103 protein-coding genes (2 of these 103 cut by a window edge) are annotated in these 114229 nt (G+C 63.1%); 70 read left to right on the forward strand and 33 right to left on the reverse strand.

What is annotated here, in order from left to right; translation table 11 throughout:
• The 7 genes from pyk to E4633_RS12825 all read left to right on the forward strand — a co-directional run.
• A protein-coding gene (pyk, locus tag E4633_RS12795; protein ID WP_135870658.1) for a pyruvate kinase crosses the window boundary here: on the forward strand, positions 1-257 show its end. 1177 nt of this gene lie to the left of the window's left edge; only the last 257 of its 1434 coding nucleotides appear in the window; its start codon lies beyond the left edge, outside the window; it ends in the stop codon at positions 255-257.
• 242 nt (positions 258-499) lie between these two features.
• Positions 500-1489, forward strand: coding sequence for a UDP-glucose 4-epimerase GalE (gene galE, locus E4633_RS12800; protein ID WP_246038102.1), 990 nt, complete (start codon positions 500-502; stop codon positions 1487-1489).
• A gap of 26 nt (positions 1490-1515) precedes the next feature.
• On the forward strand, positions 1516-2394 hold the full coding sequence (locus E4633_RS12805) for a YicC/YloC family endoribonuclease (protein WP_135870659.1): 879 nt from the start codon (positions 1516-1518) through the stop codon (positions 2392-2394).
• A gap of 73 nt (positions 2395-2467) precedes the next feature.
• Entirely contained in the window at positions 2468-3076 is a 609-nt protein-coding gene (gene gmk / locus E4633_RS12810; RefSeq protein ID WP_135870660.1) for a guanylate kinase, read from the forward strand.
• A gap of 33 nt (positions 3077-3109) precedes the next feature.
• The gene (gene rpoZ, locus E4633_RS12815; protein ID WP_085813544.1) at positions 3110-3316 is read left to right on the forward strand and encodes a DNA-directed RNA polymerase subunit omega; all 207 of its coding nucleotides are present in this window, start codon (positions 3110-3112) and stop codon (positions 3314-3316) included.
• A 120-nt stretch (positions 3317-3436) separates the two neighbouring features.
• The gene (locus E4633_RS12820) at positions 3437-5587 is read left to right on the forward strand and encodes a RelA/SpoT family protein (RefSeq protein ID WP_135870661.1); all 2151 of its coding nucleotides are present in this window, start codon (positions 3437-3439) and stop codon (positions 5585-5587) included.
• 29 nt (positions 5588-5616) lie between these two features.
• Complete coding sequence (locus E4633_RS12825) at positions 5617-5997, forward strand: RidA family protein (protein ID WP_135870662.1); 381 nt, start codon at positions 5617-5619, stop codon at positions 5995-5997.
• 71 nt (positions 5998-6068) lie between these two features.
• On the opposite strand, the gene rpmB is transcribed toward E4633_RS12825, so the two are convergent.
• Positions 6069-6260: a 50S ribosomal protein L28 gene (gene rpmB, locus E4633_RS12830; protein ID WP_012531640.1), complete on the reverse strand. Its 192-nt coding sequence runs from the start codon at positions 6258-6260 to the stop codon at positions 6069-6071.
• Positions 6261-6364: 104 nt separating this feature from the next.
• On the opposite strand from rpmB, the gene E4633_RS12835 reads away from it, so the two are divergent.
• Entirely contained in the window at positions 6365-6961 is a 597-nt protein-coding gene (locus tag E4633_RS12835) for a YdcF family protein (RefSeq protein ID WP_135870663.1), read from the forward strand.
• 150 nt (positions 6962-7111) lie between these two features.
• Here the strand turns inward: E4633_RS12835 and metG are convergent, their stop codons facing one another.
• The 4 genes from metG to tmk form a co-directional block, all read right to left on the reverse strand.
• A complete protein-coding gene (gene metG / locus E4633_RS12840) occupies positions 7112-8641 on the reverse strand; it encodes a methionine--tRNA ligase (RefSeq protein WP_135870664.1) in 1530 nt (509 codons plus the stop codon).
• Positions 8638-9576, reverse strand: a complete 939-nt coding sequence (locus tag E4633_RS12845) for a PSP1 domain-containing protein (RefSeq protein ID WP_135870665.1) — start codon at positions 9574-9576, stop codon at positions 8638-8640. Before E4633_RS12845 ends, metG begins: the two co-directional genes overlap by 4 nt.
• 75 nt (positions 9577-9651) lie before the next feature.
• Positions 9652-10614: a DNA polymerase III subunit delta' gene (gene holB / locus E4633_RS12850; RefSeq protein WP_135870666.1), complete on the reverse strand. Its 963-nt coding sequence runs from the start codon at positions 10612-10614 to the stop codon at positions 9652-9654.
• A gap of 3 nt (positions 10615-10617) precedes the next feature.
• On the reverse strand, positions 10618-11280 hold the full coding sequence (tmk, locus tag E4633_RS12855) for a dTMP kinase (protein WP_135870667.1): 663 nt from the start codon (positions 11278-11280) through the stop codon (positions 10618-10620).
• Positions 11281-11526: 246 nt separating this feature from the next.
• Here tmk and rnc point away from each other — a divergent pair, with 246 nt between their 5' ends.
• From rnc to E4633_RS12885, 6 genes are all read left to right on the forward strand, one after another.
• On the forward strand, positions 11527-12225 hold the full coding sequence (gene rnc / locus E4633_RS12860) for a ribonuclease III (RefSeq protein ID WP_135870668.1): 699 nt from the start codon (positions 11527-11529) through the stop codon (positions 12223-12225).
• Positions 12222-13274 carry an elongator complex protein 3 gene (locus E4633_RS12865; protein WP_135870669.1) on the forward strand — a complete coding sequence of 351 codons (1053 nt, stop codon included), beginning with the start codon at positions 12222-12224 and terminating at the stop codon, positions 13272-13274. Before rnc ends, E4633_RS12865 begins: the two co-directional genes overlap by 4 nt.
• Before the next feature lie 137 nt (positions 13275-13411).
• Entirely contained in the window at positions 13412-14308 is an 897-nt protein-coding gene (era, locus tag E4633_RS12870) for a GTPase Era (RefSeq protein WP_135870670.1), read from the forward strand.
• A 267-nt stretch (positions 14309-14575) separates the two neighbouring features.
• The gene (locus tag E4633_RS12875) at positions 14576-16099 is read left to right on the forward strand and encodes a cytochrome c3 family protein (RefSeq protein ID WP_135870671.1); all 1524 of its coding nucleotides are present in this window, start codon (positions 14576-14578) and stop codon (positions 16097-16099) included.
• A gap of 180 nt (positions 16100-16279) precedes the next feature.
• Positions 16280-16957, forward strand: a complete 678-nt coding sequence (locus E4633_RS12880; protein ID WP_135870672.1) for a PTS sugar transporter subunit IIA — start codon at positions 16280-16282, stop codon at positions 16955-16957.
• Between the two features lie 2 nt (positions 16958-16959).
• Positions 16960-18954 (forward strand): proton-conducting transporter transmembrane domain-containing protein, encoded by a 1995-nt coding sequence (locus E4633_RS12885; RefSeq protein WP_135870673.1) that lies wholly within the window; start codon positions 16960-16962, stop codon positions 18952-18954.
• Positions 18955-19108: 154 nt separating this feature from the next.
• Here the strand turns inward: E4633_RS12885 and nrfD are convergent, their stop codons facing one another.
• Genes nrfD through E4633_RS12900 form a run of 3 tightly spaced genes read right to left on the reverse strand, consistent with a single transcriptional unit; the run spans position 19109 to position 21611 of the window.
• Positions 19109-20353 carry an NrfD/PsrC family molybdoenzyme membrane anchor subunit gene (gene nrfD, locus E4633_RS12890; protein ID WP_135870674.1) on the reverse strand — a complete coding sequence of 415 codons (1245 nt, stop codon included), beginning with the start codon at positions 20351-20353 and terminating at the stop codon, positions 19109-19111.
• A gap of 2 nt (positions 20354-20355) precedes the next feature.
• Entirely contained in the window at positions 20356-21138 is a 783-nt protein-coding gene (locus E4633_RS12895) for a 4Fe-4S dicluster domain-containing protein (RefSeq protein WP_135870675.1), read from the reverse strand.
• Positions 21135-21611 (reverse strand): multiheme c-type cytochrome, encoded by a 477-nt coding sequence (locus tag E4633_RS12900; protein ID WP_135870676.1) that lies wholly within the window; start codon positions 21609-21611, stop codon positions 21135-21137. The genes E4633_RS12895 and E4633_RS12900 overlap by 4 nt, the downstream gene beginning before the upstream one ends.
• A gap of 657 nt (positions 21612-22268) precedes the next feature.
• Between E4633_RS12900 and E4633_RS12905 the strand changes: the two genes are divergently transcribed.
• The 11 genes from E4633_RS12905 (at position 22269) to E4633_RS12950 (ending at position 36376) form a co-directional block, all read left to right on the forward strand.
• A complete protein-coding gene (locus E4633_RS12905) occupies positions 22269-24245 on the forward strand; it encodes a proton-conducting transporter transmembrane domain-containing protein (RefSeq protein WP_246038104.1) in 1977 nt (658 codons plus the stop codon).
• 34 nt (positions 24246-24279) lie between these two features.
• On the forward strand, positions 24280-25188 hold the full coding sequence (locus E4633_RS12910) for a respiratory chain complex I subunit 1 family protein (RefSeq protein ID WP_135870677.1): 909 nt from the start codon (positions 24280-24282) through the stop codon (positions 25186-25188).
• 4 nt (positions 25189-25192) lie between these two features.
• Entirely contained in the window at positions 25193-25834 is a 642-nt protein-coding gene (locus E4633_RS12915; RefSeq protein ID WP_135870678.1) for a hydrogenase, read from the forward strand.
• Between the two features lie 4 nt (positions 25835-25838).
• A complete protein-coding gene (locus E4633_RS12920; protein WP_135870679.1) occupies positions 25839-27272 on the forward strand; it encodes a proton-conducting transporter transmembrane domain-containing protein in 1434 nt (477 codons plus the stop codon).
• A complete protein-coding gene (locus E4633_RS12925) occupies positions 27269-28780 on the forward strand; it encodes a hydrogenase large subunit (protein ID WP_135870680.1) in 1512 nt (503 codons plus the stop codon). The genes E4633_RS12920 and E4633_RS12925 overlap by 4 nt, the downstream gene beginning before the upstream one ends.
• A gap of 21 nt (positions 28781-28801) precedes the next feature.
• A complete protein-coding gene (locus E4633_RS12930; protein WP_135870681.1) occupies positions 28802-29560 on the forward strand; it encodes an NADH-quinone oxidoreductase subunit B family protein in 759 nt (252 codons plus the stop codon).
• Between the two features lie 122 nt (positions 29561-29682).
• Positions 29683-32181, forward strand: coding sequence for a response regulator (locus E4633_RS12935; protein WP_135870682.1), 2499 nt, complete (start codon positions 29683-29685; stop codon positions 32179-32181).
• A gap of 68 nt (positions 32182-32249) precedes the next feature.
• Entirely contained in the window at positions 32250-33014 is a 765-nt protein-coding gene (locus E4633_RS12940) for a hypothetical protein (RefSeq protein WP_246038106.1), read from the forward strand.
• Between the two features lie 123 nt (positions 33015-33137).
• A complete protein-coding gene (locus E4633_RS12945; protein ID WP_135870683.1) occupies positions 33138-33338 on the forward strand; it encodes a cold-shock protein in 201 nt (66 codons plus the stop codon).
• A gap of 182 nt (positions 33339-33520) precedes the next feature.
• Positions 33521-33649 carry a hypothetical protein gene (locus tag E4633_RS20890; protein WP_281276775.1) on the forward strand — a complete coding sequence of 43 codons (129 nt, stop codon included), beginning with the start codon at positions 33521-33523 and terminating at the stop codon, positions 33647-33649.
• Positions 33650-33886: 237 nt separating this feature from the next.
• Entirely contained in the window at positions 33887-36376 is a 2490-nt protein-coding gene (locus E4633_RS12950) for an ATP-binding protein (RefSeq protein WP_135870684.1), read from the forward strand.
• Here the strand turns inward: E4633_RS12950 and murB are convergent.
• The 3 genes from murB to E4633_RS12965 all read right to left on the reverse strand — a co-directional run bounded on the left by murB (position 36366) and on the right by E4633_RS12965 (position 40702).
• Complete coding sequence (murB, locus tag E4633_RS12955; RefSeq protein WP_135870685.1) at positions 36366-37331, reverse strand: UDP-N-acetylmuramate dehydrogenase; 966 nt, start codon at positions 37329-37331, stop codon at positions 36366-36368. The genes E4633_RS12950 and murB overlap by 11 nt on opposite strands.
• Before the next feature lie 54 nt (positions 37332-37385).
• Positions 37386-38984: a methyl-accepting chemotaxis protein gene (locus E4633_RS12960; RefSeq protein ID WP_198419437.1), complete on the reverse strand. Its 1599-nt coding sequence runs from the start codon at positions 38982-38984 to the stop codon at positions 37386-37388.
• Positions 38985-39460: 476 nt separating this feature from the next.
• The gene (locus E4633_RS12965; RefSeq protein WP_198419438.1) at positions 39461-40702 is read right to left on the reverse strand and encodes an exo-beta-N-acetylmuramidase NamZ family protein; all 1242 of its coding nucleotides are present in this window, start codon (positions 40700-40702) and stop codon (positions 39461-39463) included.
• 323 nt (positions 40703-41025) lie between these two features.
• On the opposite strand from E4633_RS12965, the gene E4633_RS12970 reads away from it, so the two are divergent.
• From E4633_RS12970 to E4633_RS12980, 3 genes are read left to right on the forward strand one after another with little or no spacing between them, the layout of a single operon-like run.
• A complete protein-coding gene (locus E4633_RS12970) occupies positions 41026-41826 on the forward strand; it encodes a c(7)-type cytochrome triheme domain-containing protein (protein WP_135870687.1) in 801 nt (266 codons plus the stop codon).
• A 3-nt stretch (positions 41827-41829) separates the two neighbouring features.
• Positions 41830-42126 carry a hypothetical protein gene (locus E4633_RS12975; RefSeq protein ID WP_135870688.1) on the forward strand — a complete coding sequence of 99 codons (297 nt, stop codon included), beginning with the start codon at positions 41830-41832 and terminating at the stop codon, positions 42124-42126.
• A gap of 46 nt (positions 42127-42172) precedes the next feature.
• Entirely contained in the window at positions 42173-42976 is an 804-nt protein-coding gene (locus E4633_RS12980; RefSeq protein WP_407925457.1) for a c(7)-type cytochrome triheme domain-containing protein, read from the forward strand.
• Here the strand turns inward: E4633_RS12980 and E4633_RS12985 are convergent.
• Both E4633_RS12985 and E4633_RS12990 read right to left on the reverse strand, forming a co-directional pair.
• Positions 42970-44187, reverse strand: a complete 1218-nt coding sequence (locus tag E4633_RS12985) for a M20 family metallopeptidase (protein WP_135870690.1) — start codon at positions 44185-44187, stop codon at positions 42970-42972. The genes E4633_RS12980 and E4633_RS12985 overlap by 7 nt on opposite strands.
• Entirely contained in the window at positions 44184-44696 is a 513-nt protein-coding gene (locus E4633_RS12990; protein ID WP_135870691.1) for a GNAT family N-acetyltransferase, read from the reverse strand. The genes E4633_RS12985 and E4633_RS12990 overlap by 4 nt, the downstream gene beginning before the upstream one ends.
• A gap of 414 nt (positions 44697-45110) precedes the next feature.
• Between E4633_RS12990 and E4633_RS12995 the strand changes: the two genes are divergently transcribed.
• Together E4633_RS12995 and E4633_RS13000 are read left to right on the forward strand one after the other, a co-directional pair.
• Positions 45111-46877: an autotransporter assembly complex protein TamA gene (locus tag E4633_RS12995; RefSeq protein WP_246038109.1), complete on the forward strand. Its 1767-nt coding sequence runs from the start codon at positions 45111-45113 to the stop codon at positions 46875-46877.
• A complete protein-coding gene (locus tag E4633_RS13000) occupies positions 46874-51319 on the forward strand; it encodes a translocation/assembly module TamB domain-containing protein (protein ID WP_135870693.1) in 4446 nt (1481 codons plus the stop codon). The genes E4633_RS12995 and E4633_RS13000 overlap by 4 nt, the downstream gene beginning before the upstream one ends.
• Positions 51320-51728: 409 nt before the next feature.
• Here the strand turns inward: E4633_RS13000 and E4633_RS13005 are convergent, their stop codons facing one another.
• Positions 51729-52160, reverse strand: coding sequence for a hypothetical protein (locus E4633_RS13005; RefSeq protein ID WP_135870694.1), 432 nt, complete (start codon positions 52158-52160; stop codon positions 51729-51731).
• Positions 52161-52295: 135 nt separating this feature from the next.
• Complete coding sequence (locus E4633_RS13010; protein ID WP_135870695.1) at positions 52296-52784, reverse strand: DUF6714 family protein; 489 nt, start codon at positions 52782-52784, stop codon at positions 52296-52298.
• Between the two features lie 1120 nt (positions 52785-53904).
• On the opposite strand from E4633_RS13010, the gene E4633_RS13015 reads away from it, so the two are divergent.
• A complete protein-coding gene (locus E4633_RS13015) occupies positions 53905-56193 on the forward strand; it encodes a hypothetical protein (RefSeq protein WP_135870696.1) in 2289 nt (762 codons plus the stop codon).
• A gap of 69 nt (positions 56194-56262) precedes the next feature.
• Here the strand turns inward: E4633_RS13015 and E4633_RS13020 are convergent, their stop codons facing one another.
• From E4633_RS13020 to E4633_RS13055, 8 genes are all read right to left on the reverse strand, one after another.
• A complete protein-coding gene (locus tag E4633_RS13020; protein WP_135870697.1) occupies positions 56263-57504 on the reverse strand; it encodes an MFS transporter in 1242 nt (413 codons plus the stop codon).
• A gap of 139 nt (positions 57505-57643) precedes the next feature.
• Positions 57644-58126 carry a nucleoside 2-deoxyribosyltransferase gene (locus E4633_RS13025; protein WP_135870698.1) on the reverse strand — a complete coding sequence of 161 codons (483 nt, stop codon included), beginning with the start codon at positions 58124-58126 and terminating at the stop codon, positions 57644-57646.
• A 238-nt stretch (positions 58127-58364) separates the two neighbouring features.
• The gene (locus E4633_RS13030) at positions 58365-58763 is read right to left on the reverse strand and encodes a hypothetical protein (RefSeq protein ID WP_135870699.1); all 399 of its coding nucleotides are present in this window, start codon (positions 58761-58763) and stop codon (positions 58365-58367) included.
• Between the two features lie 122 nt (positions 58764-58885).
• Positions 58886-59548 carry a carboxypeptidase-like regulatory domain-containing protein gene (locus E4633_RS13035; RefSeq protein WP_135870701.1) on the reverse strand — a complete coding sequence of 221 codons (663 nt, stop codon included), beginning with the start codon at positions 59546-59548 and terminating at the stop codon, positions 58886-58888.
• 20 nt (positions 59549-59568) lie between these two features.
• Entirely contained in the window at positions 59569-59898 is a 330-nt protein-coding gene (locus E4633_RS13040) for a hypothetical protein (RefSeq protein WP_135870703.1), read from the reverse strand.
• The gene (locus E4633_RS13045; protein ID WP_135870705.1) at positions 59895-61064 is read right to left on the reverse strand and encodes a DUF819 family protein; all 1170 of its coding nucleotides are present in this window, start codon (positions 61062-61064) and stop codon (positions 59895-59897) included. The genes E4633_RS13040 and E4633_RS13045 overlap by 4 nt, the downstream gene beginning before the upstream one ends.
• Positions 61061-62170, reverse strand: coding sequence for a dipeptide epimerase (locus E4633_RS13050; protein ID WP_135871594.1), 1110 nt, complete (start codon positions 62168-62170; stop codon positions 61061-61063). Before E4633_RS13050 ends, E4633_RS13045 begins: the two co-directional genes overlap by 4 nt.
• A 41-nt stretch (positions 62171-62211) precedes the next feature.
• Positions 62212-62622 (reverse strand): YbjN domain-containing protein, encoded by a 411-nt coding sequence (locus tag E4633_RS13055; RefSeq protein WP_162604642.1) that lies wholly within the window; start codon positions 62620-62622, stop codon positions 62212-62214.
• Positions 62623-62858: 236 nt separating this feature from the next.
• Here E4633_RS13055 and E4633_RS13060 point away from each other — a divergent pair, with 236 nt between their 5' ends.
• The 3 genes from E4633_RS13060 (at position 62859) to E4633_RS13070 (ending at position 65943) form a co-directional block, all read left to right on the forward strand.
• Entirely contained in the window at positions 62859-63323 is a 465-nt protein-coding gene (locus tag E4633_RS13060; protein ID WP_135870709.1) for a DoxX family protein, read from the forward strand.
• 55 nt (positions 63324-63378) lie between these two features.
• Entirely contained in the window at positions 63379-64074 is a 696-nt protein-coding gene (locus E4633_RS13065) for a MarC family protein (protein WP_246038111.1), read from the forward strand.
• 192 nt (positions 64075-64266) lie between these two features.
• Positions 64267-65943, forward strand: coding sequence for a sigma 54-interacting transcriptional regulator (locus E4633_RS13070; RefSeq protein ID WP_135870713.1), 1677 nt, complete (start codon positions 64267-64269; stop codon positions 65941-65943).
• Positions 65944-65951: 8 nt separating this feature from the next.
• Here E4633_RS13070 and E4633_RS13075 read toward each other — a convergent pair whose 3' ends face one another.
• Genes E4633_RS13075 through E4633_RS13085 form a run of 3 tightly spaced genes read right to left on the reverse strand, consistent with a single transcriptional unit; the run spans position 65952 to position 70753 of the window.
• Positions 65952-68219: a hybrid sensor histidine kinase/response regulator gene (locus E4633_RS13075; RefSeq protein WP_135870715.1), complete on the reverse strand. Its 2268-nt coding sequence runs from the start codon at positions 68217-68219 to the stop codon at positions 65952-65954.
• A complete protein-coding gene (locus E4633_RS13080; protein ID WP_135870717.1) occupies positions 68216-68659 on the reverse strand; it encodes a response regulator in 444 nt (147 codons plus the stop codon). The genes E4633_RS13075 and E4633_RS13080 overlap by 4 nt, the downstream gene beginning before the upstream one ends.
• Before the next feature lie 12 nt (positions 68660-68671).
• A complete protein-coding gene (locus tag E4633_RS13085; RefSeq protein WP_135870719.1) occupies positions 68672-70753 on the reverse strand; it encodes a sensor histidine kinase in 2082 nt (693 codons plus the stop codon).
• Positions 70754-71187: 434 nt separating this feature from the next.
• Between E4633_RS13085 and E4633_RS13090 the strand changes: the two genes are divergently transcribed.
• Complete coding sequence (locus tag E4633_RS13090; protein ID WP_135870721.1) at positions 71188-72105, forward strand: PLP-dependent cysteine synthase family protein; 918 nt, start codon at positions 71188-71190, stop codon at positions 72103-72105.
• Between the two features lie 91 nt (positions 72106-72196).
• Here E4633_RS13090 and E4633_RS13095 read toward each other — a convergent pair whose 3' ends face one another.
• Positions 72197-72757, reverse strand: a complete 561-nt coding sequence (locus E4633_RS13095) for a hypothetical protein (protein WP_198419439.1) — start codon at positions 72755-72757, stop codon at positions 72197-72199.
• 327 nt (positions 72758-73084) lie between these two features.
• On the opposite strand from E4633_RS13095, the gene E4633_RS13100 reads away from it, so the two are divergent.
• The 8 genes from E4633_RS13100 (at position 73085) to E4633_RS13135 (ending at position 80328) form a co-directional block, all read left to right on the forward strand.
• The gene (locus E4633_RS13100) at positions 73085-73954 is read left to right on the forward strand and encodes a L,D-transpeptidase (protein WP_135870723.1); all 870 of its coding nucleotides are present in this window, start codon (positions 73085-73087) and stop codon (positions 73952-73954) included.
• A gap of 233 nt (positions 73955-74187) precedes the next feature.
• A complete protein-coding gene (locus E4633_RS13105) occupies positions 74188-74472 on the forward strand; it encodes a DUF3553 domain-containing protein (RefSeq protein ID WP_135870725.1) in 285 nt (94 codons plus the stop codon).
• A 100-nt stretch (positions 74473-74572) separates the two neighbouring features.
• A complete protein-coding gene (locus tag E4633_RS13110; protein ID WP_135870727.1) occupies positions 74573-74797 on the forward strand; it encodes a hypothetical protein in 225 nt (74 codons plus the stop codon).
• 162 nt (positions 74798-74959) lie between these two features.
• Positions 74960-75847 carry a Rossmann-like and DUF2520 domain-containing protein gene (locus tag E4633_RS13115; RefSeq protein WP_135870729.1) on the forward strand — a complete coding sequence of 296 codons (888 nt, stop codon included), beginning with the start codon at positions 74960-74962 and terminating at the stop codon, positions 75845-75847.
• A complete protein-coding gene (locus E4633_RS13120) occupies positions 75840-76925 on the forward strand; it encodes a PAS domain-containing sensor histidine kinase (protein WP_135870731.1) in 1086 nt (361 codons plus the stop codon). Before E4633_RS13115 ends, E4633_RS13120 begins: the two co-directional genes overlap by 8 nt.
• A gap of 3 nt (positions 76926-76928) precedes the next feature.
• Positions 76929-77579, forward strand: a complete 651-nt coding sequence (locus E4633_RS13125; protein WP_135870733.1) for a response regulator — start codon at positions 76929-76931, stop codon at positions 77577-77579.
• A 148-nt stretch (positions 77580-77727) separates the two neighbouring features.
• Positions 77728-78366, forward strand: coding sequence for a response regulator (locus tag E4633_RS13130; RefSeq protein WP_135870735.1), 639 nt, complete (start codon positions 77728-77730; stop codon positions 78364-78366).
• Positions 78367-78606: 240 nt separating this feature from the next.
• Positions 78607-80328, forward strand: coding sequence for a methyl-accepting chemotaxis protein (locus tag E4633_RS13135; protein WP_135870737.1), 1722 nt, complete (start codon positions 78607-78609; stop codon positions 80326-80328).
• Between the two features lie 360 nt (positions 80329-80688).
• Here the strand turns inward: E4633_RS13135 and E4633_RS13140 are convergent, their stop codons facing one another.
• The gene (locus E4633_RS13140) at positions 80689-81183 is read right to left on the reverse strand and encodes a chemotaxis protein CheW (protein WP_129126834.1); all 495 of its coding nucleotides are present in this window, start codon (positions 81181-81183) and stop codon (positions 80689-80691) included.
• A gap of 336 nt (positions 81184-81519) precedes the next feature.
• Here E4633_RS13140 and E4633_RS13145 point away from each other — a divergent pair, with 336 nt between their 5' ends.
• The 6 genes from E4633_RS13145 to E4633_RS13170 all read left to right on the forward strand — a co-directional run bounded on the left by E4633_RS13145 (position 81520) and on the right by E4633_RS13170 (position 88233).
• Entirely contained in the window at positions 81520-81984 is a 465-nt protein-coding gene (locus E4633_RS13145) for a pyridoxamine 5'-phosphate oxidase family protein (RefSeq protein WP_135870739.1), read from the forward strand.
• Between the two features lie 17 nt (positions 81985-82001).
• A complete protein-coding gene (gene buk / locus E4633_RS13150) occupies positions 82002-83087 on the forward strand; it encodes a butyrate kinase (protein ID WP_135870741.1) in 1086 nt (361 codons plus the stop codon).
• A complete protein-coding gene (locus tag E4633_RS13155) occupies positions 83071-84555 on the forward strand; it encodes a phosphate acyltransferase (RefSeq protein ID WP_135870743.1) in 1485 nt (494 codons plus the stop codon). Before buk ends, E4633_RS13155 begins: the two co-directional genes overlap by 17 nt.
• Before the next feature lie 89 nt (positions 84556-84644).
• Positions 84645-85406 carry a glycerophosphodiester phosphodiesterase gene (locus E4633_RS13160; protein WP_135870745.1) on the forward strand — a complete coding sequence of 254 codons (762 nt, stop codon included), beginning with the start codon at positions 84645-84647 and terminating at the stop codon, positions 85404-85406.
• Complete coding sequence (locus E4633_RS13165) at positions 85403-87604, forward strand: alpha/beta fold hydrolase (RefSeq protein WP_135870747.1); 2202 nt, start codon at positions 85403-85405, stop codon at positions 87602-87604. The genes E4633_RS13160 and E4633_RS13165 overlap by 4 nt, the downstream gene beginning before the upstream one ends.
• A gap of 14 nt (positions 87605-87618) precedes the next feature.
• Positions 87619-88233 (forward strand): HAD family hydrolase, encoded by a 615-nt coding sequence (locus E4633_RS13170; protein ID WP_135870749.1) that lies wholly within the window; start codon positions 87619-87621, stop codon positions 88231-88233.
• On the opposite strand, the gene E4633_RS13175 is transcribed toward E4633_RS13170, so the two are convergent.
• Complete coding sequence (locus E4633_RS13175; protein WP_135870751.1) at positions 88230-88667, reverse strand: GSU0071 family protein; 438 nt, start codon at positions 88665-88667, stop codon at positions 88230-88232. The genes E4633_RS13170 and E4633_RS13175 overlap by 4 nt on opposite strands.
• 279 nt (positions 88668-88946) lie before the next feature.
• Here E4633_RS13175 and rsgA point away from each other — a divergent pair, with 279 nt between their 5' ends.
• Both rsgA and E4633_RS13185 read left to right on the forward strand, forming a co-directional pair.
• Positions 88947-89882, forward strand: coding sequence for a ribosome small subunit-dependent GTPase A (rsgA, locus tag E4633_RS13180; RefSeq protein WP_135870753.1), 936 nt, complete (start codon positions 88947-88949; stop codon positions 89880-89882).
• Positions 89883-89886: 4 nt separating this feature from the next.
• Positions 89887-90609, forward strand: coding sequence for a spermidine synthase (locus E4633_RS13185; protein WP_135870755.1), 723 nt, complete (start codon positions 89887-89889; stop codon positions 90607-90609).
• A gap of 28 nt (positions 90610-90637) precedes the next feature.
• On the opposite strand, the gene E4633_RS13190 is transcribed toward E4633_RS13185, so the two are convergent.
• Positions 90638-90919: a hypothetical protein gene (locus tag E4633_RS13190; protein WP_135870757.1), complete on the reverse strand. Its 282-nt coding sequence runs from the start codon at positions 90917-90919 to the stop codon at positions 90638-90640.
• Between the two features lie 216 nt (positions 90920-91135).
• On the opposite strand from E4633_RS13190, the gene E4633_RS13195 reads away from it, so the two are divergent.
• From E4633_RS13195 to hypE, 15 genes are all read left to right on the forward strand, one after another.
• On the forward strand, positions 91136-92965 hold the full coding sequence (locus E4633_RS13195) for an MEDS domain-containing protein (protein WP_135870759.1): 1830 nt from the start codon (positions 91136-91138) through the stop codon (positions 92963-92965).
• Positions 92966-92987: 22 nt separating this feature from the next.
• A complete protein-coding gene (locus E4633_RS13200) occupies positions 92988-94361 on the forward strand; it encodes a sigma-54-dependent transcriptional regulator (RefSeq protein ID WP_135870761.1) in 1374 nt (457 codons plus the stop codon).
• 358 nt (positions 94362-94719) lie between these two features.
• Positions 94720-95640, forward strand: coding sequence for a sensor histidine kinase (locus E4633_RS13205; RefSeq protein WP_135870763.1), 921 nt, complete (start codon positions 94720-94722; stop codon positions 95638-95640).
• Positions 95641-95706: 66 nt separating this feature from the next.
• The gene (gene hypA / locus E4633_RS13210; protein WP_135870765.1) at positions 95707-96039 is read left to right on the forward strand and encodes a hydrogenase maturation nickel metallochaperone HypA; all 333 of its coding nucleotides are present in this window, start codon (positions 95707-95709) and stop codon (positions 96037-96039) included.
• A 215-nt stretch (positions 96040-96254) separates the two neighbouring features.
• Complete coding sequence (locus tag E4633_RS13215; RefSeq protein ID WP_135870766.1) at positions 96255-97361, forward strand: hydrogenase small subunit; 1107 nt, start codon at positions 96255-96257, stop codon at positions 97359-97361.
• On the forward strand, positions 97345-98271 hold the full coding sequence (gene hybA, locus E4633_RS13220; protein ID WP_135870768.1) for a hydrogenase 2 operon protein HybA: 927 nt from the start codon (positions 97345-97347) through the stop codon (positions 98269-98271). The genes E4633_RS13215 and hybA overlap by 17 nt, the downstream gene beginning before the upstream one ends.
• Complete coding sequence (hybB, locus tag E4633_RS13225) at positions 98271-99605, forward strand: Ni/Fe-hydrogenase cytochrome b subunit (RefSeq protein ID WP_135870770.1); 1335 nt, start codon at positions 98271-98273, stop codon at positions 99603-99605. The genes hybA and hybB overlap by 1 nt, the downstream gene beginning before the upstream one ends.
• 41 nt (positions 99606-99646) lie before the next feature.
• Positions 99647-101326, forward strand: a complete 1680-nt coding sequence (locus E4633_RS13230; RefSeq protein WP_135870772.1) for a nickel-dependent hydrogenase large subunit — start codon at positions 99647-99649, stop codon at positions 101324-101326.
• A gap of 271 nt (positions 101327-101597) precedes the next feature.
• A complete protein-coding gene (locus E4633_RS13235) occupies positions 101598-102083 on the forward strand; it encodes a HyaD/HybD family hydrogenase maturation endopeptidase (protein ID WP_135870774.1) in 486 nt (161 codons plus the stop codon).
• 37 nt (positions 102084-102120) lie between these two features.
• Positions 102121-102294, forward strand: a complete 174-nt coding sequence (locus tag E4633_RS13240; protein WP_135870776.1) for a twin-arginine translocase TatA/TatE family subunit — start codon at positions 102121-102123, stop codon at positions 102292-102294.
• Positions 102295-102312: 18 nt separating this feature from the next.
• Positions 102313-103158 (forward strand): hydrogenase nickel incorporation protein HypB, encoded by an 846-nt coding sequence (gene hypB, locus E4633_RS13245; protein WP_135870778.1) that lies wholly within the window; start codon positions 102313-102315, stop codon positions 103156-103158.
• A 20-nt stretch (positions 103159-103178) separates the two neighbouring features.
• Positions 103179-105449, forward strand: a complete 2271-nt coding sequence (gene hypF / locus E4633_RS13250) for a carbamoyltransferase HypF (RefSeq protein WP_135870780.1) — start codon at positions 103179-103181, stop codon at positions 105447-105449.
• 91 nt (positions 105450-105540) lie between these two features.
• On the forward strand, positions 105541-105771 hold the full coding sequence (locus E4633_RS13255) for a HypC/HybG/HupF family hydrogenase formation chaperone (RefSeq protein ID WP_135870782.1): 231 nt from the start codon (positions 105541-105543) through the stop codon (positions 105769-105771).
• Positions 105768-106859: a hydrogenase formation protein HypD gene (gene hypD / locus E4633_RS13260; RefSeq protein ID WP_135870784.1), complete on the forward strand. Its 1092-nt coding sequence runs from the start codon at positions 105768-105770 to the stop codon at positions 106857-106859. The genes E4633_RS13255 and hypD overlap by 4 nt, the downstream gene beginning before the upstream one ends.
• Before the next feature lie 68 nt (positions 106860-106927).
• A complete protein-coding gene (gene hypE, locus E4633_RS13265; RefSeq protein ID WP_135870786.1) occupies positions 106928-107938 on the forward strand; it encodes a hydrogenase expression/formation protein HypE in 1011 nt (336 codons plus the stop codon).
• A gap of 54 nt (positions 107939-107992) precedes the next feature.
• Here the strand turns inward: hypE and E4633_RS13270 are convergent, their stop codons facing one another.
• Positions 107993-108265, reverse strand: coding sequence for a PilZ domain-containing protein (locus E4633_RS13270; protein ID WP_135870788.1), 273 nt, complete (start codon positions 108263-108265; stop codon positions 107993-107995).
• Between the two features lie 204 nt (positions 108266-108469).
• Between E4633_RS13270 and E4633_RS13275 the strand changes: the two genes are divergently transcribed.
• Positions 108470-109771 carry an aminotransferase class III-fold pyridoxal phosphate-dependent enzyme gene (locus E4633_RS13275; RefSeq protein WP_135870790.1) on the forward strand — a complete coding sequence of 434 codons (1302 nt, stop codon included), beginning with the start codon at positions 108470-108472 and terminating at the stop codon, positions 109769-109771.
• A 47-nt stretch (positions 109772-109818) separates the two neighbouring features.
• On the opposite strand, the gene E4633_RS13280 is transcribed toward E4633_RS13275, so the two are convergent.
• Both E4633_RS13280 and E4633_RS13285 read right to left on the reverse strand, forming a co-directional pair.
• Positions 109819-110664 carry a response regulator gene (locus E4633_RS13280; RefSeq protein WP_135870792.1) on the reverse strand — a complete coding sequence of 282 codons (846 nt, stop codon included), beginning with the start codon at positions 110662-110664 and terminating at the stop codon, positions 109819-109821.
• Between the two features lie 136 nt (positions 110665-110800).
• Positions 110801-112021, reverse strand: a complete 1221-nt coding sequence (locus E4633_RS13285) for an ammonium transporter (RefSeq protein WP_135870794.1) — start codon at positions 112019-112021, stop codon at positions 110801-110803.
• Between the two features lie 238 nt (positions 112022-112259).
• On the opposite strand from E4633_RS13285, the gene E4633_RS13290 reads away from it, so the two are divergent.
• The 3 genes in view from E4633_RS13290 to E4633_RS13300 are tightly spaced (at most 22 nt apart) and all read left to right on the forward strand, a layout consistent with a single transcriptional unit that may run on beyond the window.
• Positions 112260-113417, forward strand: coding sequence for an acetoin utilization protein AcuC (locus E4633_RS13290; RefSeq protein WP_135870796.1), 1158 nt, complete (start codon positions 112260-112262; stop codon positions 113415-113417).
• Positions 113395-114201 carry a hypothetical protein gene (locus E4633_RS13295; RefSeq protein WP_135870799.1) on the forward strand — a complete coding sequence of 269 codons (807 nt, stop codon included), beginning with the start codon at positions 113395-113397 and terminating at the stop codon, positions 114199-114201. Before E4633_RS13290 ends, E4633_RS13295 begins: the two co-directional genes overlap by 23 nt.
• A gap of 22 nt (positions 114202-114223) precedes the next feature.
• A protein-coding gene (locus tag E4633_RS13300; protein WP_135870800.1) for a hypothetical protein crosses the window boundary here: on the forward strand, positions 114224-114229 show its 5' portion. The gene runs 939 nt beyond the window's last position; only the first 6 of its 945 coding nucleotides appear in the window; its start codon is at positions 114224-114226; its stop codon lies beyond the right edge, outside the window.

Below are 114229 nucleotides of genomic sequence, written 5' to 3' on the forward strand. Positions count from 1 at the left end.
GTCCCGCCCAGCCCATCATCGCGGTGACCCCGTCCCAGGAGGTGCGCCGCCGTCTCGCCCTGTACGCCGGGGTGCACGCCCTGAGGGTCGACATCGAGGGGGACACGGAATCGCAGATCCTCTCGGTGGAGGCCGCGGTACTCGATACCGGCTGGCTCAAAAAAGGGGAACTCGTGGTCATAACCATGGGGAGTCCGCTCTCAAGCCCGGGCACCACCAATCTGATGAAGGTGCACCGCCTGCACGAGCCCGGGTAGGTTCCGGGCGATGATGGGTGAAGGGAAGTCACCCCGGCGACGTGCCGGCAAAGGCCCCTGCTTTACTTGATTTAACCTTGCACTGGTGAGGGGTCGGTGTTATAAATATTCGCGATTGCTCGCATGAGCATCTGCGTTGCGCCTGTGATGGCCGGCTTTATGTCTCGCCGTCGCGGCGTATCGAGGGTTTAGTCCAAATGGCTAGACCCTCTTTCATTATCTTTGTCATGGAGGTTTGCTCTGTGAGTGTCATTCTCGTTACCGGCGGAGCCGGTTACATAGGAAGCCACGTCGTGCGTCAGCTCTTCGAGGCCGGTCACGAGGTGGTGGTCTATGACAACCTCTCCACCGGTTCGGCGGACGCCCTGATCCACGGGGAGCGCCTGATCGTCGGTGACCTGGCCGACCAGGCGAAGATCCGCGAGGCGATCAGGGAGACCGGCTGCAAGTCGGTGCTGCACTTCGCCGCCGCCATCATCGCCCCCGAGTCGGTGCACCTGCCGCTCAAGTACTATTCAAACAACACGCGCAACACCCTGAACCTGTTGCAGGCCTGCGTCGAGCAGGGGGTGGAGCGTTTCATCTTCTCCAGTACCGCCGCGGTCTACGGCATGCCCGAGGGAGGGAGCGCCTCGGAGACGAGTGCCACCGCCCCGATCAACCCCTACGGCACCTCCAAGCTCATGAGCGAATGGATGCTGCGCGATGCGGCCTTCGCGCACGGCTTCTCGTACGTGGCGCTCCGGTACTTCAACGTCGCCGGGGCCGATCCGAAGGCGCGCATGGGGCAGCGCACCCCGGAGGCGACCCACCTCATCAAGGTGGCCTGCCAGGCGGGGCTTGGCGCGCGCGACGGCGTCTCCATCTTCGGCACCGACTACGCGACCCCCGACGGCACCGGCATCCGCGACTACATCCACATCGAGGATCTCGCCTCGGCGCACCTGGCCGCCCTCTCGTACCTCGAGAAGGGGGGGAGCTCGGACGTGATCAACGTGGGATACGGCGCGGGAAGCAGCGTGCGCGAGGTGATCAGGGTGGTCAAGGAGGTAAGCGGCGTCAACTTCAAGGTCGACGAGGCGCCGCGCCGCCCGGGCGACCCGGACAGCCTGGTCGCCGTGGCGGACAAGATCCGCAGCGTGCTCGGATGGACCCCCAAGTACGACGACCTGCACACCATCGTGGCGGACGCCTGGCGCTGGGAAAAGAAACTGTTCGAGTCCCGCCGATAAGACGGGGCGCGATAAAGGGAGATGGCATGATAAAGAGCATGACCGGATACGGCAAGGGGGAGGCGGTCCACGAGGCGGGGCGCTTCATCGTGGAGGTGCGCTGCGTGAACCACCGCTACGGCGAGGTGACCGTGAAGCTTCCCCGGGCGCTGATGCAGTTCGAAAACGAGATCAAGAAGCGGGTGGGCGAGAGGCTCGTGCGCGGCAAGATCGACGTCTTCATCCAGGTAGAGAACGCCGTGGCCCTTGGGGTTCCCACCCCGAACCTGCCGCTTGCGCGTGGGTACCTGAAGGCGTACCAGACCATCGGCGAGGCACTGGGCCTTTCCGGGCAGGTTGACCTCTCTCTCATCGCGGCCCAGCGCGACGTGGTCACCGTCGCCGCCGAGGCCGAGGCGACCCTCGAGGAGATCCCGCAGGAGCTGTTAGCCGCGGTGGACGACGCGCTGCGCCGGGTGGACGAGATGCGCCTTTTCGAGGGGGAGTCGCTTTTCGGCGACTTCAAGAAGCGCCGCGAGACCCTGGACCGGCTGATCGGGCAGGTGGGGGAGCGTGCCCCGCTCGTGGTATCGGAGTACGCTCAGCGCCTGAAGGAGAGGATCGCGCAGCTTTTGGGCGAGGGGAGCCTCCCCGAGGAGCGCATCGCGCAGGAGGTTGCCGTCATGGCCGACAAGTGCGACGTCACCGAGGAGCTCGTGCGCCTTGGCAGCCACATGCGCCAGTTCGACGAGACCCTCGCGCAGAGCGAGCCGGTGGGTAGAAAGCTCGACTTCCTGCTCCAGGAGATCAACCGCGAGGTGAACACGATCGGCTCGAAGGCGAACGACGCCCAGATGGCCGCGTGCGTGGTGGAGTTGAAGGCGGAGCTCGAGAAGATCCGTGAACAGGTGCAAAACATAGAGTAAGGCAGACTTTACAGGTGCGTGGGTCCGCCGTCACGGTGTGTAGCGGAATCCGACATTGAGAACGGGTGAAACGATGAAACGTGAAGGCGTGCTGTACGTGATTTCGGCTCCTTCGGGGGCGGGTAAGACCTCGCTCTGCAAGGAAATAATTGACATATTCCCCAACTTGCGGCATTCTGTCAGCTACACGACGCGCCCTCCCCGAAACGGCGAGGTGCACGGGCGTGATTATTTTTTTGTGGGCAAGGAAGAGTTCGACCGGATGGTGCAGGAGGGGGAGTTTGCCGAGTGGGCCGAGGTCCACGGCAATTTCTACGGCACGTCGCTCGCCACCCTCAAGGAATCCCGCTCCGAGGGGATCGACCTGATCCTCGACATCGACTGCCAGGGTGCGCGGCAGCTCAAGGGGCGTTTCGAAAGCGGGGTCTACATCTTCATACTCCCGCCCAGCATCGAGGAGCTCAGGCGCCGCCTGGACAATCGCTCCTCCGACTCTCCGGAAGTCATCGAGCGCCGTATAAACAACGCCGCTGGTGAGATCAAGGAAGCGCGCTGGTACGACTACATCATCGTCAACGACAAGTTCACCGAGGCCCTGGAACAGCTTAAAAGCGTGCTGGTAGCCGAACAGTGCCGCACCACCCGTCTTCTGCAGGGACTTTCCAGGCTCTTCTCGATCTAGAAGCTACGTAAAATCACAAAGGGGATTTCATTTATGGCAAGGGTTACCGTAGAAGATTGCCTTGAGAAGGTGGACAACCGCTTCCTCCTGGTCATGCTCGCCTCCAAGAGAGTGAAGCAGCTTTTCAAAGGCGCGAAGCCGCTCATCGACAACAGGGGCGCCAACAAGAACGTGGTCGTCTCCCTGAGGGAAATCGCCGCCGGCAAGATCGGCTGTGAGATCGGCAAGAAGGGTCGTTAGTAGATCGGAGGGGGAGTCGCGCGAAGCGGTCCCCCTTTTTTGAACCTGCAGGGGCTATCGGCTCACGGGGAATGTGGCCCCGGGCTGTTAGCCCCTTCTTTTTCAGTTAAAACGGACGCGATGATACGACTGAACGACATACTCGATAAGGTTTCCGCCTACAACCCGGGTGCGAACCTGGACCTTTTGCGCAAGGCCTATGTCTTCTGCGCCAAGGTGCACCAGGGGCAGACGCGCCTCTCCGGTGAGCCGTACCTGATCCACCCGATGGAGGTGGCGGGGATCCTGGCCGACCTGAGGCTCGACCTTGCCGCCGTGGTGACCGGCCTTCTGCACGATACCGTCGAGGACACCCTGACCACCCACGAGGAGCTGGAATCGCTCTTCGGCGAGGAGGTGGCACGGCTCGTCGACGGGGTGACGAAGATCGGCAAGATCCACTTCAAGACCAAGGAAGAGAGCCAGGCGGAGAACTTCCGCAAGATGCTCCTTGCCATGGCCAACGACATCCGGGTCATCCTGGTGAAGCTCGCCGACCGCCTGCACAACATGCGCACCCTGCAGTACCAGCCCGAACCGAAGCAGCGCACCATCGCGCGGGAGACGCTGGACATCTACGCCCCGATCGCGAACCGGCTCGGCATCTCCTGGGTGAAGGGGGAACTCGAGGATCTCTCGTTCCGATACCTGGAGCCGCAGCTTTACTACGATCTCGCCTCCAAGGTCGCCAAGAAGAAGCAGGAGCGCGAGTCCTACGTCTCCACGGTGAAGGAGATCATCAAGAAGCAGCTCGAGGAGCACGGCATCAAGGGGGACGTCTCCGGGCGCTCCAAGCACCTCTACTCCATCTACCGCAAGATGCAGAGCAGGAACGTCGACATCGACGAGATCTACGACCTGATCGCGATCCGCGTCTCGGTGGACGACATCCGCGAGTGCTACGAGGTGCTCGGCATCATCCATTCCACCTGGAAACCGATCCCCGGCCGCTTCAAGGACTACATCGCGATGCCCAAGGGGAACATGTACCAGTCGCTGCACACGACGGTGATCGGCCCCTACGGCGAGCGGATGGAGGTGCAGATCCGCACCGCCGACATGCACCGGGTCGCCGAGAGCGGCATCGCGGCGCACTGGAAGTACAAGGAAGGGAAGGGGTACGACGAGAAGGAGGTCCGTCACTTCACCTGGATCCGGCAGCTACTTGAGTGGCAGCAGGAACTCGCCGATTCCAAGGAGTTCATGGACACGGTGAAGGTCGAGCTCTTCCCGGAGGACGTCTTCATCTTCACGCCCAAGGGTGACGTGAAAGGGTTCCCGAAGGGGTCGACGCCGATCGACTTCGCATACTCGGTGCACACCGACGTGGGGCATCGCTGCGTCGGCGCCAAGGTGAACGGCAAGCTCGTGCCGCTAAAGTACGAACTGAAGACCGGCGACATCGTCGAGGTGATCACCTCCCCGCACCACACCCCGAGCAAGGACTGGCTGAAGATCGTCAAGAGCTCGAGGGCGCGCAACAAGATCCGGGCGTGGGTGAAGACCGAGGAGCGCTTAAGGAGCATCACGCTCGGGCGCGAGATCTGTGAGAAGGACTTCCGCCGCTACTCCCTGAACCTCGGCAAGCTGCAAAAAAACGGCGAGTTGAAGAAGGTCGCACAGGAGTTCGGCTTCCAGACCGAGGACGACCTGATGGCCTCGGTCGGCTACGGCAAGCTCTCCGCGAACCAGCTGCTCGGCAAACTCCTCCCCGCCGACAAGATCGAGGCGGCCAAGGAGCAGAAGGAAACCCGCATCGGCAAGGTGATCGGTGCCTTGAAGGGGAAATCCTCCTCCGCCATCCAGATCAACGGCGTCGAGGACGTCCTGGTGCGTTTCGGCAAGTGCTGCAACCCGCTTCCCGGCGACGAGATAACCGGCTTCATCACCCGCGGGCGCGGCGTAACCGTGCACACCGCGGACTGCCCCTTCGCCATGGCCCTCGAGCCCGAGCGGCGCATCGAGGTCGCGTGGAACAAGGGCAAGAAGAGCGCGCTGCCGGTGAAGATCCGCGTTGTGTGCAACGACGAGAAGGGGATCCTCGCCAACATCGCGACCGCAATCACCAACTGCGAGGCGAACATCTCGAGCGCCTCGATCCAGAGCACCCTCGACAAGCGCGGGGAAAACCTCTTCGAGGTCGACGTGACCGACCTCGATCACCTGAAAAAGGTGTTCGCCGCCATCATGAAGGTGAAAGGGGTCATCAAGGTGGAGCGGCTTAAGAGTTAGCAGTAAAAGAAACGGTGAAGGAGGAAGGCATGAAGGAAATTATCAGCACGGAAAATGCGCCCAAGGCGATCGGGCCTTACTCCCAGGGTGTGAAGGCGGGGGGCTTTCTCTTTCTCTCCGGCGCGATCGCGCTCGACCCGGCGACCGGCGAGGTCGTGCAGGGTGGCATCGTGGCCGAGACTGAGCAGGTGATGAAGAACATCGGGGCGCTTTTGTCGGCCGCTGGGCTCGGTTTTCAGGACGTCGTGAAGACCACCATCTACCTGGCCAGCATGGCGGATTTCGCCACGGTGAACGGCATCTACGGCGGCTATTTCCAGGAAGCAGCGCCGGCCCGCAGCACCGTGGAGGTGAAGGGGCTGCCGCGTGGCGTCCTGGTGGAGATCGAAGTCACCGCGCTTTGCCGCTAACGGGATGCGGACAAAAATAAAGCCGCTGGCGCATGATGCGCCGCGGCTTTAGGGACTGTGCGGAAGATCTTCTAGAGAGCCTTGGTGACGTGACCGGAGCGGATGCAGCGGGTGCAGACCTTGATGCTCCTGACGGTACCGTTTTTCACGGCCTTGATCTTCTGCAGGTTCGGGCGCCAAATTTTGCTGGTCTTGTTGTTGGCGTGGCTAACGTTGTTCCCGAAGCTAGGGCCTTTACCGCAAATCTCGCATATTCTGGACATTCTTTGTACCCTCCGGTGATTACTGAAGTCGTAACTATTAACAGAATCGCGCCGCCGATGCAAGCAAAAAGTTGGCGGCTTGTCGTTTTTTCGGGTGCTAAATCATGGCTTTATTGAAGGGGATAGTCTCCCTCATAGTGTTGATACTGATCGTTTTGAGTGTGTTGTTCGTGGACTTCGTGTACAAGACCTTCTCCCTTGCGCCGCGTGATGTGAAGGCGGACGCCATCGTGGTCCTGACCGGCGGGCGCGGCCGCGTCGAGGAAGGGGTGCGGCTGTACCGGGCGGGGCAGGGGAAGAAACTCTTTCTGATCGGCGTCGACCCGTCGGTCAAGAAGCGGGAGCTGTACAAGGGGGAAGGGGCCGGGAACGTCTACCTGGAGCAGTCCTCACGCAACACCCTAGAGAACGCCATCTACGCGCGCGACCTCATCATGAAGTACGAGGTGAAGTCGATAAAGCTGATCACCTCGCGCTACCACATGAAGCGCTCCACGATCCTTTTTCGGAACGCGCTTCCAAAGGACGTCGCGATCTACCCGCACCCGGTTGATTCGAGCAACCTAAAGGAAGAGTGGTGGAGCCACTCCGGGAGTTTCAAGCTCCTTTTCTCCGAGTTCTACAAGTACTGCATCCTCCGTTTCTTCTTCATGTTCGCTCCCGGCGAGCTGCGACCCAGTCAATTGAAAATCTACAATTGACGATTGACGGTTGTAAGCCGTAAGGCAGTGAGTGGGACGGCAGAAGAGAAGGCGACAATGAAAAAGGCGCTTCACGCGAAATGTGTGAAGCGCCTTTTTCTTTCTGTTTTGAGTTGTCAATTGTCAACTGCCCATTGTCAACTGTCTCTCCTACTCCGCCTTTTCCTCGATCCTCGGGAAGAGTGCCTCTGCTTTGGCGATGGCGGTGCCGGGTTTCAGCCCGCCCCAGGCAAGCCCCTCGGCTGTCGCCTCGTCCGAGCCGACGAGGCAGGAAAGCCCCTTCTGCGCCGTCTTCGGCATGAACGCGGAGAGAAGCGTGTACACGATCCTCTGGCTCTCGAGCATGTAGTACATGACCGTGGAGAGACGCTCGCGCTTTTCCGGGTCCTTTGCTAGGGTCCACGGGGCGGTCTCGTCGATGTACTTGTTGCCGGCGGAGATCACTTCCCAGATCGCCTGCAGCGCGCGGCTGAAGGCGAGCTCGTCGATGAAGCCGTCCACCTGCCCGATCATCGCCACGGTCTTCTCGCGGTACGCCTTGTCCAGCTCGCTCTCCTCGCCCGGGGTCTGCAAAACGCCGCCGAAATACTTGCCGAGCATCGCGGTGGAGCGGTTCAAGAGGTTCCCGAGGTCGTTGGCGAGGTCGGAGTTGATGCGGTGGATGAGCGCCTGGTGCGAGAAGTCGCCGTCGAGACCGAAGGGAACCTCGCGCAGCAGGAAGTAGCGCACCGCGTCCACGCCGTACTTGTCGATCAGCATGTTCGGCTCGACCACGTTCTGCAGGCTCTTGCTCATCTTCTGCCCCTCGACGGTCCACCAGCCGTGGGCGAAGACCTTACTCGGGATCGGGAGGCCGGCGGCCATCAGGAAGGTGGGCCAGTAGACGGTGTGGAACCTCAGGATGTCCTTGCCGATCAGGTGCACGTCGCAGGGCCAGTACTTCTCGAAGTCGCCCCCTTCCTCGGGGTAGCCGAGTGCGGTGATGTAGTTCGTGAGCGCGTCGAACCAGACGTAGACCACGTGCTTGTCGTTGCCCGGGACCGGGATGCCCCACTGGAAGGTGGTGCGGGAGACCGAGAGGTCGCGAAGCCCCTCCTTCACGAAGGAGATGATCTCGTTTCTGCGGCTCTTGGGCTGGATGAAATCCGGGTTCGCCTCGATGTGGGCGAGCAGCTGGTCCTGGTACTTGCTCATCCTAAAGAAGTAGGACTCCTCCTTCAGCTTTTCGGTGGGACGGTTGCAGTCCGGGCACTTGTAGTCGATGAGTTGGGTCTCGGTCCAGAAGGTCTCGCACGGGGTGCAGTACCAGTCCTCGTACTCGCCGAGGTAGATGTCGCCTTTCTCCATGACCCGCTCGAAGAGGACGGACACCCCTTTCTTGTGGCGCTCCTGCGTCGTGCGGATGAAGTCGGTGTTGGAGATCTCCAGCTTCTCCCACAGCGACTGGAAGCGCTTCATGACGCGGTCGGCGAGCTCGAGCGGAGTCTCGCCCGCGGCGTTGGCGGCCTTCTCGACCTTCTGGCCGTGCTCGTCGGTGCCGGTCAGAAAGAAGACGTCAAACCCCTTGAGCCGCTTGTAGCGAGCCAGCACGTCCGCGGCCAAGGTGGTGTAAGCGTGCCCTATATGCGGGACGTCATTTACGTAGTAGATGGGGGTGGTGACGTAAAAAGCCGGTTTCATTGTGGTTTCTCCTTTTTTCTTTCCTTGACGTCGACGGGCCGATTGCGGCGCTGCTTGCCGGGCCCCTGGGCCTTGCCCTTGTCGCCCCCCTGCTGCTCACCTTTTTGCTGCGGTGGTTTCTTCACGCGGTCGCTCACGTTCTCCGGCGCGATCTCCTCCCCCTTTAGGATGACCAGCGAGTCGTCCGTGGTCTTAAGCGTTACCGTCTGGTCCAGTACGTTGACCTTCACCACCTCGCCGTCGACGCAGCCGCACTGCACGCGCTTGCCGCACTTCGGGAGTCCCTTTCTCAGGTTGCAGTAGGTCTCGAACTCGTAGGAGAGGCAGCACAAGAGCCTGCCGCACTGCCCTGAGATCTTGCTCGGGTTGAGGGCCAGGTTCTGCTCTTTTGCCATCTTCACCGATACCGGCTCGAACTCCCTGAGGTACGAGGAGCAGCAGAGCTCGCGGCCGCAGATGCCGATGCCGCCGACCATCTTCGATTCGTCCCTGACGCCGATCTGGCGCATCTCGATTCTCGTGTGGAAGGCGTGGGCCAGGTCCTTCACCAGTTCGCGGAAGTCGACGCGGCCGTCGGCGGTGAAGTAGAAGATCGCCTTGGAGCCGTCGAAGAGGTACTCGACCCGGACGAGCTTCATGTCCATGCCACGTTCCTTGATGCGGGAGAGGCAGAACTTGTGCGCCTCCTTCTCCTTCGCCGTGTTGGCGGCGAGGGTCGCGAGGTCGGCGAGGTCGGCCAGGCGCTGTAACGGCTTGATCCCCTCCGGGACGAGCGAGTCCTCCACGTCGATGGGGCCGGCGACGACCTGGCCTATGCTTTTACCACGTTCGGTCTCCACGATGACGCGGTCACCCGGCTTGACGGTGGTCTTGCCGGCGCTGAAGTCGTAGAGCTTTCCAGCGGTGGTGAATTGAATCCTTACGATCTGTGCCAAAAATGCCTCCAAAGAGAAAACAGGTCTGATCAACCTGTGGTTTGTGTCGGTGCTGCAGGGAAGCGCGAGGCGGCTTTACCGCTCCGCCAGGCGCATGAAGAAGACCTCGAGGGCGAGCCTCGCGTTCACGTTGCGAACGAGCATCCGGCGCGTGGCGACCAGCTGCTCGATCAGGTCGATGATGCGCTGCTGCGGGCTGCGCTCCGCCTCACGGGCCACCAGGTGCGCGAGGTCCGAATTGGCAAGCGCCTCCGGGGTGGAGCGGTAGATGAGCACGTCACGCAGAAAAGAGAGGAGCAGCTCGAGAAAACCCGGGAGCCCCTCCTTGTCGGCGGCGAACTCCTCCGCCGCGGCAAAAAGCGCGTTCACGTCTTTCAAGTTCAGCGCAAGCACCCGCTCCAGGAAGTTCACCCGTCCCTCGAGCACGCCGTCGGTAGCGACTTCCACAGCACGCTTCAGGCTGCCGCCGGAAAGTGAGGCGGCGACGCGGGCGGCTTCGGCCGGGAACTGCTCGCGCAAAAGCCGCGCCTCGACCATTTCGGCCGGCAACGGCTGGAAGTCGAGCGTCTGGCAGCGGGAGAGTATCGTCTGCAGGACCGCGGAGCGCTCGGCGGTGATGAGGATCATCAGCGCGTTGCCCGGCGGCTCCTCCAGGGTCTTCAAAAGGGCGTTCCCCGAAGAGAGGTTCAGCTTCTCGGCCCCGTCGATGATGCACGCCTTCTTGGGCGCTTCGAAGGGGCGGTAGGCGAGTTCCTTTTGCAGCTCGCGGATCTGGTCGATCTTTATGAAGGCGCCGTCCGGCTCCAGGATATGGAGGTCAGGGTGCTGGCCGTTCGCGATCTTCCTGCAGGAGGGGCAGACGCCGCAGGCGTCCTCCTTGCCGCAGAAGACGGCCTGCACCATGGCAAGGGCCGTCCTTTTCTTGCCGCATCCCTCGATGCCGGAGAAGAGGTAGGCGTGCGCCACCCGATCCAGTGCGATGGAGCGTTTCAGCACCGAGATGGCCCGGTCCTGCCCTATGATCTCGGAAAAGGGCATCGGCTACGCCCCGAGCGCCGCTTGGGTTGCCGCGGGAAGGCGCTTGGCCAGCGCGGCCAGCATCCGTTTCTCGGTGGCGGCCACGTCGCCGGAGCCGTCCACGATCACGAAACGCTCGGGCTGCGCGGCGGCCAAGGCGAGGTACCCCGCGCGCACCCGCTCGTGGAAACGCACCGATTCCAGCTCGAAGCGCTCCTCGCGCGCACCGGTGGTGGCCTCGATGCGGGAGAGCGCGCGGGCAAGCCCGATCTCCACCGGGCAGTCGATGAGCACGGTGAGCGCCGGCTGCACGCCGGCCGTCGCGAGACCGTTCAACTGCCCGATCACGGTGAGGTCGAGCTCACGCCCATGCCCCTGGTAGGCGAGCGTCGCGTCGGTGAAACGGTCGCAAAGGACCGTCTCGCCGCGCTTAAGCGCCGGGGCGATCACCTCTTGAACGTGCTGCGCACGCGCCGCCGCGTAAAGAAGGAGTTCGGCAAGCGGGGTGATGGCGCTGTTCTTGGCATCGAGCAGGATGGCGCGCATCTGGTCCGCGATCGGACAGCCGCCCGGTTCGCGCGTCGCGACCACCTTCTCTCCCGCAGCCTGGAGACGCTCCTTCAGGAGCCTCAGTTGGGTCGTTTTACCGCACCCTTCAACGCCTTCAAATGTAATGAAAAAGCCCATGTCACCGGTCTCATGATCTCTTATAAAATCACTGAATTATATGGGAGGGGTGATCATTATGCAAGATTTAAATGCCCTTCCCGAGCCGCTTTGCGCCGCTTCCTGCCGCCTCTGGCGCGGACTTGGTGTGACCGTTGCCGGCGCCGGTCCAGCACCCCGCCTGAGTCACGCGCATAGAACCTTATTGCCATGCCGAAGACCTTTGACTATAGTTGCCTCAAATTAAGGAGAAACGTGGGCTTTATCATGAGCGAGATACGGGAAGACAAGATGCAAAGAGTAGAAGAGCGGCTGAACTACCGGTTCGCCACGCGCGAACTTCTGGAAGAGGCGCTCACCCACCGCACCTACGTGAACGAGGCTGGCGGCAAGGACAACCAGCGCCTGGAGTTTTTCGGCGACGCCGTGCTTGATTTTCTCCTCTCGGACCTGCTGCTTGCGCGTTTCCCGCAAAGCAGGGAAGGGGAACTCACCAAGATGCGCGCGGCGCTCGTGGACGAGGTGAGCCTCGCCCGCATCGCCGGGAGCCTTGAGCTCGGCGCGTCGCTGCGCCTTGGCAAAGGGGAGGAGAAGGGGGGCGGGCGTGAGAAGCGTTCGCTTTTGGCCGACGCCTTCGAGGCCCTTCTCGCCGCGGTCTATCTCGACGGCGGCATCGACGCGGTGCGCGCCGTCGTGCACGGGCTCTTCGAGCCGCTTCTCTCCTGTCCCGAGATCCTGAGCGGACGGGACGCCAAGACCGAACTGCAGGAGCGCGCCCGGCTTCTTCGCGGCGAACTGCCGCGTTACCAGCTGAAACAGGCGAGCGGCCCGGACCACGACCGGCGCTTCAGCGTCGAGGTGTACATCGGCGCAGAGCTCATGGGGGAAGGGGTGGGGCGCACCAAGAAGGAGGCCGAGCAGGACGCGGCCCGCGCCGCGATGCAGCTTCTCAAGGGGAAGCCTTGAGGCCGCTGTTCGTCCCTTTCTTCATCCCGCACCTTGGGTGCCCGCACCGCTGCGTCTTTTGCGATCAGGAGAAGGTGGCGGGGGCGCGGGGCGTCCTTCCCACCCCGGCCGAGCTCCTCTCGCGCATCGAGGAGTACCGCGCCGGCGCCCCCGGGCGCAGCCTCGAGGTCGCCTTTTACGGCGGGACCTTCACGGCGCTCCCCCCGGCCGATCAGGAGGCGCTGCTCGCCCCTCTGCAGCCGCTTCTCGAGTGCGGGCTCCTCGCCTCCGTCCGTCTTTCGACGCGCCCCGACGCGGTGGACGCCGGGAGGGCACGGTTTCTGCGCGAGCGGGGCGTCGCCACCGTCGAACTCGGCGTCCAATCGATGGACCCCGAGGTACTCCTTTTTTCCGGGCGCGGCCATGGGGTCGCCGAGGTGGAGCTTGCCGTGGCGGCCCTGAAGGAAGCCGGCATCGCGGTCGGTATCCAGCTCATGCCCGGGCTCCCCGGCGACACGCGGGAGCGCTCGTTTGCCACGCTGCGCGCCGCCCTCGCCCTTCGCCCATCCTTCCTGCGCATCTATCCCACCCTCGTCATAGAGGGGACCGAACTTGCCGAGCGTTACCGGTGCGGCGCCTACACACCGCTCGCGCTCCCGGATGCGGTCACCCTCTGCAAGGAGATGCTTGTCGCCGCCACGTGCGCCGGTATCCCGGTGATCCGTATGGGGCTTCAGCCGACGGCCGAGCTGGAGCGCCCGGGCACGCTCCTCGCGGGCCCCTACCATCCCGCCTTCGGGCAGCTCGTCGCCTCTGAGATCTGCTTCGACGTCATGTGCGCCCTCCTTGACGGTGTCCCGGCCGGAAGCCGCGTCTCCTTCGGTGCGCCGAGCGGCAGGGTTTCCGACCTCGTCGGGCAGAAGAGGGGGAACCTCGCACGCCTTGGCGCGCAACACGGTGTTGACGCCTCGGTTCATGAGGACGCGGCACTCGACCCGGAGCTCATCTCTCTTAAGTGGCAAGGCGGGGTGCGTTACGCCCGTCGCCCGGACCTACACCCGCAGCACTAGGCATTGCGCCGCTTCGGTGTATACTGTGTCGGTGCCCCCGACACCTGCCGGGACGCAATGAGAGCTTTCCTTGCTGCACCTTTTCCCGTATGTTGTACCGCTTTGAATTTTCGCAATAAGAGCCAGGAGGGCTATTCATGTCTGAACAGGTGTTCCGTTCCGGTTTCGTCTCCATTGTGGGACGCCCGAACGTCGGTAAATCCACGCTGTTAAACCGCATCCTTGGTGAGAAGCTCATGATCACCTCGGACAAGCCGCAGACCACCCGCAATCAGATCAAAGGCATCCACAACATACCAGGCGGCCAGATCGTCTTCCTCGACACCCCAGGGATCCACCGCGCGAAGACGCGTCTCAACCAGTTCATGGTGGATGAGGCGCTCTCCTCGGTGCAGGGCGTCGACCTGATCCTCTTCCTGGTCGATGGTGCCTTCGAACCGGAAAAGGAGGCGGGGATGATTAAGGAGGTGCTCTCCGGCGTGGAGGCGCCCGTCATCCTCGTCATGAACAAGATCGACTTGATTCCCAAAGGGGAGCTTCTGGAACGGATGGGGATCTACGGCGACACCTACCCCTTCAAGGAGATCATCCCGGTTTCGGCGAGCACCGGCGACGGCGTCGAGCAGCTCGTGCAACTCGTGCACGGACTGCTCCCCGAAGGGCCCTGCTATTTCCCGGACGACATCTTGACCGACGTGCCGGAGCGCTTCATCGTTGCCGAGATCGTCAGGGAGAAGATCTTCCGGCTGACGCATGACGAGGTCCCGTACTCGGTCGCCGTCGTGGTGGACAGTTTCAAGGAGCGTGAAAACGGCGTCGTCGCCATCCAGGCGACCATCAACGTCGAGCGCGACTCGCAGAAGGGGATCATCATCGGCCGCAGGGGGGACATGCTCAAAAAGATCGGTACCCAGTCGCGCCAGGAAATCGAACGCCTGCTCGATGCCAAGGTCTTCCTGGAACTGTTCGTTCGGGTGAGCGGCGAGTGGAGCGACAACAGCCGCATGCTGAAGGAGTTCGGCTACGAGTCGTAGGTATGCCGGAGCCGGTTTTGGCTCCTCATGAGTAAAAGCTTGCATACCATTAGATCTCCTGATAGTATAACGACGTTTTTTAAAACGATAAAGGCTACTCTTGTGCTGGTGGTATTTCCCGCATGATTTCTGCGACTTTTTTGTAGATAGCTGTTCTAAAAATTCGCGTATACATTAACATAGTTTTTTTTGACATAAGTCATGTCGGATAGTAAGGTTCTGCCCTATTTTCGCTAACCATACGAAAACACGCAAGGAGACGACACTATGGCACTTAGAAAGTATGCCGGCTACGCCTGGAACCTGATCAGTCTGGTCGGCATGATCCTCGCCGTCACCGCGACCAGCCTGATCATCGGCTTCCTCTCGTACGAGGGGATCACGGGCGTCGAGAAGCCTTACCTCGGTCTGATGACCTATTTCCTTTTCCCGGGCATGCTCATCGTGGGCCTGCTTTTGGTCCCGCTCGGCGCCTACATCGTGCGGGAGAAAAGGCGCAGGCACCCCGAAGAGAAGATCGAACCCTTCCCGAAGGTGGACTTCAACGACGCGCATAAGCGCCATCTGTTCATTTTCTTCGTCGTCGCCAGCATCGGTTTCGTCCTCATCGTCTCGGTAGCTTCGCTTAAAGGCTACGAGTTCACCGAGTCGACCACCTTCTGCGGCGAGCTCTGTCACAAGGTGATGGAGCCGGAGCACGTGGCATGGGCCAACTCCCCGCACGCCAAGGTTAAATGCGTCGAGTGCCACGTAGGCCCCGGTGCCGCATGGTACGTGAAGGCTAAGATCTCCGGGATGAGGCAGCTCTACGCCGTCGCCTTCCACACTTATCCTGAGACCATCCAGACCCCGATCGACAACCTCCGCCCGGCGCGTGACACCTGCGAGCACTGCCACTGGCCGGAGAAGTTCTACGCCGGGCGCCAGAAGGTGTTCTACCACTATGCGCCGAACGAGGAGAACACCCCCCGCGAGATCAACATGCTGATCAACATCGGCGGGACACCGAAGAGCCAGCACAACAAGGGGATCCACTGGCACATCGGTCAGGAGGTCCGCTACATCGCGACCGACCGGCAGCGTCTGGACATCCCGTACATCGCGGTCAAGGAGAAGGACGGCTCGATCACCGAGTATTTCAATACCGAGAAGCCGCTCTCCAAGGCGGATGTCGCCAAGGCTGAGAAACGCGTCATGGACTGCCTCGATTGCCACAACCGCCCGGCCCACATCTACCGCTCCCCGGGTGTGGAGATGGACGAGGCCTTGGCCGCCAAGCGCATCGACATCGCCCTGCCGTACCTGAAGAAGACTGCGGTCGAGATCCTCACCAGGCCGTACAAGAATAAGGAAGAGGCCACGGCGACCATCGCCAAGGACCTGCCGGAGTACTACGCGAAGAATTACCCGAACGTCTCCAAGCAGAAGACCAAGGAGATCGCCCACGCGGTGACCGTGGTGCAGGACATCTACACCAGGAACTTCTTCCCGGCGATGAAGGTCAGCTGGAACACCTACCCGAACCACATCGGCCACTTCTACACGCCGGGTTGCTTCCGCTGCCACGATGGCAAGCACAAGACGGCAGCCGGCAAGGTGATCTCCAAGGACTGCAACATGTGCCACACCGTCCTTAGCCAGAAGCAGGAGAATATCCTGGAGGGCAGCAAGCACAGTGAGTTCGTGCACCCGGTCGACATCGGCGACGAGCTCTACAAGGCGAATTGCAGCGACTGCCACAGCGCCGGCGGGCAGGACGTCCCGGGCGGCGAGCACCACGCCAAGAAATAAGAGTTAAAGGCTGCACCAGAAAGCCCCCGGAGTGATCCGGGGGCTTTCTTTTTACCGCTCGCGCGCGTATGGCCCCAAGGGGTCGGTTCGATTCAAGTTTTTCCAGATTAACGATCTTGTATCTTTGTCTTAACGGTGCTATACCTTACCCTGTTTTCAGGACCTTTGGGGGAGCAACCGATGTTGATGAAGTCTTCGGAAGTGGCCGCGCTGCTGCATCAGGACGAGAGCACGGTCATGAAGTGGATCAAGAGGGATAAACTGCCGGCCACCCTGGTGCGGGGCACGTACCAGATCAACCGGGTGGACCTGCTTGAGTGGGCGACCGAGCACGGTATCAAGGTGCCGCCGGAGCTGTTCGAGGCGGCGCAGGCCGATGTCGAGCTCCCCACGCTCAGCCAGGCGCTCGAGGCGGGCGGTGTGCACTGCGGCGTAGCCGGCGACGACAAGCTCTCCGTGCTGCGCAACATGGTGAACCTCCTGCCGCTTCCCCCGCAGATGGACCCGGAGTTCCTGCTCCAGGTGCTTTTGGCCCGCGAGGCCCTCGGCACCACCGCCATCGGCGACGGCATCGCCATCCCGCACGTCCGCAACCCAATCCTCTTGCAGAACAAGCCGCTACCCGCCGTCACACTTTGTTTCCTGGAAAAGCCCATCGACTTCGGCGCCCTCGACGGCCTCCCGGTGCGCATCCTCTTCCTTATCACCAGTCCCACGGTTAAGGTGCATCTGCACCTGCTTTCACGACTCGCTTATGCCCTGCACGACAAGGAATTCCGGGCCGCCCTGAACCTTGCCTGTGATCCCTCGGCCATCACGGAGGCGGCAAGGCGCTGCGAACGCGGCAAAAGGAGCTGACCATGTTCCTCACCGGCGAGCCTGCGACGTCCCTTGTACTGTTGTTGCTCGCCGGTGGCTGTCAGCTCGTCTCCGGGATCCCGCTTCTGCTGCAGAAGGAGTCGCGTCCCGCCCAGAAGATCGGCGTCGCCTTCATGGCGGCCGCTTCTCTGCTAGGCCTTGCCGGCGCCCTCTTCGCCCTCCTGCACCCTGTTTCCGGCAGCTTTTTGCTCCCCTCCGGGCTTCCCTTCGGCGACCTTGAGGTCGGCGTCGATCCCCTTTCCGCCTTCTTCCTGCTTCCCGTCTATACCGTGATCGGCTGCAGCGCGGTTTACGGCGCCGCCTACTGGCCCGTGGACCGCCATCCGGCGCACGGCGGGAAGCTCACCTTTTTCCTGGGGCTGCTCGGGGCCTCTCTCACCATGCTTTTCATCGCGAAGAGCATGATGCTCTTTCTCATGGCCTGGGAGGTGATGGCATTCGCCGCCTACTTCGCCCTCACCGCCGAAGACGAGAAGGAGCAGGTGCGGGAGGCGGGGACACTCTACCTGATCACGGCGCATCTCGGTGCGCTGGCGCTCTTCGCCACCTTCTCGCTCATCAACGCCGCGACCGGCGCCTACCTTTTCCCGGCCGAGGGGACACTCCCTGCCGTGGGCCCCATCGCCACCGGCATCTTCCTCACCGCCCTCGTCGGTTTCGGGATGAAGGCGGGCGTCATGCCGCTGCACATCTGGCTCCCTTCAGCCCACGCCAACGCGCCGAGCCACATTTCCGCGATCCTTTCCGGGCTGGTACTGAAGACCGGCATCTACGGGATGATGCGCATCTTCTCAGGTTTCGCGGCGCCGCCGGTCTGGTGGGGGGGACTGGTTCTGCTCCTTGGCTGCGTCTCCGCCGTTGTCGGAGTCGTCTACGCCATCGGACAGCATGACCTGAAACGGCTTCTCGCCTACCACAGCATCGAGAACATCGGCATCATCATGATGGGATTGGGGATCGCCCTGATCGGCGACAGCCAGGGGAGACCTGCGCTGGTGGCGCTCGGAGCGGGTGGGGCGCTGCTGCACGTGATGAACCACGCGCTTTTCAAGGCGCTGCTCTTCCTGTCGGCGGGATCGGTGATCCATGCCGCGCACACCCGCGAGATCGACCTTTTGGGGGGCATCTCGCGGCGGCTTCCCTACACGGCGCTCTTTTTCCTGGTCGGGGCGGTCGCCATCTGCGGACTTCCGCCTCTGAACGGCTTCGTGAGCGAGCTGATGGTCTATTTGGGCTCATTCAGCGCCGTCGGCACTGCCGGCAGCGTCGCCGGGTTGCTTCCGGCGCTTGCCGCACCGGTGCTCGCGTTAGTGGGGGGGCTGGCGGTCGCCTGCTTCGTGAAGGTCTTCGGGGTGGTCTTTCTGGGGGCGCCGCGCTCGAGTGCGCATGACGGTGGGGAAGAGGCGGGGGCGGGGATGCTGGCGCCGATGTGGGTGCTTGCCTTGTGCTGCGCGCTGATCGGGCTTTTCCCGGGGCTCTTCGGGCATCTTTTGAATCAGGCGCTCGTTGAGTACCGGGGTGCGCTCTCCTCGCAGGGGATCTGGAACCTGGTCCCCTTCAACTGGATTTCCTTGCTCGGATTGGGGCTGATTCTGTTGCTCGTACTGCTCTGGGTTTTCTTTGCCAGGAGTGCCGCCAAGTTGCCGGTACAGGTCGGCCCCACCTGGGGGTGCGGTTATCTTAGGCCATCGCCGAGGATGCAATACACCGCCTCATCGTTTGGCTCCACGGTGGTGCGCTGGTTTTCCGTGATGCTCCGTCCGGAGGAGCATCGGGAAGAGGTGCAGGGGCTTTTCCCGGGAGCTTCCAGTCGCGCGAGTCACGTCCCCGAGACCACGCTGGAGAAGATCTACCTTCCCTTCCTGGAGTACCTTTTCGAGAAGGCCGCGCCGGTGCGCAGGTTGCAGCACGGCAGGCTGAACATCTACATCTTCTATACCTTCCTCACGCTGGTGCTGCTGCTCGCGCTCACCTGAGGGGCAATAACGGGAAGCGCCCCTCAGGTGAGCGCCGCCCCAGTCCTCACCCCCAGCCCCTCTCCCGCATGCGGGCCGAAGCCCTACGGTGGGCGAAGGCCCGAAGGGCGAGGGGGGGCAACGTAGAACCTAGAACATAGAACGTAGAACCTCTTTACGCCTTTTTAAACACGGGCATGACCTTGTTCAAGATGTAGAAGATGCAGAAGGGAACTATGGCGACGATGAGGGCGCCGAAGAGCCCTTCCTTCAGGGTCTCCATGCTGGTCGGCCAAATCGGCAGGACGTAGTGCATGAACCCGGAGAAGGACGACGAGAACGCCTGCCCGCCGATGACGACGTTCCAGCGCATCATGAAGACCCCTAAAAGCACGAGCACCGTCCCGACCGTGGCCCGTCTGATGGTGAGCCCGGGGATCAGGAAGAGGAAGAAGGGGACCAGGTTACCTAGCCCGTACTGGATCACGAAGATGTTCACGAAGTCCCGCTCGTAGATGACGCTCCGCAGGATGTCCCACGATTTGACCGCCGTGTACCCCCTGAAGATCAGGTCGAGAAGCTCCAGTGTGATCGCCGCCACCATGAACATGAGGAGGTAGCGCGAGGTCATGGCGACCACGTGCGCCTCGGCGCTCTTCAGCTCCTCCATGGAGGGTATCTCGGGATGGGCTAGCCGGCGCCTGAGCGCCAACTGCTTCCTGATCTCCATGGTGAGGATGTAGGTGAGGATGCAAAGAGCGATACCGGAGACGACCGCGGAACAGATGAAGATGACCGGCATGAGCGGCGTCATCCAGAGGGCGTTGGCCTTTACCGAGCCAAAGATGAAACCGGCGTAGCCGTGCAGAAAGCAGGCGACCGGGATGCCCGCCGCGGCGAGCTTTTTCACCGCGCGTTCGTCCGCCTCCAGCGCCTCGTGTGAGATGTCCCACGCGCCGAGGGTGAGGACCGAGAAGAGGAGGCAGCGCAGCTTGTCCACAGTGCCCGGCTGCGGCAGCGCCTTCAGTTCCTGCGCCGTCTCGACGAAGTGCTTCCGGTAAACGAACCAGAGTTCGGACGCGACGATCATGCCGTAGGTGCTGAAGACGATGCCGAAGGCGGCGATGGCCGAGGTGAAGTGCGGCGTCATCATCACCTCGATCCCCCTGAGCGGCTGCTGCAGGTGCATCAAAAGCGGCAGCATGGCGACGGGCAACAGCGCGAACGAGAAGACCAGCGAAAAGCGCGCGATGTCTTTCAACTGCTTAACCCCGAAGACGTGGTACAGCGAGGAGAGTACGAAGGCGCCCGCCACGAGGCCGGTCATGAAGGGGTACATGACGATCTGGATGGTCCAGTAGATGTACTCGTTGGGATAGGTGAAAAACTCCTTTATGGTCCAGGCTTCTCCGTGCACCATGGCTATTTCACCTCCTTGGAGAGCCCCAGGTAGAACACCTGCGGCTTGGTTCCGTACTCTTCCTTAAGCACGTTCACCCGCTCGGTCATGATCACCTTGGTCACCGGGTCTTCCGGGTCCCGCAGGTTCCCCACGCGCCGGGCGCCGAAGGCGCAGCTGTCGACGCAGGCGGTCTGCATCCCCTTGGTGATTCGGTGGTAGCAGAAGTTGCACTTCTCGGCCACGTGGTAGACCGGGTGGAAAAAGCGCACCCCGTACGGGCACCCCATGATGCAGTAGCCGCAGCCGATGCACCACTTGCGGTCGACGAGCACCACGCCGTCCGCGGTCTGGTAGGTGGCTCCCACCGGGCAGACCTGCACGCAGGGCGGGTTGTCGCACTGGTTGCACAGCTTCGGCACGAAGAACGCCTTCTCGATGTCATCGTCCCTGATCTCCTCCAGCTTGCCGTGGCCGATGTCGATCCCTTTTTCCGGGAAGCCGTCGCGCGCCCCCTTCGGGGAGTCGATGTGGGTCTTGCCGTCGTTGGTGACCACGTAGCGCTCGACCCAGGTGCGGGTCACGTTGGCGTCGTAAGGGACCTCGTTCTCCACCTTGCACCCCTTGACGCAGAAGCCGCAGCCGACGCACTTGCGGGTGTCCACCAGGAACACCCAACGGGGCCCCTTCTGGTCCTTCTCGGCGAGAAGTTTGCGCGGATCGAAGAGTTCCAGCGCGGCGAGGGGAACGGCGAGGCCGCCGGCGATGAGCAGCGATTTTTTACAGAAGGATCGTCTGGTGATCATATCTTGTGTCCCTCCTTCCTGGGATCGTGCGGCCAGTGGCAGGTCACGCAGTCAAGCCCAACGTTGTGCGTCTTCGGATCGATCCCCTTCATGACGCCGCGGTTGCTGCCGGGGTAGGGGAGGCGGGTGTGGCAGCGCGCGCAGAGTTCGCGGCTGCGATCTATGGTCAGGGTGTGGGGATCGTCCGGGTGGTTCAGGGCGGGCCCGTGACAGTTCTCGCAGTTGATGTTGCGATGCGGGGACTCCTTCATCTCGTCGTACTTGTCGCGGTGGCACTGCATGCAGTGCTGCGCGGTCTTGTACTTCACCGCCACCTCTTTCCACTGCTGCTCGTTGCCGGCGCGGTGCCAGCCGTACATGTATCCCCGCGCACCGACGCCGAAGTCGGCCGGCACCAGGAGCTTGCGCGCCACCAGCACCAGGGCGATCACCACCAGCACGACGACGAGCGGTCGCCAAACGTGACTCTTCACGTCACCCTCCTTTTGTTTAGTTGTTCAAAAAGTTGCTGGGAATCAGGATTCAACTGCCCACGTAGTGCTGCACGAGCCCCAACGTTCCCCCCTTTGCGAAGGGGGGGCAGGGGGGATTTGGTTTTTTCCAAGACCACCTCTGCTAGTGGTTCTGCGATCTAACAAGGCAAATCCCCTCTGTCTCCCCTTCGCAAAGGGGAGGACGCGGGGGTATCTGCGGCACTTCGTGGACAGGCTTTATGGTATCCCGGAAGCGATACTTCAGGACGCCGCGCTGAACCCCTTTTTCTTCGTAATCTGTGCCGACAGTGGATGAAAAAAACCATGAATCTGGTATTTTGTATAACATCGTTCGGAATGGATGGACGTGTGGCTTAATGATAACCCCAGTCGGCAGGAAAACAAGGAACTTGAGCGGTACGGTTGTTTTATCGGCGCTGCTTCAAGATTAATAATCTTTTTTTGACAAATCGATATTCAGGGAGTATGTTGAGGTCCCTGTCACCCCTGTAAACAGTAACGGCACTTCGTGCCGTGCCGCACGGGGGGCGGCAGTACCGGCAGCTTTGCTCCCCTTCCGCTTCGTGGTGAACGCCGCGGAAGGTTGAAACTCGATGGTCAGATTCGCGATCCGTTCCTGGTTCGAAAGGGTGGGTTATGTTGTTTTTTGACATGATGCGGGACCCGGCATTTCTGGTCCTTTGCGCAATAGTTTTAGCCGGCTGTTCCGGGTTGCCCGGTCTCTTTCTGAGACACGGAACACTGGGACAGCGGCTGGCCTCGGTAGCGGCACTGACAAGCTCAATTCTCGCGCTGCCTTCCATTCTCTACCTGCTCATCGGCGGTGGAGAAGCAAGCTTCACCCTGAACTGGAACCTCCCCTTCGGCCCCTGCGAAGTCGCCCTCGACCCTCTCTCTCTATTCTTTCTGATACCAATCTTCCTCATCTTCCCTGCAGGCTCCCTTTACGCCCTCGGTTACTGGCCCGCAAACTCCCATAATTCCGAAAAAAGCGTCACCTTTTTCTACGGTCTCCTCGCCTGCGCCATGGCCCTGGTGGTCGTAGCGAGAAACGGATTTCTCTTCATGATGGCATGGGAGGTGATGGCGCTTTCCGGCTACTTCCTGCTCGTGGCCGAGCATGGCGAGAAAGAGGTGAGAAGCGCCGGGATCGTGTACCTGGTGGCGAGCCACCTGGGGGGGGCGGCGCTGACGGCCCTTTTCGCCTCGCTCTTCTGGATCACCGGGAGCTTCTCCTTTCCGGCGCCGCAGTCCCTGGCCGTTGCCGGCGGCGTCACGAGCGTCCTCTTCCTGCTCGCCCTGGCCGGTTTCGGTTCCAAGGCGGGGATGATGCCGCTCCACCTGTGGCTCCCGTCGGCGCACGCCAACGCTCCGAGCCACGTTTCCGCGCTCCTCTCCGGGGTGATGCTCAAGGTCGGGATCTACGGATTGCTGCGGGTCATGTCCTTCGTGTCGGAACGCCCGCTCTGGTGGGGTGCGCTCCTCACCGCGGTGGGGCTCACCTCCGCCCTCGCCGGGATCTGCGTCGCCTCGGCGCAAAAGGACATCAAGCGTCTGCTCGCCTACAGCAGCATCGAAAACCTCGGGATCATCACCACCGGCATCGGCCTCTTCCTTTTGGGGGAGGGGAGCGGCAACCCGCGCCTCGCCTTCCTGGGGCTTGCCGCCGCGCTGTTCCACGTCCTGAACCACGCCATATTCAAGCCGCTGCTCTTTTTCTGCGCCGGGAGCGTCATGCACGCCGCCGGGACCCGCGACCTCGACCGGATGGGGGGACTCGCGCGCCGTCTTCCCTTCACCGCTTTCTTCGCCCTGTGCGGTTCCATCGCCATCTGCGGTCTCCCTCCCTTCAACGGCTTCGCCTCCGAGATGCTCCTTTACTTGGGCTTCTTCGGGGAGGCCCGCTCCGCAACGCCCTTTATCGCGCTCGGGGCGCCGGTCCTCGCCATGGTGGGGGGCGTTGCGGTGATCGCCTTCGTGAAACTCTACGGCATCGCTTTTCTGGGCGAACCCCGCACCGAAGCCGCCGCGCACGGACACGAGGCGCCGGTCACAATGCTCGCCCCGATCGGCCTCCTCGCGGCCCTTTCCCTTCTGGGCGGGCTTTTCCCGCCGGTCTTCATGGCGCTGGTGCAGCCGGCACTGAGGGTGCTCGCCCCGGACACCGGGCTTGTCTCGGCGCTCCCGGTCCCCCCGGTCTGGTTCGCCGTCGCGGGGGGAAGCGTGATCATCCTGGCTGCCGTCCTGTACCTCTTCCTGCAGGGGAGGGTGAAGGGATGCTCGACCTCTGGGCCCACCTGGGGATGCGGCTACTTGCGCCCTTCGCCGCGCATCCAGTACACCGGCAGCTCCTTCGGCGTCTTCTTCTCGTCCCTCTCCGGCGCCCTGATCCGGACCCGGCTCCATGTCGACCCGGTGCGGGGACTTGCCCCGGCGGCGGCGAGGCTCAGTTACGCGCCGGAGGAGACCCTGCTGCATCGGGTGGTGCTCCCGTTCCTGAACATCGCGGGGGTCGCCTGTGCCTTCCTCAGAAGGCTGCAGCACGGCGAGGTGCAGATCTACATCCTCTACATCTTCGTGACGCTGATGCTGCTTCTTTTGTGGGTGCATTGAATTATGCGAGCATGATTGCGAACAGGAGTCGGACATGATCGACACAATCTTCCACATGGCGCTGGTGCTCGCCATGCCCCCGCTGCTTCTCGGGGTGATCGGCAAGACCAAGGCGGCCTTCGCGGGCCGGGTCGGCGCCCCCTTTCTGCAGCCCTACTACGATATGGGGCGGCTGATGCAAAAGGGGATCGTCCTCTCGGATAGCACGACCTGGATCTTCCGCGCCGGTCCCGTGGTGACGCTCGCCGCGACCCTCTTCGCCTCGCTTCTGGTACCTCTCGGGCGACACGCCGCACCGATCTCCTTCGAGGGGGACATGATCCTCTTCGCTTATCTCTTCGCCCTGGGGCGCTTCTTCACCACGACCGCGGCGCTCGACACCGCCTCGAGCTTCGAGGGGATGGGGGCGGCCCGCGAGGTCACCTTCTCCTGCCTCGCCGAGCCGACCCTCTTCTTCGCTCTCATTACGCTGACGAGGCTCTCGGGGACCATGAGTCTCACGCCCATGCTGCAGCACGTGACACTCCCGGTATGGCTCGCCACCGGTGCCGCTCTCATCCTGCTTTTGGCCGGGCTCTTCGTGGTGGTCCTTGCCGAGAACTGCCGCATCCCCTTCGACGACCCGAACACCCACCTGGAGCTCACCATGATCCACGAGGTGATGGTGCTCGACCACAGCGGGCCCTATTTCTGCTGCATCCTCTACGGCGCGGCCCTGAAGCTCTATCTCCTGGGCGCGCTCTTCGTGAACATCGCGCTTCCCTTTTCCTCGGGTAACGGCTATCTCGACTGGGGCATCTTCGCCTGCGGCATGCTGGGGCTTGCCGTCGCCATCGGCGTGGTCGAGTCGGTGATGGCGCGCCTGAGGCTGATCCGCGTGCCGCAGCTTCTCGTGGCCGCCCTGATCCTGACCGCGTTCTCCCTGGTCCTGGTAGTGAGGTGACAACATGAATTCCCTGGCCGACCAGCTCCTCGTACTCTGCCTCCTCATCAACTTCGCCGTCCTCGGCACGAGCCGCCTCGCCTTCTCGGTGCGAAGCGTCGCCGTGCAGGGGGTGCTGCTGGGCGTCCTCCCGGCGCTCGTGCACCCCTTCTCCTGGCACCTGGCCTTCATCGTGGTGAGCATCGTCCTCGTCAAGGGGGCGCTGATCCCGACCCTCATCATCCGCGCCATCAAGAAGGCGGAGATCGAGCGGGAGTTTTCCCCGTTCATCGGCTACATCCCGTCCCTGGTCCTCGGTGCGCTCTTCACCTCGCTCGCCTTCATCTTCGCGGCGAAGCTTCCGCTCGCCCCCGAGCACGAGGGGCTCCTCGTGGTCCCTGCCGCCGCGGCGACCCTCATGTGCGGTTTCCTGGTCCTCATGGGGCGGCGCAAGGCGATCTCCCAGGTGCTCGGCTACCTCCTCATGGAAAACGGTATCTTCCTGTTCGGCCTGCTCCTTGCCGACGCCATGCCGGTCATGGTGGAGGCGGGGGCGCTTCTCGACCTCCTGGTCGGCATCTTCGTCATGGGGATCGTCATCAATCACATCAGCCGCGAGTTTTCGAGCATCGACACCTCGAGACTCTCCGCGCTGAGGGAGGAATAACTGCATGATGTGGGCCCTGGTTCTTCTCCCGCTTGTTGGTTCCGCGTTAACTTGGCTCGTCCCGGACAACCGCCGGCGCGCCTGGGTGCTCCCGGTCGTTTCGCTAGCACACCTGGCCATCACCATGGTGCTCATCGCCGAGGCCCCCGCGGCGTCCCCCGGCGGCTGGATCCTGCTCGATGCTCTCGGCAAGCTGGTGCTCGCGGGCAACTCCATCCTCTTCACGGTCTGCTCGCTCTACGCCGTAGGCTACCTCGCCTATAGGCTCAAACGCCCGAACCGGGTCCTTTGCGCATCGCTCCTCGTTTGCCTGTCGGCCACTTCGCTCGTCGCCATCTCGCACCACCTGGGGCTCCTATGGATCGCCCTCGAGGCGACCACCCTCACCATGGCGCCCCTCATCTACTTCAACCACAACGCCCGCTCCATCGAGGCGACCTGGAAATACCTCCTCATCTGCTCGGTGGGGATCGCCATCGCCCTTTTGGGGCTCTTCTTTCTTGCCTACTCCACCATCGTCGCAAAGCAGGAGGTGACCCTTCTGCTGCCGACCCTGATCGGCAACGCCGCCGCGCTCCACCCGGGGTGGCGCCACGCCGCCTTCATCTTCCTCCTGGTCGGCTTCGGTTCAAAGATGGGACTCGCCCCCTTGCACACCTGGAAGCCGGACGCCTACGGCGAGGCCCCGGGGCTCGTTGGTGCCCTCCTTGCGGGTGGGCTCGTGAACTGTGCGCTCCTCGCCCTCCTGCGGGTGTACCAGATCGCGGTCGCCTCAACGGAAGGGGCACTCTTCCAGCAGGTGCTCCTCGTCATGGGGCTCGTCTCCATGGCCTTCGCCGCCGTCTTCATGGCACGCCAGAGCGACTTCAAGAGGATGCTCGCCTACTCGAGCGTCGAGCACGTAGGCATCATCACCGTGGCGCTCGGCCTCGGCAAGGGGGCGCTCTTCGCGGGGCTTTTGCACATGATCAACAACTCCCTCACCAAGGGGGTGCTCTTTCTTGCCTGCGGCAACATCCACCGCGCCTACAACTCGAAGAGCACCCAGTTCGTGCGCGGCGCGATCCGGCGCACCCCATGGTCCGGGGCGCTCTTCATGGCGGCCTTTCTTGCCATCACCGGGTCACCCCCCTTCGCCCCCTTCGTGAGCGAGTTCCTCATCGTCTCCTCCGCCTTCGGGCAGGGAAACCACGTGACCGGCGCGCTCTTCCTGCTGTTCCTGGCCCTCATCTTCATCGGCATGGCCTCGACCGTGCTCCCGGTGGTCCTGGGCGAGGTCCCGAAGGACCTGGAGCGCACCCGTTATCGCGACGCCTTCCCGACCGTGTTCCCGCCGCTCATCCTGATGGGGATCGTGCTGGTCCTGGGGGTATGGATACCCGAGCCGCTGCGGGTGCTCTTGCATGACGCCGCCGCACTTTTGGGAGGTGAGGCATGACCCCTTCCATGGTCTTCACGCAAAACGGCGGCACCCTTTCCCTGCGCGAGGTCCCGCAGCACGCCCCGGATCGTTTCGCCCAGGCGCTGCTCTCGGCTCTTTCCGGCGGCTGGCGCGTGGTCTCCTACTTCGGGGTGCAGGCCGAGGACGGGGTGAGGCTTTACTGCCTCCTCTCCTTTAAGAGCCACGCGACCATAGGTGTCATGAGCACGCTGGTCACGGGTAAATCTTTCTACTCCCTGACCGACGAGGCGCCGCAGCTCCATCTCTTCGAGCGTGAGATAGCGGAGCAGTTCTCGCTGGACCCGGAGGGGCACCCTTGGCCAAAGCCGGTCCGTTTCGCACCGGCGCTGGGCTCGCTTCCCGGGTCGGCCCCGCACCGTCCGCCGACCATCGGCATCATGGACTTCTATCGCGTCGAGGGGGACGAGGTGCACGAGGTGGCGGTGGGGCCGGTGCACGCCGGCATCATCGAGCCGGGGCACTTCCGCTTCCAGTGTTTCGGCGAGGAGGTGATGCACCTGGAGGTCTCGCTCGGCTACCAGCACAGAGGCGTCGAGCGCATGATGCAGGGGCGCCCGGGCGAGAGGATGAGAAAGCTTGCCGAGACCATGGCCGGTGACACCACCATCGGCCACGGAACCGCCTACGCCATGATCGTGGAGGCGCTCGCCGCGACGGCGCCTCCGGCCCGCGCCCAGGCCGTGCGCGGCATTGCCCTCGAACTGGAGCGCCTGGCGAACCACACCGGGGATCTGGGTGCTATCTCAGGCGACGTGGGCTACCTCCCCACCGCTTCCTTCTGCGGCAGGATCCGCGGTGACTTCCTCAACATGACCGCCGGCATCTGCGGCAGCCGCTTCGGGCGCGACCTGGTGGTTCCCGGCGGCGTCGCCTTCGATCTCTCCGCCGATGGGGCGCGCCAGCTCGCGGACCGGATCAGGACCGCCCGGGACGAGGTGACCAACGCCATCGATCTGCTTTGGGATACCCCGTCCGTGCTGGCAAGGCTCGAGGGGACCGGTGTCGTGAGCGAACAGACCGCCCTGGAGCTAGGCCTTGTGGGGCCCGCGGCGCGCGCGAGCGGGTTGAACCGCGACATCCGGCGCGACCACCCCTTCGGCATATACAGCATGAGCCAGATCCCGGTGGAGACCGGAAAGAGCGGTGACGTCTATGCCCGGACCATGGTGCGCTGGCTGGAGATGGAGAAGTCGCTCGATTTCATCGAGGAACAGTTGGCCCAGCTGCCCGGTGGGGCGACGCGGCGCGCGGTGGGGGAGGTTTCCGCGGAATGTCTCGCCGTCGCCCTCACCGAGGGGTGGCGCGGCGAGGTGTGTCACGTGGCGCTCACCGACGCGCGCGGGGCATTTTCCCGCTACAAGGTGACCGACCCCTCCTTCCACAACTGGAGCGGGCTCGCCATGGCGCTGAGAGGCGGGCAGATCTCGGACTTCCCGCTTTGCAACAAGAGCTTCAACCTTTCCTACTGCGGGGTCGACCTGTAGGGGATCGACAGGAGTCGTATCATGATCAAGGCCGTACTCGCCCGCATCAAGCAGGGGCACCGCACCATGGCGTACCCGAAAAAGCCGCTGCCGCTTCCCGAACGCTTTCGGGGGTACCCGGAGCTCAAGGGCTCGCTCTGTCCCGCCGACTGCCGCCTCTGCGCCGACGCCTGCCCGGTCGGGGCGATCGGCTGCGACAAGGGGTTAAGCGTCGACCTCGGCAAGTGCCTTTTCTGCGCCGAGTGCTCCGCCGCCTGCCCGCACGGCGCCATCTCCTATTCGGGTGACCACAGCCTTGCGGCGAACCGGCGCGAGGACCTCGTAATCCGGGAGGGTGAGGAGCGGCGCCTGGCCCGCGCACTCGACAAGAAGATGCTCTCCATCTTCGGCAGATCGCTCAAGTTCCGCTCCGTCGTCGCCGGCGGGTGCGGCGCCTGCGAAGCGGACAGCAACGTCCTCTCCACCATCGGCTGGGACCTCGGCCGCTTTGGCCTTCAGTTCGTGGCGAGCCCGCGCCATGCCGACGCCCTCTGGGTCACCGGGCCGGTTACCGAGAACATGCGCGAGGCGCTCCTGCTCACCTACCAGGCGATCCCGGCACCTAAGCTCGTCATCGCCTGCGGCGCCTGCGCCATCAACGGCGGCCCCTTCATCGGCTCTTCCGAGGTGCACGACGGCGTGGACGGACTCATCCCGGTGGACCTCTACATCCCGGGGTGCCCGCCGCACCCGCTCACCATCCTGGACGGCCTGCTGCGCCTTCTGGACCGGTTGGAGTGAGGTATACAGGTTCTTTACTTTTTTGCTGGCGTACCCTTCCCATTTAATGTATTGAGTGGGAGGCGGAAATGAGGCTTTGAGGCTGCCGTCGGTGCAGGCCCCGACCGGCAAAAGTGGAGCCGATGCAAGACAACATTCAGCACCAAAAAGTGCATAAAAGCCCCGCCTGCAGCGCCAGACTGGTACTGACCGTTATTGCCGCCTTCTTGTTCGGCGCGGCGGTGAGCGGCACCATCGTCTGGCTCTACGAGGAGAACCGCGTGCAGAGTCGGCGCCAGGCGGCAGGCGACCTCACCGCCCAGGTGGCGCACGGCATCCGGGACAACCTGAACCGCGCCCTTTCCTCGACCTACGCCCTCGCCGCGCTCATCCGGCAGGGTGACGGTGAAATTTCCAATTTCCCCCAAATAGCCCGGGAAATGCTCGAACTCTATCCCGGTACCAGCGCCCTCCAGCTTGCCCCCCGTGGGATCATCAGCCAGGTCGTTCCCCTCACCGGCAACGAAAAAGCCATCGGTCACAACCTGCTTGCCGACAACCGGCGCAACAAAGAGGCGCTTCTTGCCTTGCGCACCAAGAAGCTCACCCTCGCAGGCCCCTTCGACCTGATCCAGGGAGGAGGCAAGGCCGTCGTCGGCAGACTCCCCGTTTTTATCAAGGAAGAGGGGGGCGAGCGCTTCTGGGGCTTCACCGTTGCCATGCTGCGCCTGCAGGATTTCCTGCACAGCTCGAACCTGAAGGTGCTGGGGCAGGATTACAACTACCAGATCTCACGCACGAACCCGGAGACGGGGAAGAAAGAGGTCTTCTGGTCGGTGGGGAGCCCTCTGCGCAACCCGGTAAGCCAGGAGGTTGCCGTCCCCAACGGCGCCTGGACCGTCTCGGTCGAGCCGGTGCAGGGGTGGCACCTGGGTGGCTTCGTCGCCCTGGAGCTGCTCTTGATCCTGTTCCTCAGTTCCCTCTGCGCGCTCCTCGCCTGGTGGTTCCTGCGCCAACCCATCCTTTTGCAGCACATGGTGGAAGAGAAGACCCGGGAGCTCTCGGAGTCCAACGCTCTGCTGCAGGTCGAGGTGGCGGAGCGCAAGCATGCCGAGGAGGCCCTTAAGTCCTCGCAGGAGAAGTTTCGTTCCATCTTCGCCTCCCTGACCGATGTCATCCTGGTCCTGGACGCGGAAGGACGCTACCTCGAGATCGCCCCCACCGGGACGAACACCCTTTACCGCCCCCCCGCGGAACTGCTGGGCAAGCGCCTGCACGAGATCTTTCCTAAGGCGCAGGCCGACTCCTTTCTCGCCGCGATCCACGAGGCACAGGAGACGGGGCGCACCGTAACGGTCGAATACCAGCTCTCCATAGGCGGGAAAGAGGTCTGGTTCGCCGGGAGCGTCGCCCCCATGGCACGGGAGCGGGTGGTCTGGTCCGTGCACGACATCACGGAGCGCAAAAACTCCGAGGAAGAGCGTCTTAAACTCGAAAAGCAGATGCTGCACACCCAGAAGCTGGAGAGCCTGGGCGTACTGGCCGGTGGGATAGCCCACGATTTCAACAACATCCTCACCGCGATCGTCGGTAATGCCGATCTCGCCCTGATGCGTCTCTCCCCCGAGTCACCGGCGGTGGAAAACCTGCGCAGCATAGAGACCGCGGCGTCGCGGGCCGCCGATCTGGCGCGCCAGATGCTCGCCTATTCCGGCAAGGGGCGCTTCGTCACCGAGGAGCTCGACCTGAACCGGCTGGTGGAGGAGATGGGGCACATGCTGAGCGTCTCCATCTCCAAGAAGGCGGCGCTGCGCTACCACCTGCAACACCCGCTTCCCGCGGTGACCGTCGATGCGACCCAGGTCCGTCAGGTGGTGATGAACCTCGTGATCAACTCCTCCGAGGCGATCGGCGATCGAAACGGGGTGATCTCGTTGTCCACCGGCTGCATCGAAGTGACCCCGGAATACCTGAAGGGGGGGTGGCTTTCCGACCCGGTTCCGCCCGGGCGCTACGTCTTCCTTGAGGTCGCCGATACCGGCTGCGGCATGGACCGGGATACCATCGGCAAGATCTTCGAGCCCTTTTTCACCACCAAGTTCACCGGACGGGGACTGGGCATGGCTGCCGTCCTCGGCATCGTGCGCGGGCATAGCGGGGCGATCCGGGTATACAGCGAGCCGGGGGAGGGAAGCACCTTCAAGGTGATGTTTCCTGCCGGAGACAGACCTGCCGCCACCAGCAACCATCGGGATGGTGACTCCGTGCCATGGAAGGGTAGCGGGACCGTGCTCCTCATCGACGACGAGGAGACCATCCGCTCCCTGGCAAGCGAGATGTTGCGTGAGCTGGGGTTCGATGTGGTGGCCGCGGCGGACGGGTTGCAGGGGGTTGAGCTTTTCAAAAGCCGCAACGACATCAGCGTCGTGCTGCTCGACCTGACCATGCCGCAGATGGACGGGGAGCAGTGCTTCCGGGAACTGCGCCGCATCGATCCAGGGGTCAGGGTGATCATCTCCAGCGGCTTCACCGAACACGAGGTGATCCACAAGTTTCTGGGCAAGGGGATCGCAGGTTTCATCCAGAAACCGTACAAGCTTTCCGCGCTGCGAGAGGCGTTCAAGGGGCTCTGCAAAGAGTAGCCCTTGTCAACGCCCCCTTCTTTGAGTAGTATCCAGCTTTCGCACCTTCCAATACACGAGGATATGCCATGGAAACCCTGAACGCAGGTCCGCACCGCGCGCCATGCATGCGCCGCAGCGCCCTTTTCAAGACCTTCCTGTTGTTGCTCATCTTCACCGTAGCCGGCTGCGGCAAGGTAGAATGGCTGCCGGAGTACCAGCGGCTCCCGACCACCCCCGACTCCTTCTCTTTCGCCGCCGTGCCCGGAACGGAGCCCGGCGCCCAGGTGACCTCCGCCCAGATCACCGTCTCCGGGCTCACCGGCTCCACGAGCCCGATCAGCGTCACCGGTTCGGTGGGAGGGGACAGCAAGTACTCGGTGAACGGCGGCACCCCGACGAACAGCGACGGGGCGGTGCAAAACGGCGACAAGGTCACCGTGACCCACACCGCTGCGAGCACCCTGGGGACCACGACCACGAGCACGCTCTCCATCGGGAGTGAAAGCGCCCAGTTCATCAGCACCACCAGGTATATTGAGAAACCTTCTTTCACGCTCACGGTGCTGCAGCCCTCCCCCTACCGGCAGGCGATGGCGGTGATCACCAGCGTCGACGGCGTTTTGGGGACGCACGTGGTGAGCATCAAGGACTCGCTGAACTCCGGCAAGGCGCTCTACGGCGTAAGCGAGACCGACGAGATCCCCAGTAACTTCTTCAACGATACCAGGACCTTCCCGTTCCTGAACGGAAGGCGGATCTTCGTGCGCAACCTCTCCACCGTGGTGGGCGCAGGCGCGGTGACGACGCTCACCATCGACGGACTCGACATCGTGGTGAACCTGGCGCAGTAGCAAGGTCGGGGAAAAAGGCGAAAATTTAAATGCTTGCTTTGTCGGAACCAAGCTGTTAATGTGTCGAAGGTCCGGATGAGCCGGACGAATATCAGCAGAAAGACATGGAGAAGGTAAAAGTAAATGGTTAACGGAACTGTAAAATGGTTTAACGACAGCAAGGGGTTTGGTTTCATTGAGCAGGAGAATGGCGACGACGTGTTCGTGCATTTCTCCGCCATCACCGGCGACGGGTTCAAATCCCTTGCTGAAGGCGATAGCGTCACCTTCGAAGTTGCCAAGGGGCCGAAAGGTCTGCAGGCCGCGAACGTGTCCCGCGTATAGCGAATCAACATCAGCAGCGCATAAAAAAGTCCCGGAGCGATCCGGGACTTTTTTTTTTGCCCGTTGCCGGCATTCCGCGCAGCAACATCGGTTGCATCCCTCCTGTCTCGTCAACTTTTGTTGACAACCCTTCCCCCTGTGTTATCCACTATTGGTCGAATTTAATCTTTGGGGGGTGCCGTATGAAAATCAACAGGAAGACGCGGTACTGCTGCATCGCCGTCATCATGGCCGGAATCGCCGTCGTAGGACACGCCGTGGTGGCGGACCGCGGCTTCATCGCGGAGCACAAGGCCGCGGTGAGCAGGTGAACCGGGGGGAGCGCTGCCAGGGGACTGGCTCCGCAGGTGCCTGTCCCGTTAAGGCGACCGGCGACGCGGTGATGGGGGCCGGCGTTTGTGTTTTTGGAGGAAAGGCGTGCCAGTTCGGCAGATGAAGATGGGCGCACGGGTACCGGCGGGATTTTGAGCTAAAGAAATCGCGGGCTTTGCCGACAAGGCTGCTATGGTTTCTAACGCTCACGGCGCTTCCGCACGAGAAAAGAGTTCATGATCAACCGGTTCCGCGACCTCTCCATCAGACGCAAACTCATCGGCATGCTGCTGCTCACCAACGCGGTCGTACTCGCGCTCGTCTCGGTTGCCTTCGTGGTGAACGAGGCCAACCGCTTCCGCAGGGAGATGCAAACCGAGCTTTCCGCCCTCGCCGAGATCATCGGCAACAACAGCTCCGCCGCGGTCGCCTTCAGCGATCGGGCCGCCGCCGGAGAGACCGTCGCCGCGCTCCGCGCCAAGCCTTACATCCGCCTCGCTTTCATCATGCTGCAGGACAACACGGTGCTTGCCAGCTACCAGGCGCCGGGAGGCACCAAGCCCCGGTTCATGACCGGGTTCGGCGGCCGGTTGCACATCGACGAAAAGCGGCTGCGCGAAACCCTCGAGCACTCACGTTCCCCCCTTGCCATAAGCGACGCCATCTACGGCGTCTACCCCATCGTCCTGGACCAGCAGAAGATCGGCACCGTGGTGTTGCAGTCCGACGCCAGCGAGTTCACCGACCGCCTGGCACGTTACTTCTTCCTCGTTGCGGCGGTCATGCTGAGCGCGCTCCTGCTCGCCTATTTCCTCGCCTCACGTCTGCAGCGTTTCATCTCGGCTCCCATAACCCACCTGGCGCAGGTCATCAGGGCCGTGTCGGTCGACAAGAACTATTCGGTGCGCGCCAAAAAGCAGGGAAACGACGAACTCGGCACCCTCATCGAGGGGTTCAACGGGATGCTGGTGCAGATCCAGCAGCGAGACGAGAAGCTCGAGGCGCATCGACAGGAGCTTGAGGCAGAGGTGCAGCGTAGAACCGCTGAGCTGAGCGCCGCGAACCGGGAGCTGAACCAGACGGTGGCCGAGCTGCGCGTCTCCAAGGAGACGGCCGAGGCGGCGAGCCTCGCCAAGTCGCAGTTCCTCGCCAACATGAGCCACGAGATCCGTACCCCGATGAACGGGGTGCTCGGCATGGTGAGCGTCCTTCTGGAAAGCGGGCTCTCCGGCGAGCAGCGCCGCTTCGCTGACGCGGTGCGCAATTCCGGCGAATCGCTTCTCTCCATCATCAACGACATCCTCGATTTCTCGAAAATCGAGGCCGGGCGCATGGAGCTCGAGCCCGCCCCGTTCGACCTGCACGACCTCCTGGGTGGGGTGCTGGAGATCTTCGCCGCCGGCGCGCAGCGCAAGGGGGTGGGGATCTCGCTCACGATCGACCCGGAACTGCCGCGTTACGTCGAGGGGGACGCGGTGCGTCTGCGCCAGATCCTCGTGAACCTTGCGGGGAACGCGGTCAAGTTCACCAGCCGCGGCGAGGTGCGTTTGTCTGCCGCACCGGTAGCCGGACAAGGGGAGGGGGGGGTGCGTTTCGAGGTGGCCGACACCGGTATCGGTATCCGCCCAGAGGCGCAGGCGCACATCTTCGAAAGCTTCTCCCAGGCCGATTACTCGACCACCCGCACCTTCGGCGGCACCGGCCTGGGGCTTGCCATCTCCAGGCAGCTCGCCGAGCTGATGGGAGGGGAGCTCGGGCTTTCCAGCGAGTACGGGGTCGGCTCCACCTTCTGGTTCAGCGTCAGCATGAAGGCCATCGACGGCGTCCCTGAAAGCCTCGCGCACCAGCTCTGCCTGCCGGCAGGTGAGCCGTCGGAGCGCTTCGACGCCCTGATCCTCGTCGCCGAGGACAACCCGGTGAACCAGGACGTCGTGCGCCACATGCTGGGGCTTCTGGGGTGCCGGGTGGTGATCGTGGAGAACGGGGCGCTTGCCGTTACCGCGGCGGCGCAGGGTAGGTATCACCTGCTGTTCATGGATTGTCAAATGCCGCAGATGGACGGTTTCGCCGCGACAAGGGCGATACGCGCCCAGGAGAAGGAGACCGGGGGGCACCTCCCCATCGTGGCCCTAACCGCGAACGCGGTGGCCGGAGACCGCGAGCTCTGCCTTGCCGCCGGGATGGACGATTACCTCAGCAAGCCTTATGACTGCGGTCAGTTGCGCGATGTCTTGCGGCGCTGGATTCCCGAGCGTGGGGCGGGCTCCGGCGAAGGGGCGCTTTCGACTGCCGTCGAGGCATCCGGGGCGACCGCCGCCGAGGCGTCGTCGTGCAGCTCCGGTGCCGGCCTGGCAGATGCGGCTTCGGCGTCTTCCGGCGTGGAGGAAGCCCCGCCCGTTTTTGATCGCAACGGTTTGGTGCAGCGCATGGGTGGGGCTGAATTCGTGGAGATCTTCGTGGAGAAGTACTGCGCTACCAGCGAGAAACTGATCCTTTTGCTTAGTGAGGCGGTGGACGGTGGGGACTACCCGGAGGTGCGGCTACAGGCCCACTCGATCAAGGGGGCTGCCGCGAGCATCGGAGCCGAGGTGATGCGCGCCGTGGCGCTGCAGATGGAGCATGCGGCCCAAAAGCCCGAAGAACAGTCGACCCTTCCCGTGCTGCTCTCCGAACTCGAAGCCTCCTTCGCCGAGTTCAAGCGGGTGGCCTGCGCCGCTACCGCGTGAGCCCGAGGGTGCTGACCTCCTCTTGGAGCAGGACCCCTAGCTTTACCCGTACCCCCGCCTTGACCTGCCAGGCCAGCTCCATCATGTCGACCGCGGTCGCGCCTCCCGTGTTGACAAGGTAGTTGGCGTGCCTGTGGCTCACCGCCGCCCCCCCGACCCGCAGATTGCGCACCCCGGCCCGCTCGATGAGCCACCCGGCGGGAATGCGGCATTCCCGGCACCGCACTCCCTGGTCCGCCTCGAAGCTCCGGATCAGTCCGGCGTCCTGCACTACGGGGTTCATGAAGAAGGAGCCGGCGCTCCGGTCGCAGGAGAGCTGTTTTGCCTCGCGCTTGGCGACGGTCTGCTCGATGCGCCCCTTGATCTCAGCAGGGGGAGCCGGGGAGAGGGTGAGCACCGTCCCCATCACGGCAAGCCACGGGTCGCCTTTGAAGAGGCTGTCCCGGTAAGCGAAGGAGCACTCTTCGCGCGGCATGGTGATCACGTCCAGGGTCGCCGTGTCGAGCACCGAGACCGAATGCACCACGTCGCCGATGGCGCCGCCGTAGGCACCGGCGTTGCCGCGTACCGCCCCGCCCACCGTGCCTGGTATCCCTGCCAGCGGTTCGAGTCCCGAGAGCCCCCACTGTGCCGAGTCGAGCACGAGGCGGTTCAGGTCGTACCCGGCCTCGACCGAAACGGTTGCACCGTCGACGGAAACCGCATCCATGACAAGCCGCACCACGAGGCCCTCGAAGCCGTCATCGCTCACGAGAAGGTTGCTGCCGCCGCCGAGGAAACAAAAGGGAAGCGCCTGGTCCTGGGCGAAACGCAAGGCCTGGCGCACCTGTTGAACGGTGCGGGCACGGGCGAAATAGCGCGCCGGCCCGCCGATTTGGAAGGTGGTGAAGGGGGCGAGGAGGACATCCTCCTCGATGATGACGCCGTCTTGGCGGTTCGGTTTCTGGCTGGGCATAGGCAATAGGATACACGAATCGCCCAAGATACCAAAGCATCAGGTTGGATGGCGCTAGATCCTGAAGCGCTGCACCATCTCCTGCATCTCCACCGAGAGCCGCGAGAGCTGGTTCGAGGCGGCGGAAATCTCCTCGGCACCGCGGGCGCTCTCCTGGACGGTTTCCGAGATCCGGTGGATGTTGTCGGTGATCTCGTGCGTCGTTGCGGTCTGCTCTTCCGCCGCGGTGACGATCTGGCTGATCTGTCCCGCGACCTCCTCGATCTGGGAGAGGATCTCCTCGAGCGCCTCGCCGGAACGGGCCGCCTCGCCGGTGCCGCGTTCCACCTCCTGCACTCCCTCTTCCATGGCCTGTACCGCCTGCCTTGTTTCCTGCTGGATCGACTTGATCATGTTGCCGATCTCGCGGGTCGCCTTGGTGGTCCGCTCCGCAAGCGCCCGCACCTCGTCGGCGACCACCGCGAAACCGCGCCCCTGTTCACCGGCGCGCGCCGCCTCGATGGCCGCGTTCAGGGCGAGCAGGTTCGTCTGGTCGGCGATGTCCTCGATGGTGGCGACGATCTCGCCGATCTGGTCGCTGCGGGTCCCGAGCTGTTCCACGACCCCCGCGGACTGGCGCACATGCTCCGCGATCCGGTTCATCCCCTGGACCGTCTCCTTCACGATGGCGGCGCCGCTTTGCGCCGAGCTGCTGGCGCGCCCGGAGCTCCCGGCGGCAAGCTGGCAGTTCTTGGCGATCTCGTTGCTGGTGCAGGACATCTCTTCGCTCGCCACGGCAACGGTCTCGGCCTGGTGCACCACCTCGCTCGCGCCGTCGGCGGTGCGGCGGGCGTTTTCGTTGAGCTCCCCGGCCGCGGCCGAGACGTCCAGCGCGCTGCGGTTCACCTTGGTCATCACGTCCCTAAGCCCCTCCACCATGCGGCGCATCGCCTCGTAGATGCCGCTTTTCCCCGGCTCGAGGCGGACGGTGAGGTCGCCAGCGGCCACCTGTTCGGCGATCGAGGCGAGCTCCTCGGGCTCGGTTCCGATGTGGCTTAGGAGCTGGCGTACCACGAGTATCGCGACGATGCAGATCCCCGCCAGGAGCACCACGGTGAGAACGATCACGAGGTAGACGTCCTTGAGGATCAGTTCCTTGTTGGTCTGGGCCTCCTTGGCGACCCTGGCGTCCAGGTCGTCGACGTAGGTGCCGGTGCCGATCACCCAGTCGAAAGGCTTGAAGTAGAGCGAGTAGCCCCGTTTGGCGATTGGGGTGTCGCTCCCCGGACGGGGGAAATGGTAATCGGTGAAGCCACCCTCGGGCTGCATGCCGTTCTTGATGATCTCGCGGATCAGGTACTTTCCCTTCGCGTCCTGCGCGTTCATCCTGTTCTTCCCTTCTGCGGGCTTGCCCAGGAGGACGACGTTGGTGCCGTCGGAGGTGTCGGCCCAGAAGTAGCCGTCCTTGCCGAACTTGAGGCCGCGCAAAAGATCGGCCCCCTGCTTCTTCGCATCATCGAGGGTGATCTCGCCTTTGGAGGCGCGGTCGCTGATGGCCTGCAGCAGGCTGACCGCGGTCTGCACCTCGGACCTCAGGAGCGCGTCGGAAGAGGAATAGAGGACGTCGTGGTAGGTCGCGTTGAAACGGTTGTTGGAGTCATAAAACTGCTTCATCACGGTGAGACCGGTGGGGGCCCCTAGGACTCCGCAACTAACCAGCACCAGTAGAAGCAGTTTGATTCGAAATGACAGTCTATTTTTCCGTTCCATGAGTTTTCCCTTATGTTATTGGACGTCGTTGTCGCGGTCTCAACCAATCATATCGGCAGGGCGCAACGGCAATTTAGGGTTTTTTGCCGTTAAAAGTGCGCAAAAACTGATGCTTGAGTCTGTAGGGGAGGTTTTACTGAGAGTGGCAGGGACGGTATCGCGAAAATAGTGCTCAAGTAGCGGAAGGGGACGGCGATAAGCGACAGGTGTTGACGCATATGGATGCCGGGGCACAGAAGTGCGCCAGGCCCGGCATTGCGCCGGGGAGAAGGCGCCAGAAGGCGGCCCGGCAGACTTCCCTGAAGGAATGTGCGCAGTGCGGCCGATACCCACGTTGCACCGGGGGTACCCTAGCGGGTACCCCCATTTTTTTTTACATCTCAGTAAAGCAGGTAAGGGCGGCGCCTCTCCAGGAAGGCCTCCACCCCGGGGGTCCACAGTAGTTCGATCTGTTGCGCCGACAGCCCCGCCACGAGCGCCTTGCGCAGCTCGGCCGATCCCGCCATGTCGTCAAAGCCACCCCGGAAGAACGCGGTGCGGGCCTTCTCCGGGAGCGCCTCCTGGAGCGCCTTCAGGACGGCGACACCCGTCTCGACCGGGAGGAGCTTCCGGCAATCGGTGATGCTTAGGCTCACGCCGGCCACCTCGCGGTCCCGGTACTTGGGCGCGCTGGAGATACCGGGGAGCCGGACCGGCGTGAACAGCACCGGGGAGAAGCGCACCCCCGGGAGCTGCTGTTCGTTCAGACGCTGTGCGAGCGCGTTCGCGTCGATGCCGGGCCACCCAGCGAGCCTAAAGGGCGTGCTGCTGCCGCGCCCTTCCGAGGCGCCGGTCCCCTCCAGCAGTCCCGTCCCCGGGTAGAGCAGCACCGACTCGAGCGCGGCTAGGTTCGGGCTCGTTGCCACCCAGGTGAGGGTGGTGTCGGGCCAGCGCATGCCGCGCTCCCACCCATGCATGCGCACCACGGAGAGCTCGAGCCGGGCAAGCCCCGGGAGCATCGCTTCCCCCTTGATCATCCCCGCAAGTTCGCCCACCGTCATGCCGTGCGCGAGCGGAATGGGATAGAGCGAGGTGAAGCTCCCCGGGATCTTGTCGCGCACGAAGCCCGCCACGTAGTCCCCCCCCAGCGGGTTCGGGCGGTCGAGCACCATGAAGGGGATGCCCGCCTGCGCCGCCGCCTCCATGGCGAGCCCCATGGTGGAAATGTAGGTGTAAAAGCGCACCCCGGCGTCCTGGATGTCGAAGACGATGAGGTCGATCCCCTTCAGGTCCTCCGGACGCGGCTTCTTAGTTACGCCGTACAGGCTTTTCACCGGGATGGTCGCGCTGTCGTCGTCGGCGAGCTTCACGCCGTCCTCGGCGTTCCCCTTGAGACCGTGCTCGGGGGTGAAGATGAGTGCCGGATGCACCCCTTTTTGCCGCATCAACTCGATGATGTGGGTGCCGCCTACCACCGCCGATTGGTTGGTGACCAGGGCGAAACGCTTCCCCTGCAGAGGGAGAAAATTCTGCTCGCTCAGTACCTCGGCTCCGGTCTTCACCGTGCCGGCCAGGGAAGGTATGGGAAAGGAAAGGATCAGTACGAGGATCACTGCCACAACGGAAGGTACTGCTCGATACACGTTCTACCGCCTTGAGGTTTTGATGATACGAGAGCTTACCGTAAACCGGACCGTAAGAGCAAGCCCCATCAACCTTCAAGGCTACGGCTGCCATCAACCTTCGCCAAGGCTACGGCTGACATGAGAGAGAGAAAGAGGGGGGGCGGCCCAAGGACAGAGCAGGTGGAAGGGCAGGCATAGACGTCTGCCTGATCCTGTGTCGTCTTTCATCAAAAAGGCATTAAAATAAGTCTTGTCATATTTGAATGTTTGGAATAGATTGATCACATTTGCTGATGATAATGATGTCTTCCTGCTGTCTGGGATGACCTGGGGGGAGTGCCATGCGAAGACTGTTTCTTGCCTGCCTGATCCTTTTATGCTGCGCCGGTGTTCTTTGGGGCGCGGGGATGAAGAAGAAAAAGCCGCTGCCTCAGGACTTCGGGAGCGTCACCATCAACAACTATTCGCAGCAGGCCGGGATGCCGCCGGTGGTGTTCGACCACTGGGTGCACCGCAAGAACTACACCTGCCGCCTCTGCCATGTCGACATCGGTTTCGGCATGACCGCCAATTCCACCCAGATCCACGCCGCCGACAACGGCAAAGGGTTTTTCTGCGGTGCCTGCCACAACGGCTCCTCCACCTTCAACAAGACCAAGATCTTCGCCTCCTGCGCCACCACCTATAACCGCGAGGAGTACAAGCGCTGCGTGAAGTGCCATGCCCTGGAGAAGGACCCGGCCCGGGAGGAGGCGTTCTACCGCTTCCAGGACAGGATGCCGCGCGAGACCTTCGGTAACGGCATCAACTGGGAAAAGGCCGAAGAGTCGGGGCAGATCAAATTGGTGGACACCCTGGAAGGGGTCTCCCTGAAGAAGGGGACCATGAAGGTGCAGAAGGATTTCACCCTCAAGGGAAAAGTCGAGGGGATGCCCGACATCATCTTCTCCCACGCGAAGCACACGGTCTGGAACGGCTGCGAGGTCTGCCACCCCGACATCTTCGTCGGTATCAGGAAAGGGGCGACCAAGTACTCCATGATCGACCTGTTCGACGGCAAGTACTGCGGCGTATGCCACGACAAGGTCGCCTTCCCGCAGAGCGACTGCAAACGCTGCCATGCGAAGCCGGTTGCGGGGTGAGCCATGACCGCTAATTGGAAGAAAGCGACCGCGGCCCTCATTCTCGCCCTTGCCCTGGCGCAGCCGGCAGCGGCGGAGGAATCCTGGCGCGCCGACTTCGAGGCAACCTGCTCGAAAACGGACCAGGCGATGACCATGTCGGTCCAGGAGCTGCGGGACCTACTGGCGAAGTGTGAGGCGCTGCAAAAGGTGATCGAGGTGCAGGAGGATTCGTTAAGAAAGGTGTACCTGAAGCGGCTGGCACTTTGCCGCAACCTTTACGCCTACATGCTGGAGTACAAGCAAAACGACGCCAAGTAGCGTGCATTGGACTGGGGGGAAGATGAAACCGGGGGGGATGCGGATAGTGACGAGGGTGATGCTTACGGCGGCGGTGGCGCTTGCCCTGGCGCTCGCACTCCGCGTGGGTGCCCAGGCCATGGACCGCGCCGACCTCGCCAAGGTCCTGAAGGCCATTCCCCCGAACGGCCCCTTCGAACGGTACGGCAACGTCACCATGCGCAGCAGGGCGAAGGCGGCCGGGATGGCGCCGGTGGTCTTTCCCCACTGGGTGCACCGGGCGCGCTACACCTGCCGGGTCTGCCACATGGAGCTCAACTTCGGCATGCGGCGCGGCGACAGCGGGATCACGAGGGCCCTGTACACGAGTGGCAAGTTCTGCGGCGCCTGTCATGACGGTACCACCGCCTTCACCGTCCAGGCGGGGCCGAACCAGCAGTGCAACAGGTGCCACATGGCGAACACCAAGGAGCTCAACAAGCGCTTCGCGGAGTTCGCAGAAGGGATGCCGCTGGCAAGTTTCGGAAACGGTATCGACTGGGCCACCGCCTACAACGAGGGGAACATCCGCCCGGTCAACTCGCTTGCCGGCCAGGTGACGCTCCCCTTTCCGGAGAAACTGAAAAAACCCCTCAAACTAGGCACCGCCTCGCCGCGCAGCGACGTGAGCTTCTCACACCAGGACCACTACGCCGAGCTCGACTGCTCCTCCTGCCATCCCGACGTCTTCAACATCAAGCTGAAATCCACCACCGCCTTCACCATGGAAACCAACATCTACGGCAACTTCTGCGGCGTCTGCCACATGCTGGTCGCCTTCCCCATGAACGACTGCAGGCGCTGCCACAAGGGGATGAGCAACTCCTACTGATCCCTTCTGCACCCGGCCCAGCAGGCCTGCCTGTCGAAGCCGACGATGGTTCCCCTATCCTCGACCCTAAGCGCGGCGTATCGGTCCATGCCGAGGCAAAGTGCCGCGTAGATGCGCGCTGCCGCCAGTACCTCGGCGAAGGGGACCTGCTCCTCCGGGGTGTGCGCGAGTTCCAGCGCCCCGGGTCCCAGTATGAGGGGACTGCACCCGGCGGCGTGGAAAAGGTTCCCGTCGGAATGGGAGCGGAAGGCGTCGAAGCGCAAGGTGAGGCCGAGGGCACGGTAGACCTCTTCGAGGATGCGTGCGGGGGCGTTATCGGTGCCGAGGTTGTACCCGGCCGAGGCGAAGTCGAAGCTGACGGAGAGGTCGAGTCCGGAGATGAACTGGCCCGCCCCGGCCACGGCGCGCCGGATCCCCTGCTCCACCGAGGCGGGATCGCGCTCCGGCGGCAGGTGCAGGTCGATCCAGGTCTCGCAGCGGTCCGGCACCACGAACCCCTTCTGGGAGGAGTGCATCTCGCGGACCGAGTAGACGATCTCGGAGGCCCCGCGCTTGAAAAGCGGGTCCTTGCCTAGGTGCAGGAGTACCCGCAGCATGCTCTCCACCGCGTTGTGTCCAAGCTCGGGAAGCGATGAGTGGCTCCTGACCCCCCGGGTGACGAACCCCGCCTCGAGGTAGCCGAAGTGGGCGAAGCAGGCGGAGAGGCTCGTCGGCTCCCCGATCACCGCCCAGGCGGGGCGGCAACGCTTCAGGAAGGCGGCGCTGCCGTCGCCGTTTTCCTCCTCTCCGACCACCAGCAAAAGTCCCACGTTCGGGCGGCGGGCGGGTTTCAGCGCCTGTGCCATGGCGAACCAGGTCTCCAGCATCGCCGCACACCCACCCTTCATGTCGGCGCTCCCCAGACCACGCACGATGTCCCCTTCTTCGCGTGCGCCGAATTCCTCCAGGTCCCAGGCCGGGACCGTGTCCACATGCCCCACCAGGTAGAGCTCCGGCTCGTCCTCCCCCATGGTCACGCGCAGGTTGTAGCGCTCCTCCTCGACCTCCTGGCGCTCCACGGTGAAGCCGGCGCGGGAAAGGAGGTCCTCCAGGTAGAGCTGCACGTCCTCCTCCTTTCCGGAAGGGGAGTAGACGTCGAGCATGTCGGTGAGGGTCCCTTTGAGGCGGACCGGGTCGATGGCGGCCATCACCTCCGCTAGGCGCCCGCTCATTGCTTCTTCACCGGTCTTTTCTTGTGACGTTTGGAGAGGTTGAGGGTCATGTAGACGTGCTCCTGCACGTTGTCGAAGCCGTGCTTTTTGAAGAAGCGGATGGCGGCTTCGTTGTCGGCCGAGGTGTCGATGATGATCATGCGCACCCCCTGATCCTTGAAGCGCCTCTTCAGTTCCTTGAAAAGGCGCTCCCCGACGCGCAGCTTCTGGAGTTCGCGGCGCACGCCAAGCCACACCAGGTAGCCGTACTTCCAGGGGGAGTTGTGCTTTTTCACCGTGGTCCCGAGGGCGAAGCCGACGATGCGTTCCTCGTGCTCGGCGACGATGCAGAGCTCGTTGTCGGAGTTGAATAGGGTGGTGATTTCGTACTCGTCCCAGGTGCGGTAGAGGCTCTGGGAGTACTCGGCGGTGAAGACCTCTTCGCCGATGTGGAACACCTCGGCGAGGTCGTCGATGATCATCTCGCGGATACGGGGGGCGTCTTCTTCGTGCTGGACTTCTTGCGACATGAGCTACCTCGTGACGGCTCTGATACCTGCTGCTGACATTATATCAGAGTTACGCGGCGCCGGACTGGGAGAGCTTTTTCCCCCGATCTCACTGCGCGGCGGGAGACGCTCACAGCGCCACGCGCTCCGTGAGCCGGAAGCATCGAGCCTTCGCCGTAAGAGCGGCTAAGTCGTGTTGTGATGGTACTTATCCCGGCGGGAAGACCCGTGGGCAGTCACAGCGTTTGCCGTCGCTGTCACCTCATTTCACCCCATGCCGCAGCCGCGCTTCCGGAAAAACGTCTTCAAGGACAACAGCGCAGATTTACATGGTAAACTTCATGGGTCCAAAATCCTAAGGTTAGCCGCCTCCCATCTATGTCAGCGCCTCGCGGCCCCAGTAGCCGCCGGCGCAGACCTATGACGTGGTGTCACATGCAGAGACCCCTTCCCACATACCTCGTGCTTGCCCTCGCTTTCTCCTGGAGCCTCACCCAGGCCGCGCCCGCGCGCGCCGCCGAGCCCGTCGAGGTGGAGATCTCCGGCGTCGAGGGGGACGCGCTGGAAAACGTGCGCCAGGCGCTTGCCCTGCCGCACGGTCTCGTGCGCGAGGGGAAGGTGGACCGGCTCTGGCTCGAGCGTTTCGCGCGCCAGGCGCCGGAAAAGGCGCGGGTGGCGCTGCAGCCCTACGGCTACTACCGCGCCCGGGTGACCGCCGCGGTGCAGGGGGGGGGTAAAGAGAAAAGCGTCCTGGCGGTGACGGTGGAGCCCGGCGAGCCGGTGCGTGTGGCCGAGGTCGAGGTAAGGCTCGAGGGGAGCGGAAGCAAGGAAAAGGCGCTCGCCCATCTGGTCACCTCCTTCCCGGTGCGCCGGGGCGAGGTGCTGTCCCAGCCCGACTACGAGCGGGGGAAGGGAGCCCTGCAGTCGCAGGCGCAGACGCTGGGTTACCTGGACGCCTCCTTTTCCCACCACGAGATCCGCATCTCCCCCGACCTCGCCACGGCCCGCGTCTTGCTCACCATGGAAACCGGCGTGCGCTACCGCTTCGACGGCGTGCGCATCGAGGGAGCCCCCGACTATCCGCAGGTCTTTTTAAAGCGCTTCGTCGCCTTCAAGGAGGGAGACCCCTTCTCCTACGCGAAACTCGGGGAGACCCAGTTGAACTTCGCCAACTCCGAGCGCTTCCGCCAGGTGGTGGTGACGCCGCAGCGCGAGGAGGCGAAGGATCAGAAGGTGCCGGTGCTCATCCGGCTCACCGCGGCGCCGCGCCGCACCCTGCGCCCCGGCGTCGGCTACGGCACCGATACTGGCGGCCGCTTCTCGGTGCGCTACCGCGACCTGAACCTCGCCCACGAAGGAAACGACCTCGATCTCAGCATCTACGTCGCCGAGAGGCTGCAGGGCTTTGCCGGCCGCTACACCATGCCGGACGAGACCGACCATCGCAGCTCGAGCGCGATACAGCTAAACCTGCAGCAGGAGGACGTCTCCACCTACCAAAGCCGCCTCGCCTCGTTGGAACTCGACCGCACCTTCGGCCTCGGGCGCGGCGAGCTCGCGACGGTTTACGTGAAGTTCCAGGAGGAGTTTTATACCGTCGGCACGGCGGACTCGCGCTCCCGCCTGGTGCTCCCGGGCTTTCGCTTCTCCAAGGAGCGCTTCAACGACATGATCCGCCCGACCATAGGCTACCGACTCTCCTTCGATGTGCGCGGGGCGCACCCCTATTTCGGCTCCGACGTAGGCCTTGCCCAGTTCATCGGCAACGGGAGCGTCCTGGTCCCGCTCCCCTGGCGTCTCACCTTCCACGCCCGGGGCAACGTGGGCTACAGCGTCCTCAACGACCCCTTCGCCGAGCTTCCCCCCTCGATCCGCTTCTTCGCCGGCGGCGACCAGAGCGTGCGCGGCTACGCCTACCAGAGCCTCGGTCCCAAGGACTCATCGGGCAAGGTGGTGGGTGGCAAGCACCTCCTGGTCGGGAGCATGGAGGTGGAGCGTGCGCTGTACAAAAACTGGGGCGTCTCCCTGTTCCATGACATTGGTAACGCCTTCAACGACTACGCGCGCATGGACCTGCACCAGGGGGCGGGGATAGGTGCGCACTACTACACGCCGGTGGGGGGGCTGAACCTTTACTTTGCGAAGCCCTTGAACGACTCCCGTCTTTTCCGCATCCATTTCACCGTGGGGTTCGAGTTTTGAAGCGCGTCGCACTCTACATAGCGGCCCCTGCGGTCGGCCTTTCCCTGCTTTTAGCCGGCGGGGCGGCCTGGCTCGTCTACACCAGTTCCGGGGCGCGTTTCGCCCTGGTCACCATCGCCGGGATCGGGGGGAAGGCGAGCGTGCAAAAGGTGGAGGGGCGCCTTCGCGACCGGCTCCTCGTCAAAGGACTGCGCCTCTCCCGTCGGAACCTAGTCGTCGAGGTGGAGCGTTTAGAGCTTTCCTGGGAGCCTGAGCAACTCTTCCGTGGTGAGCTTTTGGTGCACGATATAGGTGTATCCTCGGTGCGCATCCAGGACGACACCCCGCTTTCCGCCAAGGCCCCCGATCTCTCCTGGCCGCAGCCGAGTGCCATTTTGCGCCGCCTGGACGCCCGCGTGGAGCGCATCTCGGTAAAGGGGGTGCGCTACCGCCACCTGCAGAGTGAGCCGTTCGTGCTCAAAGAGCTTGCCGCGGGGATGACCCTGAAGGACGGCCTTTTGACCCTCTCGGCGGGGAGCCTCTCCCTGGAAAACGGCAAGGCGACCGGCTTTGTCGAGGCGGGGCTGCGGCAGCCGTCTTTGAGGCTCGACCTGCAACTCGCCCCGGCAACCCCCGTGGCCGACCTCGACGCCGTTTCGGTCAAGGCGCGCCTTGTTCCCGGTCGCGCGCCCGAGCAACTTGCCGGACCGGTGGAACTCGAGGGGAAAAGGGGAGGGACGCGCCGCCTGGAGGTGAATGCAGAGCTGGGCGTCACCGGTACCGGCTTCAACTTCAGGTCGCTGCGCCTCGTCCGTCCCGGGCGCCCGGGGACCCTCACCGGCAACGGGAGCATGACCCTCACCGCCTCGGAACCACTCTTCGCCCTGGCGCTTGCCGCCGACCATCTCGACCTCTCGAAGGAGCTCGACCGCCCCTCCGTTTTGAACGGCACGCTCAGCTTTTCCGGGACCCCCTCCGCCTATGCCGGCACCTTCGCGCTCTCCAACAAGGGGACCGGCTGGGAGAACATGGGACTAGCGGCAAACTACCGCGGCGGCAAGAGCGGCGTGCGCTTAGCGCCCCTTTCCGGCAACTGGCTGGAAGGAAGCGTGCGCGGCGCGCTCGATGTGGACTGGAGCCGCGGGTGGAAGGTGGCGGGGAACCTTTCCGGGCGCGGTCTCGATCCCTCGCGCCTTGCCGCGGAGTGGGACGGCAAGGTCAATCTCGACATAACCGGCTCTATCGGTCAGGCGGGCGACGGTCCCGTATCCGGGGCGCTCCAGGCGCACCTCTTACAAAGCAGGCTCAAGGGGCGCGAGCTCTCCGGCGAGCTGGAAGGGGGCTTTCAGGGGGCGCGCCTTGCCGTCAAACGCCTCCTTCTCGCCGGGCGGGGCTTCCGGTTCTCAGGCCACGGCGAGGTCGACCGGCGCTTCGATTTTGCCGCCGACGTGAGTGACATCTCCTCGCTGTTGCCGGGAAGCGCTGGGGCGCTCAAGACCGACGGCTGGCTGCGTTGGCGCGATGGGATGCTCTCCGGTGCGGCGGAGGGGACCGGGCGGAACCTCGCCGCAGGGGGCGCCACTGCCGGGGCTGTGCAGCTCTCCGCCACGCTGGACGAGGGGAAGGAACATCCGGTGAAGCTATCCGGGACGGCGTCGGCGCTCTCCGCCGCGGGGGTGCGTATCGACACGGCAAGCTTCGCCCTCGCAGGGACCGAGGCGCGGCACACCCTGGAGGCGCGCCTTGCCTCCCGGGGCGCCACCGCCGATTTCCTGGCCTCCGGCGGCTACGCCGACGGTACGTGGCGCGGCGAGCTCGCGCGCCTTACCGGAAACGACGGCGTCGGCCCCTTCGCCCTAGCTGCACCGGCACACTTAGTCGTCGGGAACGGGCGCTTCAGCACCACGCCGCTTGTCTTAAACGGCGCCCCCGGCGAGCGCGTCGAGCTCTCCGGAAGCATGGGCCGCGACCGTTCCGGCAAGCTCGTCGGCGTCTGGGAGCGCCTGAACCTCGCCCGCGCCAACGCGTGGCTCGCCGGGGGGGAGGTGGCCGGCGAGAGTTCCGGGAACCTGGAGCTCGCCCTATCTCCGGCGGGGGGACTCACCGTCACCGCGAGGGCCGAGGCCGCGGGATCCTTCGCAAGGGAAGGGAAAAGGGTGGCCTTCGAGCGCCTCCAGGCGACCTTGGACGGCGGGAGAAGCGGCATCGCCGCCGCCGTCGATCTCGCGCTGGAGAAGGGGGGCGGCACCGCCCGTCTCGGTTTCCGTTCCGACCGCCCCGCACGACTCGCGCTTCCCGACCGGGGCGAGATCTCGCTTTTGCTGACGAACCTGGACCTGGCGCTTTTGCGTCCCTTCCTCGCGACGGAAACGACCCTGGACGGCCGTCTGAACGCCGAGGCGCACGGGCGGCTGCTGCCGGGCGGGAAGCTGGACGTCGAGGGAAACACCGCGCTCACCGGCGGGGCCTTTAAGTGGCGCGACAAGGGGGACCAGTTCGATGCCTCGATCGACCGGGCCGGCCTCTCCTTCCGCTGGCTGAACGCAGCCGCCGCAGGGAAACGGGGAGGTGAGCTCGTCCTGCACGGCCGTGCCGAGGCGACCGGTGAGTACCGCTCGGAAGGGGAGAAGCTGATCGGCAGCCAGTTCACCATCGCCGTCGATGCGGACAAAAGCGGGACGAAGGGGGAGGCGCAGCTCTGGCTCGACACCGGGGGGAGCCTCACCGCGGCGCTCTCCTCGCCGTCCCCCGCCGGCACCGCACTCCCGGAGACCGGCGACGTCACCGTTCAGTGGAGCGGCATCAAGCCGGCCCTTTTGCGCCCATGGCTTCCCGGAGCGCTCGAACTGCAGGGTGAACTGGACGGGAACGCGAAAGGAAGGCTGCTCCCGGGAAGGCGCCTGGAGGCGGCAGGCGAGGCCCTCTTCACCCAGGGAAGCGCCACCTGGCAGGGGACAAACGGTGCGGCGAGCGCCGGCATCCGCACCGCCCGTTTCACCTTCGACTGGCGCGGCGACGCCCTCACCGGCGCCCTCGATCTCGCCCTTGCCGAATACGGCCAGGGGAAAGGGGAGTTCCGGCTCCCTGTGCCCGCCAGACTCCCGGTTACCCCCGATCAAAGCGGCGCGGTGAGCGGGAGCTTCGCCGGAAAGCTGCGTGAGCACGGCTTCCTCACTGCCCTTTTCCCCGGCCTGGTGCAGGAGAGCCGCGGCCTCATCGACGCCGATCTGAAAGTGGGAGGCGTCTGGGGCGATCCGACCGTGCAGGGGACCCTTCACCTCTCCGATGCCGGTGCCTACCTCCCGAGTGCCGGGATCACCCTGACCGGGGTCGAGCTCTCTGCGCGCCTGGAAAAGGACATGTTCCTCATCGAGCGGCTGCGCGCCGTCTCCGGCGGCGGCGAGCTGGTCGGCAACCTGAAGGCGCGGCTTGCTGGATGGGAGGTGCGTGACTTCCAGGGGACCCTGAGCGGTCAGCGCTTCCAGACCGTCTACCTTCCAGAGCTCACCATGTACACCTCGCCGCAGCTCACCTTCGAGGGAACCGGGACCCGCGCCACCTTGGCCGGTGAGATCGGCATTCCGGAGATGCTCGTGAGCGGCCCACCGGTGCAGAAGACGGTTACCCCGAGCGAGGACGTCGTCTTCGAGGGGGCGTTGCCCCAGGCGAAGCAGGCCGCGTTCCCGTTGCACCTCGAGGGGCGCGTGAAGGTGACGCTCGGGGACAAGGTGCGGGTGGAGGCCTCCGGGATCGACGCCCGGCTCGGCGGGAGCATGGATCTCGTCTTGAACGGGATCGACGACATCCAGAGTTCCGGCGAGATCAAGGTGGTGGAGGGGCGTTACCGTGCCTACGGCATGGACCTGCAGATTGTGCGCGGCAGGCTCTACTACGTGAACGACCCGGTGACCCGTCCGACCCTCGACGTCCTCGCCCTGCGTACGGTAGGCGACGTCAAGGCCGGCGTCACCGTCGGCGGCAGCCTGAAGACCCCGGTGGTCAAGCTCTACTCCGAGCCGACCATGCCCGAGGTGGACATTCTGGCGTACATGGTGCTCGGTCATCCGATGGGCGAGAGCGGCGAGCAGGGGGGGATGCTCGCCACCGCCGCCGCCTCGCTCTTCTCATTGGGTAAATCCGAGTCGCTGCAGGAGCAGATCAAGGACCGCCTCGGGCTGAGCACGATAGGTCTCGAGCGGGTCGACACATCGACTACCGGCCGCATGGGGTACAAGGAACTCCCCACCACCCCGGGCGGCGTGAAGCAGCCCACCGTCGGCGAGTCACTCTTCACCGTCGGCAAGTATCTCACCCCCAAGCTCTACCTGAGTTACGGTCGCTCCCTCATCACCGGCCAGAACCTTTTCCGGCTGCGCTACGACATCTTCAAGCGTCTGCAGATCGAGACCCAGAGCGGCTCCGAGTCCGGCGCGGACCTTTACTACAAGATGGAATTCAATTAGCCGGTTTATTTCGACTGTTTGACGTATAGAAATATTTTCTATATTTTTATGACGACAAAATACCGTTTTTCCAACTTCAGGATCACCTTGCGGGGACCTGGTCCACCCGCTTGGTTGGCAACTCGTCATCGTAAACTACTTAACACAACTTACCACTGTCCCCTCTGTCCTTGTCTCGCGCAGTCTGTCTCCACCCGTTCTTGTTGGGAATCGCTGCTATCCCGATTGTCCAAGTAATTTAGCTAAAGCATGGGCTAGCTGGACTGCTGGTTCATAGCTTTGGTCATTGCTGACCAACCATGGTGTAACCAACAATGCTCCATCCTGGTATTCAGCTGACATGCCCTCATGCTGCAAGAAAAATGTAGCGGCCTCGGGTCTCAGCATAGCCGCGAAAGTTCCCTCATCTTCAGAAAATATCTCGTACTATATCCAGAAGTGATTGGGGAAACGAAGCCTCATGGTCGCCGATCCCGAGCATGTCTCCAACCTCTTCCGTCAACGTTTTAGGTCTAAAGGTGAAGTTAGGGATCGCTAGATTCAGCGATGTCAGCAGAACGCCAAGAGTGATAGGCGAGTAACGGCTCCTAGAAATACTGAAGACGCACGTATTTATACCGTTTACCGCGCCAGCAAAGAACTGGGAAAGGTGGGGAGTGTTAACCCAAGACCCGAGTGCAGAAAATTTCCGATTGTTAAGTAATGCATCAAATTCACGCCTGGAGATGTCCCACAGCCCCAGGCCGCAGGTGATTTGTCCGGAAGGCACCTTTTTCTCGCACCACCAAAGGGTACCGATGACAAGCACCACAACTACAAGAATTAAGACAAACAGGCCCACTGTCTCACCGTTACATTCGTATTTTTGTCGTCCAACGGGCGGGCAGGTGAGCGGCGGAGCGGCAACGCTTCTACAAACATTTTTGACCTGTTACCGACCCGCGGAGTCCGACTCCACCTGACAGGTTGGAAGCGTTCATTGCTTATCGTATTTGGCCCATGCCTTTTCATAGGCAAGTGACGCCTGCCACGAATCAACGCACTTTTCACCGGCCTCTATAATCATAAACTTCAGAAAGGCTGCAATTGCCTCTCTTTGACTCTCGGTAAATATTTTCCAAACATCTTCCAACTCTTCTGGCTCCTTCTGCAAAGCATAAATGGCGGCGTCAACCGACGCAGAAGAGCTTGTGTTGAAGTTTTTGAGGGCGAAGACCATGTAAGCAGGCAAATTGAACCGCAATCCTTTTGGGTCCATAAAGCAGAGGGCCGAATAATTTTCTGCTATTACTTCCTCAGGGATCGTCTCCCAGTTCTGCCTATAATCGTTTTTTCTGGACTGTTCTCTTCTCTTGTCACTCACGCAGCCATCTATTGCGTCACTCTCGAGGATGCCTACTCCATCCTCAAGGGTCACATCTCGAAACGCTTTCTTTATTTGTTCTATAACGTCTAAGGAGTTCATCTTTCTTTCCTGTCAAACTCGTTATTGACCGGTTAGAAAAGTTGCCTATATAGGGTGCTGGTTACCTATATAAGTAACTTGTTCCTTATACAGGTAACATCCCTCGGCTACCTATATAAGCAACTTCCATGTTGGAGAAGGCCGCTTCGTCTCTAATACAGCAGGCCCCTTATAGTCCTGAGTGCCTCCGGCATCGGGCACAAATGCTGTCGGCAGGTTAACATGCACGGTTAGTTGTGATCAATGTAAATATTCTTCTTTTGGGCTGAAGAATTAGGTGGTTGTAACATCCTCTGAAAGGTCCTGGGGGGTAAGGCACGACCCAGTCAGGACCCATCCGTTCGCAGAGGTTAAAAGCCATGATGTCCATCTCACAAGGTATGAGCGCCGGGCACGCCGGAGGATACTTCTCCAGGGAGGACTACTACCTGCGCGGCCATACTCTGGCGGTGAACTCGTCGTGGGTTGGTAGTGGAAACAGGGCGGTTGGGCGTGAGGCGGCGGGCCCCGCCTCACGCGGGTCGGTACAAAATTGCAACGTCCGCGTGCTAACCTGAAACGCGCCCGTTGTAGTTTGCAACGCGGACAAACCAAGTCTCCACACGGTTGTGGAAACTTGCAATGCGAACGTACCAGCTTGAAATGCCGTCGTGGAAACCAGCAATGCGGAGGTATTAACTTAAAACGCGTCCGTGAAAACTTGCAACGTGGACATACTAACTTGAAACATGCTCATGGAAACTTTCAACATGGACGTACTAACTTACAACGCGGGCATGGGAATTATAAACGCGCGCGTGCAAGCCTGAACCCTGCCCGTGTCAGTCTGAAACGCGGACAGGTCATCAGGAACGCCTCCGTGCAAATCGGCAACGTGCACGCCTGGGGGATGGTATGGTGCGGAGGTAGCGAACTTGAGTTCATTCTGCGCGAGGAACTCAGGGAGCCGCAAAAGACGCGGGTGACAGTGCGCGCCGCCCCGATGGACCGCCGCACGGGAAAAGTGGCTTTGACATAAAAGGGGGATATCTATATAGTGCGATAAAAATCGGCGGCACATGAGTTGTTATTGTCAGGAGATGCTATGCACCGTTTCCCGCCCCGCACTACCGGATGCCCGTTGTTCCTCAGAGTCTTTCTCACCTGCGTGACCCTAGTCGCCTTCCTGCTGGTCTCAGACCTCAACACCCAGGCCGTTGCCGCCCACCCGGCAAACGTCTCCGTCGACATCTCGAGCCTTGTTTCCTTCCTCGGCACGCTGAGCACGGACGAAAAGGACGAGCAGGTGCGCGACTGGGCAGCTTACGGCCTGAAAAACGAGCTCGGCGTATCGACGGGGGAAGAGATCCCCATCCGCCACCCGTCGCTCAACGAAACCGCCCCGGGGGAGGTGTCGAAGGGAAGGGTGTTCGCGGTCTCCGACAAGGAGTGGGCGGTACTCATACCCAGGGAGAAACGCGGTGACAAGCCGCTCATCGGCTCCCTCATCGACAAACGCTACGCGAAGAGCAACGTCCTCCCCGAGAAGATCTCCGTCTTCACCTACGCGCTTCCCGATGGGGCATCGAGCCTTGACATCTCCTTCGAGAAGAGCCTCGATACCGCCGCCGTCTTTACCGCCGAGTACGGTTACAGCACCGCCTCCGTTTCCAACCTTCCCGAGCTCAGGAAGTTTCTCAAGAACGCCGACGACGTGGTCATGGTGCAGTGGGGCCCGGGCGCCCTGCTCATAGGCGCACGCTCCTACGGGCACGACGCGCGCCGCGCGGTGACGGTGGAAGAGATCGCTGCGCTCTACCAGGCCTACATCGCACCGGGGAGCCCCGCCAAAATCGGCTTCTCCCTCGACCTCGACATGGACTACGGCGCGTTCGCCTCCGATTTGGAAGAGTTCGTCCGAACCTCGCCGCTCATGCGGAACCCGGGCTTTGTCGGTGCCTCCGCCTCGGACCTCGGCACCGTCGCGCAGCGCGTCAGGATGACGAGGAGCGATGCCCCTCTCGTGGCGCTCTTGCGTGCCCTTTCGGCATCGGGGAGCGACGCGGACATGCGCGTCTTCTCAGCCATTTACAGCATCCAGCAGTACCACACCTACCAGAAGGCGCGCTACGACGGGAACCTGCAGGGGACGCAGGCCGGCATGATGCTCTTTTACACCGACCTCCTTGCCAAGATGTGGGCCATGGACTACGCGGGGAGCTCGCCGAAACTCGCTATCAAGGGGTTCCGCCCCATGACGGAGATCCTGATTCCGAAACTCTACTGGCAGGGGTACGGCCGGGCGGCCAACACGAGGCTCTGGTTCGGCCTCAAGCAGGACGCCTTCGAGGTGTACGGGAACAAGACCCTGTTCCAGCCGACGGCGACCAGGGTCTACGCCGCCTCCTCGAATATGCTGACGCCGGGCAAGGAGGAGACCGCCCCGAACTACCAGAGCAAGGAGTTTCTCGGATGGTGGGACCGGCATTACGATGCCTTCGCCGACTACGAGCCCGCATATCACAGGCTGAACCAGATCCAGAAGTGGAGCTGCATCATCCTGATGCTCAAGGTGAGCGGCCTGCACCAGCTCGATTTCCTCCTTGACCTTCCGGTGCGGCGGGACATCGACTTCGAGCAGTGGAGCCGGGACGTAGAGCGGCTTCAGGGCGCGGTTTCCCTCCCGTTTCTCGACAAGGAGAAACTGGGGCGTCGCACCGAGTGCCTCTCCCTGCTTCAATCGAAGCCCCACCCCTTCCTCGGAGGGTACGGCATGATCAGCGGCGGCATCACCCTGGCGACCCAGGCGGACATCCTGGCGAAGATGAAGGTGAACGGGGCGGGGCCGTCGGCCGCGAGCCCGGTGGTAAACGGGCTTCCCTTCCCCGTCGGCGGAGCATTGCAGAAAGGGACGATGACGACCGGTGGAACGCCGGCGCCCGCAGCGGAGAGCGTGCCGCAAACGGGTAAGCCGGCTGCGGAGCCCCTGCCGGCCCAGCCTGCCAAGCCTGCTGTGGTGGGCGCATCGGCAGTACCGTTGCAGGACAAGGAGAATGGCGCGGGGAAAGGGAAGAAACAGGCGCTACGACTTGCGTGGGAAAAGAGCCCGGAGCTCGAAGCGGTCGGCCTGGTAACGGCGCTGGCAAACGCGCAGCAGCCATCGGCTTCGTCAGGCAAGGGAGAGGCCGTTTTCAAGGCGATTCCCACGATCCAGTCGGTGGTCCGGGTGAAGGAGTGGGACACCTACCTGGTCAAGCTCGCCACCGTAAAGGAGATGTGGATCTATCTCAGCATCAACCCGGCGCAGGTGGACGATTACCCCGCCAAGGCCGCCGGCTCCTTCAAGGAGGCGGACATCTTTTGCGCCAAGTTGATTAGCGCGGCCGAAGCCGACAGGCTTGCCCAGGGTAAGGTAGTGCTAGGGAAATAGCGCGGCTCGGCGGAATGAGAAGGGGAGTACGTCACGTAACGGTGTGGCAAGAAGGGGCGGTCCGGGTGATTATCGGGCCGCCCCAGTTTTTTCCGGAGCGGAGACGACGGTGCGGTACAGGCAGAAGAAAAGGAGCGCCATCACGAAGGTCGCGGCGCCGGTCACCATGAAGCCGAAGGAAAAGCTGGTTCTCTTGATCACTATCCCCATGGTTGCAGAACTGAGCATCATGCCGAGGTAGACGCAGCTGTTGTAGAGACCCAGGCCCAGCCCGCGCTGTTTTGGAGGGGTGACCACCACGACGAGCGAGCTGAGTGCGGTGAAGCAGACCCCCATGCCTGCCCCGAGGAGGCAGGCGCAGGCGATGAGCGCGGCCATCCCTTGGGCGGGACCGGTGAGCATGACGGCGACGGCGCAGACGATGAGGCCGGTGCCGGACATGAGGCCGCGGTCGACCCGGTCGCTCAGACGGCCGAACGGGATGCGTAGCAGCACGTTCATGAGGGCCTGGGCAGCGAAAACGATGCCGATCTCCCCAACGTTGAGCCCCTGGGCGCGGGCGTGCAGCGGGAGAAAGGAAATGAACATGCCGAAGCCGAAGCACCCCCCGAGGGTCCCTACGAGGGCGGCCATGAGCCTGCGGTTCGAGAAGACGCCGGAGAGGTGTTCCGGGTGCTCGTCGGCGTGGGCGTGGTGTTCCTCCCCTTGGCCCGGGCGGAAGAAGAGGACCGCCGCCAGCGCGAGCAGGATCAATCCCCCCGACACGAAGAAGACCTCCCGAATGCCGATGATGCGGCCGAACCAGCCGCCGCTCGCCGGACCTATGGTCATGGCAAGGTAGACCGCGGTGGTGTACCAGCTGTAGGCGCGACCGACGTGGGAGCGCGGGACCACCTTTGCCACCGACGACATCATGGTCGGGGTGAAGGCTGAAAGCCCCATGCCGAAGACGAGGTAGATGGCGCCGAGCAGAAGGGGGGTGCCGCAGAAGGGGATGAGAAGGGACGAGCAGCTCATGAGGGCGAGCCCGGTGAGCAGCACCGGTCGGATGCCGATGCGGTCCGACAAGAGCCCGGCGGGAACGGCGAGGATGCCGGCCGAGAGCATGAAGGCGGCGTTGATGAGGCCGATTTCCGTGGTGCCGGCGCCGATGCCGCTGGCTAAAAGCGGCAGCACCGGGATGCGCATGTAGGCGCCCAGAAAGCAGATGAAGCCGATTAGGCAACAGGTGAGGACCTGCAGGGTGTGCCGGTGTCGGGGTGGTGCGTACTGTGCGGCGAGCTCTTCGCCATTAATATCGGTGTCGTTCATGATCGGGCAAAACTAGCCGCAACGCCCGCCGCTGTCAATATGAAACCCGCCGGGAGCCGATTACGACTGACACCAACGTGTCTGTTATCGCAACGCCCTCACCCCGGCCCTCTCCCGGAGGAGAGGGGGACGTACCGACTTAGGAGGGGTGCAGCTCGATCTCCTCGATGCTGCGGAAGAGCCGGCCGCCGCTTTCCTCGATGAAATAGATCACCTGCAGGTTGAGCGGCACGCCCGGGAAATCACCGCAGTCCCTGAAGTCGGTGCGCAGGCCGAAGCACCGCTTTCCGATCCCCGCGCCGTAACCCACCTCGGCGACGGTCCCGCTGTCCGGTTCGGTCCCATCGAGAACCGCAAGCACCAGGTCGGCCCCCTTCAGACCCTGCGCGTTCACACCCCCGGTGAAGGAGGCCGCCTCCTTGATGGCGGCCGCGCGGCGCGGTCCTTCCTCGATGGAGAGCGCTGCCTCGATCCGTTTTGCCACCTCCTCTTGCTCCCACGGGTCGAAGATCTCGCAGTTAAGCGCTCTCAGGCGCTCCTTGATCCGTTCGCGGTAGGGGGTGTTCTCGCGGCTGAAGCCAAGCGGGGAGGCGAGGTAAACCTTTATTTTCTGGTCTGGCATGACATCTCCTGAAAGTGGGGGAGGAGACTGGCTCCGCAGGTGCCTGTCCCCTTAGGCGGCCAGCCAAAGGCAAATCCCCCCTGTCCCCCCTTCGCAAAGGGGGGGACGCTGGGCTCGGGCAGAGCTTCGTGGACAGCCGTAGTCCGCCGGAATTCCCCTTACATCCTTTCATAGGGAGGACGCCTGGGCTCGGGCGGTGCCTCGTGGGAGCGCAACTTTGGAGCTGGGATGCTATCGACTAGCCGCGGTGGGTGTCCTTTGCGCGGTCGTAGACCCTGGCGCCTCGGATGCGGTCATCGCCGATCTTGTTTTCCAGGTCGTGACGTTCCACTTTCTTGTTCACCACGAGTTCCTCGTATCCCATGTAGCCGGACTTCGCGAGGTCGGCGACGATCTGGACGAACTGCTCCTTGTCGTTTGGGGAGAGTTTGTGGAAGGCGTCGAAACGGTTCGATGCACCGAGATTGAAGAAGTTGTCTACCGCGGTGAAGACATCCTGAGAGGTGGAGATGTTGACCTGATCGGCATCGGCGGTGGCGTTCGCGCCGCCGTCTTTCTTAGGGGAAGGCTTGGCTGAACCGGTGTCGGTGGTGGAACCCAGAATCATCGCCTTGTACGCCGCTAACGCTGAAATCATGCCATCACCTCCTGTCATAAGGCCGAAAACATTCTACCTGATAGTGACGGGACAAGCGAGTGAAACTCTTTGTAAGTCCTGCAGAAGGAACAAATGGCGCTATGACAGCGGCCCCGCCTTTATCACTTCTCTCTTTTCACCTCGTTGAGCAGGATGCTGCGCATCTGGTATGGATCGATCTCCGGTTCCCCCAGTTCGCGTTTCTCCTCGTTGATCAGCCTGGTGAGCTTTTTCTGCCTCCCCAGGTGATCCAACTTGTCGGGAAGTGATGGCATGTTTCTCAGCCGCTCGTCCTTCGTTTCCAGCTTGGGAAGCCCGACGACGCCGGAAGGGAAGAGCCTGATCTTGTACTTCCCGCTTAAAACGGGATCGTCCCAGGGAGAGAGCTCCTTTTCCGATTTCGTCCGGCCGGTGAACAGGCTTTTGAGCGGAAGGGTGACGCTCGCGTATCCCGGCTTGTAGATCAGGAAGGTGGTTCGGTCGCTCTGGGTGAACGGCAGGGCGAGAACCGTGGTGTAGGAGGGGATGTGGAACTTTCCCTCCCGGTCGGTGAGCACCTCTTTCACGTTGATCACCGATGACGACTGCCCCTTGCTCGCTCCCAGCGCACGTTTGTTGTACACGGCGACCACCACGGCCCCCTCGATGGGCTTTCCGGTCGCGATGTCGATCACCTTCCCGTCGAAGGATGGCTCGTGGTACATCGGCCAGACGGCCTCGGAAGGCGCCGCCCCAAGTAAGAGCAGCGCGCATGCCGCGCATATCACCGCCACTAGCTTGATCATCCCGCCTGTCAATCCTCCATTCACAACAGCATGAAGACGGCCGCCCAACCGGCAAGCATCACCAGCGGCGGCAGTATCACGTCCGGCACGAGGTTTATCCAGTACTCCCGTTTAGACGCGTAAAATTCGCGCTGTCTGCTGAAAACGGCCAGCAGCACCGCGGCGACCCAAAGCAGGAAGAACAGCATGACGCCCAGCCCCACGATGCTGTTCCAGAAGGCGAAACGGTCCAGGTCGCCGACGCCGCTTTTGTTCATGGCAATGTCGGCCGCCCTTGCCGCGGCCAGGGACGCGATGACGCAGGCCATCTCCCCCGTGCAAAGTGCCAGTTTCAGTCGGCGCAGGTTCATGGTGCGAGCCTCCTGCACATCTGCGCGCACAAAATGCCTAGCCAGGTACCGACGATGTTGCCGAGGATGGCGAGGAGCAATCCGACCGAGGCGAGCCCGGGATGGTACACCTCGGCGACCACGGGGGCGGAGGCGACCCCTCCCACGTTTGCCTGGCTTGCGGCGGCGACGAGGAACATGGGGGCTTTCAGCAACCGCGCCCCCACCACGAGGAACACGGCGTGCACCGCGACGATCAAAAGTCCGGCGGCGATGAGGACGAGTGCCGAGCCGACGCTGGCCACCGAGGCCTTGGCGCCGATGGCGGTCAGCACGAAGTAGAGGAGGTCGTAGCCGGTGCGTGAGGCGCCGGCGCGCTCAAGCTTGCGAAGCGGCGAAAAGGAGAGCGCTATGCCGAATAGGGTGACCACGATGATGGTCCAGGTGTAAGAGGTGATCACGTCCTGAACCTTAGGGAGCAGTTCAGCGATCATGTGCGCTCCCCATCCCCCGGTAAGCGCCACCGCGAGGGAGAGGACGACCCCTCCGACGGTGCGGCGCCCGCCGCTCGAGGCAAGATGCTGCGCCGCCTGCTCGCCCAGGTGTTCCAGGATGCCGCGTTCGGAGCGGTTCCAGCGGTCAAAGGCGGGCTGCAGCCCGACGATGGCGATCATGAAGCCCATCCAGAGATAGGGGACCACGGTGTCCACGATCACCATCGGGGCGAAGACGGCATCGGGGACGGCAAGCGCCTCCTTCACCGCGATCATGTTGGCGCTCCCCCCGGTCCAGGAGGCGGAAAGGGCGCCGAAGCCGGACCAGAACTGCGCACCGATGAGGGGGCGAAAGAGCGAGAAGGAGAGGACGGCTCCCGCCATGATGCCGGCGGCGCCGATGAAGAACATGGCAAGGGCGATCGGCCCCAGGCGCAGGATGGCGCCGATGTCCACCGGCAAAAGGAGCAGAACGAGGCTTGCCGGCAACAGCCAGGTGGTGATGAGGCCGTAGACCGGGCTCTTCGTCGCGATGAGGCCGAAGGTGGCCGAAAGCATCGGGATGAAGTAGATCCAGAACACCGCCGGAAGGAGGTCGAAGAAGCGTGCCGTCCGCTCGTGCCGCGACAGGGTGAGGATCACCGCCTCGATGGCGACGAGGACCGCGACGATGAGGACCGGGTTCTCGATCATGGGAACTCGGGCTCCACGCCGATCCCCGGGCCGGCGGCCTCCAGGTCGAACCGGCCGGTTGCGTCGAGGTAGGGGGAGTGACCCATCTCGCCGCTCAGGAAGAAGGTGGTGTCTAGGTCGATGAAGTCGATGCAGCCAAGCCCCGCCGCGAAGTGGGCCGATGCGGTGATGGCGAGCGAGCTCTCCATCATCGCCCCGAGCATGAGCCGCTTGCCGCTTTCCACGGCGAGACGGGCGATCTCGGCGCCGTCCAGGATGCCGCTTTTCATGAACTTTATGTTGATGGCGCTCACCGCGTTCATCTCTATGGCGCGTCTTGCCGCGGCGACGGAACCGACGCTTTCATCGGCGCAGACGAGGATGTCGCTTCCCTCGAGCGCCTTCGTTATCGTGCAAAGCCCTTCCCAGTCCTCTTTGGGGACCGGCTGCTCAAGAAGTGCCGGGCGGGCCCCTCCGGCGTCGAGCCGTTCCAGGAAGGCGAGCATGCGCGTCGCGTTGAAACCCATGTTGGCGTCCAGGACGATCTCGCACCCGGGGGCCGCCTCCCGCACAGCGAGCACCCTTTGAAGGTCGATACTCTCGTCGGCGCCGACCTTGATCTTGAAGGTCTTAAAACCGCGCTGCGCGAAGTCGAGCGCCGTTTGCCGCGCCTGCTCGACGGTCCCGATCACCACGGTTATGTCCGTAGCGAAGGAGAAGACCGGCGCGTTCTGGGCGAGCGGCGTGAAGAGCCGGTGGAAGGGGATACCCTGCAGGCGGGCGCTCAGGTCCAAAACCGCCATCTCGAGCGCGGCAAGACCGGCGTGGTTGCCGGCGAAGGCCGGGGCGAACTCGCGGCAGACCGCGACGGGGTCGCTGATCCTGCGGCCGCGCAGGGCGTGCGCCGCGCTTTGCAGGCTGTCCAGGGTGTCGGCTACCGTCTCGCCGGTTATGTGCGTGGCTACCGCCGCCTCGCCGTAGCCGCAGGTCCCGTCACCGGCGCACAGCCTCAAAAAGACGTTTTCCAGCTCGTCGTGCTGGCCTGTTGCGATGCGAAACGGCGTGACAAGCGGCGCCCGGATGATCGAAGCAACCGCGTCGTCGATAACAAAGGATACTTTCTCCATCAACAGTTCCTCCGGGGGAGATAGGACCTCATTTCATTGCACTACTGCAGCACCTTCAGGAGACGGGGATGTTCCTCCTGCATCGCCCGGAACACGAGGGCGATCATGTCCACGATTACTTCGCTGGAGAAGTTGTCGTGGAAGGGAACCACCACCTGGACCGATACTGCGTTGCCCGTCTCGACGAACTTCACCATGGTGTACTCGGCGTTCAGCGTGTTGAGCATCTCCAGCACGGCCGGTTTCTTCTCTTCCGGGAAGGTGAGGTACTTAAAGCAGATAAGGGTGACATAGCGGTCGCTGTCATTGAAAAGCGCCATGAGGGAAACCGCCCCGATCCCATCCACTTTTTCGGGGACGACGAACACGGTGTTGTCTTCGTGGGTGTTCCTGTCGAGGACGATCCCCTGTTTTTTCAGGGCTTCCTCGAACGCCGAGGCGTTTTGTGCCATGGTTTCCTCCTGAGAGCGCATTTTGTCGATGGAAATATATGTGAATATTTATGTGTTGTAAATTAAAAAGCAACAGTTTCGGCCGGAGAAAACCGCACTGGTGGCGGTTCTGCGTCGAAATTGCCGTAAACGGCGCTTGCGCAGGTGTGGCACGTTGATATCATTGGCTGGTTTGCACCGGCTTGAGGGGAGGGGGCGGGTGCCCCATCCACCGCGCCCGGCCCGAAGGAGGCCATATGTTGAGGAAGCTTCTGGCGACAGAACCGACGTCTAGTCTCACCGTTTTGAGGATCTTTCTTGCCGTGGTGATCTTCCCGCACGGTGCCCAGAAGGTGTTCGGCTGGTTCGGCGGACCGGGGTTTTCCGGCACCATGGAGATGTTCACCCACACCATGGGGATCCCCTACCTTTTCGCGCTGTTAGCCGTCCTCGCCGAGTTCTTGGGCCCGCTGCTGCTCGTGGCCGGGCTGCTCACGAGGCTTGCCGCTCTGGTCATGGGGGGCGAGATCGCGGTCGCGGCGTCCCTCGTTCATCTGCACAACGGTTTCTTCATGAACTGGGGGGGCAAACAGGCCGGGGAGGGGTTCGAGTACCACATCCTGGTCGTCGGCATCTGCCTTGCCCTTGTGATCGCCGGCGGCGGGAGGTTCTCCCTCGACCGCGTCATCTCGCAGCGCGTGACCCCTTCCGGGGGTGCATGATCATCCCCTCCCGCACCTCCCTTGGCCTTAAGGGGAGGGCAGACAGGAAAAAGTGATGCAACACAGCCTGGACCAGCTGGCGGTCTTCATCGTCCAGCTTTTCGTCATCGTAGATCCGCTGGCCGCGGTCCCGATCTTTCTCGCCATCACCTCCCACCACAACAGGGGGGAGCGCCGGGCAATCGCCAGGCGCGGCTGCCTCATCGGTTATTTCGTCATCGTCCTCTTCATCATCGCCGGGCCGGCCCTGCTCGACTACTTCGGCATCGGCCGCTCGGCGGTCCTCATCAGCGGCGGGCTCCTGCTCTTCGTGATCGCCCTCGAACTCCTCTACGGTAACCCCACCGGGACCCAGACCAGCAGCAGCGAGGAACGGCTCGCCGAGAAGAAGGAGGACGTTTCGGTGACCCCGCTCGCCATCCCGCTCCTGGCGGGCCCCGGAGCCATCGTCACCTGTCTCGTTTTTGCAAGCCAGGCTCCAGATCTCTTATCCATCCTCCTTTTTGCCGCCGGTGCCTTCGTCGTCTTTTTCTGCGCCTACCTGCTGCTGCACTGGGCCGACGAGCTCGCCCGCGTCCTTGGCGTCCTCGGGATGAAGGTCGCGGTCAGGATCATCGGCCTCGTCCTCGCCTTCATTGCGGTCCAGTACGTCATCAACGGCATCACCGAACTCTGGCCCGCGGTGCGGATGCACGCTCCGGCCGCGAAGACTTCGGCTCTGGTCCATCGGTATCCTTCCCTGCACCTTTGAACAGCCGCTTCCCGGGTCGCCCCCCCCTGCGTCGGACCTCTCACCGCCACGGTTGAGAGGATGCTAAAGTGGCCGTCGTCCCTTACCGATGAGTGTTTCAACCGCACCACGTGCGGAAGACCCTGACGTAGGCTCCAGGCCGGGCTCCCCGCTGTGATTACTGCGGGCCCGCTGGAGCGGCGCGGAGGCAATGTGACTGCACAGGTGTTGCTTGTCGATGACGAGCCCGGTATCCGTACGACGCTCGCCAGGTTCCTGGAGGAGCTCGGCTGTTTCGTGACCCAGGCGGGCGACCCCGGCGAAGCCCTCTCCCTTTTGAACGCCTTCGAATACGACCTGGTCTTGACCGACATCGTCATGCCAAACGGCTCGGGGCTCGATGTGCTGCGCTTTGTCAGCAGCCGGGAGAACCCCTGCCCGGTGGTCATGATCACGGGCTCCCCCATGGTGGAAAGCGCCTCGGAGGCGCTGAGACTCGGGGCCTTCGACTACATCTCGAAGCCGGTGCACAGGGAGCAGATCGTCCACGTGGCACGACGCGCCCTGGAGTTCAGGAGGGTGACGCAGGAAAACGAGCGTTCCCGCAGCGACCTCGAGGCCATCTTCACCAGCGTCCAGGACGCCATCATCTCGGTGGACCGGGACCTGAAGGTCCTGAACTTCAACAGCTCCGCCGCAGCGATCTGCGGGTTGGACGCGTCCGCTGCGGGGACCACCTTCTACGACCTCCCCCTTAAGTGCGACAGGAAGTGCCGGGGCGCCCTGGAGACCGCCATCCACACTAAAAAGCCGGTGGAGACACGCTACTTCAAGTGCGGGGGCGCCGGTTGCGACCGGTACGTGAGCGTGTCGGTCACCCCGCGTCGGCTCACCGGGCGCCGGGTGGACGGCGCGGTCATCGTGGTCCGGGACGAGACCCCCCTCTACCGGCTGGAAAAAAGGCAGCAGCCGCGCACCTCTTTTTCCGGTCTGATCGGGAAGAGCGCACCGATGCAGATGCTCTACTCCATGATCGACCGCCTGGCCGGAGTCCCCTCCACGGTGCTGATCCGCGGCGAGAACGGTACCGGCAAGGAGCTGATCGCCGCGGCGCTGCACGAAAACGGCGGGCGCCAGGGGCTCCCTTTCATAAAGGTTAACTGTGCCGCCCTCACCGAGACGCTTTTGGAGAGCGAGCTTTTCGGGCACGTGCGGGGTGCCTTCACCGGCGCCCTGCGCGACAAGGCCGGGCTCTTCGAGAAGGCCGACGGCGGGACACTTTTCCTGGACGAGATCGGCGAGATATCGCCGCAGATGCAGGTGAAGCTTTTGCGGGTGCTGCAGGAGCGGGAACTCGTCAAGGTGGGGGGGGCGGCGCCGGTCAAGGTCGACGTCCGTATCATCGCCGCGACGAACCGCGACCTTGCGCGGGACGTTGAGGAGGGGAGGTTCCGCCAGGACCTATACTACCGCCTGAAGGTTGTGGAGCTTGTCGTGGCGCCGTTACGGGAGCGCCCGGAGGATCTGCCGCTTCTGGTGGAGCACTTCGTGGGGAAGCTGAACGCGAAACTCGCGCGCGCCATAGGCGGCGTCTCCGAGGAGACGCTGCGCCTTCTTGCCCGCTACCCTTGGCCCGGCAACGTGCGCGAGCTGGAGCACGCCCTGGAGCATGCCTTCATCATGTGCCCGACGAGGATGATCCTTCCCGAGCATCTTCCGGCGCTTTTTCATGCCGCAGCCGGAGAGGGACGCTCCATGAAGGAACGCATCATCGAGGCCCTTGCGCATCACGCCGGCAACAAGTCGCGCGTCGCCCGCGCCCTCAACATCGATCGCAAGACCTTGTACCGGAAGATGCGCGAACTTGGCATCCCGGATGCCCCTGCCTGACCCTCGTGTCAAATCCTTCTCGCCGCCTGTACCTTCAAGATCTCGCTGATGCGCTGCACCAGCCGGGAACTCTGGATCGGCTTCTGCAGCACGTTGGCCGAGATCCCCCTGCCCGCCAGCACGTCGTTGTCGTAGCCGGTGAGATAGATCACCGGCAGGGACGGGTAGAGGGCGTTCAGCCCCTGCGCGCACTCGATGCCGTTGATGCCGGGGAGGATGACGTCGATGAGGGCGAGAGCGATCCCGGCACTGCGCTGTGCCAAGGTCAATGCCTCCTCGCCGCTGCCCGCCGCGACGGGACGGTAACCCGAGGACGCCAGGGTGCGGATGAGGGCGTCGCGGACCGCCTCCTCGTCCTCGACCACAAGGATCAGTTCGCCGCTGCCGATCATGTAGCTCCCGGAGGTGGAGTTGAGCGCCGCCTCCGGCGTCTGTGCGAGCGGAATACAGATGAAGAATTCGGTCCCTCCCTGCGGCGGCGCGGTGACGGCGATGAAGCCGTTCATGCGCTGGACCGTGCCGTAAATCATGGAAAGACCGAGGCCCGTTCCTTTCCCCAACTCCTTCGTCGTGAAGAACGGTTCGAAGATCCGCCCCCTGATCTCCTCCGCGATGCCGTGTCCGGTGTCGCGCACCGACAGCAGCGCGTAGCTGCCGCTTGTCGCGGTGCAGCCGCAGGGAAGCGGCATACCCTGCGCCTCGACCAACTGCGTCGTGATGGTGATCCTGCCCGGTCCGGAAATGGCATCACGGGCGTTCGTCACCAGGTTGAAGACGATCTGCTGCACGAGCCCCGCGTCGGCTAGGATGTGCAGCGGCTCGCGACACAGCTCGAGCTCGATGGCGATGTCCTCGGTGACGAGCTTCGAGGCGAGCTTCCGGCTTTGCCCGAGCAGTTCGTTCAGGTCGAAGTTTGTCAGCTCCAGCGGGGTTTTTCGGCTGAAGACAAGGAGGCTCTTCGTGAGCGAAGAGCCGTGCTCGACCGCCTTCACGATCTCGTCCAGATGCTGCGTGGCCACGCCGCTGGACTGGTTCTCCACCGTCTGCAGGTAGGCGTTTCCCATGATCACCTGCATGATGTTGTTGAAGTCGTGCGCCACCCCGCCGGCCAGTTGCCCGACCGCCTCCATCTTCTGGGACTGGCGCAACTGCTCCTCCATGGTCCGCTTTTCGGAGATGTCCTCCTTGATGGCCATGTAGTGGGTGATCTCCCCTTCCTGGTTCCGGATCGGGGAGATGATGTCGTGCTCCCAGTACACCGTGCCGTCCTTCCTGGTGTTGCAGAAATCGCCGCGCCACACCTCCCCCTGGCAGAGTTTCTCCCAGAGCAGTTGCGGGTTCTTGCCCACCATCTCGTCCGCGCCGTACCCGGTCATCTCCGAGAAGCGGGGGTTGACGAATTCCACGGTGCCGAAGCGGTCGGTGATGACGATGGCTGTGGGGCTTTGGTTCACCGCCACGTAGAGCTTGCGCAGCGTCTCCTCGGAGGCCGCCAGGGCGCGCTTGACCTTCATCTCTTCGGTGACGTCGGTCAGCATGAACTGCAGGTAGGATGTCGAGCCTATCTCGAGGACCTCCGCGGAAGAGAGCAGGTCGAGCGTCTCGCCCGACTTTTTCCTCAGGCGCAGGGGCTGGTTGACGATGCGCCCCCTCTCCTTAAGATGCGAGACGATGGCCGGACGCTGCACGCCGTTCAGGTAGATGCCGAGTTCCGCCCCCGTCTTCCCCACCACCTCGTCATGCTCGAAACCGAGGATCTCCAGCCAGGCCGCGTTCACCTCCACCATGCGCCCGCTCTCCAGTTCGGCGATGCCGACCCCGACCGGGGCGTGGTCGAACATGCTGCGGTACTTGCTTTCGCTTTTAAGCAGGGACGCCTCTGCCTGCAGCCGGCCCCGGTGCTCGGCCGCCTCCTTGAGCGCCCGGGCGATGGAGGGGCCCAGGCGGGCGAGGTTGTCCTTGTGCACGAAGTCGGACATGCCCCGCTTCAAAAGCTCCACGGCCTGCTCCTCCCCCACGCTGCCGGAGACCAGGATGACCGGCAGTTCCGGGGAGCGGCTCCTGACCGCCTCGAGGGTCTCCTCGAACTCCATGTGCGGGACGTTGTAGTCGGCGAGTACGAGGTCCCAGGGCTCCCCGAGGCACTGCTCCAGTCGGTCGCGTTCGGCGATCCATGTGAAGGAGGCGTCGAAGCCCTGTCCCTCCAGATGGCGCTTGATCAGCTTGAAGTCGGCGGCACTGTCCTCGATGACCAGGATGCGAAGCTGAAGGTTCATTCGGGTCTCCCGGGCGCCTGGTTCACGGCCAGCCAGTAGACCCCCAGCTGGGCCACGGTCTCGGCGAACTGGGCGAAGTCGAGCGGCTTGCGCACGAAGCTGTTCGCACCCCCCGCGTAGCTCCTCATCCGGTCCTGTTCCTCGTCGGAGGAGGTGAGCATGACGATGGGGAGCAGGTGCGTCCTTTCGTCCTGCCGCAGGCGCTCCAGCACCTCGATGCCGCTCACCCGGGGGAGGTTCACGTCCAGCATCACCACCGTGGGGTTGCCCCCCTGGCGCTGGGAAAAGTCGCCTTCCCGCAACAGGTAGTCCAGGGCCTGCTGGCCGTCACGCACCACGAATACCTCGTTGGCCAGGTTGATCCTGCGCAGGGTGCGCAGGATGAGCTTCTCGTCCTGCGGGTTGTCCTCCACCAGCAGGATGGTCTTGTGATCCTCCATGCATGCCTCCTATCAGTTGGGGAGCCAGAAGCGGAACGAGGCCCCGTTACCCGGTTCCCCCTCCGCCTCCATGGCGCCGCCGTGGCGGTTGATGATGCGCTGCACCGTCGCGAGCCCTATGCCGAGACCGGGGAACTCGTCCTGTCGGTGCAGCCGCTGGAACGGTTTGAAAAGGCGTGAGGAGTGGCGCATGTCGAAACCGGCTCCGTTGTCCTCCACGCAGATGAAACGCTTGTCGTCGCGCTTCTCGGAGCGGACCGTTATGCGCGCAGGCTCCGCCCCGGCGGAGTATTTCCATGCGTTGGAAAGGAGGTTGGTGAGCACCACCTCGATCATGCGCTCGTCGCCGCTCACCTCGAGCCCCGCCTCCACCTGCCACTGCACCTGACGTTCCGGTTCCGCTCGTTCCAGCTCCCTGACGAGTCGCTCCGCCACCGCGCTCACGTCGATCGGCCGGCGCTCGAGGGTGCCGCGCAGGCTGCGCGAGAGCACGAGCAGCCCGTCCACCAGTTCGCCCATCCGGTATCCCGCTGTGCTGATCTCCAGCAGGTAATCGAGCCCCTCATCCGAGAGCTGCGCGGCGCAATCCTCCCGAAGCGCCTGGCTGAAGCCGATCATGGCGCGCAGTGGTGCGCGCAGATCGTGGGAGACCGCATAGGCGAAGGCATCGAGTTCCTGGTTCGCCGCTTTAAGCTCGGCGGTGCGCTGTTCGACGCGTATCTCCAGATCCTCGTTTAGCGCCTGGATTTCCTCCTGTGCTTGTTTCAGGCCGGTGATGTCCTCCGAGAAGATCACGATGCCGCCGATATCGCCGTCGGCCTTACGCCAGGGGCGGATCTCCCATTTTATCCAGTGCGCGGCGCCGTCGGCGCGAACGAAGCGGTCGCCCTCGGAACGAAGCACCTCTCCGTTCAACCCGCGGCGGTGCAGCTCCCGCCAGTGCTCCGGTATCTCGGGAAAGATCTCGTAATGAGACCTTCCCACCACATCGCCTTCGAGGCCGTAGTCTCTGAGCCAGCGCTGGCTCACGTGCAGGTAGCGCATCTGAGCGTCGAACATGGCAAGGGCAGCCGGGGCGTGGCGTATGAAAAGCTCCTGGCGCTCCTCGCTCTCCCGCCGCGCCGCAGTGGCATGCTCCAAAAGCTCGTGCGCCTCCTCGATTTCCACGATTCCGCAGGTCGCTTCCGGTTCCCAATGCACGAGGCTGCGTACCCCCCTGCCGACCCTCCGCGCGGCCAGGCTCCCGCACAGCACCCCCACCAGCGTGCTCGCCACGAGCCCCAGTGCAAGCATGATGGCGAGTTTTACCAGGGGTGGCTGGTAGGTGGCGGCAGGTATCTCGACCAATACCTTCCATGGCGCAACGGTGCTCGGTACCTCCACCCGGTCTACGGCACGCACTTCCTGGTGGCGCGGCGAGTTGCGCTGGGCGATGACATGCCCCTGGCTGTCCAGCAGTGAGATGGCCCATCCCGCAGGGAGGAGGCGCTGGTCGATGCGTTGCTGCAGCTGGCTCGACTCGAGAATCGTGAGCAGCACGTAGCGCGCCTTCCCTTCTCGCACCACCGGCACCGCGATGGAACAAAGCGGTGTCTTGCTAACCGGCCCGGTGAAGAGATCCCCCACCACCGCCTTCCCTGTGGCCGCGGCGAGGGGGGCTGCGGCCCGCCCCTTTGGCACCGGGAGCGGGGGGAGTTCTCTGCCGAAAGGGCGCCTCGTGTTGAAAAGCATCCGCATCGGCTGCCCCACACCGGCCAAAATGACGTGACTGCCGAAAAAACCGTTGAAGGACTGTGCCTCCCGGTACAGCTCTCCCCAGCGCGCCTCGTCGTCGATCAGGGGGGAATTCGCCAGCATCTGCAGAGCCCCGGTCCTCGCGGCGAGGTACTGGTCTAGATCGGTGGCGAAGTTGCCCGCGATGATCCCCGCTTGACGTCGATCCTGTGCCTGCCGGGAGCGCAGGGCGTCCACAGCGAGCCAAAGCGACAGCACGATAAGCGGTAGAACGCTGAGCCAGATGAGCCGTCCAAGGAACGAGGCGAGATGGATTCCTTTTTTGGCAGTGGCTTTTGTCTTTCGGGGTAGTATATGCATGTTCAATCTTTACCATTAACTGACACAAATTTGCGTGCCTCTCACTTATACCACCATTGCAGCTTTTTTCTAGTATTTTTAGAATCAATAATTTCGCATAGTCACGGATTTTGTGGCTTTAAATGACCAACTATTGTGGCGTTGAGTGTGTAGAGAGGTCGCTCTGTGTCGTCGTATATGCTAGTTGGTTCAGTTAAATGGTGGTTCATGTGTGTCTCGGCACATTAAATTGGCTTTTCGACTGCATGCGCGCCCGGTTACCGGTGCTCCATGACAGTGCCGGTCGGTTCCAACCCTTACGTATTAGTGCAAGTCTCGGACTGGTTGTGCGTGCCGGCGCAGTTATCGGTTGTTTATTATATATGGGGCGTGGTATGCTCTCACCCCGGCTGAGAAAGCTGGTCTTTTTAGACCGATAGAAAGCGAGGGGTACGTTGAAAGGGCAAAGCTTGATAGATTCCATCGGCTCGACACCGCTGGTCGAGATCGACTCTCTGGTCGACAATCCCGCCGTAAAGATCATGGTGAAGCTTGAAGGGAACAACCCCGGAGGGTCGGTGAAGGACCGTCCGGCGCGTCACATGATCCTCGCCGCCGAGAAGAGCGGGGAGCTCACCACCGACAAGGTGATCCTGGAGCCCACCTCCGGCAACACAGGCATTGCGCTGGCGATGATCGCCGCGGCGCGCGGCTACCGCATCAAACTGGTGATGCCCGCCTGCGTCAGCGTGGAGCGGCGCAGCGTGCTCGAGGCGTACGGCGCCGAGATCGTTCTCTCGCCGGGCTGCGAGGCGACCGACGGCGCCATCCGGCTCGCCCACAAGATCTACGAGGATCATCCGGACCGCTACTACATGCCGAACCAGTACGCCAATCCGAACAACGTCCTCGCGCACTACGAGACCACCGGGCCTGAGATCTGGCGCCAGACCGGCGGGGCCATCACCCACATGGTGGCGGGGATGGGAACCGGCGGCACCCTCATGGGGCTCTCCCGTTTCTTCGGGGAAACCGCGCCTCATGTCCAAGTGGTCGGCGTCGAGCCTGTGCTCGGGCACAAGATTCAGGGGCTCAAGAACATGGAGGAGGCCATCGTCCCCCCCATCTACGACGCAAGCGCCTACCACAGAAAGATCGTGGTCGAGGACGATGACGCCTTCGAGACCTCGAGGCGTCTTGCCGCGCACCACGGCATTTTCTGCGGCATGTCCGGCGGCGCCGCCGTCTTCGGTGCGCTGCGGCTCGCCGGGGAGCTCTCCTCCGGGACCATCGTGGTGATCCTCCCCGACCGGGGCGACCGTTACCTGAGCACCAACCTCTTCAAATCGATGTGCGCCCAGTGCCCCCCCTAGCTGCACCGCGCCCTCCGAAACGACAAAGCCCCGCGGCAGTCACTGCCGGCGGGGCTTTTTTTTCGTGCACAGACCTGTGTTCAGGGCGTACTCACAAGCTGAACTCCCGGTCCCTCCGTTGCACGGGGCGCCGTCTGATCGGTACGATGGCCATCCTCAACGCCGATGCGGCAGTCACCGGTGCCACCTCCCTTTCCTGGACCCGTTCATAACGCTCCTGCTGCTCTCGACGTTCCTTCAACCTTCGCTCCAACCACGCGCACATCGACCGGAAGGTCTCGATCTCCTTGATCGCCGCCAGGTTGCGCAGGTCGATGCGGATGCCGGTGGCGCGCTGCACCAGGAATTCCATGTCCCACAGGGCGCATTCGGTCATGTCGCCGGTGACAAGGTGCTGTTTGCACGGCAGGTAATCGGTGATGTTGTTGCGGAAGTATGTCATCTTTGCCACGCATAGTCCGTAGAAGCTGAAGACCAAGTCGAGAGTGGGACACTTCCTCATGCCGCGGTGGGTGACATAGGCGTTGGGCGGCCGGTTGCCGAAATTACGAACCCAGTACACCTTGCCGCTGATCAGGCACGGTTCCAGGCGGTACTTCTCAATCAGGTTCACCTTTTCCTCGGGGAGCTCCCCCAGAAGATCGTTTTTCACGAAGCCTCCTTTGGTTTGTTATTTGTAAAAACGATATGTGCTATCTGTAATTTAAATAGCAAGAACGGTGCCCATATTGGAGCGCCTTTCAACCGGTCAACAGAGTGGTCGCTAAATCGGGTACTTGGCTGGAATGGTTCCTGGAATGGGGGGGCGGTAGCTTCGGCAGGTGGGGCAAAAGACGTGGACGGTGCGCCAAATCCCATCTGGGGAGGAGAGATGTCCAATTAGTAGAGCCGCCTTTAACTTTCATTAGCCATCTGGTAAACTGAAATCGTCTCACAACCGGTGGCCAGCCGCTTCACTGGCTAAGGAACGAGGCGCATCATGAAAGCACTGGCCCGCGCAGTCTTAACCCTGCTGATTATCCTCGGTATCACCAGTATCCCCTGTTTCGCAGCCGACAAAATACGATCCCTGTGTGAAATCCATTACCCCACCGACTACCTCTATGAGTGGGACTGTGTCAAAGTCACCGGCAAAGACTCCCCTTACAGGATCTTCGGCAAACAGTGGCAGGACGGTCTGCGCTTCAACCGCATGGACCGGCGCCACTTCCTGGCCGGCATGTCGGTCAAGGTCCCCAAGCAGATGGAGGACATCAAGGAGTTCAACCCGATGCCCCCTTTTTACCTCGATGCAGGGAAGGAGCCCAAGGTCATCCTCATCGACCAGAACGAGATGTACCTCGGCGCTTACGAGTTCGGGACGCTGGTTTTTTCCGCTCCGGTTGCGGTGGGCGTTGAGGAGTTCCGCCTCAAAAACGGCTCCTACCGGGTCGATGCGGTAGACCCTGTTCATGAATCGAGCCTTTACCCGGTGGAGGGGAGCGAGCGCCCCTATCCCATGCATTACGGTCTTCGTTTCCACGTCGAGAAGGTGGGTGACGGCTGGACCTCTTACTGGATTCATGGCCGGGACCTCCCGGGGTACCCCGCCTCTCATGGTTGCATAGGGCTCTACGACGAGGAGATGCAGCTCGAGTATTACGGCGAGCCCGCCAAGCCCCTGCTCATGGACGCGAAGAAACTTTACAACTGGGCGGTGGGGGATGGTGATACCGGGGCCTTGCAGCGGGTGCACGGCCCCATGGTGATCATCATGGGCGAGCCGCAGATCCCGCCCGAAAAGCTGATGCCCGTCCCGGACGGTGCAGCCTCGCCGGAGATGCCGCGCCGGCCTGAACAGCCGCGGTGAAATCTGAAAAAAAGAATACTCTCATCTGTGCATTTCACGATTCAGGTGTATAGTTTCAACCGTGCCTGATCTCAGGCAAGCTTCCCGCAGCTCATAGTCACGTCTCTGATCGTTTTGATCTGTCTTCGGCAATCAGCTCCACTCCAGGTTAAGCAACCCATCGACCCCGTCCTTCCGGCCGAGTGGATCCGCGCGTCCTGGCGTGGCCACAACCATTCAGCGAGGAACTCGACATGAACGTCAAACGCGGCAGTGTGGTCAGTCATGCGATGGCGCAGCAATGGGGAACCGGCAAGGTGGTCGAGGTGAACGACTATATGGCCACCATACGCTTCAGCGACGGCATGGTCAGAAAGATCATCTCCTCGCACTTCACGGACCTGCGCCCAGCCGATCCCGCTACCTACACCCCCCCGACCAAGGTTAAGGGACGCGCGAAGGTGACGCGGGTGAGCACGAAGACGACTAAGGACAAGAAGCCGGCGGCCAAACCGGCCACGCGCCAGCCCGGTGCCTAGATGGCCATGAGGGTTTTGGCACTTGCTACGCCGTGAAATGCCGTCATAATCTTCTTCATGAAAACTATCGGTCGCCGTTTTTCGTGACAGGAGGAGAGCCATGAAATGCCCCGTGTGCAAAAACCACCAGCAGGTCGACACCAACCTACAGTCAGAAGGGTTCAAAGAGGGGATCACCGAATGCAGCGTCTGCGGCACGGTCTGGTCGGCCAACCACGGCGTGATCGAGATCGTCCGCGACTCGCAGGCCGAGTCCTTTCTACAGGCGGAAAGCGAATGCGTGGAGGGTGATGATTACAGCCTCAACATGGACGACGGTTCGTGACCCCCGCTCCGGCCTGGTGACAAAATCCCCCTCCTGAAGGGGGATTTTTCATTTCCGCGCAGTTTCTCTCTCCAATATGCTCCCCCACCTCAGGCGTCGTTGACACCCAAGAATAAGTTGCGTACCCTTTAGCGCGTCTGTCCACTTCATGAGGAGAGCGGGATGAAAACCTTCAGTATCATTGGGTGCGGCGCGGTCGGTAGGACGCTTGGGCGCCTTTTTCATGAGTCAGGGGTGCTTGAGCTTAAGGACGTGCTCACCCGTTCCGAGGCGACGGCACGCGCTGCGGTCGCCTTCATCGGGGGGGGACGCCCCGCGGCCGGCTTTGCGCAGTTAGGTCCGGCCGATTTGTACCTGATCACCTGTTCCGACGATGCCATCGCCCCTTGCGTGCGTGAGTTGTGCGCAAGCGGAGCGCTCGGCGCGCAGGCCCTGGTGTGCCACGTAAGTGGTGCCCTGGGGAGCGAGGTGCTGCACCCGGCGACGCAGTTAGGTGCGCTGGTGGCGAGCGTGCACCCCGTCAAGAGTTTCGCCGACCCGGCGGCAGCCGTCGGCGACTTCGCGGGCACCTGGTGCGGCGTGGAGGGGGACCGGCGGGCGGCGGAGCAGATGGGTGAGCTCTTCGAGTCGATCGGCGCGCGCGTTTTTTCCATCGATCCCCGTTTCAAGGCGATCTACCATGCCGGCTCCGTCCTCGCGTGCAACTGCCTCACTGCACTTCTCGAAGTGTCGGTCACGGCATACGGGAAGGGGGGGCTTGACCGCGAGACCGCGCTGCAGGTGATGGAGCCGCTCGTGCGGGGTACCGTGGAAAACGTTTTCCGGTCCGGGACCGTCGCAGCACTCACCGGTCCCATCGCCCGCGGGGACGCGGCCGTGGTGGGAAGGCAACTGCGCGCCCTGGACGCATGGGACCCGGAAGTAGCCCTCGTCTACCGCTCCCTTAGCGCGGTCGCCCTTGAACTGTCGCGTCGGCGTGGTCAGGCGGGGGAGGAGGGGCTCGAGAGCATCGAGGCGCTTCTGGCCGACACCGGGGAAGACGATGCCTGAGACGGCAGCGGGAGGACGGAGAAAAAGCGACGAGATCCTGCAGGCGATGCTTAAAGGCACGCCGGACCTCGTGTATGCCAAGGACCTCGAGGGACGTTACCTTTTGATCAACGAACGGGCCGCCCGGATGTACGGCAGGTCCGCAGAGGAGATCGTGGGGGTGGACGACAGCGCGATCTTTCCGGATGAGGTGGTGCAGGTGATACGTGAAAACGACCACCACGTCATCGCCACCGGTAAGAACGCAACGGTGCAGGAGTCCTTCACCGACGCGGCCGGGGTCGAGCGCATCTTCCTCGCCACCAGGGGGCCGCTCTTCGACCATGGCGGTGCCGTCACCGGCCTCTTCAGCATCTCGCGCGAGATAACCGAGCAGGTGCGGGCGCAGGAGGCGCTGCTCGTCAACCAGGAACAGCTGAGGGAGCTTGCTATCGAGCTCTCCCTGGCCGAGGAGAAGGAGAGGCGTCGCATCGCCTCGGAGCTCCACGACGAGATCGGACAGAACCTGTCGCTCGCAAAGCTCAAGCTGAGCGACCTCGGTTCGGATGAGAAGCTTCCCGGAGGTGCAACGCGGACGGTCCGTGAAGTGGTGAGCCTTTTGGAGCGTGCGATACGCGAAGTGCGGACGCTTACCTTCCAGATCAGCCCGCCGCTTCTTTATGAGGTGGGGTTCGAGGCTGCGGTGGAGTGGCTTGCGGAGCAGTTTGAAACGAACTACCGGCTGCGCGTCTCCCTGGAGAGCGCGCCGGCCCCGTCCCCCCTGGAAGAGGAGCTGAGTTCCACCCTGTACCATGCGGTGCGCGAGCTCCTCGTCAACGTGGTGAAGCACGCCGGCGCGCGGCAGGTACGCATAGCGATCAGGCGGCGGGAGGGGCGCCTCGAGGTCACCGTGCAGGACGACGGCAAGGGGATCTCTCCTTGTGCCCCGCCCGCAAGCGGGGGCTTCGGCCTTTTCAACATAAGACAACGGGTGCAGCACCTGGGAGGCGAGGTAACGGTTACCTCGGGAGCCGGCGGCACGAGCGTTACCATCGCGGTTCCCGCTGGGGCGGCCGACGCTGCAGAAGGAGAGGAGTAAGCGATGATTCGCGTCATGATAGTCGATGATCACGGGATCGTTCGGGAGGGTGTCCGGATCCTTTTGGATAAATTCGAGGGAGTCCAGGTCGTTGCCGAGGCGGAAAACGGCAGGGCCGCGCTCGAACTCGCGGCAGGCGCCTCGCCGGACGTGGTGCTCATGGACATGAGCATGCCCGGGATGAACGGCATCGAGACCACGCAGCGTATGGCCGATCTCTTCCCCGCCGTCAAGGTGCTCATCCTTTCGATGCACAAGGACCGGCGCTTCGTCGCCCAGGCCTTCAGGGCCGGGGCGCGCGGCTACCTGCTCAAGGACTGCAGTTCGGCGGAGCTGGTGAAGGCCGTCCAGACGGTGGCCGCCGGGGAGAGGTACGTCTGCTCAGGCATCATCGGCGTCGTCATCGATGACTACATAAGGCGGGTGCCCGACTCCTTCGAGCAGGCAGGCCCCGCGCTCACCCCTAGGGAGAAAGAGGTGCTGCAGCTTTTAGCCGAGGGACACAACGCGAAGACCATCGCGTTCCTGCTGAAGATCAACGTGAAGACGGTCGACACCCACCGCCAGCAGATCATGAAGAAGCTGAAGCTTTTCTCCATCGCGGATCTCACCAAGTACGCCATAAGGGAGGGGGTCACCAGCATCGACCACTGATGCCGCCCACAGGTGCGTCCGGCAAAGCCGGCTCTCAGTAAAAACCCCATCCGACTGTCATACAAACCCCTATATCGTCGTCGGCCCCATTTTGTTAGAGTGCCTCTCATTTGGGAACTGCAACTTACAAACCGAGACGACCGCGACGATGCAGACAACGAAGATTATCCTAGCCGACGATCATACCCTGATCCGCCAGTGCATCGGTGCCATCCTTGAAAAAACCCCCGGCGTGGAAGTGGTGGCCGAGGCCGCTACCGGTATGGAGGCGGTGCGACTTGCCTGCGAGCTGCAGCCAGACCTGGTCCTCATGGACCTGGTGATGCCCGATGGAGGCGGCATCGAGGCGAGCCGTTGCATCGTGTCGGCCTTTCCAAACGTAAAGATACTGATCCTTTCCTGCCACGGTGACGCCCGTTCCGTCCGCCAGGCTCTCGACGTCGGCGCCAGGGGATTCCTGGTGAAGAGCTGCGACGCGCAGGAGCTCCTCCACGCCATTAACGCGGTGGCCGAGGATGGCCTGTACCTGAGCCCCGTCCTCTCCGAGGTTCTAGGCATCGACCTTCCCACCGGCCGCATGGAGAAGTCTCCCCTGAGCCAGCGCGAGGAGGAGGTCCTCACGCTTATCGCGAGCGGGAAGACGTCGCGCGAGGTGGCGGCACTTCTTGAGATCAGCCCCAAAACGGTCGAAACCCACCGCATGCACATCATGAAGAAGATTAACCTGACCAGTATTGCAGGACTCACCAAATATGCGATAAGACAGGGGCTTTTGCCTCTGGATTAGCGTCGCTTCCCGATTCCCCACTTTTGTTCGCTCCTCTTAAGACTCCGGCCGCATGTGCTTGCGACGTGCGCACCTCTCTTTGATCGCCTGCTGCGCTCCTCCCCAAGTCTCGGCCAAAAAACCGCCTTTTCTCAGTATTTTTCTGATACATCGTTCCCGCCCCGCGTCGATGAAGCAAACGACACCACCGGACGCTGTTTCCGGCTGGATCATAAAACCTTTGCAGAAGACGGAGCGCACATGAAATGGTTCACCAACCTGAAGGTCAGCACCAAGTTAGTCTTGGCTTTCGTAGCAGTCTGTATCATCACCGCGGCGGTCGGCCTGCTCGGCATCCGCAACATGGGCACCATCAACGACATGGCCGATGCGATGTACGCCAGGGAGTTGCTGGGGCTCTCCTACGTCAAGGAAGCTAACATAAACCTGATCTACATCTCCCGCGCCGAGAAGAACTTTCTCCTCGCGACGAGCCATCAGGAGCGCGAGAAGTACCTCGGCAACATGAAGAAGTACAAGGCGGGGTACAAGGAGTGGCTGGACAAGGCGCGTCCCCTGTTCACAACCGAGAAGGCAAAGGAGATCCTGAAACGACTGGAGGCGGCCAACGAGGAGTGGTTTGCCGTTCAGCAGAAGGTGATAGAGCTCGGTGCCACTGACAAGCTTAACGACAGCACCGCTTCGGTGACGCTCTCCTTCGGCGAGGCGCGGACCAAGCAGACGGTGGTTGACGATACCCTGACCGAGCTTGCGCGGCTCAAGGAGGCCAACGCCAAGGAGGCGTCCGATGAGACCACTAGGATCTACCAGTCGAGCATGAAGGTGATGGTGGGACTGGTGGCAGGCGGCGTGCTGCTCGGACTGATCCTGGGGATCGTCATCTCCAGGATGATCAGCGTGCCGCTCAGGCGCGGCGTCGAGTTCGCCTCGGCGGTGGCGGGGGGCGACCTGACCCAGACCATCGACGTCGACAGTAAGGACGAGGTGGTGCAGCTTGCTGCGGCGATGAACGGAATGGTGGCGAAGCTGAGGGGGATCGTAGCCGAGGTGAAGAGCGCCTCCGACAACGTCGCCTCCGGAAGCCAGCAGCTCTCCTCCGGGGCCGAGGAGATGTCGCAGGGGGCCACGGAGCAGGCGGCTTCGGCAGAGGAGGCGTCGTCCTCGATGGAAGAGATGTCGTCCAACATCCGCCAGAACGCAGACAACGCCATGCAGACCGAGAAGATTGCGGTGAAATCGGCCCAGGACGCCCGCGAGGGGGGGCAGGCGGTTCAGGAGACGGTCGGCGCGATGAAGGAGATCGCGGGAAAGATCACCATCATCGAGGAGATCGCGCGGCAGACGAACCTCCTGGCGCTGAACGCCGCCATAGAGGCGGCCCGGGCGGGTGAACACGGCAAGGGATTCGCCGTCGTCGCCTCCGAGGTGAGAAAACTGGCCGAGCGGAGCCAGAAGGCCGCGGCCGAGATCAGTGACCTTTCCGCCAGCAGTGTGGATGTGGCGGTGAAGGCGGGCGACCTCCTCGCCAAGATGGTTCCGGACATCCAGAAGACGGCGGAGTTGGTACAGGAGATCAGCGCGGCAAGCAGGGAGCAGGACACCGGCGCGGACCAGATCAACCGCGCCATCCAGCAGCTGGACCAGGTGATCCAGACAAACGCCGGTGCCTCCGAGGAGATGGCCTCCACCGCCGAGGAACTCTCGAGTCAGGCGGAACAGCTGCAGACTGTGGTCGCCTTTTTCAAGATCGACGACTATGCAAGGCGCGTCGCCGCGAAGCCCGCGAGGGTAGGTGGGGCTCAACAAGGGAACGTCAACGGCGCTGCGGGGCAGGGTAAGAAAATGACCCGCTCGAAGGGCGTTGCCGGCGGCGCCCAGGGGATGACCAAGAAGGCGGTCGGCCACGACATCGACCTCTCCGACGCGAAGGAGATGTGCGACTCAGATTTCGAGCAGTACTGACTCCCACTTTAATGGGCGCCCGAGGGTTGCCTGCCATGCGATGCCGACGAGCGCCTCTTTCGAGGCGCTTTTTTTTATCCTGTTCAGCAACGAGTGCGTTGAAACGCTTTGCCGGGATAGACCGCGCCTCCCCCCGTAGGGTGAAGGATGGGAGAGGGGAGGCCGGAAAGGGGAGGGGCGGGAGGCGAGCTGCCGTGCGCCTCCCTCTCAGGCCGACTCCTCCGTGGCTATTCCCTCGAAACGCCTCATGACCGCAGTCGGGGCGAGGACTCCTGGCATCCTGCCCGGCGTAAAGCACGAAAAAAAGGGCAGGCGCCTTCCGGCGCGCTGCCCTTTCGCGGTCGATGATCTTATTAAGTCTTACGCCGCCTGTCCCTCGATGTTCTGGACCAACTCTAGCTCCCCGCTGGTGAAGACCTTGTCGATGTCGAGGATGATGATGAACTGTTCGTTGTGCTTCCCCATCCCCTTGATGAAGTCGGTGTTCAGCTTGGTGCCTATGCGCGGCGGCGGCTCGATCTGGTCCGGCTCCAGGTCCATCACCTCCTGGACCGCGTCGGCCATCGCCCCCATGACCACCTTCTCGCCTTCGAGTTCCACCTCGACGATGATGACACAGGTGTTCACGGTCTGCTCCGCCATTGCCATGCCGAACTTCAGTCGAAGGTCGACGACGGGAACGACGCTGCCGCGCAGGTTGATGACTCCGCGCATGTAGTCGGGGGTCTGCGGGACCTTGGTGATGGTTGTGAAATCCAGCACTTCCCGCACTTTACCGATGTCCAGGGCGAACAGCTCGTTCTCGAGCTTGAAGGTGAGATACTGGGTTGTTTCCGTGATAGTCTCGACCGCCATGTTTGCTCTCCTTTCTTTGTTTGACACAACCTGTCGTATTCAGGTTCGACGAGCCGGGGGCCCGCTCTGTCTCATGCATATCTATCGACATCTCGGACACTTGTTTGAGAAAAATGTGTGATGATTGGATGGTTATAATGTTGCCCTGCGGAGCGCTCGTATCTGCACCGGATCGAGGCGCTAGCATCAGTCCGATCAAAGAGAAGATCCACCAGGCCGACCCGCGAAAAACCCTAGACATTCTGGCCGAGTAAAGGCAATATTGGCGCGCCGAACTCTTGTTTATATTGCACGCCTTCTTCACAGCATTGTGAAAGAGCAACAGTGGAGGTTTTTATGGATGACATGCTGAGGAGAAAGGACCGGCAGCTTTCCGCCCAGGCTGCCAACGAACTGCTGGCGCAGGGTAAGATCTGCCACCTGGCGCTTGCAGCCCACGACGAACCGTACCTGGTAACCATGAACTACGGCTACCAGGACACCACCCTGTACTTCCACTGCGCCGGAGCGGGCAAGAAGCTGGAACTTTTGCGGCAGAACAGCCGCGTCTGTTTCACCGTGATCGCCGATACCAAGCTGGTCGCCTCGGAAAAGGCCTGCGACTTCACCATGAAGTACCGCAGCGTGGTCGGCTACGGAACGGCACGCCTGGTGGAGGGGCACGAGGAAAAATCCCGAGCGCTCGACGTCATCATGGCCCAGTACGCACCGGGAGAGTTCGAGTACACCCAGCCCTGCCTGGCCGCCACCACAGTCTTCGTCGTCGACATCGAATCCATGACCGCCAAAAGCAACTACTGATCCGACGCGAGGGTCACATGAACATCCTTGCCATCGACCCCGGCTCCACCTCGACCAAGATCGGTGTCTTTCGCGACGGAACGCTCACCAAGGGATCGATCGAGCACCCCCGCGCCGAAATGGAGCATTTTCCGTGCGTCATGGACCAACTCGGCTACCGCATGGACGCCATCCGTGCGTACCTGCGCGAGACCGGGGCGGACGGGGTCGCCTGGGATGCCGTGGTGGGGCGCGGTGGACTGATCCATCCCGTCCTGAGCGGCGTCTACCTGGTGGATGAGCCGCTCATCAAGGATCTCGAGGACGGGGTCAGCGGTGAGCACGCGGCCAACCTGGGTGGCGTGCTCGCCCACGCCGTGGCTTCGGGCAAGGGTGTTCCCGCATACGTGGTCGATCCCCCGGTCATCGACGAGATGTGGCCGGTGGCCCGGCTCTCCGGCATGGCAGGCATCGAGCGGCGCAGCATGTTCCATGCGCTGAACCAGAAGGCGGTGGCGCGTGACGTGGCGCGGGAACTGGGGCGGGACTACGCGGAATTAAACCTCATCGTGGTGCACATGGGGGGCGGCATCACCGCGGGCGCACACCGAAAGGGGCTCGTCGTCGATGTGAATAACGGCCTGAACGGCGACGGCCCGTTCTCCCCTGAGCGGACCGGCGGGCTCCCGGTGGTCGGGGTGCTCGAGCTTGTCGAGCGGGGCGCCTTCACCACCGGTGAACTGAAGGGGATCGTGGCCCGCCGCGGCGGCGTCTACTCCTACCTGAACACGGTCGACATGCGCGAGGTGGAGGCGCGGGTGCAGCAGGGGGACGCCGAGGCGGGCCTCGTGCGGGAGGCGATGATCTACCAGGTCGCCAAGGAGATCGGCGGGCTTGCCGCGGCGCTTTCCGGTGCGGTCGACGGCATCGTGCTGACCGGCGGGCTCGCTTTCGGTGCCGCCGTGGTGGAAGGGGTGCGCAGGAGGGTGGAGTTCATCGCCCCGGTCTTCGTGCGGCCGGGGGAGTTCGAGATCGAGGCGCTTGTCGACGGCGCGCTCCGGGTCATCTCCGGGGTTGAGGCGGCGCGGCGCTACGCGGGAGGGACCGATGAACATCGGGGCTAATCTGAGGGCGCTTCTCGCGGCGAAGGGAGTGGCGCAGGAAGAGCTGCGCGAGGCGCTCGGGTGGGACGCCGACACCCTGGACCGTGTGCTCTCGGACCAGCTCTCCCCCCGCATCTCTGAGCTTTTGCGGCTCGCCACCTGGCTCGGCGTCGGCATCTCGCGCCTCCTCGGCGAAGAGGAGGAACGCGCCAAACGGGCGGTGAAGACCGGCAGGAACGAACGGGTCGGTGTGGACCGGCGCGAGTTTCTCCACTACGAAAGCCTCGCGCATGCCTTCGCGGGACGCCACATCGAACCTTTCGTGGTCGACCTCTACCGCGCCCAAGCCCCTCCGGAGGTGAGCCGCCACCCCGGCGAGGAGTTCCTCTTCGTCCTGTCGGGGACGCTGCAGGTCACCGTGGACGGGGAGGTTTTTCATCTGGAGGAGGGGGACTCGCTCTACTTCGACTCGGTGCTCCCCCACGCGCTGGTATCCCTGAGCGAGCACTGCCGGATGGTCGCCGCGTTCTACAAGGGCGAGTCGATGCTGCAGCTCACCAAGGGGCACGGCATGAAGAGGGTGATCGAGGCGGCACGGCTCGCCCCGCGCCGCAGCCTGGTGCTCGTCTCACCTGACGCCGCCTCGATGAAGGCGGTGAACAAGGGGATCGAGGAAGGCATCCTGGAGCGGGTTTTCCTGGTGGGCGACCCCGCACGGGTGCGCGAGAGCTGCGCGTCGCTTCTCATCTTCGATAAGCAGTACCGGTTCGTCCCGGTCGCTGGCGACGACGACGGGCGCGAGGCGGCCCGCCGCGGCGTCGAGCTCATCGCCTCCGGCACGGGGGACCTCCTGATGAAGGGGGCGATCAACACCGCAGTCCTCATGAAGGCGGTGCTCTCCAGGAAGGATGGGATCGGCACCGGCAGGCGGCTCTCCAACGTGAGCATCTTCGAGCTCCCCGGCGTGGAGCGTCTCGTCTTCCTTACCGACCCCGCCATCAACCCCGAGCTCTTCGCCCACCAGGAGGCGTCTTCCGCCATCGACATCATCGACAACGCGGTCCAGGTGGCGCGCGCCCTCGGCGTGGAACGCCCAAAGGTGGCGCTTCTCGAGGCGAACGAGGTCCCCTCCGAGAACATCCCGACCACGCTCCTCGAGCAGGAACTCTCGAACCGGGAGTGGCTGCATGCCGAGGTGAGCGGCCCGCTCTCCTATGACCTCGCGCTCTACCCCGACGCGGTGGCGAAGAAGGGGCTTCAAGGGAACCCCGTGGCCGGACAGGCTGACATCATCGTCGTTCCGCACATCTCCGGTGGGAACTTCCTCTACAAGAGCTGGGTCTTCACCATGGGGGCCGAGGTGGCCAACGTGGTGCTCGGCGCGAAGGCCCCCATCATCCTCACCTCCAGAAGCGACAGCGACCTCACCAAGTTCCTCACCATCTGCGCAAGTTCGCTCTACAGCCACTACCTGCAGCGGACCGCCTAAGGGGCAGTAATCGGCCGCTTTTCCCGTTTGCCTTGTCGCTCTCGGCCGGGTATGCTAATGAACGTCCTGACCACGACGGGAGAAAAGCCATGCCCACCACCCCGCTCATCATCGGCCACCGCGGCTCCTCCCGCGAAGCACCGGAAAACACCCTCGCCTCGTTCCGCTTGGCCTTCTCACAGGGCGCCGACGGCATCGAGGCCGACTTCCGTCTCACCCGCGACGGCCGTATCGTCTGCCTGCACGACGCAGGCCTCGCCCGTACCGCCGGGAGCGACCTGACCGTGGCCGGCGCCTCGCTCGCCGAACTGGAACGTCTCGACCTTGGGGCATGGAAGGGGGAGGCCTGGCGCGGCGAGCGCATCCCGACCCTCGCCCGCGTGCTCGTGCTCCTTCCCCCGGGCAAAAGGCTCTTCATCGAGGTAAAGTGCGGGGCCGAGATCATAGAGGAACTGGCGCTTGACCTCGAACGTGCCCATGTTTCTCCGGAGTCGATCCGCTTTTTGACCTTCGACCGTCACCTCGTCTCATCCCTTAAAGAGCGTCTCCCTGCCTACCGTACCTGCTGGCTGTGCGACTACCGCTGGCGCGGGGCGTGGCACCCCTCGCAGCGCGAGGTGCTCGCGACCCTCGAAGAGATCGGCGCCGACGGCCTCGCCAGCAGGGACCGCGCCATCCTGGACGTCCCCTTCGTCCGGCAGTTGCGCGACCGGGGGCTCGAACTCCACGTCTGGACCGTGGACGCTGCCCGCGCCGCCGAAAGGCTCTGCGCTCTCGGCGTCGACTCCATCATGACCAACCGCCCCGGTTGGCTAAGGGGCGCACTTGAGCGCCGGGTGGAGAGAGCATGAACCGCAAGGCCTACCTAGCCACCGGCCGGATGATCGCCATGCTGCAGGGGTTCTCCAAGCTGCGCGTGAACGTGCACGGCAAGGAGAACATCCCCGGTGGGGCGGTCATCTTCGTGGTGAACCACTTCACCCGCATCGAGACGGTGCTCCTCCCCTACCATATCCACCGGCTGGCCCGCGTGCCGGTCTGGTCGCTCGCCGACGCCTCGCTCTTTTCCGGACCGCTCGGGCGCTTTCTCGACCTGATGGGGGCGGTCTCGACGAAAAATCCAGACCGCGACCGGGTCATGGTGAAGACCCTGTTGACCGGAGAGGCGAGCTGGATCGTCTTCCCCGAGGGGCGGATGGTGAAGGACAAGGAGCTCTTCAGAAAGCGCGTGCTCCTTCCCTCGAGCGGCGTGCGCCCGCGCTCTGGGGCTGCGACCCTCGCGCTACGTACCGAGTTCTACCGGCAGCGCATGCTGAGGCTGCAGCAGGTGGCCCCGGAAGAGGTGACGCGCCTGCAGGGGATGTTCCAGCTTCCCGGGCTTGCTCCCCTTGCCAAGGGGCCGTGCCACATCGTCCCGGTGAACATCACCTACTATCCCTTGAGGGCCAGGGAGAACGCCCTCAGCAGGCTTTCCGAGCTCTTCCTCTCGGATGCCTCCCCGCGCCTCAAGGAGGAGATCCTCACCGAGGGGAGCATGCTCCTTTCCGGGGTGGACATCGACATCCGCTTCGGCAGGGCCATCGACCCCTCCGCCTACCTGACCGGCAGGGAGATCGAGGCGGACATCCTCTCCACGGCGAGCTACGGCTTTGACGATCAGCTCCCATCCCTGCCGGAGATGAAGCGGCAGGCGAACCGCCTCGTGCAGCGCTGCATGAGCAGCATCTACGACCTCACAACGGTGAACCACGACCACCTGTTCGCCTCCATGCTTCGGGCCTATCCCTTCCTGAGCATCAACGAGGACGATTTCCGCCGCCGGGTTTTCCTGCTCGCGACGCAATGCCTCCAGGAGACCACCTGCCATCTGCACCAAAGCCTCAGGACCAGTCAGGTTCCCCTTTTGACCGACGACCGTTACCACAAGTACCGCGAGTTCAGCGAGCTCGCCATCGAGAAGGGGGTGGCGGTGCGCCGCGACGGGGCGCTCGTGAAGGACAGGAGCAAGTTCTCGGCCCCCTTCGAGATGCAGCGTGCGCGGATCGACAACCCGATCGGGGTCATCGCCAACGAGGTGCTCCCGCTCACCACGCTGCAGCGCGAGGTGCACCTCATGGCGTGGCATCCCGCGTGGCTTGTGCGCAGGAGGGTGGCGGCACTGCTCGAGGAACAGGCGCTGGAGCAATACCGGGAGGATTACGCCACCTTCTTCCGTGAAGGGGAGAGCAAGGGGATCGAGGTCGGCGCCCCCGCCCTTTTGGAAGGAAGGTCGCGCGCCTTGGGCGTGGTGCTCGTGCACGGTCTCCTCTCGGTCCCGGCGCAGATGATGGAACTTGCGCGCTACCTGCAGGAAAAGGGGGTATGGGTCTACCTGGTGCGCCTGAAGGGGCACGGCACCTCCCCGGAGGACCTCGCCCGGCGCAGCGGCGGCGACTGGGTGGAGTCGGTGGACCTGGGCTACGCCCTCATGAACACCATCTGCGACCGCGTCGTGGTGGGGGGCTTCTCCTTCGGCGGCGGAGTGGCGCTTGACTGCGCCGGCCGGGTCGGCAAGGTGGCCGGTGCCTTCGCCGTCTGTCCGCCGCAGCGGCTCCTGGACGTCTCCTCCCGCTTTGCTCCCGCGGTCACCGTATGGAACCGCGTCATGGACGTCTTCAGCTACCAGTGGGCGAAAAAGGAGTTCGTCGAGAGCATCCCGGAGCGCCCGGAATTGAACTACGCCCGCATCCCGATAGCCGCACTGCGGGCGATGGAGCGCTTCATGGCCGAGCTGGAGCCGAGGCTCGCGGCGATCTGTGCTCCCGCCCTGGTGCTGCAGGCGGAAGGGGACCCGGTGGTCGATCCCCGCGGCTCGCAGCGTCTGTTCGAGATGCTAGGGAGCACCCGGAAGAAGTATCGGCGCTTCCCACTTGAGCGCCACGGCATCCTGGCCGGCGAGGGGGCGGGCGAGGTGCACGCCGCGGTGTGGGAGTTCGTCGAAGGGATCATGAAGGGGGGCGTCGAGGCGCCCAGGCCGGCACCGGTGCGGGACACCGCCCAGGCGAAGTAGAGGTCTTTTTACTTATGGAAAAAACGAGTGATTGCAACGGCATGCTGCGCAGCAGGCACTGGATCTTCGATCTCGACGGTACCCTCACCGTCGCCATCCACGATTTCGCCCACATAAGGAGCGTGCTCGGGGTCCCGGAGGGGAGCGACATCCTGGGGCATCTGGACGCCCTTCCAGAAGGGGAGGCGGCGCGGGCCCGGGCCATCCTGCAGGCGATAGAGGAAGAACTGGCGGGGCGGACCGAGCCGGCCGAGGGGGCGCTCGAGCTTGTCGAGCTCCTGCACGGCCGCGGCACCCGGATGGGGATACTTACCAGGAACACCAGGGAAAACGCGCTCGCCACCCTTAACCGCATCGGCCTTCTCCCCTACATAGCGGCGGAGGACGTCCTTGGCAGGGACGATGCTCTCGCGAAGCCGGACCCTGATGGCATCTATAAACTAGCGTGCCGCTGGGGGGTACCCCCAGCGGCACTGGTAATGGTAGGCGATTACGCCTTCGATCTTCTCACCGGCCGCGCTGCCGGGGCCGGCACCATCCATGTCGATCCCGCGCGTAGCTTCCGCTGGCCCGAGCTCACCGACCTCGCGGTCGGGAGCCTCGCGGAGCTCGCGCTCGCGCTGCGTTAGGCAAGTCCCTCCAGTTCGTGGTCCGCTATCTGCACGATCTCGTCGTATATCGCCAGCATGACGTGCAGGTCGCACCACTTCTTCGTCATGTTCCGCACCAGATAGGCTCCGTTCACGAGCGTCCCGGAGAGCAGGGCAATCCCCAGGGGGCGCTGTTCGTCGACCGAGATGAGGAAACAGGCGTAGACCGCGATGAAGAGCATGGAGAAAAGCCACGCCACTTCCGGTCCCTTGAACGGGTTCAGCATCACCTTGGTCAGGTCGATGTAATAGCGGGTGAGCCCGCGAACGCGGCGCATGCACTCGATGATCCCTTCGCTGTGTTCCTTCAGGTAGAGGCTCGCGAGGAAATGGGTAATCGCCAGTTCCTTTCCCTTAGCCATCCGTTCCTCAATGTACATGCTGATCGCTTCATCCACGCTCTCTTTGCTCATGGCTGCCACCTCCGGTCGCACCGGCGCCCCCTGTTCCAGTTTTTTGGGGGATTGAAGACCCCCTTGATCCTGTAGGGAAACGAGCTTTGTGTACCTGTTTGCTGCGCTTTCACATAATGAAAAATATCGTTCATAAGCCGCACGCTGTCAACAGTACGTTGCTCCACTTATCGGCTGTTCCACGCTTTTGTTGACAACGATCCGTCTCCTGCCGTACTCTCGGGCTCGGCCCGGGCGGCAAAGCCGGGACAACCGCCCGAAACGGCGCACTGGAGGGGTATGGGGAGCAAGGGAAAACAGGGGAGGGAAAGGGGCGAAGAAGGCCTCATCGTCTCCCATTTCGGCGTGGCGGTCGAGGTGCTCTTCGCAAGCGGCGAGCGTCGCATGGTGAAGGTGAAGCGCAACTCGGGCCACGTGGTAGGCGACCATGTGACGGTCGAGGGTGAGGTGCTGGCGCGGCTGCCGCGGAAGACCGAGCTCTCAAGACGCGACGCCCGCGGCGGCATCCACCTGGTCGCCGCCAACCTGGATGTCCTCGGTGTGGTCCTCGCACCCGGCACCCCGCCGGGATTCCTGGATCGCGCCATCGTCGCCTCCCGGGCCGCGGGGCTCTCCCCCTTCATCGTCATCAACAAGTGCGATCTACCCGAGGCGCGGGAACTGGGTGAGGGGGTGCGCGCGGTTTACGGCGGCATACTCCCCTTTTTCACGCTGAGCGCAGCGACCGGCGAGGGGATCGCCCCGCTGTGCGCCTTTCTAAGCGACGGGCACCGCGGTGCCTTTGTCGGCACCACCGGGGTCGGGAAAAGCTCGCTCATGAACGCCCTCTGCCCGGAGTTGAACCTGAAGGTCGGGGAGCTGTCGGACTACAACTGGACCGGCAAGCACACCACCACGGTCTCTTCGCTGCACGCACTTCCCGATGGGGGTGAGCTGGTCGATACCCCGGGTTTCCGCGATTTCGGCCTCGTGGACATCACCGTCCCGGAGCTTGCCGTGCGGTTCCCCGGTTTCGAGTCCCTGGAGGCGCACCACTGCCGTTTCAACGACTGCCGGCACCGGCAGGAACCGGGGTGCGCGGTCCGGGAGGAGATGGATGCGGGTGGGATCAGCGAGGAGCGCTACCGCACCTACCTCGTGCTCCTGGCAGAGGTGGAGGCCCTGGAGGAAGAGGCGCTAAAGCGCAGTTGGAGAAGCAACAAGGAGAAGAGGTAAACAGATGGCGCAGCCATGGAAAGTATTGCAGAGCGTGCAGACCGCGGACGGTACCCTCGAACTGAGGCAGCGCGGTGAGCGCGATTTTCTTATAACGGTAAACGGCCTCGTGCTGATGAACAGTTCGTTGCACCGCTCCGAAGTGGCGCTCGGGGAGGTGGCCTGCGGGCACCTGAAGGAGGCGCAGGCCCCGAAGGTGCTGGTGGGAGGGCTCGGCATGGCGATCACGCTCCGGGCGGTCCTCGACCAGATGCCGCAGCGGGCCGACGTCCTGGTAGCGGAACTCAATCCCGTGGTGCTGGAGTGGTGCCGCGGCCCGCTTGCGCCGATCACCGCCGGGGCCGCCTCCGATCCGCGCGTCACCGTGGAGATCGCCAACGTGGCCGACGTGATCAGGAGAAGCGCCATGGGTAACAGCCGCTTCGACGCCATCGTCCTCGATCTGTACACCGGTCCGCACGCGAAGACCGACAAGATCATAGACCCCCTCTACGGCGAGATCGCGGTCGAACTCACCAAGGGGGCGCTGAAGCCGGGTGGGGTCTTCGCCGTCTGGGGTGAAAACTACGACCAGGGCTTCGACAAGCGCCTGCGCCAGGCCGGTTTCGCGGTGAGCTGTGAGCGTCCCGGGCGCGGCGGCTTGAGGCACGTGGTGTACCTGGCGCGCCTTGAGTCACGTCCCGAGGGATTGCCGCAGCGAGGGCGGAAACGGGCGCCGCGCCGCTAAGGCCGGCACCCTCTTCCTTTATCTCGCCTTAGGCCGCGACGCCGAAATCAGCGCCCGCATACTGCACCGCCGCCGGGTCGCTCGCCCTCGGCGGGGAGATCGCGTGCACCCCGCCGCAGGAGGGACACCCCTGCACGAAGGTCCGCAGCACGAAGTCTTTGCCGCACTCCTGGCACTCCACCTGGAGTGCGCTCGGCAGCGGCGAGCATGCCACCCGTCCGCCGTGTGCCGCCAGCACGAACTCCACCAACTCCCTGCCGGTGGCGTAGGGCCCACCCCCTCTGGAATTACCCGATCCGCAATCGCACATCCTTCCTCCCGTGTTGCCTTGAATTGAAACGCGAGGGGCACGCTACCACGCCCGCCGTACCGCATCCTTGATCTCGGTCAAAAAACCGCGCTTGTCATAGGCCTTTCGCCCGCCGGCGGTGCGAAAATCGCCGCTTGCGTTATTGCAATGCCGGACGATTCCAGTATATTGTGTTGGTGTTTTTTAATGTATGCCGCGCACGAGGAGATGACCGGGATGGAAGAAGAAAAATCCCTTGTGGAAATCACCGATATCGGCGTCGTCAACGTGCATGACCACCTCTGTCTCATGTACCGCGACGATGAGGAACTGCTGGGCGCGGTGCTCCCGTTCATCCAGGGAGGGTTGTCGCTCGGTGAACGCTGCGTCTACCTGCACGCAGCCGAGAAGCGGCTCGAGGAGGTACTGCAAAACGCGGTGGATGGCAACAAGGAAGACTCCGGGGCCCTGATCCTGCTGCCGCTCAGGCAGACCTGGCTTCGTGGTGGAGCCTTGAAGCAGGACCGCATCATGGAACTTCTGGGGGATATCTGCTCGGGCGCAGCCTCCGACGGCTTCAGCGGAACCCGCATCGTATGTGACATGTCCTGGGCGCTCAGGGACACCAAGTCGCAGCAGATGCTGCACCACTTCGAGCGCAACCTGACCGCCTTCGCCGCGGCCAACGAGACCGCGCTGCTCTGCCTGTACGACCGCAGGAGCTTCGGCGACGAGAGGCTGCTCGACTTGGCCCGGATACACCCCTCCCTCATCTGCAGCGGCAGGGTCTGCGAAAACCCGCTCCATCTTCCGGTGGGGATGCGCGCACCGGTCCTGAGCGAGCTCGACACCTTTTTCGCCGCCTCGCACCGGTTGACCGCGGTCATCGACGACGGGGAGCGCCTGAAAAACGAGCTGGAGCAGGCCTACTCCGCCCTCGCCAAGAAGATTTACGAAAACTGGCAGGAGGAGGACACCCTGAGGGCGACCGAGAAGGAGATGCAGGAGAAGGACGAGGCGCTCCTCGCCAACCGCAGGCGCCAGTACACCATCCTGCAGCATCTCCCGGCCATCATGCTCGCCTTCGACAGCGGCGATCGGCTTGCCGCGTGCAACCACGAGTTCGAGCGGGTCACCGGATTTCGCGGCGAAGATGTGATGGGAAAGGCGATGCTGGAGCTGCTCCACGTCGAGGCCGAGCAGCGTGAGGAGGTCGTCGTCCACCACCCGCGCGAGGGGGGAGACTACCGGGGGAGGGAGTGGCGCCTGCGCTGCAAGGACGGCTCGCTGCGACTCGTCTCCTGGTCCAACATCTCCCATTATGTTCCGGTGAACGGCTGGGCCAACTGGATCCTCGGCATCGACGTCACGCCGAGGGTGGCGGAGCCGGCCCTGCGTACCGCAAGGGAGGAGCTGGAAGTGCGGACCGCGGAGCTGGAAGCCCTCGGGCAGGCGATCAGCCACGATCTCGCCGGCAGGCTCGCGAGGATCAGCGGCGACTGCAGCGGTCTCAAGCAGTTTCACGCCCCCCAACTGGCGCCGGGGTGCCGGGAGCTCCTGCTGGACATCGAGAAAGCCGCAGCCGAGCTTGCCGGCCCGATCGCGGCGCTTAAGCGCATGACCGCCTTGACCGTGACCGGTATCCGGCCCGTCGAGGTCGACCTGAGCGCTATGGCCGCCGAGATCGCGGCGCAGCTCTCGGGTGCCGCCCGTCGCCCCGTCGATTTCCGCATCGAGGACGGGGTGACGGTGACCGGCGACAAAGAGATGCTCCGCCTTGCCATGGAGCAGCTCCTTGAGAACGCCTGGCACTCGACCATGGGGGTCAAGCATCCGGTGATCAGGTTCGGCACGGCGCAGGTGCGCGGCGAGCGGAGCATTTACGTGAGCGACAACGGCCCAAGGGACGCCGAGGCGCCGGGAGAGCCGGACGGGAAAGGGCAGGGTGAGCGCATCTGTTGCGGCATCGGTCTCGCCACGGTACAGCGCATCATAAACCTCCACCGGGGCAGGATCTGGAGCGCGGAGCAGGCCGGAAAGGGGGGCACCCTCTACTTTCAGGTCTAGCGACGCTCGCGAGAGGACCGTCATGAAAAGCAACGACGCAACGCTACCGGTAGTGGTGGTGGATGACGACCGAGAGATGCTGCAGGTCTACCGCACGCTGCTCAAAGGGCACGGTGTGGGGCCTATGGTCGTCTTCGAGGACGGAAATGCGCTGGTCCCCTTCCTGCGGCGCGAGGATGCGGCCGCGGTGGTGCTGGACTTGGCCCTTCCCACGGTGAACGGCGCCGAGCTGCTGCGAAATCTCGTCGAGGAGTTTCCGCACCTCCCCGTGCTAATCATCACCGGAGTGGCCGAGATCGGTCAGGCCGTTGCCTGCATGCGGGCGGGCGCCTGCGACTACCTGTTGAAGCCGCTCGACAACGCGACCTTTCTCTGCGCCATCGACCGCGCCCTCGGCATCACTGCGGACGAGACGCGGCTGCGCAACCGGCGCATGCCTTTCCCGGACATCGTCACCGAGGACCGCCAGATGCTGAAGCTCCTGAAGCGGGTTCAGGCCATCTCGCACAGCGGTCAGCCGGTTCTCATCACCGGCGAGACCGGGGTGGGGAAGGAGCTCTTCGCGGAGGCGGTGCACCGCTGCTCCGGAAAGAAGGGGCCCATGGTCACCGTCAACGTGGCCGGGGTGGACGACGCCGTCTTTTCCGACACGCTGTTCGGGCACCGCAAGGGGGCCTTCACCAGTGCGCAGGAGCACCGCGAGGGGCTCATCCGCAGGGCCTCGGGGGGAACCCTCTTTCTGGACGAGATCGGTGATCTGAGCGAGAGCTCGCAGGTGAAGCTTTTGAGGCTCATCCAGGAACACGAGTACCTTCCGCTGGGAAGCGACACCGTTGCCAAGTCCGACGCAGGCATCGTGGTCGCTACGAACCGCGAACCGAAGCTCCTTCTCGAGCAGGGGCGGCTGCGCGAGGACCTCTTCTACCGACTTAGCTGCCACCGGATCCACATCCCTCCCCTGCGGGAAAGGAAAGGGGATATCTCCATGCTGCTGGAGCATTTCGTCACCCTCGCGGCACGGGAGATGGGGAAGGCGAAGCCCTGGTACCCGGTGGAGCTGTCGCGCCTTTTGCAGCAGTACCATTTCCCCGGCAACGTGCGGGAGCTGCAGGCCATGGTCTACGACGCGGTGGCGCTCCACGAGAAGGGGGCCCTCTCCCTCAACGGGTTCCGCTCAAGGATCGACCTCCCGCCGGCGGAACTGCGCACGGATGAGGAGCAGGAGGTCGTGACGGTGACCTTCAACGGCTTCCCCAGCATCAAGCAGGCGCAGAGCCAGCTGATCAGCGAGGCGCTGCGCATGTCCAACGGCAACCAGGGTGAGGCTGCCACCCTGCTCGGCATCTCCAGGCAGGCTCTGAACAATCGGCTGAGAAGAAAGCCGACCTCCGCGTGATTCGCCTGCAACGGACGTTGCACCTGCCACGAAAGTTGTCCCTCCGCAAACCGCTTCCGGCAAAGGCTCCGGGGCACCGGCACTGATGATGTAAACCTTTGTTGCGGGGGGCAACCACATCTCCTTTGGCCCGCCCCTCCGCATCGCGTTGGAATTACAGGTAAATCCGCACGCGGAGAGGTTCGGCACGGTTGCTGCTGTATGTAAGAAGCGGACCGCTCGCGCTGCGGCGGGAACCGCTTGGGAAACGGGAAACATCCGGCGGGGGAAGCGGACGCTTCGGTGCAACCGGTCGGGTAAGCTTGGGGGCTTGGGGGCCTGGTAGCCGCCCGGGTCCGGGTCATAAAGGGGGTGCCCCATGACCGACATGTTCAAGGATAAAAGGCATAACGGGGAGGGACGGTTTTTGACCATAGACAAGGAAATAGCATCGAGCATGCTGAACGCGTCGTACGCCGTCGACTTGAAGTCCGCGGTGCACACCTCGCTGGAAACGATCCGCAACATGCTCCTCGACCGTCCGAACAACGAGGAGATCAGCCTCCTGACCCAGCAGGTGGAGCGTCTTTTGACCGAGCAGACCGAGAGGCTCGAGTCGATCAACCGCGATCTGGAGGCGTTCAACTACTCGGTGGCCCACGACCTGTGCGCCCCCTTAAGGAGGATATGCGGCTTCACCCGCGCCCTGCAGGAACAGTATGCCGGGAGGCTCGATCTCGACGGCATGGATTACCTCGAGAGGATCTTCAAGTCGTCGCAGCACATGAACGAACTGATCGAGGCGCTTTTGCAGCTCTCCCAGCTCTCCTACCAGAACCTGAAACAGGAGGTGGTGGACCTCTCCGAGATCATGAGAGAGACCGCCACCGACCTGCAGCTTGGCAATCCCGAGCGCCGTGTCGAGTTCGTGATCCAGCCGATGATCTGCACCTTCGGCGACCACAACCTCCTCGAGATCGCCATGAAAAACCTTTTGAGAAACGCGTGGAAGTTCACACAGATGCGGGAGGTAGCCCGCATCGAGTTCGGCGCGTGGGAGGGGGGCGAGGACGGCACCTGTTTCCTCAAGGACAACGGCATCGGCTTCGATATGGCCAATGCGGAGCGGATGTTCCATGCCTTCCAGCGGCTGCACAGCTCGAGCGAGTTCCCGGGCAACGGCATCGGCCTCACCACGGTGCAGCGCATCATAAACCGCCACGGCGGCAAGATCTGGGCTGAAGGGGAGGTGGACAAAGGGGCCGTCTTCTACTTCACCCTGCAGGCCCGCACCACCTGAAAAGCCCCCTTTTGCGCGCCGGCGCGATCTGCTATAGTCCTTGCACTTTTAAACGGGAGGCGGGCGATGCACGAGATGAGCATAACCCAGAGCATGGTGGAAATATGCGAGGTTCACGCGACCGGGCGCAAGGTGGTCGAGGTGGTCCTGGAGATCGGAGAACTCTCGGGGGTGGTGCCGGAGAGCGTCGAATTCTGCTTCGAGGCGTGCACGAAGGGTACGCTCCTTGAAGGGGCGAAGCTCAGCATAGAGAGGGTTTCCGGTCGCGGGAGCTGTCCGGACTGCCACGGCGAGTTCCCCATGCTAAGCCTTTTCGCCCCGTGCCCGGACTGCGGCGCCTTCGGTCTCACCGTCGTTTCCGGCGAGGAGTTGAGGGTGAAGGAGCTCGAGCTGGAGTGATCCCTTCTGACCGGTTTTGGGTCAAAATGATACAAAGTCGGGACAGAAGTACGCAACAAAATGAAGCAAAAGGAGGCGCCGCGCGAGAGGGTATCGCGGGCGCCCTTTTTTTTGTTCAATGATTTCGGAAGCTTCTCCTTGCGAAAAATGTTTACCGGATTGGCACGGGTGTTGCCGTATACGTGCCGGTTCGATTTATCTCGAGGAGGGTTGTTATGAAAGAAGAGATGTTTTGCGATGGGGTAACCCGCAGGGACTTCATGAAGGCCTGTGTCACCGCAACGGCGATGATGGGGCTCCCCTTCGCCATGCATACGCAGGTGGCCGAGGCCGTTGAGAAAAACGGCAACCCTGCGGTGATCTGGCTGCACTTCCAGGAGTGCACCGGCTGCTCGGAGTCGCTTTTGCGCTCCTCCCACCCGACCATCGCGTCGCTGATTCTGGACATGATCTCGCTGGACTACCACGAGACGCTCATGGTCGGCGCCGGTCACCAGGCCGAGCAGGCCCTGCATGACTCCATGAAGGCCAACCACGGCAAGTACATCCTCGTCGTCGAGGGGGCCATCCCGACCAAGCAGAACGGCATTTTCTGCAAGGTCTCCGGCAAGACCGCACTCGAGTCGCTGCAGCACGCGGCCGAAGGCGCCGCCGCGATTATCTCCATCGGTACCTGTGCCTCCTACGGCGGCATCCAGGCTGCCTCCCCGAACCCGACCGGCGCGGTCGGCGTCAGGGACATCATCAAGGACAAGCCGATCATCAACATCCCCGGCTGCCCGCCGAGCCCGTACAACTTCCTTTCCACCGTCCTTTACTACCTCACCTTCAAGAAGCTCCCCGAGCTCGACGCCCTGGGGCGTCCGAAGTTCGCCTACGGCAGGAGGATCCACGAGCACTGCGAGAGGCGTCCGCACTTCGACGCCGGCCGCTTCGCGAAGGCCTACGGCGACCCGACCCACGCCCAGGGGTACTGCCTCTACAAACTCGGCTGCAAGGGGCCGGCGACCTACGCCAACTGCTCTGTCCAGCGCTTCAACGACGTCGGCGTCTGGCCGGTATCCATCGGTCACCCCTGCATCGGCTGCACCGAGCCGGATCTTCTCTTCAAGACGGCGATCGCCGAGAAGGTTCAGATCCACGAGCCGACCCCGTTCGACAGCTACGCTCCGGTCGATCTGAAAGAGAAAGGCAAAGGGCCGGATCCGCTGACCACCGGCTTCGTCGGCCTTGCCGCCGGTGCGGCTCTTGGCGCCGGCGCGATGCTCGCCAAGAAGCTTCCGGGGGATGCGCAGGAGGGTGGCCATGAAAAAGACGAGTAGACGCGATTTCCTCAAGTTGGCCGGTGCCACCGGCGCGGGTCTTCTGGCCTGCGGCGCGGGTAACGCACTTGCCAACGAGGGGCTCCAGGTGAACAACGAGGAGCTCGGCATGCTCTACGACGCCACCAAGTGCGTCGGCTGCAAGGCGTGCATGTCCGCCTGCAAGAGGGTGAACCACGACTACGGCTCACTCTCCTACGAGAAGGCGAAGTTCGACGAGGACGGCCTGTGGGATGCGCCGAGCGACCTCTCCGGCTCCACCCGTACCCTCATCAAGCTCTTCAAGGAGAGCGAGCAGCGCTGGAGCTACGTGAAGTACTCCTGCATGCACTGCCAGAAGCCTTCCTGCGTTTCGGTCTGCCCGGTTTCGGCCATGACCAAGGAGAAGGTCTCCGGCATCGTCGACTACAACAAGAACACCTGCATCGGCTGCCGCTACTGCCAGATCGCCTGCCCGTACAACATCCCGAAGTTCCAGTGGGAAAAGGCGGTGCCGCAGATCGTCAAGTGCGACCTTTGCAAGTCGACCAACCTGCGCGAGAAGGGGATCTCCGCCTGCGCCGAGGTCTGCCCGGCTGGCGCCATCAAGTTCGGCAAGAGAAAGGATCTCCTCGACGAGGCGCATCAGCGCCTGAAGGACGCGCCGGACAAGTACGTGCAGCACGTCTACGGCGAGCACGAAGGGGGGGGGACCAACCACCTCTACCTCGCGTCCATGCCGTTCAATAAGCTAGGTCTCCCCGAGATCAAGCCGGAGGCACCGGCCGAGTTCTCCGAGAAGATCCAGCACACCATCTACAAGGGGTTCATCGCCCCGGTGGCGCTTTACAGCACCCTTTGCTTCATCGCGGTTAAGAACATGAAGAAGCACGAAAGCCACGACGACGATCACAAGAAGGGGGACAAGTAATGGGTCACAGCGAAGAATATCAAAAGCTGGAAGGTAAGATCTTTACCAAATCCTTCTTCATCCTCCTTTCCGTGGTGCTCTTGGGCTTCTACTTCGTCGGCGTGCGCTACGTAAAAGGGATCGGCGCCGTCTCCAACATGAGCGACGGCTACCCCTGGGGCATCTGGATCACCTACGACGTCGCCACCGGCACCGCAATCGCCTGCGGCGGCTACGCGGTCGCGATCCTTGTCTACATCCGTAACAGGATGCAGTACCACCCGATGATCCGCTCCGCGATCCTCACCTCCATGTTCGGCTACGGCCTGGCCGGCTTCTCGGTCATGGTCGACTTGGGCCGCCCCTGGAACGCGTACAACTTTTTCATCCCGAGCAAGTGGCAGGCGAACTCCGCCATGTTCGAGGTAGCCCTTTGCGTCATGGCCTACTCAACCGTGCTCATCCTCGAGTTCCTCCCGGCGATCCTCACCTCGATCGAGCAGAGCAAGTGGGACCGTATGAACGCGATCCGCAACTGGCTCCACCCGCGTTTCGCGCCGGACAAGAAGACCATGGAGGACAAGCTCGAGATGGTGCGCCTCGGTGCGCTCTGGCTCAAGCCGCGCCTGAACAAGGTCCTCATCTTCTTCATCGTCCTGGGGATCACGCTGCCGACCATGCACCAGTCCTCGCTGGGGAGCCTCCTTCTCATCGCCTCGACCAAGCTGCATCCGCTCTGGCACACGGGCTTTTTGCCGCTTCTGTTCCTCTTGAACTGCATCTTCATCGGCTACTCCATCGCCATCCTCGAGTCGATCATCTCGAGCTACTCCTTCAAGCGTCCCTTCGAGATCGAGGAACTCTCGGGCCTCGCCAGCCTGATCCCGTTCGTGACCGTGATCTGGCTGAGCGTCGTCATCGGCGATCTCGCACACAGAAACCAGATCGCCGCGGCGCTGAAGGGGGACTTCTACTCCGGCTGGTTCATGACCGAGTTCGTGCTGGTCGCCGGCGGCTCGCTTATCCTCTTCGTGAAAAAATGCAGAAGGTCGGCACGCTGGCTCTTCATCTCCGCTTCCATGATCGTCCTCGGGGGTGCCCTCTACCGCTTCAACGTGTATCTCATCGGCTTCAACCCGGGCCAGGGGTGGAAGTACTTCCCCTCCTTCGCCGAGATCATGATAACGGTCGGCATCGTAGCCCTGGAGATCCTCGGCTACAAGGTCTTCGTCGCCCTGTTCCCGGTCCTGCCGAACATGGATCTGCACGCCGCGCACAAGAAGAAGGGGCACGCGAAGAAGCACAAGGGCGAGCAGTCCAAGCCGCTTCCGCAGTCCGAGGCCGCGGCTCACTAATCCAACGATTTAATTAAGCAATTAGCCTTTTGGAGGAATAAATGTCTAGAATCACGCTTGATCCCATCACCCGAATCGAAGGACATCTGAGGATCGATGTCGAAGCAAACGGCGGCAAGGTAACCAACGCCTGGTCCTCCGCCCAGATGTGGCGCGGCATCGAGGTCATCCTCAAGGGGCGCGCCCCGGAGGACGCCTGGAGCTACGTGCAGCGTTTCTGCGGCGTCTGCACCACGGTGCACGCCATCTCCTCGATCCGTGCCGTAGAGCACGCCCTCGACGTCGAGGTGCCGCTGAACGCCCAGTACATCCGTAACATCATGATCGCCCAGCACTCGGTGCAGGACCACATCGTCCACTTCTACCACCTCTCGGCGCTCGACTGGGTCGACATCGTCTCGGCGCTGAAGGCCGATCCCAAGAAGACCGCGGCGATCGCGCAGAGCATCTCCGACTGGCCGGGGAACTCCGAGAAGGAGTTCAAGGCGGTACAGGACAAGCTGAAGGCGTTCGTCGCCGGCGGCAAGCTCGGCATCTTCGCCACCGGCTACTGGGGCCACCCGGCGATGAAGCTCTCCCCGGAGGTCAACCTGATGGCGGTCGCCCACTACCTGAAGGCCCTCGATTACCAGAGGAAGGCTTCCCAGGCGACGGCGATCCTCGGCGGCAAGAACCCGCACATCCAGAACCTGGTCGTGGGGGGCGTTGCCACCGCCATCAACACCGAAAACATCGCGACCCTCAACGTGGAGCGTCTCATCTACCTGAAGACCCTCATGGAAGAGACCCGCGACTTCGTGCAGAAGGTGTACTACCCCGACCTCCTCGCCATCGCGGGCGCCTACAAGGACTGGTTCAAATACGGCGCGGGCGTCACCAACTACATGGCGGTGCCGGAATTCCCGGAAGACACCAAGAACACCAAGTTCCAGCTGCCGGGCGGTATCGTCATGGCGGGCAACATCGCTGGCATGAGGATGGTGAAGGATCACCGCGACGACTACCTGATCAAGAACATCAAGGAGAACGTCACCCACGCCTGGTACGAAGGTAACGGCACGCTGCACCCGTGGGACGGCGAGACCAAGCCGGACTACACCGACTTCAAGGAAAACGGCAAGTACTCCTGGTGCAAGGCGCCGACCCTCGACGGCAAGCCGGTCCAGGTCGGCCCGCCGGCCCAGATCATGGCGGCATACGCCGCAGGCAACCCGAAGGTGAAAAAGCTCGTCGACGGCGCGGTCTCCACCCTCGGCATCTCCATGAAGGACATCCACTCCACCATGGGCCGTCTCTACTGCCGCGGCGCGCGTGCCCACGTCATGGCGGACCTGGCGCTTGAGAACCTGGACAAGCTGATCGCCAACATCGGCTCCGGCGACCAGACCTACGCGAACCACACCGTGATCCCGAAAGGGGAGTACAGGGGCGTCGGCTTCCACGAGGCGCCGCGCGGCACCCTGTCGCACTGGATCGTGATCAAGGACAAGAAGATCGAGAACTACCAGGCCGTCGTTCCCTCCACCTGGAACGCGGCGCCGAGAAACGAGAAGGGCGAAATGGGCCCCTACGAGGCGTCCCTCATGGGGAACCCGATCGCGGATCCGAGCAAACCGCTCGAGGTGCTGCGTACCATTCACTCCTTCGACCCGTGCATCGCCTGCGCCGTCCACACCGTGGACCCGGAAGGCGCCGAGATCACCAAGGTCAAGGTGCTGTAAAAAGAGAAGGTCAAGGGGCTGGGGGCAGCGGCTGGAATACGGCGGCTCGCTCCCGGTCCCGCTCCCCGAATCAGGGGCCGGTACAGGAAAACAGCGGTTTTGGTATGTGAGGTTTGGGTGTCGCAACAATTCGGGCTTTGGGGGCGAACGCGGGCGAAAAAAGCTTGTGCCGCCGCCGGTAGTCGTTTAATTTATAGCCTTGTTTTGCTAGCCCCCGATCCTGCTTCCTAGCCCTGATTTTCCCCCGGCCCCTTTCTTTTTTGGAGGTTACATGCAGGTCCTCATCTATGGCGCCGGCAACCTGATCCTTTCCGACGAGGGATTCGGCGTCCATTTCGTACGTCATCTGGAAAAGCACTACCACGTCCCCGAGAACGTCGAGCTGTACGACGGCGGGACCCTCGGCATTATGGTCCACTTCAAGTTCGAAGAGGCCGATCGCGTCATCCTGGTGGACGTGGTGCAGGCGAAGGGAGAGCCGGGCGACATCTTCCGCTACGAGCGTGAAGACATCATGTTGAAGAACATCCCGGTGAAGATGTCGCCGCACCAGATCGGGCTCCAGGAAATGCTCCTGATCTCCGAGATGCGCGACGCACCGAAGCCTGACCTCACCTTCTTCGGTATCGTGGCACAGACGCTCGATCCCGGCGACCAGCTCTCCCCGCCGCTGCAGGCAGGGCTCGAGAAGGTGGCGGCGATGGTGGTCGAGGAACTCGACAAGGTCGGTATCGAGCTGAAACGTAAGGAAGCCTGATCGCGCACGGAGCGGTCAGCGGATAAAAGGAGAAGACATGTTCGGATTCGGTTTACCTGAGTTGTGCATCGTGGCGGTCATCCTGCTGGTGGTTGCAGGTCCCAGCAAGCTGCCGCAGTTCGGCCAGGCCCTTGGGAGTAGCATCAGGGGGTTCAAGAAGGCGCTTAACAGCGACGACGCCGTGAAGATCGAAGAGAAGAAAGAAGTCTAGCCCGGAGGTTCAAGCGACATGTGCGTAGACTGCGGCTGCGGCCCGACCCATAAGCACGATCACGACCACGATCAAGATCATCACCACGACCACGATCATCAACATGATCACGATCACGGCCATAACCACGATCATGATCACGGCCACGATCATCACCATGGGCACAAGCACCATCACCACCACGAGAAGGCTGCCGAGAAGCCTGTCAAGAAGGTGGTGATCGAGACGGACATCCTGGCCAAGAACAACCGTATGGCAGCGGGCAACCGCGAGCTTTTCCGCGCGAAGGGGCTCTTCGTGCTGAACCTCGTCTCGTCGCCGGGATCCGGGAAGACGACCATCCTCGAACGAAGCCTCAAGGATCTCGCCGGCTCATGCCGTTGCGCCGTGGTCGAAGGCGACCAACAGACCGACAACGACGCGGTGCGCATCGCCGCCACCGGCGTCCCCGTGAAGCAGGTGAACACCGGCGCCGGGTGCCATCTGGACGCCCACATGGTGCTGCACGCCGTTGAACACTTCGACATGGACAACCTGGACCTCCTTCTCATCGAGAACGTGGGGAACCTGGTCTGCCCCGCCTCCTTTGATCTCGGCGAACACCACAAGGTGGTGGTGCTGAGCGTCACCGAGGGGGAGGACAAGCCGCTCAAGTACCCGCAGATGTTCCATGCCGCCGACATCATGCTCCTCAACAAGGTCGACCTCCTTCCCCATCTCGATTTCGACGTCGAGAAGTGCAAGGAGATGGCGCGCCGCGTCTCCCCGGGCATCAGGATCTTCGAGGTCTCCAGCAGGACCGGCGAGGGGATGGACCAGTGGTACGCCTGGCTCAAGGAAGGGATGGAAAAGGCCCGCAGCTAGGGCACGATCGACGGTAACCGATGACCACACGGCAGCGCGCAAGTCTCGAGATCGACGGAATCGTGCAGGGGGTGGGGTTCCGCCCCTTCGTGTACCGGCTCGCCCTGCGTCTGGGGCTCTCCGGCTGGGTGCGCAACACCGGCCAGGGGGTGCAGATCGAGGCGGAGGGGGAGGCGGAAGCGCTTGCCGCCTTCAGCCGCGCCCTGCGTGAGGAGGCGCCGCCCCTGGCGGTGGTTACCGCGCTTCGCCTGACCCATCTCGACGCGGTGGGCGAAGAGGGTTTCGTCATCCTCGACAGTGCGAAAAAAGGGCACGGCGGCGAGGTCTCCCCGGACTGCGACGTCTGTGAAGACTGCCTGAAAGAACTCTTCGATCCGGACAACCGGCGCCACCTCTACCCGTTCATCAACTGCACCAACTGCGGCCCGCGCTATTCCATCATCACCGGCATCCCCTACGATCGTCCCGCCACCACCATGGCCGGCTTCCCCATGTGCGACGACTGCCTGGCCGAGTACCACGATCCCCTGAACCGCCGCTTCCATGCCCAGCCCAACGCCTGCCCGGTGTGCGGGCCGAGACTCTCGCTCTTCGATGCCGAGGGTGCTCCCGTAGCCGGGGACCCGTTGCAGCAGGCGCTCGCCGCCTTGAAGGCCGGGCGCGTGGTCGCGGTGAAGGGGGTGGGGGGGTATCATCTCGCGGTCGACGCCTCAAACGAGGAGGCGGTGACGCTGTTGCGGCGACGCAAGAAGCGGGACGAAAAGCCCTTCGCCATGCTCGCCGCCGATCTCGACGCGGTGCGCCGCCACGTCCACTGCTCGGAGCTCGAGGGAAGGCTCCTTTCGGGTGTCGAGAGTCCCATCGTCTTAATGCGCAAGCGGCCCGAGAGTACGGTCAGCCCCCTGGTGGCGCCGGGGAACGGCTGGTTCGGTTTCATGCTTCCGGGAAACCCGCTGCAGCACCTTCTGGCACGCGGCGTCGACAGCCCCCTGGTGATGACCAGCGGGAACCTCTCCGACGAACCGATCGCCTACCGTGACGACGAGGCGCTCCGCACGCTCTCGGGCATCGCGGACTTCTTCCTTACCCATGACCGCGATATCCACACCCGGACCGACGACTCCGTCATCCGTCTCTACCGGGGGGAGCCGCTCTTTCTGAGACGCTCGCGTGGCTACGTGCCGCGTGCCGTGGCGCTTCCGGGCGAGCAGGCGCGCGTGCTGGCGGTGGGGGCGGAACTGAAGGCGACCCTGTGCCTTACCCGTGGCGGCCAGGGCTTCATGAGCCAGCACATCGGCGACCTGAAGAACGCGGCGACCCTCACCTCGCTGGAGGAGAGCGCGGCGCACCTCGGGCGGCTTTTGGAGATCACGCCGGAGGTGGTGGCGCACGACCTGCACCCGGACTATCTCTCCACGGTTTACGGCCAGGGGCTCGGTCTCCCCTGCGTCGCGGTGCAGCACCATCACGCCCACATGGCCTCTTGCATGGCCGAGAACGGCCTCGACGGCGAGGCGATAGGGGTGATTCTCGACGGCACCGGCTACGGCAGCGACGGCACTATCTGGGGCGGCGAGTTCCTGGTCGGTGGGTACGCGGGATTTGCGAGGCGCGGGCACTTCGGGCTTATGCGCATGCCGGGGGGCGACGCCGCGGTGCGCGAGCCGTTCCGCATGGCGCTAGCCGCGTTGTACCGCCTGCACGGTGCAGAGCTTTTCCTTCAGCCGCTCGCGGTCTGCGGAGAGGTGCAGGAGGGGGACCGCCCTCTTTTCCTGAAGATGCTGGAGAAGGGGATCAACGCACCGCTCACCTCGAGCTGCGGAAGGCTCTTCGATGCCGTTTCCGCGCTTCTTTCCGTCCGGCACCGGATCAGCTACGAGGGGCAGGCCGCCATCGAACTGGAGGCGCTGGCCGAAACGGGCGCCGCAGACGAGGCGTATCCGTATCTCGTGGCGGGGGAGGGGAGTCACGTCCTCGAGTTCGGTCCCGCAATCGCTGCGATCTGCGCAGATCTCGCCGGCGGGAAGAGCCGCGCCGATATCGCGCGCGCCTTCCACCGGACCGTGGCCGCCGGCATCGTAGAGGTGTGCCGCCGCATCCGGGCCGAGCATGGAGAGGAGCGCGTGGTCCTGTCGGGGGGTGTGTTCCAGAACCGGCTTTTGACCGAGGACGTGGCGGGAGAGCTCACCGCAGAAGGGTTCCAGGTCTACTGCCACCGGCTCGTGCCCCCGAACGACGGCGGCCTCGCCCTGGGACAGGCGGTGATCGCCGGGCGGGCCTTGGGAAAATAATGGTCGCATCCTCCCCCTCCCGCCAGGGGAAGGAGAACCGATCACGACATGTTTTGCTGACGCAGTCAAACGCAACAAAAGGAGTCTGAAGATGTGTGTAGGTGTACCGATGCAGGTGGTCAGCGTTGATGGTGATTTCGCCATGACCGAGGTGGATGGCGTAAAGCGCGAGGCGAGCCTCATGATGCTGGACCAGGAGGTGAAGGTCGGCGACTTCGTCATCGTCCACGCCGGATTCGCCATCTCCAAGCTCGACGAGGAAGAGGCCAGGGCGACGCTCGAATTGATGCGTGAAGTCTATTCGCCGGAGTTGATGGGATGAACTATTCGGACGTTTTTCGCGACAAGGAACTGGTCCAGGGGCTCGCTAAGCGCATCGCCGACCTGACCCGTGGGCGGACCGAGCCGCTGGTCTTCATGGAAGTCTGCGGTACGCACACCAATGCTATCTACCAGTTCGGCCTGAGAAGCCTGCTCCCCCCCGAGGTGCGGCTGATCTCCGGCCCGGGATGCCCGGTCTGCGTTACCCCCAACAGCTACCTCGACCGCGCCATCGCCCTTTGCCGCCTTCCGGACGTGATCATCGCATCTTTCGGTGACATGCTGAGGGTCCCCGGCTCCAGCTCCTCGCTCATGGAGGAGCGCGCCAAGGGGGCAGATATCAGGGTGGTTTACTCGCCGCTCGACGCCGTGCAGCTTGCCGCGAAGAACCCCGACAAGCGCGTGGTGTTCCTCGGGGTAGGTTTCGAGACCACGGCGCCCACCATCGCCGGCAGCATCCTGGCGGCAAAGGCGCAGGGGCTTTCCAACTACTTCGTGCTCGCCTCGCACAAGACCATGCCGCAGCCGATGGCGATCCTCTCCGCTGACCCGGAGCTCCAAGTGGACGGCTACATCTGTCCGGCCCACGTGAGCGCGATCATCGGCGCCGATGCCTACCGTTTCCTGTGCGAGGAGTACAAGGTCCCCTGCGTGGTGACCGGCTTCGAGCCGACGGACGTGCTGCAGGGAGTGGAGATGCTGGTGCGCCAGGCGATCGCGGGCGAGAGCAAGGTGGAGATCCAGTATTCGCGCGTGGTGCGCTGGGAAGGAAACGCCAAGGCTCAGGCGATGCTTGCCGATGTCTTCACCCCATTCGACGCACCGTGGCGCGGCATCGGCGTGCTCCCCGGGAGCGGGCTTAGGATCGCGGATAAATACGCCGAGTTCGACGCCGAACTGGCCATACCTGTGCAGGTAGAGGAGCTCAAGGAGCACAAGGGGTGTCTGTGCGGCGAGATCCTGAAGGGTAAGGTGTCACCCTTCGACTGTCCGCTCTTCGGCGGCAAATGCACCCCCGAGTCCCCGGTCGGCGCCTGCATGGTTTCATCCGAAGGAACCTGCGCCGCCGCCTACAAGTACGGGCGCTAGGCAAACAAACCGTCCGACGTCAGACCAGTCCGACTAGTCCGACCGGTCCGACAGAAAAGGAGAATCTCTTGAACAACGATCTCATCCTCCTTGGCCACGGCAGTGGCGGGAGGCTTTCACACCAGCTTCTGGACGACCTGATCATACCGCAGCTTTCCAGCGTCCCGGTCAAGGGCCAAAACGACGCGGCCCTGCTCAACATCGGCGGCGTCAAGCTGGCCTTCAGCACTGACTCCTACGTGGTCGACCCCATCTTCTTCCCGGGCGGGAACATCGGCGACCTCGCCATCAACGGCACGGTGAACGACCTCGCCATGATGGGCGCCCGCCCGTTGTGCCTCTCGGTCGGCTTCATCCTCGAGGAAGGATTCTCCAAGGAGGAACTCTCCCGTATCCTCGCCTCGATGCGGCAGGCCGCCGACGCAGCCGGCGTCGCCATCGTCACCGGCGACACCAAGGTGGTCCCCAAAGGTAAGGGAGACCGCATCTTCATCAACACCTCGGGGATCGGCGCACTCGAGCATAACCTGCAGATCGACGGCGCCTCGGCGCGTGTCGGCGACAAGATCATCGTCAACGGCTGCATCGGCGATCACGGCATCGCGGTCCTCTCGGCCCGCGAGGGCCTCGAGATCGACAGCGGCATAAAGAGCGACTCCGCTCCGCTGAACGGCCTGGTCACCGGCCTGTTGACGCTCGGCCCCGCGCTGCACGTGCTGCGCGACCCGACCCGCGGCGGTGTCGCCACGACGCTCAAGGAGATTGCCCTGCAGTCGGGCGTCACCGTCACCCTGAATGAGGAGAGCCTCCCCATCAATCCGGGTGTGAAGGGGGTCTGCGCCATTCTGGGGCTCGATCCGCTGTACGTTGCCAATGAAGGTAAACTTCTTGCGCTAGTCGCGCCGGAGAGGGCGGATGAGGCGCTGGAAATCATGCGCCGTCATCCGCTTGGAAGGGATGCTGCCGTCATCGGCGAGGTCACCGAAACCTCGGCAGGCAAGGTGCAGATGGAAACCCTCGTTGGTGGAATGAGGGGAGTGGAGATGCTCGCGGGCGAGCAGCTGCCGCGCATCTGCTAAGGCCCGGTTGCCCCGGGCTGTTCCCCGTTTCAGGTGGGTACTGAGGGACCCTTCTCAGTCGAGAAGGGTCTTCTCAAACTGCAGCCCCATGCCGTGGTCGGTGACACGCACCACCTTGGCCTTCAGGTCGCAGAGCACCTGCGGCGTGAGGGTGTGGTAAATGGTGACGGCGACGGTGTCGTTGAGCTCCAGCCGCCGCGCTGCCGTCACGAAAACCCCCTTCATGCTCAGGTTCTCGACTTCCCCCTCGATGGTCCGCTCCCCTTGGTGGATGTTGGCTTTCGCGTGTAATGCCAGTCTGGCGAAGTTCCTCTTTTCCTTGTACATCGCCCCTCCTTTGTGTCCTGCCCTGGTTTTTTGACCGGCTTTTTGCAAAACAGGCATTAGTGTAATCTAATCTATTTTGTTTGCAAGAACCGCCGAAAAACTTCTCCAAAGCTCCTCTCGATCCCCATCCTTGCAGGCATTCGAGCCGGTGGTACCATCCTTTGTTCATGTGTAAAGCCTAACATATTAACGGAGGGGTGCGCCATGGACGAGGACGAAAGACTGATTCAAAGGGCACAGGCTGTCATCGCGCCGCCGGCGCACCCCTGCTACCCGATCACGATCGGGAATGGGAGGGGGACCGTGGTCACCTCCCGGGATGGACGGCGCTTCCTCGACTTCACATCCGGACTCGCCGCCCTCAACCTTGGGCACAACCATCCCCGGGTGATGGAGGCGGTGCAGCAGCAACTGAAGAGTCATGTCCATGCCGGCGGCATCTACTACAGCGAGGCGACCGTGGCTGCCGCCGAGGAACTGCTCTCCATCGCGCCCGATGGGCTGGACATGCTCTTTTTCGGTAATTCGGGGACCGAGGCGGTGGAGGATGCCATCAAGCTTGCGCACTACACCAGCGGCCGCGAGTCCATCATCGCATGCACCGGCGGCTTTCATGGACGCACCCTGGGTGCTCTTTCCCTCACCAGCAGTTCTTCGGTATGCCGCAGCCGTTACCAACCGCTGCTCCCCTCGGTGTACCACGTCAGCTACCCTGCCTGCCTTATATGTTCGTGCGGCATGAACCCCGAGGCGTGTGGTGACCGCTGCCTCGAGGAAATAGAAAGGCTATTCCAGCACCAGGTCCCCCCGGAGGACGTCTGCGCGATGTTGGTCGAGCCTTTTCTGGGCGAGGGTGGGTACTACCCGGCGCCCAAGAGCTACCTGGAAGGGGTGCGCGGGATATGCGACCGATACGGCATCCTCCTGATTTTCGACGAGGTGCAGTCCGGGGTGGGGAGGACCGGGAGATGGTTCTGCTGCGAGCATGCCAGGGTGCGTCCCGATATCGTGACTGTGGCCGGCGCGGTCGCCTCCGGGTTCCCGCTGGGAGCGGTGCTTGCGCCTGCGGAGCTCATGCGCCAATGGGGTCCACCAGCCCATGGCTCCACCTCCGGTGGTAACCCCGTCTCCTGTGCCGCCTCCCTCGCAACCCTCAGGGTGATCAGGGAAGAGGGGCTGTTGGAAGCGGCGCAGGTGGCTGGTACCCGGATGCTCGCGTCCCTGCAGGATCTCGCCATGCAGAACCCGCGCATTGGCGAGGTCAGGGGGATGGGATGCATGATCGGCGTCGAATTCGTCGACGAGGCAGGGGCGGCTGACGGCAGTCTCTGTCAGGAGATGATCAACAACTGTCTTGGGAAGGGACTGATCCTGATCGGGTGCGGGCTGAGGCGAAACGTTGTGCGCCTGATTCCGCCGTTAAACGTGACCGACGCTGAGCTTAGCGAGGGGATGGCGATTTTCGCGGCCGCGCTGCACGAACTCTCCGGGAAGGTGAGGATGTAGGGTGGGAGCATGACGGTGCCGGTGCCGCCGGGCTGGAAACGGGGGGATCAGGCGGGAGAGGGCGACGGCTGCTGTTCCCGCGCTTTATCAATAATCTCGAAGGCGCGCCTCACGCGCGAGACCACGCGTATCGTCATCATGGGTTTGCCGATGAAGTCGTGAAAACCGGCCTTGAGCGCCCGGTGTTCCTCTTCGGGCGAGGCCTTTGAGGTGAGCAGGATCATCAGCGTCCCCGCGCTCGACGGGTTCGCCTTGACGGCGCGCATGAGTGCGTAGCCGTCCATCCTGGGTGTCGCGGCATCGCACAGGATCAGGTCCGGTTTCTGGGAGAAGGCGATCCTCAGCCCCTCCACCCCGTCGCGCGCCGTGAACACCTGGTAACCCTCCCTCCGGAGCGCTCCCTCCACATCGCTCATGGCGGCAGGGTCATCGACCACGAGGATCTTCATGTCGCCCCCCCCTTGGTCACGGTGGTATTGCCGTTTCACAGCGGCGGCAAGCTCGCCGGGGCGGCAAAGCAACTGGGTTACCCTCACGGAGCCGTGCCGCTCCAGACGCGCCACGGTCTCCCCGTCGAGCGGGTCGCTGACCGCGACAAAGAGCGCACCGTTTTCCAGCCGCAAAGGCAGAAGCGGTCTCGTGATAGCGAGATCCGCCGGCACCAGTGCCAGTAGCTCGGCAGGGAGTTGTCGCGTGAAGAGCCTGGGGACCGTCTCGAGGCCGTACTGCTGCCCCAGCGCGTCCAGCAGCTCGTCCTCGGTCAGCACCCCCATCTCAAGGAGCCCCCCTCCAAGTCTCTTGCCGCAAGTCGCCTGACGCGCCAGTGCCCGCTCCAGGGTCTTTACCGTTATGATGCCGGATCGAACCAGCAACTGTCCCAAGGGTATCTTCATGATAGAGTACGCCTTTGACGGTAATGAGAAGCTTTTAACATCGCAAATAATACATACTTCGCCGGAAATTTCAAAATAAAAAAAAGGAGGCCCGTTTCCGGGCCTCCTGATCTTTCTGAGAAGTGAGACTCAATACCTAGCGGATATGGTCTTCCGGGTACGCGCCGATGCTGTGGATGGAGAGGTCGGCGCCGTTGAATTCTTCCTCCTGGCTTAGCCTGATCCCTACCGTCTTGCTGAGGATGCCGTAGATGACGAAGCCGTTCACAAGGGCGAAGACGATCGCGGAGAGGGAGCCGAGAAGCTGGGAGAGGAAGGTCACCCCGCCGAGGCCGCCGAGCGCCTCGCCGCCGAAGAGGCCCGCGGCGATCCCCCCCCAGGAGCCGATCACGCCGTGCAGCGGCCAAACGCCTAAGACGTCGTCGATCTTCAGCTTTTCCTGCTCGATGTGGAAGCCGTAGACGAAGATGACCGAGGCGACGGCGCCGGTTACGAAGGCGAAGAGCGGGTGCATGATATCGGAGCCGGCGCAGACGGCGATGAGTCCGGCAAGGGCGCCGTTGTGCACAAAACCGGGGTCATTCCTGCCTGCGATGAGGGCCGCGAGCACGCCACCCACCATGGCCATCAGCGAGTTCACCGCGACGAGGCCGGAGATCTTCTCAAGGTGTCCTGCGCTCATCACGTTGAAGCCGAACCAGCCGACGGCGAGGATCCAGGAGCCCAGGGCGAGGAAGGGGATGTTGCTGATCGGGATCGGGTGGGACTTGCCCCTTACGTAGCGCCCCATGCGGGGCCCGAGGATGATGACCGCGGGGAGTGCGAGCCAGCCGCCGATGGAGTGCACCACAACGGAGCCTGCATAGTCATGGAACTCGGCGCCGCCGATGGACTTGAAGATGCCCTGCAGCGCGGAGCAGTTTTGCCCCCAGATGAGGGACTCGAAGAGGGGGTAGGTGAGACCGGCGAAAACGGCGCCGGCGATCACCTGCGGCCAGAACTTGGCGCGCTCGGCGATGCCGCCGGAGATGATGGCGGGGATGCAGGCGGCGAAGCAGAGCAGGAAGAAGTAGTGGGTGATGTCGTACCCCTGGTTGGGACCCAGGAGTTCTTTAACAGGCTTCAGGAAGCTGATGCCGTAGGCGATGGGAAAACCGACGAGGAAGTAGACCACGGTCGAGACGGACCAGTCGGTCAGGATCTTCACGAAGGCGTTCACCTGGTTCTTCTTGCGTACCGTACCCACCTCGAGGAAGGCGAAGCCTGCGTGCATGGCGAAGACCATGACCGCGCCTAACATGAGGAAGAGCACATCGCTGCTGTTTGCAAGACCTGTCATCGTCGACATCCCGTTCATTCCGTTACCTCCGTTGGTAAATGCCCCCCTTCGTTGGAGAACGCCGAGTCATAGCAAGGTCTCTGCCAAATCCATATCTGCTTGGAATTACGTTGGTCGCCTCGCGCGTCTAATGAAAGGGATACCTCACTCTGCCCAATTAATGGGCGACGCTGCCCAAGGGATAGGCAGGATTAACTGTTGACCTGTAAACGGCCAGCGGGTAAATTTGTGCAGAATTTCTGCCGGAGGTGGCTAGTTGTCCCGCAAAACCGCTCTCATCGCCTGCGCAGACCTAAGCGGGTTCTGCTACGGCGAACAGCACCCCTTCAAGGTGCAGCGCTACCGTCTGGCACATGATCTCATGGCGGCGTACGGGCTTCTGGATCTCCCGGGGATGTCCGAGGTGCGTCCTCGGCCGGTAGACGAAAAGGAGCTCCTTGGGGCGCACTCCGCCGAGTACCTGGACCGGTTGCGCGAGTTCAGCGAGGCCCAGGAGCCGAGGGCCGACTTCCGCTACGGCCTTGGCGACGTTGAGAATCCCATCTTTCCCGGGGTTTACGATTGGGCCTGTCTCGGGGTCTCCGGCACCCTGGAGGCGGCGCGCCTGGTGACCGAGGAAGGTTTCGCCGCCGCTTTTAACCTCCTTGGCGGGTATCACCACGCCCAGAAGGGAAGGGCCTCCGGTTTTTCGTACTTAAACGACGCGGTGGTCGCCATCAATTACCTGCGGGAGCGGGGTAAACGGGTGGTTTACCTGGACCTCGACGCCCACCACGGCGACGGTGTCCAGAACGCCTTCTACGATTGCGACCGGGTGCTCACCATCTCGCTGCACGAGAGCGGGGTCTACTTCTTTCCCGGCACCGGCTTCGAGAACGAGACCGGCGAAGGGAGGGGAAAAGGGTACTCGGTGAACCTGCCGCTTCTGGCGCACACCGACGACGCGCTGTTCATGAAGGCCTTCGACGAGGTCGCCTTCCCGCTCATCGCCGCTTTCGACCCGGACGTCATGGTGACGCAACTGGGCGCCGATACCTTCAGGACCGATCCGCTCACGAGGCTCGAGGTCACCACGCACGCCTACTCCTACATCATGAGAAAGCTGCGTGCCCTGGAGATCCCCTGGGTCGGGGTAGGCGGCGGAGGGTACGACCAGATGAACGTCGCCAGGGCCTGGACCATCGCCTGGGGGGTGATGAACGACCGGGAGGTCTCCCCGAGGCTCCCCACCTCCTTCGTGAAGCTCATCGCGCAGCTTGGCTACCCGCACCGGATGCTCCTGGACGCGATGCACTGGGCACAGGATGACGACCGCAACCGTGCGCTCGATGCGGTGGAGAAGAGCATCGCCTACGTGCGCAAACACGTTTTCCCCGTCCTCATTGGCGACTATGGCAAACGACACCTCACATGAGCCGCTCAGGGACCTGGGGGGAAGCCAGCTCTTCTCCCTGAACGACATCAACCGGTTGCCCTCCGCGGAAAAGGAGGCGATCTACCGGTCGCTGCTCCCCGAGCGTCTGCTGTCCATGGTGGCGAAAGGAGGCGGTGAAATCGAGGTGATCGCGCCGGAAGGGCTGCGCTTTCTGCGCCTCGTGACGCGCTGCAGCCCGGGCGACCGGGACCCCGCCTTCATCCTGGACCTGTGCGACACGCATCACGGCCAGATGGAGCTTTCCTACTGCACCATCGCCGACCCGGCGGCGCCGCGCTACGACGTCGACCTGGACGAAATGGGGCGCAACAACCTGTTCGCGACGCTCGGGCGCAACCTCCCCGAGGAGGTGCGGGCCATGGAGGCGGGGCTCTTCCCGAACCAGACCCGGCGCGGCCTGAGGATGTTCGGGGAGTTCCTGCCCCTTCTTGAGCGCCTGGTCGCCCGGCTCGGCATGCAGCTCATCGTGGCCGAGCCCTTGACCTACGACAACGCGATCCGCTACGAGGGGTACGGTTTCGACTACGTGGTGGGAAAGCGCCTCATGCAGGAGATCGACGCCGGGTTCGCCCCGGGGGGCGTGCTGTTTCGGAGGCTGGACGGCTCCACCCCCTTCAGGCGCCCCGGCATGGAGAAGAGCGTCCTCGGGCGCAGCTGGGCGATCCACGACGGCATCATGGACGAGCCGTGGGACGACGTGAGGATCTACAAGACCATCGGCGTGCATGCCGGTGTGGACACGTTCCCGCATCGGGAGCGGTAACAAGGGAAAAGGAGTGCGCTTAATGGAA

The sequence above is a fragment of the Geomonas terrae genome, from assembly GCF_004791675.1.
Classification (GTDB): domain Bacteria; phylum Desulfobacterota; class Desulfuromonadia; order Geobacterales; family Geobacteraceae; genus Geomonas; species Geomonas edaphica.

What these genes read in the sequence shown, in the direction of transcription:
- E4633_RS13035 (WP_135870701.1), bottom strand. Translation starts at nt 59,548, where the DNA reads ATGATCAAGCTAGTGGCGGTGATATGCGCGGCATGCGCGCTGCTCTTA.
- E4633_RS13215 (WP_135870766.1), top strand. Translation starts at nt 96,255, where the DNA reads ATGAAAGAAGAGATGTTTTGCGATGGGGTAACCCGCAGGGACTTCATG.
- hybB (WP_135870770.1), top strand. Translation starts at nt 98,271, where the DNA reads ATGGGTCACAGCGAAGAATATCAAAAGCTGGAAGGTAAGATCTTTACC.
- E4633_RS12805 (WP_135870659.1), top strand. Translation starts at nt 1,516, where the DNA reads ATGATAAAGAGCATGACCGGATACGGCAAGGGGGAGGCGGTCCACGAG.
- E4633_RS13020 (WP_135870697.1), bottom strand. Translation starts at nt 57,504, where the DNA reads ATGAACGACACCGATATTAATGGCGAAGAGCTCGCCGCACAGTACGCA.
- E4633_RS13140 (WP_129126834.1), bottom strand. Translation starts at nt 81,183, where the DNA reads ATGGCGGTCGAGACTATCACGGAAACAACCCAGTATCTCACCTTCAAG.
- E4633_RS13155 (WP_135870743.1), top strand. Translation starts at nt 83,071, where the DNA reads ATGAACATCGGGGCTAATCTGAGGGCGCTTCTCGCGGCGAAGGGAGTG.
- E4633_RS13040 (WP_135870703.1), bottom strand. Translation starts at nt 59,898, where the DNA reads ATGAACCTGCGCCGACTGAAACTGGCACTTTGCACGGGGGAGATGGCC.
- nrfD (WP_135870674.1), bottom strand. Translation starts at nt 20,353, where the DNA reads ATGGTGCACGGAGAAGCCTGGACCATAAAGGAGTTTTTCACCTATCCC.
- hypD (WP_135870784.1), top strand. Translation starts at nt 105,768, where the DNA reads ATGAACTATTCGGACGTTTTTCGCGACAAGGAACTGGTCCAGGGGCTC.
- E4633_RS20890 (WP_281276775.1), top strand. Translation starts at nt 33,521, where the DNA reads ATGAAAATCAACAGGAAGACGCGGTACTGCTGCATCGCCGTCATCATG.
- E4633_RS13120 (WP_135870731.1), top strand. Translation starts at nt 75,840, where the DNA reads ATGCCTGAGACGGCAGCGGGAGGACGGAGAAAAAGCGACGAGATCCTG.
- rpmB (WP_012531640.1), bottom strand. Translation starts at nt 6,260, where the DNA reads ATGTCCAGAATATGCGAGATTTGCGGTAAAGGCCCTAGCTTCGGGAAC.
- murB (WP_135870685.1), bottom strand. Translation starts at nt 37,331, where the DNA reads ATGCCCAGCCAGAAACCGAACCGCCAAGACGGCGTCATCATCGAGGAG.
- E4633_RS13045 (WP_135870705.1), bottom strand. Translation starts at nt 61,064, where the DNA reads ATGATCGAGAACCCGGTCCTCATCGTCGCGGTCCTCGTCGCCATCGAG.
- E4633_RS13125 (WP_135870733.1), top strand. Translation starts at nt 76,929, where the DNA reads ATGATTCGCGTCATGATAGTCGATGATCACGGGATCGTTCGGGAGGGT.
- E4633_RS13240 (WP_135870776.1), top strand. Translation starts at nt 102,121, where the DNA reads ATGTTCGGATTCGGTTTACCTGAGTTGTGCATCGTGGCGGTCATCCTG.
- E4633_RS13190 (WP_135870757.1), bottom strand. Translation starts at nt 90,919, where the DNA reads ATGTGCGATTGCGGATCGGGTAATTCCAGAGGGGGTGGGCCCTACGCC.
- hypA (WP_135870765.1), top strand. Translation starts at nt 95,707, where the DNA reads ATGCACGAGATGAGCATAACCCAGAGCATGGTGGAAATATGCGAGGTT.
- E4633_RS13280 (WP_135870792.1), bottom strand. Translation starts at nt 110,664, where the DNA reads ATGAAGATACCCTTGGGACAGTTGCTGGTTCGATCCGGCATCATAACG.
- E4633_RS13115 (WP_135870729.1), top strand. Translation starts at nt 74,960, where the DNA reads ATGAAAACCTTCAGTATCATTGGGTGCGGCGCGGTCGGTAGGACGCTT.
- E4633_RS13285 (WP_135870794.1), bottom strand. Translation starts at nt 112,021, where the DNA reads ATGAACGGGATGTCGACGATGACAGGTCTTGCAAACAGCAGCGATGTG.
- E4633_RS13170 (WP_135870749.1), top strand. Translation starts at nt 87,619, where the DNA reads ATGGAAAAAACGAGTGATTGCAACGGCATGCTGCGCAGCAGGCACTGG.
- E4633_RS12985 (WP_135870690.1), bottom strand. Translation starts at nt 44,187, where the DNA reads ATGAGCGGGCGCCTAGCGGAGGTGATGGCCGCCATCGACCCGGTCCGC.
- E4633_RS12925 (WP_135870680.1), top strand. Translation starts at nt 27,269, where the DNA reads ATGACCCCTTCCATGGTCTTCACGCAAAACGGCGGCACCCTTTCCCTG.
- E4633_RS13075 (WP_135870715.1), bottom strand. Translation starts at nt 68,219, where the DNA reads ATGAACCTTCAGCTTCGCATCCTGGTCATCGAGGACAGTGCCGCCGAC.
- E4633_RS13295 (WP_135870799.1), top strand. Translation starts at nt 113,395, where the DNA reads ATGGCAAACGACACCTCACATGAGCCGCTCAGGGACCTGGGGGGAAGC.
- E4633_RS13255 (WP_135870782.1), top strand. Translation starts at nt 105,541, where the DNA reads ATGTGTGTAGGTGTACCGATGCAGGTGGTCAGCGTTGATGGTGATTTC.
- E4633_RS13205 (WP_135870763.1), top strand. Translation starts at nt 94,720, where the DNA reads ATGACCGACATGTTCAAGGATAAAAGGCATAACGGGGAGGGACGGTTT.
- E4633_RS12945 (WP_135870683.1), top strand. Translation starts at nt 33,138, where the DNA reads ATGGTTAACGGAACTGTAAAATGGTTTAACGACAGCAAGGGGTTTGGT.
- E4633_RS13130 (WP_135870735.1), top strand. Translation starts at nt 77,728, where the DNA reads ATGCAGACAACGAAGATTATCCTAGCCGACGATCATACCCTGATCCGC.
- E4633_RS13275 (WP_135870790.1), top strand. Translation starts at nt 108,470, where the DNA reads ATGGACGAGGACGAAAGACTGATTCAAAGGGCACAGGCTGTCATCGCG.
- E4633_RS13060 (WP_135870709.1), top strand. Translation starts at nt 62,859, where the DNA reads ATGTTGAGGAAGCTTCTGGCGACAGAACCGACGTCTAGTCTCACCGTT.
- E4633_RS12875 (WP_135870671.1), top strand. Translation starts at nt 14,576, where the DNA reads ATGGCACTTAGAAAGTATGCCGGCTACGCCTGGAACCTGATCAGTCTG.
- E4633_RS13230 (WP_135870772.1), top strand. Translation starts at nt 99,647, where the DNA reads ATGTCTAGAATCACGCTTGATCCCATCACCCGAATCGAAGGACATCTG.
- E4633_RS12920 (WP_135870679.1), top strand. Translation starts at nt 25,839, where the DNA reads ATGATGTGGGCCCTGGTTCTTCTCCCGCTTGTTGGTTCCGCGTTAACT.
- E4633_RS13185 (WP_135870755.1), top strand. Translation starts at nt 89,887, where the DNA reads ATGGCGCAGCCATGGAAAGTATTGCAGAGCGTGCAGACCGCGGACGGT.
- E4633_RS13030 (WP_135870699.1), bottom strand. Translation starts at nt 58,763, where the DNA reads ATGATTTCAGCGTTAGCGGCGTACAAGGCGATGATTCTGGGTTCCACC.
- E4633_RS13175 (WP_135870751.1), bottom strand. Translation starts at nt 88,667, where the DNA reads ATGAGCAAAGAGAGCGTGGATGAAGCGATCAGCATGTACATTGAGGAA.
- gmk (WP_135870660.1), top strand. Translation starts at nt 2,468, where the DNA reads ATGAAACGTGAAGGCGTGCTGTACGTGATTTCGGCTCCTTCGGGGGCG.
- E4633_RS12940 (WP_246038106.1), top strand. Translation starts at nt 32,250, where the DNA reads ATGGAAACCCTGAACGCAGGTCCGCACCGCGCGCCATGCATGCGCCGC.
- E4633_RS13080 (WP_135870717.1), bottom strand. Translation starts at nt 68,659, where the DNA reads ATGGAGGATCACAAGACCATCCTGCTGGTGGAGGACAACCCGCAGGAC.
- E4633_RS12995 (WP_246038109.1), top strand. Translation starts at nt 45,111, where the DNA reads ATGCAGAGACCCCTTCCCACATACCTCGTGCTTGCCCTCGCTTTCTCC.
- E4633_RS13160 (WP_135870745.1), top strand. Translation starts at nt 84,645, where the DNA reads ATGCCCACCACCCCGCTCATCATCGGCCACCGCGGCTCCTCCCGCGAA.
- holB (WP_135870666.1), bottom strand. Translation starts at nt 10,614, where the DNA reads ATGCCCTTTTCCGAGATCATAGGGCAGGACCGGGCCATCTCGGTGCTG.
- E4633_RS12960 (WP_198419437.1), bottom strand. Translation starts at nt 38,984, where the DNA reads ATGAAGCAGTTTTATGACTCCAACAACCGTTTCAACGCGACCTACCAC.
- tmk (WP_135870667.1), bottom strand. Translation starts at nt 11,280, where the DNA reads ATGGGCTTTTTCATTACATTTGAAGGCGTTGAAGGGTGCGGTAAAACG.
- E4633_RS13110 (WP_135870727.1), top strand. Translation starts at nt 74,573, where the DNA reads ATGAAATGCCCCGTGTGCAAAAACCACCAGCAGGTCGACACCAACCTA.
- E4633_RS12935 (WP_135870682.1), top strand. Translation starts at nt 29,683, where the DNA reads ATGCAAGACAACATTCAGCACCAAAAAGTGCATAAAAGCCCCGCCTGC.
- E4633_RS12930 (WP_135870681.1), top strand. Translation starts at nt 28,802, where the DNA reads ATGATCAAGGCCGTACTCGCCCGCATCAAGCAGGGGCACCGCACCATG.
- E4633_RS12975 (WP_135870688.1), top strand. Translation starts at nt 41,830, where the DNA reads ATGACCGCTAATTGGAAGAAAGCGACCGCGGCCCTCATTCTCGCCCTT.
- hypB (WP_135870778.1), top strand. Translation starts at nt 102,313, where the DNA reads ATGTGCGTAGACTGCGGCTGCGGCCCGACCCATAAGCACGATCACGAC.
- E4633_RS12835 (WP_135870663.1), top strand. Translation starts at nt 6,365, where the DNA reads ATGGCTTTATTGAAGGGGATAGTCTCCCTCATAGTGTTGATACTGATC.
- E4633_RS12905 (WP_246038104.1), top strand. Translation starts at nt 22,269, where the DNA reads ATGTTGTTTTTTGACATGATGCGGGACCCGGCATTTCTGGTCCTTTGC.
- E4633_RS13050 (WP_135871594.1), bottom strand. Translation starts at nt 62,170, where the DNA reads ATGGAGAAAGTATCCTTTGTTATCGACGACGCGGTTGCTTCGATCATC.
- hypF (WP_135870780.1), top strand. Translation starts at nt 103,179, where the DNA reads ATGACCACACGGCAGCGCGCAAGTCTCGAGATCGACGGAATCGTGCAG.
- E4633_RS12820 (WP_135870661.1), top strand. Translation starts at nt 3,437, where the DNA reads ATGATACGACTGAACGACATACTCGATAAGGTTTCCGCCTACAACCCG.
- era (WP_135870670.1), top strand. Translation starts at nt 13,412, where the DNA reads ATGTCTGAACAGGTGTTCCGTTCCGGTTTCGTCTCCATTGTGGGACGC.
- rpoZ (WP_085813544.1), top strand. Translation starts at nt 3,110, where the DNA reads ATGGCAAGGGTTACCGTAGAAGATTGCCTTGAGAAGGTGGACAACCGC.
- E4633_RS12895 (WP_135870675.1), bottom strand. Translation starts at nt 21,138, where the DNA reads ATGATCACCAGACGATCCTTCTGTAAAAAATCGCTGCTCATCGCCGGC.
- E4633_RS13135 (WP_135870737.1), top strand. Translation starts at nt 78,607, where the DNA reads ATGAAATGGTTCACCAACCTGAAGGTCAGCACCAAGTTAGTCTTGGCT.
- E4633_RS12950 (WP_135870684.1), top strand. Translation starts at nt 33,887, where the DNA reads ATGATCAACCGGTTCCGCGACCTCTCCATCAGACGCAAACTCATCGGC.
- E4633_RS13010 (WP_135870695.1), bottom strand. Translation starts at nt 52,784, where the DNA reads ATGAACTCCTTAGACGTTATAGAACAAATAAAGAAAGCGTTTCGAGAT.
- metG (WP_135870664.1), bottom strand. Translation starts at nt 8,641, where the DNA reads ATGAAACCGGCTTTTTACGTCACCACCCCCATCTACTACGTAAATGAC.
- E4633_RS12885 (WP_135870673.1), top strand. Translation starts at nt 16,960, where the DNA reads ATGTTCCTCACCGGCGAGCCTGCGACGTCCCTTGTACTGTTGTTGCTC.
- E4633_RS13235 (WP_135870774.1), top strand. Translation starts at nt 101,598, where the DNA reads ATGCAGGTCCTCATCTATGGCGCCGGCAACCTGATCCTTTCCGACGAG.
- rnc (WP_135870668.1), top strand. Translation starts at nt 11,527, where the DNA reads ATGAGCGAGATACGGGAAGACAAGATGCAAAGAGTAGAAGAGCGGCTG.
- E4633_RS12990 (WP_135870691.1), bottom strand. Translation starts at nt 44,696, where the DNA reads ATGTCGCAAGAAGTCCAGCACGAAGAAGACGCCCCCCGTATCCGCGAG.
- E4633_RS13105 (WP_135870725.1), top strand. Translation starts at nt 74,188, where the DNA reads ATGAACGTCAAACGCGGCAGTGTGGTCAGTCATGCGATGGCGCAGCAA.
- rsgA (WP_135870753.1), top strand. Translation starts at nt 88,947, where the DNA reads ATGGGGAGCAAGGGAAAACAGGGGAGGGAAAGGGGCGAAGAAGGCCTC.
- E4633_RS13065 (WP_246038111.1), top strand. Translation starts at nt 63,379, where the DNA reads ATGCAACACAGCCTGGACCAGCTGGCGGTCTTCATCGTCCAGCTTTTC.
- E4633_RS13200 (WP_135870761.1), top strand. Translation starts at nt 92,988, where the DNA reads ATGAAAAGCAACGACGCAACGCTACCGGTAGTGGTGGTGGATGACGAC.
- E4633_RS13100 (WP_135870723.1), top strand. Translation starts at nt 73,085, where the DNA reads ATGAAAGCACTGGCCCGCGCAGTCTTAACCCTGCTGATTATCCTCGGT.
- E4633_RS13195 (WP_135870759.1), top strand. Translation starts at nt 91,136, where the DNA reads ATGGAAGAAGAAAAATCCCTTGTGGAAATCACCGATATCGGCGTCGTC.
- E4633_RS13085 (WP_135870719.1), bottom strand. Translation starts at nt 70,753, where the DNA reads ATGCATATACTACCCCGAAAGACAAAAGCCACTGCCAAAAAAGGAATC.
- E4633_RS13025 (WP_135870698.1), bottom strand. Translation starts at nt 58,126, where the DNA reads ATGCCAGACCAGAAAATAAAGGTTTACCTCGCCTCCCCGCTTGGCTTC.
- E4633_RS13145 (WP_135870739.1), top strand. Translation starts at nt 81,520, where the DNA reads ATGGATGACATGCTGAGGAGAAAGGACCGGCAGCTTTCCGCCCAGGCT.
- buk (WP_135870741.1), top strand. Translation starts at nt 82,002, where the DNA reads ATGAACATCCTTGCCATCGACCCCGGCTCCACCTCGACCAAGATCGGT.
- E4633_RS13165 (WP_135870747.1), top strand. Translation starts at nt 85,403, where the DNA reads ATGAACCGCAAGGCCTACCTAGCCACCGGCCGGATGATCGCCATGCTG.
- E4633_RS13270 (WP_135870788.1), bottom strand. Translation starts at nt 108,265, where the DNA reads ATGTACAAGGAAAAGAGGAACTTCGCCAGACTGGCATTACACGCGAAA.
- E4633_RS12880 (WP_135870672.1), top strand. Translation starts at nt 16,280, where the DNA reads ATGTTGATGAAGTCTTCGGAAGTGGCCGCGCTGCTGCATCAGGACGAG.
- hybA (WP_135870768.1), top strand. Translation starts at nt 97,345, where the DNA reads ATGAAAAAGACGAGTAGACGCGATTTCCTCAAGTTGGCCGGTGCCACC.
- E4633_RS12915 (WP_135870678.1), top strand. Translation starts at nt 25,193, where the DNA reads ATGAATTCCCTGGCCGACCAGCTCCTCGTACTCTGCCTCCTCATCAAC.
- E4633_RS12910 (WP_135870677.1), top strand. Translation starts at nt 24,280, where the DNA reads ATGATCGACACAATCTTCCACATGGCGCTGGTGCTCGCCATGCCCCCG.
- E4633_RS13055 (WP_162604642.1), bottom strand. Translation starts at nt 62,622, where the DNA reads ATGGCACAAAACGCCTCGGCGTTCGAGGAAGCCCTGAAAAAACAGGGG.
- E4633_RS12825 (WP_135870662.1), top strand. Translation starts at nt 5,617, where the DNA reads ATGAAGGAAATTATCAGCACGGAAAATGCGCCCAAGGCGATCGGGCCT.
- E4633_RS12970 (WP_135870687.1), top strand. Translation starts at nt 41,026, where the DNA reads ATGCGAAGACTGTTTCTTGCCTGCCTGATCCTTTTATGCTGCGCCGGT.